Below are 115,343 nucleotides of genomic sequence, written 5' to 3'. Positions count from 1 at the left end.
GATTTGTAGGGAAACCATTAATTGAAGTACCTGTTAAGGATGCAATTAAGGATTCCAAAGGGCTCATAAATAGGGCACTTGAAACAAAATCAGTATATAAAGATAGTGAGAAAAAAGAAGAAGCAACTGAAAGTAAGTCAGAATCAAGAAAAGGTATTTACAAGCATTTAATGACAGGTGTTTCATTCATGATACCATTTGTTGTTGCAGGAGGATTACTTATAGCAATTGGATTTGCAATTGGAGGAATTTATGTTTTCAAGACACCTGGTACTTTAGGAGAAACTATATTTAGTACAGGAAAACAAGCATTTGCACTTATGTTACCTGTTTTAGCAGGATATATATCATACTCTATAGCTGATAGACCGGGACTTGTACCAGGTTTTGTGGGCGGCGCACTTGCAAGTACTATAGGAGCAGGATTTATAGGAGCACTTCTTGCTGGTTTCATTGCAGGTTACACAGTAGTATTAATTAAAAAGTATATTAGACTTCCTAAGTCTTTAGATGGATTGATGCCAGTTTTGGTAATACCAGTACTTTCAACCTTAATTATAGCACTAATAATGGTATTTATTTTAGGTAACCCAGTTAAGGCAGTAAACGATGGTTTGGCAGCATTCTTAAAAGGTTTACAAGGTACAAACGCAGCACTTCTTGGAATAGTATTAGGAGCTATGATGGCATTCGATATGGGTGGTCCATTTAACAAAGCAGCATATGTATTTGCAACTGGAACATTAGCAACTACAGGTACTACAATAATGGCAGCTGTTATGGCAGCTGGTATGGTTCCACCTCTTGCAATAGCACTTTCTACTGTAATAACTAAGAATAAATATACTGAACAAGAAAGAGAAGCAGGTAAGGCAGCTTGGGCTTTAGGATTATCATTCATAACAGAAGGTGCTATACCATTTGCAGCAGCAGATCCACTTAGAGTAATACCTTCTATAATGGTAGGTTCAGCAGTAACAGGAGCTTTATCAATGGCATTTGGAGCAACACTTGCAGTTCCTCACGGTGGAGTTTGGGTATTATTTATACCACATGTAGTAAGCAACCTTGGAGGATATATCATATCAATACTTGCAGGTACAGTTGTTGGAGCAGCAATACTTTCAGTAATAAAAAAGAAAGTTGCATAATAGAATTTATTAAAAAAATAGAGATACCAAGTGTAAAGGTATCTCTATTTTTTTATATACTGAATTAATGTTAATAAATCCAAAATATTGTTATTCAAATAAAGCGTTTAGTATCATATAGTTTATATATAGGAGCATGTTAAAAATATAGGCATTTTTTTACGAGCCGTTCATGAGGTTTATGTGTGGCATAGTAAAATTTAAAGTATATCTTTTTCACATCCACCTATAGATAACGTTTACTAAGGAGATGTTAAAATGTCATTGGAAATATATAAACATAGAAGTGGACTTCCTAAATTAATGGAAGCGCTAAAAAAAGGTACTGTAACACTTGGATTTATAGGAGGATCTATAACTGATGCTGATCCCTATAAAAGATGGCCGGAATACGTAATAGGATGGTTCGAAAAAACTTTTCCTAATGTTAGAATTTATGTTGAAAATGCGGCTATAGGAGCAACTGGAAGCGATCTTGCAGTATTTAGAGCAGAAAGAGATATAATTAATAGAAATTGCGATATAGTATTTGTAGAGTATGCAGTAAATGATAATGATGAACCAAGTGAAAAAAGGATGAGAACAAGAGAAGGACTTATAAGAAAGCTTTTAAAAGAGCAGGTTGATTTAGTTTTGACATATACTTATTGCCAAGAGATGTATGAAAGCTTAATGAAGGATGAGTTACCGGATACAGTTAAACAATTTGAGGAACTTGCAGAACATTATAAGATAGGTTCTGTTTATATGGGATTATATGCATTGGAAGAAGTAAAAAGTGGAATGATGAGATGGGAAGAATGGGTTCCAGATGGACTACATCCAGATGAACGTGGAAGTTCTGTTTATGCTCAAAGTGTAAGTAACTTCTTGCAGGAAGAATTAATAGATAAGCCTAATTTAAATGGCGTTCCTTTTGGAAAAAATCTTCCACAGCCAATAAATAAGGATAATTGGGAAAATACTTATAAGCTACCTTTTTCAGAGATTAATCTTAAAGGACCTTGGGCTGTAAGACGTTGGAGAAGTCAAAATATGATAGATCAGGTGCTTGCAACTGCTGCAGTAGGGGCAAAACTATCTTTTGAATTTAAAGGGCGAGGACTCTCTCTTGCATGCGATTTTGGTAAAACAGCAGCAGAATTTCGTTATAGATTAGATGGCGGAGAATGGATAGAAACTAGACGTGAAAGGCCAGATTGGGTAGGAGATCAAGGCTGGTTTAAGATAGAAAATCTTTATGATGACCTTGAGAATAGAGCGCATAATTTTGAACTTGAAGTTGTACATGGTAATAGAGCAGAATGCAAGGGAACAAACTTCAGGCTTATATTTGTAGGAGTGGTTCAGTAATAGTTAATGACTTACTCCGCTTAAATTTAAACCAACAACGCCTAGTATAATAAGAATTATAGATACTACTTTAAGGAGATTAAGGTTTTCTTTAAATACAAGTATTCCAATTGTAGATATTACAACAATTCCTGCAGCAGACCATATGGCATAAGCTACACTAATATTTATTTTTTTTAGGGCCATTGATAAAAAGGTAAAGCAAAGAATATATCCCAAAAATGTTCCAATGGTTGGTAGGAGTTTTGTAAAGCCGTATGATATTTTCATTAAAGTTGTTGCTGTGATTTCAAAGGATATTGCGAGAATTAAATAGATCCATTCCATATAAAAACCTCATTTCGTAAATAATACTAGTTTGTAAATTGACTAATGTTATTGTAACATAAGTTTTTTATTTTTAAAATAAGAAGAGACTGCTTCATAAAATTAATGTAGCAGCCTTTTTGTATTTTAAAGCCTAAGAAAATCTAGGGTAATAGCTTATCGTTTGAAGAATTATTTAGTTTGTATGGCATGAGTATTTTTACAATTGTACCGACGTTTTCTTCACTTGTTATTGTTAAGCCATACTCATTTCCATAATGAAGCTTTATTCTAGAATTAACATTTTTAAGACCTATACTTTTAAAGTTTTGATTTAAATTATTTATATATCCGTTTAAAGATTTTGTTTGCTCTTGCGTCATACCAACTCCATTATCGGATATTTCAAATTGCATATTGGAACCTCTTTTGTGGCCAGTAATGTTAAGTATTCCTCCACTTTCTCTTGTACTTAAACCGTGGTATAATGAGTTTTCAACTATAGGCTGAAAGGTTAATTTCATAATTTCAGCATTAAAAAGTTCATCGTCAATATCGATAACTATGTTTTCAATATTATCAAATCGTATTTCTTGAAGCATTATATATGACTTTAAATTATTAATCTCATCAATAACTTTTACGAGCTTATTGCTATTATTACTCAAACCATATCTTAATATGCTGCCTAAGGTTGTAGCCATTTGGGCACTTTCTTTGTCGTTGTTGATTTCTGCCATCATATGAATGGATTCTAAAGTATTATATATAAAATGAGGATTTATCTGATTTTGAAGCATTTGAATCTCCATATCTTTTTGAGCTAACTTATTAATATAGACTTCGCGAATAAGGGCTTTTATCTTTTTGGTCATTGAATTAAAAGCACTAGATAAGTGACCAATTTCATCTTTGCTAGTAACATCAATAGTAACATCAAAATAACCCTTTTCAACTATTTTCATGATGTTTGAAAGAGATTTTAATGGATTTACAATCTGTTTTGTTATAATAATTAAAAATGCAAATGCAATAAGTATAAAAATGATTGTGAGAAAGTAAGTTCTATACTTCATGGTATCTATATTTTTGTTTAGTTCATTTACAGGAATTATATTTATTATTTTCCAATCTGATAAAGAAGAGGAGGTGGTAGTAACTAAACAATCTAATCCGTTAATTTTTATTTTTTTTGATGCTTTTTTTGATGCATTAATGAAATTATCGTATTCTTCCTTACTTAAGTTTTTTCCAGTTTCAGAATTTTTTGTGCTGGAGATAATATAATGGTTACTATTAACTAATAGAATTTTTTGCCCACCATAAATCAATGATTTTTCTAGCATATTTTCAAGGAAGCCTATATCTTCATTTATTAAAATTATATTTTTTATTTGAGAACTGTTAATATCAATGACCGCCCTTGAAACCCCATATACAAGGGATTTGTTTCCTTCGACTTCAGATACATTAGATAAAACATAAGTAGGTATTATAACCGGTGAGCCAAAGCTTTCTATGCTTTTAGAGAACCAAGGTTCATTAGAAGGATTAAAGGGAGATAATAAAGAAGCACTACGTAATTTATAACTGCCTGTACCGTCTAAATTAAACATGAATACAGAATGTAAGTCGCTTTTTAAAGAAAATATGTAGTCCATCATATTATAAATGGAATTATACCCGCTTAAGGAATCATGATTTAAATATGAATTAAAATTTAAGTTGGAATTTCCAGGTTTACCCTGTCCATAAATATTTGATATATATGGTTCCATTGAGTTATAATAAAACAAAGGCATTTTGGTAAGGTCTATTAAGTTCTGTAAATTGGAATCGATTTCTCCAATGGTCTGTGAGTTCATCTGATGTACTGTGGCTAAAGTAGTATTACTTTTATCGTTTTTATAATAAGTAAAACTTGTTATGGATAATATGAATAAAAGTGCTATTATAAACGAAAAACAAATATATAATTTGTAAATTATAGATAGATTTTTGAATTTTTCGATTTTAAGTAGTTTAGCAAATCTAGAAAATGACTTAAACATTTGTTTTACCTCATTATATTAAATTTTTCTATAGATAAACCAGTTCAACTACCAAAATCAATTTGCATCAAAATGCCCAGAAGACGGCATTTTGATGCAAATTAATTTTGAAGTTTCAAGTGGTTTATCTTTACATATTGAATTATAACATAAGATGCTGTAAGAAAAAAATAAATATGTCATTAAAATGAGACTGCTAATATAAGTAATATTTTTATGAAAGGGTTGTTTTCAAACTTCACAATTTTAAGTTATGAAGGGGTGTTCAATATGTTTAGTATTTTAATTGTGGATGATGACAAAATAATAAGAATGGGTTTAAAAAAAATAATTGAAAGTAATATGGAAGGATTTGAAGTAATAGGAGAAGCACCAAATGGAGTTAAAGCGCTTGAGGTAATAAAAGAACTTAGACCTGATATACTTATTACAGATATTAAAATGCCAGTGATGAATGGTATCGAGCTTATTAACAACATAAACAAGCTGTCTTTAAAGATTCGTTCAATAGTATTGAGTGGGTTTGATGATTACAAATACATAAGGGAAACTTTTAAAAATGGTGCTGTTGATTACATATTAAAACCAATAAGTAATGATACTTTATTTGAATTATTAACAAAAATAAAAAGTGATATTGAAAATGAAAGATTAGAAGAAGAAAGAAATAATCTCTACAAGAGCCAAATTAGGCAAGTTAACTTGATGCTTAAGCAAGAGATTTTATCTAAGTTATTAAAAAAAGGTTTTCATACGGATGAGTACTTTAAGGAAGAAATTAAAAAGCTAGATATACAAGAAAATGACCATTTTTACTTAGGATTAGTGGATGAGGACAAGTACTTTGATTGGGAAGAAGAAGGTAAATATGAAGGCAAGAATTTGGACAGTTTAAAGAATTCTGTATACAATGAATTAAACTATTATAGTGAGATTGAAACTATAATTTGTGAAATAGATGATAGAATTGCAGTTTTAGTTATTTCACACAAAGATAAGAGTGATAATAAGCTAGAAAAAATTATGGATTTACTTGAAAAGCTTAAGGGAAAAGTGGGTAAAGATATAGATAAAACAATAAGTATAGGCATGAGTCAATGTTTTTATGGATTAGAAGATATAAATAAGGCTTATAATCAAGTTAAACTCGCAATGGAGAACAGATTCTATTGTGGTGGTAATTCAATTTATATTTATAAAAATGAAAACGATTATGCTAATGAAATAGACTCAAATAATCTAGAGACGCTTATTAATTCATTAATTAATGGAATAGAATTATGCAGTAAAGAAAAGGTAGCTATGTATGCTGAAAAAATATTAAATTTTATATATAAAGAGAGGCTTAAACCCATAAGATTTAGAACACTATTATCAGATATTATATTAAGAATAGCCAATAGTAATAAGGATTTCAAAAGTTTAGTGACTTCAAAAGAAAAAGGTTTTGATTTTTATATAAGCAAATTAGATACATATCTACAAGTTAAAAGATATTTTATAAGTGAGTTGCAGCATTATGTTGATGAAATGAGTAAAATGCGATGTGAAAGAGGAATGAAGATAATAGAGAAGGCTAAGGAATTTATAAATAAAAATTACAGGAAAGAGATAACCTTAAAAGATGTTGCTGATTATGTATATTTAAATCCTAATTATTTCAGCGAATTATTTAAAAATGAAGTTGGTGAAAACTTTATAGAATATTTAATCGAAACTAGAATTAATGCCTCAAAGGAGCTTTTAAAGAGTGGCAGCTTAAAAGTATATGAAATAGCAGAGGCAGTTGGATATAAAGAAGCGGTGTCCTTTAGTAGAGCTTTTAAAAAGGTAGTTGGTGTATCACCAAAAGAATATGTTCAATTAATAAATTAAATTTTAAGTGTAAAAAAGTATATATTTTTATTCTGAATTTATGTTAATAAAACTGAATTGTTGTAATTCTAATTAAAAATGATATTAAGTATACTAAGATAGTAGGAGCATGGATATGATATTTAACATCCATGAATACGATTTCTTAGTATATTTTTTTACGAAAATTTAGTTTTATAGGAGTTGAGGTAAATGGAATTAGATGGATTAAAATTGGAACTTAAGCAAAAAGTAGAGGACGAACTTTTAAAAGATATATTACCATTCTGGATTAGGCACGATATTGATGAGGAATTTGGAGGATTTTATGGACAGATAACTAATGAATTAGAAATTGATAAAAAAGCACCAAAGGGCTCAATACTTTGTTCAAGAATTTTATGGGCATTTTCAGCAGCCTACATTAAATACCAAGATTTAAAGTATTTAAAGATAGCTAGTAGAGCTTATGAATATATATTAAATAATTTTTGGGACAAAGAGTACTCGGGTGTTTATTGGATGGTTGATTACGAAGGAAAACCAATGGAAACAAGAAAACAAATATATGCAGAGGCTTTTGCAATATATGCTTTAACAGAGTATTATAAGGCGACTAAAGAAGAAGAGGCATTAAGCAAAGCAAAAGAAATTTATACTCTAATAGAAAAGTACAGTTACGATGACGAAAACAAAGGTTATTTTGAAGCTTACACAAGAGAGTGGAAACTTGAAGAAGATCTTAGATTAAGTGATAAGGATATGAATGAAAAGAAATCAATGAATACACATTTACATGTTTTGGAAGCGTATACAAACCTATATAGAGTATGGAAAGACAAAGAGTTTGAAAACAAATTTAGAGAACTTATAGATGACACAATTAAATATATTATAGATAATGATACCTGGCATTTTAAATTGTTCTTTGATGAAAAATGGAATTCAAAAACAGGGACAGTGTCTTATGGCCATGATATAGAAGGAAGCTGGCTTTTGTTTGAGGCAGCAGAGGTTCTTGGTGATAAAGAGGTTTTAGAAAGAGCTAAAAAGGTTGCTATTAATATGGCAGAAGTATCTTATAAAGAAGCAATAGACAGCGATGGTGGTCTTTTAAATGAAAAACATGAAAATGGAGAGTTTGATAGAGACAAGCATTGGTGGCCACAAGCAGAGGCTGTTATAGGATACTTAAATGCGTACGAGCTTACAGGCAAGGAGTATTTTTTACAGGCATCTTATGACATGTGGATTTATATAGAAGAAAACATTGTTGATAAGGAAAATGGAGAATGGTTTTGGATGGCAAAAGGACAGAATAACAAGCATGATGTGATGATGAAGGTTGATCCATGGAAATGTCCATACCACAACAGCAGAGTTTGCCTTGAAGTTTTAAGAAGACTTTAGAGAGAAGATAGAGTAAAAAGTATAATGAGGGAGAGATAATAATGGAAAAAGAAGTTTTTATGGAAAGATTAAAAAATTTGGTTAAAAATCATGAGGAACTTATAACAAGAAAGAATGTAGAAATAAAAGACGGAAATGGTATATTCAATAGATTTAAATATCCTGTTCTTACAGGCGCACATGCACCTATTACTTGGAGATATGATTTAGATGAAAAGACAAACCCTTATCTAATGGAGAGAATTGGTGTTAATTGTGCATTTAATGCAGGGGCAATTGATCTCAACGGTAAATTTTATTTAGTAGCTCGTGTCGAAGGAAATGACAGAAAATCTTTCTTTGCAGTAGCAGAAAGTGATAGTGGAGTTGATAATTTTAGATTTTGGGATTACCCAATAGAACTACCAGACACTGACACAGATGAAACAAATGTATATGATATGAGACTTACTAAACATGAAGATGGATGGATATATGGAATATTCTGTTCAGAAAAGAAAGATCCAAAAGCACCAGCAGGAGACTTATCTTCCGCAGTAGCATCGGCTGCAATTGTTAGAACAAAGGATTTAAGGGTATGGGAAAGACTACCTAACTTAAAAACGGTATCACCACAACAAAGAAATGTAGTACTTCACCCTGAATTTGTAGATGGGAAATATGCCTTTTATACTAGACCTATGGATGACTTTATTGATGCAGGAAGTGGAAGCGGAATATGTTATGGATTGTGTGAAGATATTGAAAATGCAGTAATAGATAAAGAAATACTTATTAGCCCAAGACAATATCACACTATAACAGAAGTTAAAAATGGAGCTGGCTGCGTTCCAATAAAGACAGAAAAGGGTTGGCTACACATAGCACACGGAGTTAGAAATACTGCAGCAGGCTTAAGATATGTTATATATGTATTTGTTACAGATTTACATGATTTCTCAAAAGTTGTAGCTGCACCAGGTGGATTCTTCATAGCACCAGAAGGTGAAGAAAGAGTTGGAGACGTTTCAAATGTTGTATTCACAAATGGAGCTATAGTTAAAGAAAATGGTGATGTATACATTTATTATGCTTCTTCAGATACAAGAACACATGTAGCAGTATCAACAGTAGATAGGCTTTTAGATTACGCATTTAATACACCACAAGATCCCCTTCGTTCAAGTGATTGCGTAAGACAAAGAAAAGAATTGATTAAAAAAAATTTAGAAATTTTAGAGAAAGAGGAATTAAAAAACGTTTTCAAAAACTGAATTTGTGTTAATAAAACTGAAGAGATGTAATTTATATTACATTTGCTTGTAACTATAATATAAGCATGAGGAACGATTCTCATGGTGGTTACTTTTTCATGAGAATAATAGTAGAAGGGGGAAAGGAAAATGCTAGGAAGCACAAGTGCAAAAAATCAGAAGAGATTATTAATATTTACATTCTTAGTAATACCATTAGTTATGTTAATAATATTCTGTTATTATCCTGCAGTTAGGCTTTTTCAATATAGCTTTACTGATTGGGATGGTTTAGATCCTAATATGAAGTATGTTGGATTAAAAAATTACATTGAAATACTACATGATCCAAAAGCCATGTTAGCTGTTTTAAACAATGGAGCGTATTTAATAGTAATGTTTATACAAACAGCTTTGGCAATTTATTTAGCAATAATTTTAAATGGTAAAATGAAGGGTAAGAACTTCTTTAAATCGGTTTTATTCTTACCATTTATATTAAACGGTGTTGCTGTTGCGTTTATGTTTAATTACTTATATGATGCTAACAAAGGTCCTATAAATCAATTCCTTGGTATCTTTGGAATGCATGTTAGTAGCTTTTTTCCTGCAAATTACATGGGAAACTTTTCATTAGCATTTATAAGTATGTGGATGTATACAGGATTTAATATGGTATTTATACTAGGAGCACTACAATCAATACCAAATGATATTTATGAGGCGGCAAGTTTGGATGGAGCAGGTTTCTTCCAAACAGCAATATACATTACTATTCCCAATATAAAAAGTATTCTTGAATATTTGCTATTTACAGGTATAAGTGGTTCACTTCAAGCATATTTCCAACCATATGTTATGACAGAGGGTGGACCAGCTGGTAAGACTGATACCTTTGTTACAAAATCACTGTATTTGGCTTTCCATGATGACAAGTATGGTAAGGCAGCAGCAATGAGTGTTATGTTATTAATTCTTGTTGTAATTATAATAGGAATACAAAAATTAGTATTAGGAAGGGATGAAGATTAATATGCCTAGTTTAAATAAAGTAAATAAAAAAAGACCAATACAAAGTTCAACAGAAATACAAAGTCCTATTGGAAGAGCTTTAAACTGGTTATTATTCTTTGTTTTAACTCTTACAATACTTGTTCCCCTTGCTATAGTAGTCATTGCTTCTTTTAAAACAAATAGAGAATATATGTATTCTGGGGCTTTTGATTTACCAAAGAGTTTCTTAAACTTTGATAATTATAAGACAGTATTTAGTACAGGACATTTGGCCTTAGCTTATGGAAATACAATTTTTTTAATTGTTGTGTCAGCTACTATCAGTATTTTACTTAATGCAGCAGCAGCATATGCAATAGCTAGATTTGATTTTAAGTTAAAAAAAGTAGTTTTCGTATTGTTTTTTATACCTACATTAATACCAGGAGTGTTAACTCAGATTCCATCATTTGTATTGATGAAAGACCTAGGCGTTTTAAATACAAGAATGGCCGGAATTTTATGCTATATAGGTGCGGATATAATGCAGCTATATATGTATGTTCAATTTATTAATAAAATACCAAGAGCCTTGGATGAAAGTGCATACTTAGATGGAGCGTCATACTTTAAAATATTTAGAAAAATAATATTACCACAATTGAAACCAGCTATTGCAACAATGTTAATTTTCAAAGTTATAGCAGTTTATAACGACATGCTGGCACCTAGCTTATATATGTCTGATCCAGATTTAGTAGTCGTAAGTACAGCGTTAATGAGATTTTCGACTAACCAAAATACGCAATATAACTTAATGGGTGCTGCCATAATAGCAATTATGATTCCAACATTAATATTATATTTATTCTTACAAAAATACATTTTTTCAGGTATCACCGATGGAGCCGTTAAGGATTAATAAAGGGAGGATTTTATTATGAGTAAAGTAAAGATTTTTGGAGAAAGTTTAAAAAATATGCCATGGCAAGACAAGCCGGCAGACTGCAACCATGTTATATGGAGGCACGATGCTAATCCAATAATAGATTGGAATCCTACAGATAAATTAGCTAGAGTTTTTAACAGTGCTGTCGTTCCTTGGGAAGATGGATTTATAGGAGTATTTAGAGCAGAAGGAAGAAATGGGAAACCACAATTATTCCTTGGAACAAGTAAGGATGCGGTAAAATGGGATTTGGCAGATGAACAAATTCATTGGAAGGATGAAGAGGGAAAGCCATATGAACCAAATTACTCATATGACCCACGTTTAGTTAAAGTAGAAGATGATTATTATATAATTTGGTGTACAGACTTTGGTGGTGCTTCACTTGCAATAGGAAAAACAAGAAATTTTAAAGAATTCACAAGACTTGAAAATCCATTTATACCATTCAACAGAAATGGAGTATTATTTCCTAGGAAAATAAACGGAAATTATTTGCTATTAAGCAGACCAAGTGATAGTGGACATACACCTTTTGGAGATATATTCTTAAGCGAAAGTCCTGATATGAAATACTGGGGAAAACACAGAAGAGTAATGACAAAGGGCGGAATAAATAGTTGGTGGCAATCAGTTAAAATTGGAGGAGGAGCAGCACCAATAGAAACTTCAGAAGGTTGGATATTATTTTACCACGGAGTTTCAAGTACATGTAACGGTTTTGTGTATAGCTTTGGAGCAGCAATATTAGATAGAGAAAATCCATCAAAGGTTTTATATAGAACTAGAGATTATCTTTTAACACCAGAAAAGCCATATGAAACTACAGGTTTTGTTCCTAATGTTGTATTTCCATGTGCTGCACTTGCTGATGCAGATACAGGAAGAATTGCAGTATACTATGGAGCAGCAGATACTTATCTTGCATTAGCATATACAACAGTTGATGAATTAGTAGAGTACATTAAATCTAATTCTGAACTTTTGCCTGGGGATGCGGAAGAATACAGATAGGACAATGCACAATTCACAGTTCACAATGCACAATGAAGGTTGATTTTTCTCCGCTAGCGGAGAAAAATCTTAAAATAATAAGTTTTAAGATTTTCTGGATAACAGAAAATCATCCTTCATTGTGAATTGTGCATCGAGAATTGTGCATTGTTTTTATATTACAAAATTTCGGACTTTGAAATTAAACTTGGTTAATGTATAGAATTAGGAGTGAGTAGTATGAAAAATTATATGGTTTTTGATGTCGGTGGAACAAAAGTAAAACATGGAATTATTAATGAAAATGGTGATATATTAGAAAAAGATAAATATGACACAAATTGTAGTGAATTAGGTGAATTTGTGGATAATATGATGCAAGTTATAAAAAAATATGAAAAAAAATATGAATTAAGTGGAATTGGAATAAGCTTACCGGGATTCATAAACTTTAGTACAGGATACTCAGAAAAAGCAGGAGCTATAACGGTTTTAGATAATCAAAATCTAAAGGAAATACTTGAGAAACATATAAAACTACCTATAAAAATTGAAAATGATGCAAATTGTGCTGCTTTAGCAGAAGGTTTTAATGGTAACGCTAAAGGGTGCAGTGATTATGTATGTATTACTATTGGAACTGGAATAGGAGGGGCAATTGTATCAGAAGGAAAATTGCAACATGGACATAAGTTTAAAAGTGGTGAATTTGGATTTATGGTTTTAAATGAAAATGGAGGTACAAGTACTGTAAGTGAAAGGAATTCTACTAGAGCCTTGATAGATGATTATAAAAAATATAAGGGTATCAGTGATAGCGATTTGGTGGAAGGAAATACAGTTTTTCTTGAAGCTGAAAAAGATGAGAAAGTAGCAGAAATAATTGAAGCATGGTTTCAAAGAGTAAGTGCGCTTGTATTTAATATCTCGGTAGTGCTAAATCCAGAAAAAGTTCTTATTGGCGGAGGCATCAGCGAAAGAGCTGGTTTTATAAAAGATATAAGAAAACACTTGGAGAAACTAAGGGATTGGGAAGATTTAAAGGTTGATATTGACTTATGTAAGCATAAAAATGATGCGGGAATTATAGGGGCATTTACATTGTTTATATAAAGATATACCACCATGAAACTTGAAATTGATTTGTACCAAAATGCCATCTTCTGGGCATTATGGTGCATATGAATTTCGATAGTTGAATTGGTATATCTATAAAGATATGACAATTGAAGTTAATAAGGTTTTATAATAAAATAGGAATAGGCCTAAGGTCTGTTCCTATTTTATTTATAAAAATAACTGTTAAATGTTTTAAAATACAATATTTTTTAAGGGGGGGGTAACTTGGTTAAAAGTAAAATAGTACCTTCAATTATTGTAAGTTTTGCAATATTATCATCAGTTTTAGTTGGGTGTAAATCAAATGTAAGAGAAACTGTCAGCAAATCAAGTGAAAAAAACATAACTATAGAATGGGAAACTAATAGAACGGATGTAGCAGGCACAACACTTAAAAAGTTAGCCGATGATTATCATAAGCTGCATACGAATATTACAATAAAGATTGAAGCTGAAAAAGATAGTGATGGAGTATTAAAGACAAAAGCAGCAGGTGGGGAGCTTCCAGATTTATCTTACGTAATTGGTACAATGAAAAAGACAGATTATCCTAAATACTATGAGGATTTATCTGACTTAGGCTACAATAAGGATAATTTATATTGCTATAATGCTGGCCTGCAAGATGGAAGATTGTATTGTTTGAGCCTTTCAATTAATTATATGGGGGTTTTTTACAACAAACAATCCTTTAAGAAAGCAGGAATAACATCAACACCAAAGACAATAGATGACTTCTATACTGATTGTGAAAAATTAAAGGCTGTGGGAATAACTCCATTTGCAAGTAACTTTAAAGATGGATGGCCGTTAGCTCCATATGCAGATACACATTTACTTGCGCAAGCACAAACAGGTGATGATAATTTTGAAAACAGTTTTGAAACTAAGAATCCTTTTGATGATCCTAATGGTTTATTATACGGATTTAAATTTATGAGAAGTATGAAGGAAAAAGGATACTTAGAAAAAGATTTAATGTCAACAAGTTGGGATAATTCAAAGAAGGATATGGCTCAAGGGAAAACTGCTATGACATACATTGGAACTTGGTTTACACCACAATTACTTGATAATGGGGCAAGAAAAGAGGATATAGGCATGTTTCCATTTCCAGGAACCAAAGCGATAATTATGAGTGGAAATGGTGGAATGTGCATAGCTAAAACTTCCAAGCATAAAAAGGAAACTAAAGAATTTTTAAAGTGGCTCTATAAAGATAATAAAGTCCAAAATGCAATGAAAATTTCAACTCCAATAAAAGGTGAAAAGTCTCATATTGTTGGAGTAAATGAACTTCTTTCAGCAGGGCTTCCTATATTAGAAGAAAAGTCGGCAAACGACAAGATTATTAGAATATGGCAAGAATCGGGGATAAATTTACAGCAAGCGCTTCAAGATTACATGCAATCATCAAATCCTGAAAAAGTTATTGATGATATAAATGACAGGTTTGCAGCAGTAAGAAGTAGTATTAAATAATTTCAATCCCTACATAACTATAAACGTTTTCACAAGCCGAATTTATGTTAATAAAACTGAATAAATGTAATTCAATGGGGTATAAATTAAGAATATAATGAGTACATGATAGTTAATAAACACATTATAAAACGTTAAGTTTTAGGTTGTTAGCTGTATGTTGTGAAAACGATATGCAAATATAGTTTAGGGGGAATTAATGTGATTAAAAGGAAAAAATTACTTTCAATTGTTATAGGCGCTGTAATGGTATCATCGGTTTTGGCGGGTTGTGGTAGTTCTGGTAGTGGTTCAAGCAGTGACAGTATAACTTTAAATTGGGAAACACACAGAACAGATATGGCAGGTACAACTCTTAAAGCTTTGGCTGACGAGTATCATAAGGCAAATCCTAACGTAACAATTAAGATTGAATCTGAAAAAGATAGTGATAGTGTTATGAAAACAAAGGCAGCTGGTGGTGAACTTCCAGACGTATCAAGTGTAGTTGGTACAATGCAGAGAACTGACTATCCTAAATATTATGCTGACATATCAGATTTAGGGTTTACTAAGGATAACTTAAATTGTTATGACAATGCAGAAGTTAATGGAAAACTTTATGGAATACCTAGTTCGGTTAACTATACTGCAGTAATTTATAATAAGGAAGCTTTTAAAAAGGTAGGTATAACTTCAATTCCAAAAACAATGGACGAGTTCTACGCTGATTGTGATAAATTAAAAGCAGCAGGAATAACGCCTTTTGCAAGTAACTATAAAGATGTATGGCCTTTATCTCCATATTCAGACGGTCATTCACTTGCACAAGAAAAAACTGGCGATGATAATTTCGAGAATAGCTTTGAAACAAAGAATCCTTTTGATGATCCAAATGGTTTATTATACGGATTTAAGTTTATGAGAACTATGAAGGATAAAGGATATTTAGAAAAAGACTTAATGTCAACAAGCTGGGATAATTCAAAGAAATCTTTAGCACAAGGAACTACAGCTATGACTTATCTTGGATCTTGGCTTACACCTCAGCTTGTACAAAATGGTGCAAAAGCTGAAGATATAGGAATGTTCCCATTTCCAGAAACAAAAGCATTAATTATGGGTGGAGATACTTGTTTAGGAGTTGCTAAAACTTCAAAGCATTTAGACGCAGCAAAGAAATTTTTAAAATGGTTATTTACAAAGGATAGATATCCAAAGGCTTGTGGAATAGCTTCACCACTTAAAGATGCAAAACAAGACGCACCTGGACTTGAAGAATTACTTTCATACAAAACACCTATAATAACAGTAAAACCATCAGATGATAAGGTTTCTAAAATATGGAAGGAATCAGAAATTAACTTATCACAAGAATTACAAGAATATATGACTACATCTACTCCAGATAAAGTTATTCAAGATGTTAATAGCAAGTTTAAGGCTGCAAGAAGTTCTGCTGATTAATAAGGAATATGGGGCTGTCGCACTAAAAAATTAGTGCGATAGTCTTTTTTAATACAAAAAATAAATCTCTCACTCAAAAGAGTGAAAGATTTATGGTAAAATTAACATATGACTAAACACATTAATTTACATAAAAATTATACTTCAATTCAGGGAGATTATCAATTAAAACTTCCACTAAATATTGAGTACATAATTCCGGCTGATGATTCGGTGCGTTTGCTAAGTCAATTTATTGAGGAGATGGATTTAACATATTTGTATTCGACTTACTCTCGTATAAGGGAGAATCAAGCAACGCCACGTCAGATGCTTAAAATTGTACTTTATTCTTATATGAATCATAATTACTCATCAAGAGAAATGGAACAGTCCTGTAAAAGGGATGTTAATTTTATGTACCTTTTAGGAGATTCTAAAGCACCTGATCATTCTACATTTGCAAGGTTTCGCAGTATACACTTTGCGCTATGCGCAAAGGAAATCATGGCTGAAATGTCTAATTTCCTTTATGAAATTGGAGAAGTTATGGGAAATGATATATTTATTGATGGTACTAAAATAGAAGCTTGTGCTAATAAATATACTTTTGTTTGGAAGAAATCAGTATGCAAAAATTTAGAAAGATTGCTTTCTAAATTGGCTGATTTTGTAGCTGAGTGTGAAGAACTATATGGTATAAAAATTGTATATGAAAACAAGGTTAAAATAAAGCATATAAAAAAACTTAGAAAGAAACTTTATACTTTAAAACAGAAGGAAAATATAGAATTTGTACATGGATGTGGAAAACGAAAAAATCCAATTCAACGTTCTATTGAAACACTTGAAGAATACCTTGAAAAGCTAAAAGAATATACAAAAAAAATCTATACTTGTGGTGAACGTAACAGCTATTCAAAAACTGACAACGATGCAACATTTATGAGAATGAAAGAAGATGCAATGAAAAATGGTCAGTTAAAACCTGCTTACAATGTTCAACATGGAGTAGATTCTCAATACATAGTATGGCTTACTGTAGGCCCTCAGCCTACAGATACCACAACATTAATTCCATTTATAAAAAGTATGGAAAATCTTCTGCATTTTAAGTACTCAAACATAACTGCGGACGCAGGTTATGAGAGCGAAGAAAATTATGTTTACATTAAAGAAAATATGCAGCTATCATTTATTAAACCAACAAATTATGAAATATCTAAAACGAAGAAATATAAAAGTGATATAAGTAGGATAGAGAATATGGAATATAATGAATTTGGTGATTACTATACCTGTAAAAATAATAAGAAGTTAACTGTGAATAAAATAGTAAACAGGAAGAGCAAGACAGGCTATATAAGTGAAAAAACAATTTATACATGCGAAGATTGCAGTAATTGTAAATATAAGAGCAAATGCATAAAAGGACATAATTGTAAAACTCCATTAGAAGAAAGAACTAAAAATCTTGAAACTTCTAAACTATTCAATGAACTTCGTAAAGATAATCTTAAAAGAATTGTAAGCGAGGAAGGTTGTAAATTAAGGATGAATCGAAGCATTCAAGTAGAAGGTTCTTTTGGAGAGATAAAACAAGATATGGGATTTCGCAGATATTTAAGCAAAGGTAAAAATAATGTTTTGGCGGAAAGTATTTTGCTCGCAATGGCACATAATGTAAATAAGTTACATAATAAAATTCAATTGGATAAAACCGAAACACATCTTTTTCCAATCAAAAAAAGTGCTTGATTTTAAAATCTTAAAATCATTTTAATTCGAAAAAAGCCTCAATAGCAAAGGCTTATTAAAGTGAACAGTTTTTTTGATGTTGAACTTGCTATCAATCAGAATATTGCTAAAAAATAGCATAAACAGCTAAAAACAAGGGTGTCGCATTAGCATATTTTTTTATGCTAATGCGACACCCTCTTTACAATTAATAAAGATTGCGAATTAAATCAATTCACAATTCACGATGCACAATTCACAATGAAGGTGGATTTTCTGTAGCAAAGCTACAGAAAATCTTATAACTTATTTTTTTATTGCTTACGCAATAGCACCATTTATGGTGCTAAGCGAAGCTTATAATTTAAGATTTGCCTGACAAAAGGAAGGCAAATCAACCTTCATTGTGCATTGTGAACTGTGAATTGTGAATTGATTAAATTACTTCGCAATAATTTTATAGTGTGAGTTATAGTTAACAAAAAAGTAGTGGAAATTTTAATGAATAAGTTATATTATAGATAGTAAAATATATAATATGAGTAGGTGATTGCAAATGAAAAACACGGCTGCTTTTTTTGATATAGATGGTACTTTGTATAGAGAAGGCTTAATAACAGAAGTTTTTAAGAAGCTTATAAAATATGAGATTGTTAATCCTAAAAAATGGTATGAGGAAGTGCAGCCAGAATTTAAGAAGTGGGATACAAGAACGGGAGATTATGATAATTACCTTCTTAAAATGGCAGGTATATATGTTGATGCGGTTAAGGGACTTCATAAGTCACAAGTAGAATTTATTGCAAAACAAGTTGTTAAACAAAAGGGAGATAGGGTATACACTTATACAAGAGATAGAATTAAATGGCACAAGGAAAATGGTCATAAAATAATAACTATCTCAGGAAGTCCTATTGAACTTGTAAAGCAAATGGCTGAAAAATATGGTTTTGATGATTATAGAGGAGCTAAGTATGTATTTGATGAAGTAAGTGGCATATATACTGGTGAAGTTATACCAATGTGGGACAGCGTAAGTAAGGATAAAGCTATAATGGAAATGAAAAACAAATATGATTTAGATCTCGATAAATGCTATGCATATGGCGATACGGCAGGAGACTTATCTATGCTTAAATCTGTTGGAAACCCAGTATGCATGAATCCAACAAAAGAGCTTATAAATAAGGTAATGAACGATGAAAAGTTAAAAGATAAAGTTAAAATCATTGTAGAGAGAAAAGACATGATTTACAGATTAACGGCTAAGTGCATTTTGTGTGATGAGAGCAATATTTAACAAAGTACAAAATTGCAGATTATAAATGATATTTAGCTGATTGGAGTGGGAAACTTGATAATAAATCATAACGTAAATGCACTAACGGCTCTTAATAAATTTAGTGCAGCAGGAAAAGAAAAAGCTAGTTCTGTAGAAAAGCTTTGTTCCGGTATGAGAATAAATAAAGCAGCTGATGATGCCGCAGGAGCTACTATAGATGAAAAAATGAGGGCACAAATTAACGGGCTTGAACAGGCAGGCACAAACATTCAAGATGGTATCAGCCTTATTCAAACTGCCGAAGCAGGGCTTGGGTCTATACAAAATCCTAATCTTTTTAGAATGAGGGATCTTATAGTACAGGCGTTAAATGGAACCTTGTCGCAAGATGATAGAATGAAAATACAAAATGAGCTTGATCAAGTGAAGGAATCTATTAATGATACAGCAAAGAGTACTAATTTTAATACAATAAGTCTATTAACACCACCTACATCAAGCAATGTTGTTCCACCAAAATGGACTCCAGGAACTGCGGATATAGTATTTATTATTGATAGAACGGGAAGTATGGGAACACCAATTAGCAAGGTTAAGAATAATTTGGATGGATTTATAAATAAATTGACTGAAAACGGCATAGATGTAAACATGGGGTTAGTTACTTATGGTGATGTTAATCCTTCACAAGGTGGAGATGCGGTGTTAAAATCACCCATGACTAAAGATTTAGATAATCTTAAATCTTATATAGATAATATAGTACCAAGTGGTGGCGGAGATACTAATGAATCTGGATTGGAAGGCATCGCGGACAGTGGTAACGGAGCATTATCATATAATTTAAGGAGCGATTCCGCTAAGCAATTTATTTTGGTTACAGATGCTCCAGTACATGATGCTACGGCCGATGGAGGAGACGGTGAATCAAGTTTAAATATGAGCAATGTAATAAATGAACTTAAAAGTAATGGCGTTAAATTTACAGTAGTAGGACCTACAAGTGGTGATGCAGAAACTCAACTTAATAGATTATCTTCAGCTACAGGTGGCGATTATTTAAATATATATGATGATTTTGGTAATCAGTTGGATTCATTTGCAAGCAAGGTTTTAATTGATGCTGGGTGTAATAAAGAAATTGATGATAGCGAAATGGGTACATTGCAACTTCAGGTAGGGGCAAAATCTAATGAACAATTTTTGGTTGAACTTTTTGATGCAAGAACAAAAAATTTGGGTATCGATAATGTGAATGTTGATACAAATGAAGAGGCACTTATTTCTCTCGATGAAATTGATAAGGCAATAGATATAACTTCTGCACAACGTAGTAAATTTGGGGCATATCAAAATACTTTGAATCACATATATAACAATGTACGAAATTATGGATACAATTTAACATTAGCTGATTCCACAGTAAAGGATGTAGATATGGCCAAAGAAGTTATGAAAATGACTAAAAGTAATATATTACAGGAAGCATCACAAGCAATGTTAAAGCAATCGGAGAATATAGGTGAAAGCATATCAAATCTTATGGATAAGTGGCAAGTAAACAGTACTGGAAAATAAAATATGTTATATAAAAGGAGGAAATGAAGTTTTCTTCTTTTTTTAGGTTTTAAGCTGCCTTAGCTGTTTTTTAAATTTGGACGGATTTATATTTTTATTTTTTTTAAAAATTCGACTAAAATAATTTGCATCATTAAATCCACAGGTTAAAGCTATTTCAGTTATGCTTAAGCTGCTCTCTTTTAAAAGAAGAGTAGCCTTTTTTATTCTGAGTTCATTAATATATTCAATTACAGTCTTGCCAGTGGTTTCTTTAAAAAGTCTGCAAAAATGATAATTACTAACATGAAAAAGATTTGCAAGTTCGTTTACAGTTATTTTTTCTGTAAAGTTACCATCTATATAATTTAAGATATAGCGAAATTGATTTAACCTCTCTACTTTAAGATTAAATTGCTTTGGTGTGAATATTTTTGCTACATAATTTCTTAAAAGCAATACTAATAGGTTTAGTATATGTGATTTTATAGCAAGTTCAAAGCCTATTTCTTTTGAAAAATATTCTTTTATAATTTCATTAATACACTTCAAGGCTTCTTTGTTATTTCTAACTAGGTTTTTAAATAAAATTAGATTACTTGCCAGTGGTGCTAAAAATTTTGTTTGGCACGAATCGATTTGGTTGCTGAAAATAAAAGATAAATCAATTCTAATTACATAGTAATTTAAATCATCAGAAGAATTTTCTATAGAGTGGAGTTCATTACTGTTTATAATAATAATGTCGTTTGCCAATGCTTCTATTTTGTTAGAATTACATCTAAGAAGTGCTTGTCCTTTAGTAAAATAAAAAAATTGAATATGTTCATGCCAATGTGCTTTTAAATCGGTTCCTAAACTATAATGATTTTTTTCAAATATATCAACAAAAAAATTTTCATCGGGCATTTTTTTATAAAAATAATTTTTGGCACTTTTTTTCATGAATTCACTACCTTTTTTCACATCTTACTATAATAATAGCAATTATAAGTAGATATATCAATAATGTGCTAAAGGAAAGACGGAGTTATTAATGACTTTGGCAGTGGAATTTTATTGTAAATAACCCACTAACATTAAATGAAGCTTAAACAAGAGGTTACGAAAATAAGAGTAAAGCAGTATATCTAGTAAAATCGCAATAGGAGGAAAATACCATGAGAAAACGAGTGCTTGCAATTTTATTTACAGCAGTGGTGATTTTTTCTGGTTGTTCTGCTAAGAAGGTGGTAAACAGTAAGGTAGATTTAAAAAAGTCTAACAGTACAGATGTAATAAGCAAATCAGTTTCTGATAAAAAAGAAAGTACCAAAAAAGAAAGTATTAAGACGGAAGCATTAACAGAAAAAAATAATGCAAATTCACAAAACACTATAAGATCAACGAATTTACCTAAACTATCAGTTCAGCAGAAAAAACAAGTACAAGTAAAACTAGATTCAGCAGTAAGAAATATAGATGAAGCTTTAAAATCGCTTCAGGATCCAAGTGACATTAATTTAAACTAAAGTTAATTAAAACGTTAGGAGTGAGAAAGATGAATAGAAAAAGGATTATAGCACTTGCATTAGCAATAGCTACTTTATTTCCTACGGCAGCATTTGCAAAAGGAAATGGTAATAATGAAAATAAAGGCGGAAAGCATGTTAAACAGGAAGTAAAAGCTAATGTGACAAGCAGCAGTGAGCAAACTCAAAATAGTGATGTAGCTTCTAAGAAGGAACAAGGTAATGCTAAAGGGGCAGAGAAAAAAGAGGCGGCTCAGCAGAAGAGAGATGAAAAGAAACAGCAAAAAGATGCTTTTAAAACTCAAATGAAAGCAAAGCATGATCAAATGAAACAACTTAAGCAGCAGGCTATAGCATTAAAACAACAAATTGAACAGAAAAAGGAGCAACTTTCAGCTATAATAAGTGACATCCAAGCGGGTAAGAAAACATTGCCACAAGATGAGCTTAATTCCTTACTTACACTAGCACAGAATCTTAAAACAGATGCAGATAATGTTAAGGCAACAGCAGAAGTAAAGAGTGAGGTTAGTGATACTCAAGCTAAAGTAAATAGTGAAGATTTTAATAATGCATTAGCTTCTATGGATAAAGTTATAGCTAAGATGCAAGCAAGGTTAGATGCACTAACTAAGTTAAATGCTGATTTAGATGCAGCTCTTAAAGTAGCAAATACTGCAACTACAATTAGTACAGATGAAACTAGTACTAATACTGAAGCAGCTACAAGCACTGATGCAACACAGAGTGTCAGTGGTCAATAAATTAATTGCGAGGTAAGAGCAGTGGTTTAAGGAGAAAATTCCTCCGTGCCTACGGAATTTTGGGGTAGTACAGAAACAATATTTATTACTGGAATCATTAAAACTATTGTATTAAGTTGTTAGAAAATGATTATATATTGTAAAGCAAAGATGTAACAGATTAATCAAATAGCCTTTGGTAGGTGGAGGAAAAAATGATGCTATTCCCTAACATCATTTTGCTCCATCTACCAAAGGCTATTTGATTTTGCACTATACTTTGCTTATTTGTGTATAAAATAATTTTTGTGCAATAGCCCATTTTTCATGCGTTCACAAATAGTGTTTTATCTTTATAGATGTGCAATTTGAAACATTGAAATTGCAAATACCAAGTTTATCCTAACAAATTACAATTTTTAGAGCAGAGTACAGATGACAGAGTACAGAGTACAGTGAATGATGATTTACCTTTCGCTTTGCTTAGGTAAATCTTAAACTTAATGTTGTCAGCTTCGCTGAGCACCATATATGGCGCGATTGCACAGCAATAAAAGAATAAGTTTTTAGATTTTTCTACGCTCGCGTAGAAAAATCATCCTTCACTGTACTCTGTACTTTGTACTCTATGTTAAATTGTAATTTAACAGGATGAATTTGGTACAATCAATTTTAATTTTTTAAATTCCTTATTTTTAGCAATATAATGCTAATACTTAGCAATATATTTAATGAAACATAATGGTTATATTGATATTATAATAACAGCAATTATAAATAAATATAGCAGTAATATGCTAAAGAAAGGGTGGAGTTATTAATGACTCTTGTGGATCAAAATAAAAGCCACGGAAAATGGACTATTTTGCTTGTGGTAGTATTAATGTCTTTTATGGCTTGTGTTGATAGTAGTATAGTAAATGTAGCATTGCCTACAATGGCAAAAAAGCTTTCAGTGAGTATGGCTGAAATAGAATGGGTAGTAGCAAGTTATGTTATGGTTATTTGTGCTAGTCTTTTAATATTTGGGAGATTAGGAGATATAAAAGGAAAGTCACAGATATTTAAAATTGGCACTATAGTGTTTACTCTTGCATCACTTATGTGTGGACTTTCAAGTTCATTAACTATGCTTGTAATTTTTAGAATAATTCAAGGTATTGGTGCAGGAGCATATATGGCGAATAATCAGGGAATTATAACGCAAATTTTTCCTCAGAAAGAGAGAGGAAAAGCTTTGGGAATTTTAGTATCTGCAGTTGCCTTGGGAAATATGATAGGAGCGCCTGCAGGAGGACTTATTATAAGTGTCTTAAACTGGAATTATATATTCCTTGTAAATGTACCCATAGGTATAGTAGCGTTTATAGCCGGCTTGCGAGTGCTACCAAAGGGCAAGAATATTGATGAAAAGTTTGATGTTAAAGGTGCTATTTTATATAGCATAGCAGTTATGCTATTGTTTGGATCGTTAATTGGTGAGCAACAGTTGGGCTATAAAAATCCAGTAATTATAATTAGTTTTGTTTTAGCGGTATTTTGTTTAATAATATTTATCGTAGTACAGAAGAATATGAAACTTCCGCTTTTGCAGCTTGAAATTTTTAAAAATGGATTATTTTCATTAAGCTTATTTTGTGCATTCATATCATTTGTATGCTTATCTGCATCAATAATTATAATACCGTTTTATTTACAGGATACATTAAAAATGTCGTCTTCAGCAGCGGGGGTATTTATGATGGTGCAGCCGTTAATTCTAGCTGCAATTTCGCCAATTTCAGGCAATCTAGCAGATAAAATGGGATCAGAAATACAAACTTTTATAGGACTTATATTTATGTCAGGTGGATTCCTTTTTATGGCATTATTAAATGAAAATTCTAATTTAATAAAGGTAGTATTATGTGTAGTTTTAATAGCGTTAGGACAGGGAATTTTTCAACCAGCTAATAATTCACTAATAATGTCAACAGTTCCTAAAAGCAAGCTTGGTATAGCAGGGAGTGTTAATTCACTAGTAAGAAACTTAGGTCAAATGGTTGGAATAACATTAGCTACAACTATTTTGTACAATTTTATGAGTCTTAAAATAGGACATAGGGTAATTAACTATGTTTTTGGAAAGGATTATGTTTTTGTTTATGGCATGAAACACGTATATATTGTTTTAGTTTTTATATGTTGTATTGGAATGCTGTTTACTGCATTTAGGATGCATAAGATCAAAAGCTTATAGTTTCACTATATATATTGTATGTGAAAAAATTAAGGTATTCTTTTTACGAAATACTATAAAGATCTATGTGTAGTATAGTAAAACCTAGAGAATACCTTTTTTATATATTTATTTACAATAACTTGTTTTGCAAAAAAACAAATTTACTATTGACATATTTATTTTGAAAATATATCCTATGAGTATATAAGTTAATAATATAAAAACGTTTACAAAATGTAAACAGATAGGAGGCTTAGTTGTAAGTATTCAGCATATTTTATAATTATTAGCTAAGTGCTATTTACATGGTAGAATTTATCATGTAAATAACCAGATACAAATTTGTCATATTAAGGAGGAGTATTATGTTAAAGAAAAAATTAAAAAATTCAATTTTTGCTGTATTGACATTAGGCATTTTAGCTTCAGCAAGTTTAGTTTCAACAAAAGTCTTTGCGTCAACTAATGTTACTGACAATTTTGATTTTTACAATACAAATCTCTGGACAAAGTCTGATGGATGGACAAATGGTGGCATGTTCAATTGTACATGGAGAGCTAGCAATGTAAATTTTAATGGAGGAGCAATGGCACTTTCCGTAACAAAGGATACACAAGGTGGAACAAAACCTTATGCAGGTGGAGAGTATCGTTCTGTTAATAGATACGGATATGGAATATATCAGGTAAACATGAAACCAGCAGCTCATAGTGGCATAGATTCTTCATTTTTTACTTATACAGGTCCTAGTGACAATAATCCATGGGATGAAATTGACATAGAATTCCTGGGAAAGAATACTTCAGAAGTTCAATTTAATTATTTTACAAATGGAGTTGGAAATCACGAACACCTTTATCAATTAGGATTTGATGCATCGAAAAGTTACCATACTTATGCGTTTAATTGGCAGCCAACTTATATTGCGTGGCTAGTTGATGGAAGAGAAGTATATAGGGCAACAAATAATATTCCATCACATGCTGGAAGAATTATGATGAATTTATGGCCTGGAATTGGCGAGGATGATTGGCTAGGGCCTTACGATGGAGTGACACCAGTATATGCATATTATAATTGGGCATCTTATACTTCAAATTAATTAAATAAATTTTTCAATGCACAGTTCACGATGCACAATTCACAATGAAGGAGGATTTTCCTCCGCTTTGCTGCAGAAAATCTTAAAACTTATTTTTTTATTGCTTACGCAATAGCACCATTTATAGTGCTAGGATGAGCTTATAATTTAAGATTTTCCTGACGAAAGTTATTAATATACAAAGTTTTATTTCACTACTATTGAAAGTACTTATATTAAGTTAAAAAACCTACATGGGCTTTACGCCCAAACTCCTAGACTAAGTTTTAGTAATGAAAATATATTCTGCTTGTTGCATTTGGTATTTATAATTTGAATGTTTCAAGTTGTCTATCTATAAAGATAAACCACCTTGAAACTTAAAATTTATTTGTACCAAAGTGCCGTCTTCTGGGCATTATGGTGCACATGAATTTTAATAGTTGAAATGGTTTATCTATATATGGTATGTGAAAAAATTAAGGTATTCTTTTTACGAACTACTATAAGGATTTATATGTAGTATAGTGAAATCTACAGAATACCTTTTTTACATCTGTATATATAATAAATTAGTTTATAGAAAAAATAAATTTATTCTTGACATATTTGCCTTGGCAATATATTCTATGTTTGTATGAGTTAACGATTTCGGAAAACGTTTGCAAAAAATAAACAAATAGGGGTTTAGTTGTAAGCAATTAGGGTGTTTTTATGAAAAAATTTTTACATATTGTGAAAGGGGTCTTAAATTGTGAGAACAATAAAATCGGATGTTAACAGGGTAAAAGGTATTCATAATAAGATGTTTAAAAATTGTGTGGGGTCTGGACGTGCATACGAAGGACTTTTAGCAGAACATCAGAGACATTTGCAAATAATAAAAACAGAATGTGACTTTAAATATTTGAGATTTCATGGTTTGCTGCATGATGATATGGCTGTATACAGTGAAGATGGACAAGGCAATCCAATTTATAATTGGCAATACGTAGATTTACTATATGATCACATTTTAAGTTTAGGAATGAAGCCTTTTGTAGAATTGGGATTTATGCCAAAGGACCTAGCCAGTGGTTCAGAAACTGTATTTTGGTGGAAAGGAAATATAACACCTCCAAACTCTTATGAAAAGTGGAAAAACTTAATACATGAGCTTACAGTGCATTTCACAAGTAGATATGGCCATGATGAAGTTAAACAATGGTATTTTGAGGTTTGGAATGAACCTAATCTTGACGGATTTTTTACAGGAGACATGAAAGAATATTTTAAACTCTATGAAATTACATCAAAAACAATAAAAGATGTAGCTAGCGACTATAGAGTAGGTGGACCTGCTACTGCAGGCTGTGAGTGGATAACTGAATTTATAAATTTTTGCTATAAGGATAAGGTTCCTGTTGATTTTATATCAACTCATATTTACGGTGTAAATGGATTTTTTGATGAATTTGGAATAGAGCAGGTATCCCTTGATCCAAGTCCTGGAGCAATAGTTGATGATGTAGCTAGAGTACATGATCAGGTTAAAAATTCTCCTATACCTAATTTAGAAATACATTTTACTGAATGGAATTCATCATATTCTCAAAGTGATCCTGTTCATGATTCGTACTTTTCAGCAGCATATATATTGTCTAAAGTAAAGAAATTTGAAAATTTAGTTGATTCAATGTCTTATTGGGTATTTTCTGATATTTTTGAGGAACCGGGACCACCAAAAACACATTTCCGCGGAGGTTTTGGATTATTAAATGTACAGGGGCTAAAGAAACCTTCATTTTTTTCCTATAAATATTTAAATAAATTAGGAAATTTAGAGCTTGAATGTGATGATGAGAGCGCATGGGTTTGCAAGGATGATAAGGGTATTCAAATTTTATTTTGGAATTACACTTATACTAAGCCAAAGGATATTCCGGATCAAGTATATTATAGTAAGGATTTACCGGCACTACCTGCGGAAAAGGTTCAATTGTCTGTATCTAATTTGAAGCCAGGTAAGTACCAATTATCAATATACAGCGTAGGGTATAGGCAAAATGATGTATATACTGAATATTTAAATACTGAGTATAATGGAACTATGACAAAAGAACAAATTGCATTATTAAATTCAAAAGCAACAGGTTTACCTGTTATGCAGACTAATATAGTTATTGAAGAAGGAAAAGATTTTGTATATGAACTTGATATAAAACAGAATGATGTTTATTTTGTAACTGTAAATGAATTTTAAAAATGTCCAATAAAACTTATTGACTTTCAAAATGCTTCATATTAAAATAAATTCGGCACAAATGATAAATAAAGTAATAACATATTAATAGAACAAAAAATGAATTAGAAAACTAAATTTGTTTATTATAGATAATGAATGTTTTATCTTTGATGAATAGGGGTTCTTAAATTTGTTTAAGTGACGAAGGAGGATAATTGTGAAGCATTTAAAAATAGCTTGCAGCATGGAAGCTGAAAAATATTTTTCAACTATAAGAGATTTGGTTTTAGTTCAAGATACAGATTATACAGATGTAGCGGCAGTTGTATTAACTGATTTAGATATTGAATTTATTAAGGATATTAATGATACAAAGTTTGGAATTCCCATATTTCTTATTTTAAAAAACAGTGATAAATCAATTGAAAAAGTTTATAGTATAGTAACGGAAAACGAAGTGGATAAAAAGCTTTATTCAAGGGAAATTGAGGATGCAGCAAATCAGTATGAAGAAAGGCTATTGCCGCCATTTTTTGAGACATTAGCTAATTATGTTGAAAAGGAAAATATACAATTTGATTGTCCTGGTCATCAAGGTGGACAATATTTTCGTAAACATCCAGCAGGTAGAGCTTTTTATGATTTCTATGGGAAAAATATTTTTAGGTCAGATATTTGTAATGCAGATGTTGAACTTGGAGATTTGTTAATTCATGAAGGGCCAGCTATGTCAGCTGAAGAGCATGCAGCTAAAGTATACAATGCAGATAAAACTTACTTTATAATGAATGGGACGAGTGCTTCCAATTCTGTTGTAACAAATGCTGTAGTTGCCCCAGGAGATTTAGTTTTATTTGATAGAAACAATCACAAATCAGTATATAATTCAGCCTTAGTTCAATCAGGAGGCAGACCTATATATTTAGAAACTGCACGTAATCCATTTGGATTTATTGGCGGAATAGATGCACATTGTTTTGATGAAAAATATTTAAGAAGTCTAGCGGCAAAAGTTGATGTAGAAAAGTCTAAGGAAAAAAGACCATTTAGACTAGCAGTAATACAACTTGGAACCTATGATGGAACTATTTATAATGCAAGGCAAGTAGTTGATAAAATAGGCCACCTTTGTGATTACATCTTATTTGATTCAGCATGGGTTGGCTATGAACAATTTATACCTATGATGATGCAATGTTCTCCGCTGCTACTTGATTTGAATGAAGAAGATCCAGGAATATTTGTAACACAATCTATTCATAAACAGCAGGCAGGATTTTCGCAGACATCACAAATTCATAAGAAGGATAAGCATATTAGAGGGCAAAAGCGTTATGTAGATCATAAAAGGTTTAATAATGCGTACATGTTACATGCTTCAACTAGCCCATTTTATCCACTATTTTCGGCACTTGATGTTAATGCAAAAATGCAAGAGGGTGAAGCCGGTAAGCGTTTATGGTCAGATTGCATAAAAGTAGGAGTTGAAGCAAGAAAATTAGTTTTTAAAAATTGCTCCATGCTAAAACCATTTATTCCACCAGTTGTAAACGGAAAGAAGTGGGAGGAATATCCTACAGAAGAGATTGCAAATAACATTGAATTTTTCAAGTTTCAACCGGGAGAAAAGTGGCATTCCTTTGAGGGATATGGAGAAAATCAATATTTTGTTGATCCTAATAAGTTTATGCTGACAACGCCAGGAATCAACGCTGAAACTGGTGAATACGAAGATTTTGGTATTCCTGCGACTATTCTTGCAAATTATCTAAGAGAGCATGGAGTTATACCGGAAAAAAGCGATTTAAACTCTATATTATTCTTGCTAACACCAGCAGAAAGCTTAGAAAAAATGAAAAAGCTTGTAGAAGTATTAGTGCAATTTGAAACTTGCATAAAGGAAGATAAGCCATTAAGTGAGGTTCTTCCGAAACTTTATGGCAGGAACGAAGATAGATATAGAGGATATACAATCAAAAGATTATGTAAGGAAATGCATGATTTTTATGGAGAAAATGATGCAAAAACTTATCAAAAGAAATTATTTAGAGCAGAGTATTTCCCAGAGCAGGCAATAACACCTCAAGAGGCTAATTGGGAATTGGTAAGAAACCATGCTAAATTAGTTAAATTAGAAGATATTGTAGGCGAAATAGCCTTAGAAGGAGCACTTCCATATCCGCCGGGTGTTTTCTGTGTTGTTCCAGGTGAAAAGTGGAATACTATAGCACAAAAATACTTCTTAATATTAAGAGATGGAATAAATAAGTTTCCAGGCTTTGCTACAGAGATTCAAGGAGTGTATTTGGAAAAGGAAAATGGCGTTGTTAATGCTTATGGATACGTACTAGATAAGTAAAAGCAGAGTACAAAGTACAGAGTACAATGAAGGATGATTTACCTTTCCTTGCGTCAGGTAAATCTTAAACTTAACTGTTGTCAGCTTTGCCGACAACAGTAATGTCTCGATTACTTACGCAACCGAGGATAAGTTTTAAGATTTTCTGCAGTGAAACGGAAGAAAATCATCCTTCTTTGTACTCTGTACTTTTATCTAAATCTTTAAAATCTGAGTATTAAGGTTTTTCAATATGTATATGATTTTTTTATATTACAAATTAGAATAATGTATAATTTGATATTATGTTATTTATATAGTAAAATGTCAAAATAATGAATAATTTAATATGATTAATATTTTTTGAATTATACGGAGAGGAATTTGGAATATAAGAAAAGGGGTGTAATTGAGTGGCAGATTATATATTACAATCGGAAAATATTTGTAAGTCTGTAGGTGTAGAGAATGAGAAGTTTGAAATTTTAAAGGATATCAATTTTAGTGTTAAAAGAGGCGAGTATGTTGCTATAATGGGTGCTAGTGGAAGTGGTAAAAGTACTTTACTTGGTATATTGGCATGTATAGATAAACCAACAGCAGGCAAAATTACAATTAATCATGTAGATATACAGAAGCTAAATGAGAATAAGTTAACAGAATTTAGAAATGAAAACATAGGTATAGTATTTCAATCATTTAATTTAATTCCTACTTTAAATGTGTAGAGGAAAATGTTGAAATACCTTTATTTTTTTCTAAAAAAGAAATTAATATGTCAAATAAAGCTTGTGAACTAATAAATATTGTAGGATTAGAAAATAAGAAGAAATCATTACCAAAGCAATTATCAGGTGGAGAACAACAAAGAATAGCAATAGCAAGAGCATTAGCAGGCGAACCTAAAATTTTATTTGCGGATGAGCCAACGGGAGCATTGGATAGCAAAAATGGTAAAATTGTTTTAGATATTTTTGATAAATTTAGAAAACAGTATAATATGTCAATTGTAATGATAACCCATGATAGGAACGTAGCGGAAAGAGCAGACAGAATATTATATATGCAAGATGGTACCTTAAAAGAGGCGATGGAAATATGATAACCACAAAACAATTATTTAAGACTTATAATTTTAGTACTTGGAAAAAGAATAAATATCAAATGTTTTTAAGCATTTTATCCATTGCTATATCAGCAGCAATATTATTATCAATAGAACTTATGCTGTCACTTAACAATACTTATATAAATAGCAATGCAATAAATTCTAATGAAGGTGATATTAATATTAATTTACTTGATCAAAGTTTAACTAAATATCAGTTAAAAGAATTAAAGGATTTTAGGGATAAGGGTTATTTTAATTATACAACTATCTATAAGTTTCAAAATAATTTTATATACAACAATGTTTCAAGTACAGTATTTTTAAAATTTGTGGATCCAAATAATTATCCAATAATAAATTCAAGCTACAATTACGGGACAAGTCTTAAAGATAATTGTGTTGTTATAAATAAACAGATAGCAAATAAATTTAATTTAAAAAAAGGTGACGTTGTTTCAATTAAAATTAAAAATTTTCCTAATGATATAAAATTAAAAATATCAGGCATTATTGATACTAACGTAAGTGATGAAAGTATTGTAGGAGTAATTATTATAAATAAGCAAGTATTAAATGACAAAGTAATTAGTAATAAAAGTGGAAATACTTCTGCATCTAATATACTTATTAAAATTAATGAAAAGTACAAGTTAGAAGAAATTGAAAAAAAGATTAATAAAGTATTTAAAAGCAATTGTGAAATAAATACTTACAAAGATATCATTGAACATAATAAGCAAACATTAGATAACGAGAGCAAGGTACTAAATATAATTGAAATAATTGTTATAGTAATAAGCGGAGTAAGTATAGCGGCTACTGTTATTTTACTTAATTTGAAAAGGAAGAAAGACTACATCATTCTAAATATTTATGGGATGAATGAAGAATTGCTTAAAAAGCTTATTTTATACGAGACTTGGATAATAAGCATTGTTGGTAATATATTAGGCATTGTATTAAGTTTTATTGTAATAGGTGTAACTCAAAAATCTATAATGGGTAAAATGAATTTGATTTCGATAATTTCTGCATCCTGGCTGCAAATTATAACCACTATTTTATTTATTATTGTAGAAACCTTTATATTTACTCTATTCGCTATTGAAATAGGCAATAAGGTCAATCCAGCCCATATACTTCGTCAGCAAAAACATAGTATTGAATTTAAAAATAAATTAGCATTACCGTTTTTTAAAACCTTTGTGTTGCTTATGATAAGTTTTGGATTATATATAAAATCCTTACCTATGAGTTGTATGTATATTTTTTCTTTCGGTATTTTTGTAGCACTTATTTTTGGAATAAATTATGTTCTCATAAACGTATCTACTAAAATTAAGGCCAATAAAAATAAGTATATTTTACTTTCAATTAGAAACTTAAAAAGGCAGAAATTAAAATTTTCTATGGAAGCAACTTCACTAACCATTGTAGTGTTCTTATGCGGCGTTATGCTAAATTTATGTTATGGGGTTATTCCAAATATAATGAATCAATATATGATAAATAATAATGGTTATAATACTATTATTCGAACTACGTATAAAGATGAAAATAAAACAAAAACGGTGTTAAATCAAAATAAATTTCAATATATTAAAAGAGCAAGTTCTACAGCAAAATTAATAAGTATTAATGGCAAGAACTTTGAAAATTTTTTAAAAGATAATAATATAAATGCTAGTATGCGGGGGGATTATTTAAATACCTTTAGCAATTTAACTGCTTATGGAGTTGATTTAAATAGTAATGAAATGAATTATTCAATTATTGAAGGCAGAGGACTAAGTAAAAGTGATAAGAATAGTAATTGTGTAGTTTTAGGTAATGAGTTTTCTGGCATGGGTATTAACGTAAATGATAAAATTAACTTTCAGATAAATGGTAAAGCTTTAAAGTTAAAAGTCGTTGGGATAATGAAGAAGAATATCATTACTGGTGGCGATAACTTATATATGAGTTTAAATGCTATGCAAAAAAATGGATTATTAAATGATACAGATAGCGTTTTGCAATATTTGGTGAAAAGTTCTTCAAAGAACGAGAAAAATTTGATTTTTTATTTAAGCAAAGAATTAAAACACGCTCAGGTATTTAGCATCACAGAAGAACTTGATCAATTAAAAGAATACCTTCAAAAGTTGGTGCTCACAGTTGTTGTAATTTGTTTTATAAGTATATTTTCAGCAATATGTTTAATGTCGAACATACTTATAGTTATTAATTATGAGAGAATAAAAGAATTCCTTGTTTTAAAAGTAGTAGGGGCTAAAAATAGGGATATAAGAAAAATTGTAATTATAGAGGGATTTGTAGTAGGCATTATTTCTGGTATTTTGGCAGAATTGATGGAGGAGATAGTAAGCTACTTTTTAATGAGTAATGTATTGTATTCTCAGTATAAGTGCAATATTAATATAATTTTTAGTATGATTTGCATGGCTTTAATCATGGCAATTAGTTCCGCTTTATTTGTTATTGCAAATATGAAGATTGAAAATCATAGTGACATGTTTAGAATCGATTAGCATGCTGAAGATAAAGACTAAAAAAAGCTGTCGCAATAAACTTATTTAATACGTAACTTAAAATTAATGCGAAGCATTAGACCAAAGTACAAAGTATAAAGTACAAAGTACAGTGAAGGATGATTTTCTTCCGCTTTGCTACCGAAAATCTTATAACTTATTTTTGATTGCTTACGCAATCGCATCATTACTGTTGTCAGCAAAGCTGACAACAGTTAAGTTTAAGATTTACCTGACGTAAGGAAAGGTAAATCATCCTTCTTTGTACTCTGTACTTTGTACTTTGTACTTTGAAAAAAGGTTCGCAATATTTATTATTTGTGTCCAAAATAATTTTTATGGGACAGCCCCGTAAAAGCATCATAAACCAGATATAACAGGTGATATATCACGTCCATTCCAAGTTGGACCAACTCCAAGTTCTTCTGGTGAGACATTTTGATAGTGCCCCTTCATGCCTTGTATTTCAATGCTGCCATTTTCGGTAATTGTCACAATAGTGTACAAGCCTTCTTTATATAAAACCATATCCTTTAAATATGGGTATTTATCATGTGTTTCCTTAGAGTAATTAAAATGTTCGAATTCGGGTCCAAGCCATATATAGGACATTGAATTTAAGCCAAAGTAATATGTTTCGCCTATCTTTTTTAGGGAATCTGCATGGTCATGTCCGTTGATACACAAAAGAACTTTCTTTCCTTTGTTGTTTACTTCATCAATCAATTTTCTAATTTCATTTCTGTTATAAACTCCCCTTTTAGCAAATTCATTTTCAAGACTTTGATGAGAAAAGATAACAAAATACTTGCTATTATCAGCTAATTCAGCTTTTAGCCAGTCAAATTCAAAGTCTGGAAGAATGGGATATATGTCTTTTGCTTTATTGTAGTTTCTTTTGCAATAAGGTACGTATCCGTCAGGGGTTTTAATAAAGCAGGTATCTAATACGATAAATTTGACTTCACCATATTTAAAAGAATAATAACTGCTGTTCATTTGAAAGAAATCTAAAACTTTTTCTTTTGGGAACAAATCGGAATCATGATTGCCTATTAAATGATAAATGGGTTTGTGGATACTATTAAGCATATCGAGTAAAAAGTGATTTTCCTTTTTGGGACTACAGAAATCACCAAGCTCAATAATAAAGTCTATATCTATATTTTTTATACCGTTTATGAAATTTCCTAATCGCGTACGGCCATCTGGAATATGGTCATGATGCAAATCTGTAAATATTGCAAATTTAAATTTGTTCATTTTTAGCATTCCCCATTCTACACATAGACCAATTTAAAGAACTTTTTTTCACCCTGTCACTCAGTTCACATAAGTTGTCTATTACTCTCAGTTCAACATTTCTTTTGAATAATTCTTCAAATAAATCAGTAATTGTAAATTTGTTTATAGGGACTTCGGTGTTTTCACTGACGTAGTAACCTGCAATTTCGTCTTGAAGGTGAAAGTTTGAGGTGTTAAATTCGTATAAATATAAGGTCGTATTTTGCATTGTCTTGAACCATTCATATTCTATAGCTACAACATGAGGACAAGAAGACAAAGAAAAAAGGCTTTCTTTATCTTCGATAGATGATTTATTTGTTGAATAGTAGGTGACTCTTGGGCAGTTACGTGGTGTTAAAAAGTTTGGTAAGCATTTCTCTGTTATTGCCCAAACAAGACCTTTAGAATTGTCTATATCTTTTCTATAAGGGATACGTGGTATAAATAGATTTATATCACTTTCTTCACTTACATGAAATAATCTCATTTATTAACCTCCTTCAGCATATCTGCTTTTTCACCAACAGAATATATATATAGCTTGTGAAGTGGACGTGTCATTGCAATATATAAAAGTTTTACGTCAAGTTCATCAGCTGTGTATTGCTTTTTTGATGCATTTGCTACAATTACCATGTCAAATTCAAGTCCCTTGACTAAGTAAGAAGGTATTATTAAAATTCCACCAGAATAGTCATCTTCCTTTTCGTTTACTATTTTAGGTGTAAATTTTGAGTTTTTAAATAAGCGTTTTAATTCTGTGCATTCCTCCATGGTTTTGCAGATGATTGCAGCGGATTTTAGCTTGTTTTTGCTTAGTTCACAAAGATTTTTTTCTATTGCAGTTTTAACTTCGGCTAAAGATTTTTTTTCAAGTACAATAACTGGGTCACCGTGGCGGATTACTGGCTTTGCAAGGGGGAGACTTTTGTTGTTTAAAAACTTTATAACTGAATTTGCAGCCTCCATTATTTCTATGGTGGTTCTATAACTTTGCTCGAGCTTTAATAAATCTGGATCATTTTCTCCAAAGATAAGCTCTGCGGTTTTGTGCCAATCATTAACTCCTCTAAAACTGTAGATTCCTTGGCATAGGTCTCCAAGGATTGTAAAGGAGGGGCTGTTTATTATTTCTTTTAGCACAGAAAACTGAAAGAGGCTAAAGTCTTGGGCTTCATCAATAATTATATGGCGGACATTTATATTTTCATCTAAACCATAAACTAAATATTTGATATACATTAATGGAGCTAAATCTTCAAATTCAACAAGGTTCTTATCTAAAATATCTTTTGAAGTTTTTCGTACAAGTTCTGAAAGTTTGCAGTCTATATAGCTACTATTAAATTTGTTAAATAAGCGTTCATCGTTTATAAATTTATTGTAGTACTCAAGTGGGGATAGAACAGAAATTTTAGATAAATAATTTTTTACAAGTGTTTTTGAGTTTTTCTTTATACTTTTGAGTAAGGCATCTCTTTCATCTATGGTTTTTATTATAATTTGACGTCTTTCAATAGAATCAGGTGCGGCCCTTTTAATATCGTATAATTTAATGTCATAGGAAGCTTCAACTTCTTCTAAGATTCTTAGTTTGTTGTTTAACACGCTGTTTGTAAGGTGTTTTTTTATTTCGTTAATTCTCTTCATAAAGGGCAAGTTCTTATAATCCTCTAAGAATAATTTCCTTATTTCGCTTGCAGAAAATAGCTTAAAGGTGTGGATTTTAAAATCCTCCTTTGGAATAAAGTTATCTTCTATTAGATTTAAAAAGCTTTTTATTGAAGTCTTAAATTCAAGAGAAGATTTAAAATTAGATACTTTTTTTATACCTTCACAATCAAGGCTTTCCCTTAAGTTAACTAGATCTGATAGTTTTTTTGTACTTGGCATTATCTTTAATTTTTTGCCTATAACTTTTTGAGCAAAAGCTTCAAAGGTGGTTTGCCTTACATTTTCAACGCCAAGTTCAGGAAGTACATCGGAAATATAGCTTAAGAAAAAGTTACTCGGTGCTATAATCATAAAATTTTCTGGCTTTAATTTTTTTTCAAAGGTATATATTAAATAAGCAATTCTATGCAGTGCTATGGTAGTTTTTCCGCCGCCAGCAGCACCTTGAACAATTAGAGGTTTCCACATATTTGCCCTTATAACTCTGTTTTGTTCTGATTGTATTGTTGAAACAATGTCCTTCAGCCTGTTATCCTTACTTGAGCCGAGGCAAGCTTGGAGAAAATCGTCATTAGTTGTGATATCAACATCAAAGAAATTTTCAAGCGTACCTTCTTCAATTACATACTGCCTTTTTAATTTAATTTCACCCTTAATATTTCCGTCAGGGCAATTATAGCTTGCAGCACCAATACGTCCATCGTAGTAAAGATTTGATATAGGAGCTCTCCAATCAACTATAAGAAATTCGCCAGTACCTTCGTTTAAAAGTGACATTTTCCCAATATATATTTTTTGAAGATTACTATTAACTTCATTAAAATCTACCCTAGCAAAGTAAGGCTTTAAAATACTTCTTTCAGCACCTTGCATTTTTTGATGAAAACTATCTCTAATAGAAGTACTTAAGGTAACCTGCGTGAATTGTTCCTTATTATCTGGATCAAAATGTTTAAGTTGAGCGTCTATCTGAGAATCTAATGCTTTTTTTTGCTCCGAAATAATTTTATTGTATTCTTTTAAATATTTAATAGTGTAATTAACACGTTTAAGTTCATAGTCGTAATCTGGATGCTTAATCAATTTTATCACCTCGGTTTTAGTCAGAGTACAGAGTACAGAGTACAGAGAAGGAGAATTTTCTGTTGGTACAGAAAATTTGAAATTTAATGGGCTCCGCCCAAACCTCATGATGTTTTCAGCGAAGCTGAATATATAAGTTCAAAGATTTATCCAACGTAAGGAGGATAAATCATCCTTCACTGTACTTTGTACTCTGTCATCTGTACTCTGCATTTAAGATCCTGTTCCCACATAATGTCTTACGCCAAATTTCCATAATATAAAGCTTGGAATAATGAATAAGCAGGCGATTATGGGTGAGAACATGTAGAGTACATTGTGGCTTTTGCCTATTATATATAGTAGAGGGTAGTAGTTAACAAAAGCTAGTGGAATAATGTAAGTAAAAAATTTAAGTACAAAGTTTTTGTATATGTCTAAAGGGTATTGAGCAAGTTCCCTTCCACCATCGGTAAAGATATTAATAATTTCAAGGCTTTCTATGGTAAAAAAACATATTACAGCAGATATTATGAATAGTCCAAAGAATAAAAAGGTTCCACCTATAATCATTAAGGCGAGAGTAAAAATTTTGTCTGGTGAAAAGTAAACTCCGCAGGTTTTTAGTGAATATATGAATACTATTAGGGCTTCAATAAGTCTGCCTATTCGTGTGAGTTCAATTTTTGTGCCTAATACTTGAAGTACTTCATTTCTAGGACGTACTAGTATCCTGTCAAAACTGCCATCAGATATTATGGAAGGAAAGGCATCAAAACCTCTTCCAAAACATTCTGCAAGTGCAAAGGACATGAAAATTGTGCTAAAACATAAAAGAACTTCATTAAAACTGTAATTTTTAATGCTGCCAAAGCGTGTAAATAAAAAATACATACTTAAGAAAGAGAAAAAGGTTGTTAGGCATTGACCAATACTTGTTAGAAAGAAGGAAGTTTTATATTGCATTACCGACTTTAATTGAATTGAAAAATATTTTAAGTATAGCTTCATATTTTAACCTCCTTGCACAGTTACACGTTTTAAAGCTTTAGAAATTATAAATTTACCTATTAAAATAAGTATTAACAGCCAAAATACCTGAAGTGCTATAGTAGAGAATGCATCAGTTACAGGGATTTGACCACTATAAACTCTAAGGGGAATATTTTGCATTGCGGCAAAGGGGGATAAATAAATGTATTTTGTAAGATAGTTTGGCAAAAATGGCAGTGGGACAAGGCTTCCAGAAAGAAAATCTGCTGTCATCACAAGAGCAAGTCTTACACCCATAGGGGATACCGTGTAAAAAGTAAATATATAAACTAGCATGCAGTAAGAAACAACCACCATAAAGCTTAAAAACATTGTAATTATAAATAATAAAAATGAGGAAAAAGAATTTGGTAAACTAAACTTATATGGTGCTGGTAAAAAGAAGGCAACAATTAATATTGGAAAGCATCTTAAAAGCGTTCTTGAAAGTCTTACGGCGCAGCTTTTAACAAACCAAGTATTATATATGTCAAAGGGCCTTGAGAGTTCATAGGCAATATTGCCACTGGTGATTAAGGTAAAAATATCTTCATCTAAAAACCATGTCATAAATAGTGCTAAGAATGCCTGTTGAAGCCATAGATAACTTGCAAGTTGTGAAAAATTCATTGGAGCCTTTGATGGATTACTTTTATAAAAAGCTTGATACATCATGATGTACATAAAACCCCAAGCAAATTGGGTTGCAATTCCAGCATAAGCAGCGGTTCTGTACTGCAGACCGTTTATAAAGCGAATCTTAAAAAAACATAAATAAGCTCTCATATCTTAAACTCCTTATAAAGCTTTACAACTATTTCATCCATGTTGCTTTCGTTAAATTTTTCTTTCAATTCATCTATGCTGCCATCAAGAAGAACTTTTCCTTTACCAATTAAAATAATTCTTTTAGTAAGCGCCTCTATGTCTTGGGTATCGTGGGTTGTGAGTATTACAGTGGTTTTATTTTCTTTATTTATGTTTTTTATAAAATCTCTTACCGCAATTTTTGATACAGCATCTAAACCTATAGTTGGCTCGTCTAAAAATAAGATTTTGGGGCTATGGAGAAGTGAAGCAGCTATCTCACATCTCATGCGCTGACCTAAGCTTAACTGCCTTGTTGGAACTTTAATTATTTCTTCAATATTAAGCATGTCTGTAAGCATGTGCATATTACTTTTAAATTTGTTATCAGGTATTTTGTAAATTTCCTTTATTAGTTCAAAGGAATCTACGACGGGTACATCCCACCAAAGCTGTGAGCGCTGCCCAAAGACAACTCCTATATTTTTAACATGATTAATCCTATCCTTCCAAGGAGTTCTTCCATTGATAACACACTTGCCGCTATCTGGATTTAAAATTCCGCTCATTATCTTTATGGTAGTGCTTTTCCCAGCTCCATTAGGACCAATGTAGCCAACCATTTCACCTTCCTTAATTGTAAAGGAGACATCCTGTAAGGCAGGGACTATTTCATATTGCCGCTTAAAAAGGGCTTTTACTGCATTGCTAAGTCCAGCATTTCGTTTGGAAACTTTGAAAGATTTTGATATCTTGGTTAATTCAATCATATAATCACCCCAATTTCAGAGTACAGATGACAGAGTACAGAGTACAGTGAATGATAATTTTCTGTTGGTACAGAAAATTTTATAACTTAATGGGCTGACGCCCAAACTCTCCATAAGTAATTAAGTATATAAGGTTAAGGGGGGATAAATTCATTTTATACACAAATATTAAATATTACGAAGTAATAGTTAAATTTTTTCGCCTAAGAAGAAGGCGAAAAAGCTAATAGTGAAAGGTTTTAACTTGCTTTGCTTGTTAAAAGGTGAACTTTTTCACTTATGTGAAAAGCAAAGGATGATTTTCCTACGCTTTGCTATGGAAAATCTTTAATTTAAATTTATAATTTTTCCGTAGCAAGGCGGAGGAAAAATAACCTTAGCTTTCGGATTTATCCGAAAAGTTAACCTTTAACGTGCACAGCATCGTTAAACCCTTCACTTTTCACGTAAGTGAAAAAGTTATCCTTTTAATGAGCAGGGCGAAATTAAAACCCTTCACTTGATTTGGTTCGCAATAATTTTAGGTTACGTATTAAATGTTATAGTAACAACCCCATTTTCATTCTACACCCTACTCTCTACTCCATTTTTTTCCGTGCTTAATAATTATATAGTTAAATACCCTTTAACGAAAGCTTCTGTTTTACTAGTAGATTAATTTGCCGTGCTTGCCAAACTAATTTTAATAAATTCCCTAGTTTTTTCTTAAAATATCTAAATTTTAGTTGACAAGGTTGCATTTTTGCTATAAGATATAAGTATAAAATGACGGTAAATAATTAATCTATTGACTTCATGCCAAAAACGGATTAACAAAATATGGAAATACATCCCTGCCAAGTAATGGTGGGGTTTTTTATATATTTAAGGAGTGAAAAATGTTGAATATATCATTTTTAGGTGGAGCAAGAGAAGTTGGTGCTAGCTGCATACTTGTAAAAATATTAGAAAAAAATTTGCTTATGGATTGTGGTATAAGACAAGGTGCGGCAAAGGATATACTGCCGGATTTTAGTATGATACAAGAAAGCGGAGGAATTGATGCAATTATAATAAGCCATGCACATATGGATCACATAGGAGCACTGCCGCTAATAAGCAAGGAATATCCTAATGCTAGAATTTATATGAATAACATGACAAAGGAGCTTATGAAGGTACTGCTTTATGACAGCTTAAAGATTATGAATAGTAGGGAAGCTGAAATACCACTATATGCAGAAAAAGATGTAGAAGCTATGCTTGATAGAATTTTTACAATTAATTATCAGGTTGAATTTGAAATAATTACTGGTATAAAGTTAAGCTTTTATCCAGCAGGACATATAGCAGGCGCAAGTGGCGTGTACATAACCTCAGAGGAAGGAAGTCTTTTTTATTCTGGAGATTTTTCCATATTCAAGCAGAGATCTATTGAAGGGGCTAAGATACCTAAACTTAGACCAGATGCAGCAATATTTGAGGCAACCTACGGAGATAAGCTTCACAGTAACAGAGAAATAGAGGAAGATAGATTAATAGATGTAATAAAGGATTGTATTCAAAACAATGGAAAAATGCTCATACCTGCTTTTGCACTTGGAAGGGCTCAAGAGGTTTTATTAATTATAAAAAGTGCTATTAACAAGGGTAAACTGCCAAAAGTTAAAATTTATGTTGATGGAATGATAAAGAATATAAATAGGGTATATAAAAGCAATCCGCTTTATTTAAAAGGAAGCCTTGGAAAGAAGGTATTAAGGGGAATTGAGCCCTTTTATGATGATAATATTTCTCCTGTAGAGAATAGAGAAGAGAGAGAAAAGCTTTTTGATTCAAAGGAAACTGTAGTTGTCATATCGAGTTCTGGAATGATGACAGGTGGACCAAGCCAATCCTATGGAGAAAAAATAGCTGGAATGGAAAATGGATATATTGTTATAACTGGTTATCAGGATGAAGAGGCGCCGGGAAGAAAGCTTTTAAATTTATTGGAACTTCCAAAAGAAGAAAGAACGATGGAGATAAATAGCAAAAAAGTACCTGTAAAATGTACCATAGAAAAGGTTGGATTGTCAGCTCATGCCGACAAAAGTGAGATAAAGGCATTAATTCAGCAGTTAAGTCCAAGAAACATTTTCCTTGTACATGGTGAAGAAAGCGTTATTGAGGGGCTAGCCGGTGAAGTAGCTAGAGAAGCACCAGCAAGGGTATACGTTCCTAAAGCTGGTGAAACTATAGGTGTAAATATAAGAGTTCCTAGAAAACAATTGAAAAGGCAGCTTCAATATTTGGTGGGAAGCAAGGAAGAAATTAACGAAGAAAATATAGAAAAGCTTTGGAAATTTACAAGAGAAAATTATTATGAAAGATTGTTTACAATAGAGGAATTGCTTATTATATGGAAGGGAAATGCTGTATTTAATTCAGAGGAAATTGAAAATATAAAAAATATACTATTAAGTTCACCTTATTTTGATAATGATGCTAGAAGATTTTTTATGTTTAAAGCAAGAAGCGAAGAAGAGGTTGAAGAAGAGCTTGCTCCAAAGGAATTAAAGCCAAACGAAATAAATGATTTAGTTAAGGATTATTTTGGTGAGTATGATTTTAAGAAAATAAGCATTAAATTAGAAGAAAAAAAGATTATTCTTGTGTTCGATTTCCCTAAAGTAGTGGATGAAAAAATAAACAATATAATAGCTGAATTTGAAGATAAATTTGCTTGGAAGGTTGAAATTAATAAAGAAACCAATAGCAATGCAGTAGAAAATTTAATAAGGACATTGTTTATAGATTTAAATATTAAAAAAATATCGTTTTTGTTTAATGAAGATAAAGTGGTTGTAATTACGGATGACGAAGTAAAGGATAACAAGAAACTTGAAGAGAAATTCAAGAGTAGCACAGGTTTTGATATAGTTTTTCAGGGAAATAATAAAAATGCTAATATAAATGAAAAATGCACAGTGTCAGCAGGAGATGCACCTATAATGGAGCAAAATGATGCATTTAAATATATAGATACTTGTTTTGAAACTGAAAAGCATAAGCCGTATAAGAAGAGTATAAAAACTAAAGGCAATATGGAACTCAGTTTTATTTCACCTGTAATAGGAAGAAAATATATAGGAAAACTAGAGCTTATGGCAAGAGATATAGGCTGGAATATAGGTATATCAAATTCGGTAAACCAAAATGAAATTCTTAATATTGCAGTAAGACTTTGTGCAAAAGCAGGAATTAAATTAAAGAAAAACCCATCCTTTAATTTAGGAACAATGGAAGTTACTTTGAAAGTTGAAGATGGAGAGGAAGGAGCTTTTGGGAAGATAGTAGAGGAATTTCAAGAGGTTACTGGATGTAGGCTACATATTTGAGGAAAGATCATTTAAAATATGGAAAGTATGAGTAATAAGGCATACTTGTAAATTACAATTTGTCGAGGAGAAGCCAAAGTACAAAGTATAGAGTACAGAGTACAATGAAGGAGGATTTTTCTCCGTTAGCACTACGAAAAATCTGAAAACTTATTTTTTTATTGCTTACGCAATCGCACTATACATGGTGCTCAGCGAAGCTGACACCATTTAAGTTTAAGATTTACCTGAGAGAAGCGAAAGGTAAATCATCCTTCTTTGTACTCTGCTCTAAAAATTGTAATTTGTTAGTTCCACTATACATATAAACTTTCTATGTATTTTTTAATTCCACCCAATAAATAAATCATTGAGTATTTACCACATTATGATATAATAAAGTTACTTTAAAAAGTTACTTTAAAAAGTTTTTCAATGATGGTCTGGAATTCAATAAGAAAAAATTGGTGTTCGTTTTGAAGGAGCTTACATGGGTTCCATAGTCCATGTAAACGATTTTGTTAGTTGAATTTAAAGGGGATGTATTATAAATGGTAAATAATCAATTTAGGCTTCCAAGGCTTATAAGTGATGGAATGGTTTTGCAGAGAAATGTAAAGGTTAAAATTTGGGGATATGATGTAGCTAATGAAAAGGTAACCGTATATTTCATGGATAAGGTGTATAATTGTGTAACTGCTTCTAATGGAAAGTGGAAAATTGTTTTAGAAGAATTAGAAGCAGGTGGACCTTACAGTATGAAAATAGAAGGAAGCGGTACGGCAGTTATAAAGGATATATTAATAGGTGATGTATGGGCTTGTACAGGACAATCAAATATGCAGCTGCCTATAAGTCGTATAAAAGTAATTTATGAAGATGAAGTTGGCAATGCAAGAAATCCATATATAAGACAATTTATTGTTCCGGAAAGATATGAATTTAAAGAAGCCATAGAAGATGTAGAGACAGGTGAATGGAAGGGAGTAGACCCAGAAAGTATTCTTGATTTTTCGGGTGTTGGATACTTCTTTGCAAAAGCCTTGTATGAACAATATAAAGTACCAATAGGCTTGATTAAAACAGCCATAGGTGGTTCCTGCGTTGAATCTTGGTTAAGTGAAGAAGCATTGAAGGAATTTCCAAGATCAATGAATATAGCAGATAAGTTTAAGGATGATGCTTACTTCAATAAAGTTAGAAAAGATGATCAGGAAGGCTGTGAACAATGGTATAAAAATATAGATGAAAATGATGAGGGTCTAGCCAATCCAGAAAAGCCATGGTTTGATCCAAGCTGCGATATTTCTGATTGGGATATTATTAATTTACCAGTCTGCTTTAAAAATGAGAAAATAGGGGATTTAAAAGGTTCCGTGTGGTTTAGAAAGGAAGTTGATCTTCCAAAAGCAATGCTTGGTAAACCTGCAATGATTTTGCTTGGGACTATTACAGATAGTGATGCTGTTTATATAAATGGTAAATTGGTAGGAACAACAGCTTATCAATATCCACCAAGAAGATATAATATTCCTAAGAACCTGCTTCAAGATGGAAAAAATACTATTGTAATTAGGGTTATCAGTAATAATGGTAATGGTGAATTTACAGAAGGTAAGCCTTGTGAAATAACTGTTGGAGACAAAAAAATCGATTTAAGGGGAAAATGGAGATACCACATAGGTGTTTCTGTAGAGAATCCATTGCCTTCAGTAACATTTTTCCCATCAGTTCCATTATGCTTGTACAATGGAATTTTAGCCCCTGTAACGAATTATCAAATTAAAGGTGTTATTTGGTATCAAGGTGAATCCAATACGGACATGCCTAAGGAATATAAGGATATGTTTGTTCGTTTGATATTAAATTGGAGAGAGAAATGGAAGCAAGGAGATTTCCCATTTTTATATGTCCAGCTTCCTAATTTCATGAAAGCTAAGAAAGAACCAGGTGAAAGTAATTGGGCGGAACTTAGAGAGGCTCAACTTGAAACATTTAAGGTTACTAAAAATACGGCAATGGCAGTGGCTATTGATGTAGGAGAATGGAATGATCTTCATCCCTTGAATAAAAAAGATGTGGGTGAACGTCTTGCACTGGCAGCTAGAAAAGTAGCATATGGAGAAGAAGACTTAGTTTATTCAGGACCGATTTATAAGGCTATGAGAGTTGAAGAAAATAAAATAGTAATATCCTTTACTGATGTTGGTAGCGGTTTATGTACGCATGGAAATGCGGATTTAAGCCAATTTTCAATTTGTGGTGTAGATAAAAAGTTTGTGTGGGCGAAAGCTGAAATAAAGGATAATGAAGTTGTAGTTTGGAATGAAGCTATTGCTAAGCCTACTGCTGTTAGATATGCATGGGCAGATAACCCAGAGGGTGCTAATTTATATAATAGAGAAGGTTTACCAGCATCACCATTTAGAACAGATAAGCAATTATAAATGTAAATCTGTGCAGGGGGCTGTGAAAAAAAAGATATTCTATAGGAGCATGTGAAAAATATAGGCATTATTTTTTACGAACCACTCATAAAACCTTATGTGCGGCATAGTAAAACTTATAAAACGCCTATATTTTTCTTGTTTATTGAAGAAAAGTAATCAATTATTGCTAGATGATAGTGATCTATTTTTAAGCTCTATAAAGATAATTTTGTCATAATAATAAAATATAAAGAAAAGTATGCTAGGTATAAAAACCAAAGATATAATTGGTATATTCTTACATAGGGCATATGCTAGTCCAATGATTATGATTTTTAATATAGTTATTGGGAGTTTCTTTATCATGTAGTAAAGTGATACCATAAATAAATCTTTTAATTTAAGCTGAAATATAGAGTTTATTGCTAGTGTAAACAAGCTTAATAAAAATATAATTACAAGAAGTATAGCAAAAACTATGCGAAATCCACTTTGTGGTATTTGATAATAATCTATTAGTAATAGAGTGATTGTAGTAAGTTCTATTAGCCATGGTTTTAAATGAGATACAAAATTGTTTTTATACGAATTCCAAAAGTATGAGGAAAATTCTATATCTTTCTCACGTAGTAATTTACCATTAGTGGAGTATAGTGCACCTAAGGATGGACCTAAGGGGATGAGAAAAATAAATAATAAAAATAAGTTTAAATTATTTTGTGAGTTTGTTATAAAGACAAAGTAGAGTAAAAGAAGTATATTGCAAATACCTAAATAAATGCTACCTAGAAAAAATCCAATAATATAATTTGTTATTATATAAAATGGTCTATCGTAAAATTCTTTTTTCATGATTATATCAATTCCTTTCTGCTTACTTAAAATACAAAACATAATTAAATTTTTTAGTTTACTATAAAATTTAGTGTGTTAAGTTTCCTTTTTTTGTAATGGTTTTCAATGGTATAATAACACTTATCATTATAAAGTACAAATAAGTAAAAATACACTAGTTATAGAAATATATATATTTTTTTATGTTTTTTATATAATTTGTTAGGTTGATACAAATATATAACAATGATAAGCTTTACATGTAAGCAAAACGTTTACAAAAATAAACATAAAAATAGTATATAAACAGGATCATAAGGGGGAGAGGTAAGTGATAAAAAGAAAATCATTTTTAAGTGTGCTCTTAACAGGGGTAATGGCATTAAGTGTTTTTTCAGGGTGCCAAAGCAATACAAGTCAAACTTCAAGTGATGGCAAAATAAAAGAGTTTTCAGTATTCTATGCTACTACAGGAACAGAACTTACAAAAGGCAATAGGGTACAAAATGTAATTGCAAAAAAAATAGGTGCTAAATTAAATGAAACATATCTTACAGGTCAAACCGGCAAGGAAAGAGTTGGAGTAATGATTGCTGGCGGTAATTATACAGACTTTATAGATGGAGGTGAAGCAACAAAAGCATTACTAGACGCTCATGCATTTATTCCGATAGATAAGTATTGGGATAAATATCCTAATATTAAAAACTTTTATTCCGCTGGTGATTGGAATAAGTTGAGACAACCTGATGGACATATTTACTATATAAATCAATTCGGATCTGTTCAAGGAAAAGACATGAAACAGGATTATGGTGATGAAGCTTTTTGGCTTCAAAAAGCAGTTGTAAAGTGGGCTGGTTATCCTAAAATTAAAACTCTAGATCAATATTTTGATGTAATTGAAAAATATAAGGCTGCTCATCCAACTATAAATGGCCAACCAACTATTGGATTTGACATTCTATGCGATGGTCAGAGTAATTGTGGCTTCTGTTTAGAAAATCCACCTCAATTCTTAGCAGGATATCCTAATGATGGAAAGGCAATCATAGATCCTCAAACAATAACAGCTAAAAGTTATGATTCAATTCCAGAAGCAAAGGCTTATTTTAAAAAATTAAATGAAGAATATAATAAGGGAATTATAGACTCTCAAACATTTACAGCATCTAAAGATCAATATATTTCTAAGCTTTCAACAGGTAGGGTACTTGGAATGGTTGATCAACATTGGCAATTCCAAACTGCAGAAGATGCATTAAAACAAAGAAATGAAGATGAAAGAACTTATGTACCATTTGATTTAACTATTTATCCTAATGTAAAAGCACATTATAGATCATTACCAAATGTAAATGCAGGTAGTGGTATTGGAATTACAACTAGTTGCAAAGATTTACCAGGCGCTTTAAAAGCACTTAATGATTTACTATCTCCTGAAATAGAAACATTAAGAAATTGGGGCGAAAAAGGTATTGATTATGAAGTAGATAGTAAGGGCGTATATTACAGAACTCAAAAACAAAGAGATGAGCAAAGAAATCAAGATTGGATTCATGCTAATTTATGTACTTATGCAAATTTACCTAACTATACTGGTTTGCAAAAAGACGGAATTAACGCTATGACACCAAATGATCAACCAGGTGAATTCCAATCAACCTTAACTGCTATAGATAAAGAAGTTCTTAAAGGTTATGGATATACGAAATGGACAGATTTTGGTCCAGCACCAGAAAAGAAGAATGAACCTTGGTTCCCTATTTATTCATATGTCAATACATTGGCAGCAACAGATCCAGCACAAATAGCCTATGCAAAAATGGATGATGTTAAAAAACAGTGGCTTCCAAAAGTTATTATAGGTAAAACTAGTGATTTTGATTCTTGTTGGAATCAATATCAAAATGAACTAAAAACTAAAGCGGATGTAAAGACATATCTAGCCTCACTTACAAAAGAAGCAAAGAGAAGAGCAAAATTATTTAAATAGATATTAGATATAGATAAGCAATTTGAAAAGTTAAAATTGCTTGTCTATAGGGTGCCTTTTTAGGTACCCTATTTATTAAAATAATTTTGGTACAAGTAAATGGTTCAATGCCATATGAAAGTCATATAAAAGGTTACAAGGAAAAGGGGAATAAGGATGGAAATAAAAGCTGAATACAATAATTTAAAACTAGAAAAAAAACCAAAACAAAGTCTATTACAAAAAATCAAAAAGCAAAAAACCTTAGTTATTATGTCTATTCCATTTGTTATATATATAGTAATATTTGCTTATTTGCCACTTGCTGGTTGGCTCATGGCATTTCAAAACTTTCAGCCAGCAAATGGATTACTTAATCAACAATGGTGTGGACTTAGTCAATTTAAATTTTTATTTTCTGATCCAACTTTTTTATTAGTAATAAGAAATACTCTATGTATGAGCTTAATTAACTTAGTATTAAGTTTCGTTTGCTCCATAGGTTTTGCATTATTACTCAATGAGATAAGAATAACTTTTGCTAAGAAGTTTATACAAACGGTTTCTTACTTACCTCACTTTCTTTCATGGATAATTGTAACAGGTATTGTGGCAGATGTTCTTTCACCAGAGACGGGTATTGTTAATCACGTCCTACTTTCATTACATTTAATTAAAATGCCAATCAATTTTTTTGCAGCAACTAAATACTTTTGGGGTATTGTAGGCATTTCGAATGTTTGGAAAGAAGTAGGGTGGGGAAGTATTATTTATCTTTCAGCTATTACAGCTATTAATCCTGAATTATATGAAGCAGCAGAAATTGATGGTGCAGGCAGATGGCAGAAAATGCTGCATGTTACGTTACCAGGCATTAAATCAACAATATTTATATTATTAATAATGAATATAGGAAATATTGTGAATGCGGGGTTTGAAATACAGTACTTATTAGGAAATGGACTTATTCAAAGCGTATCTCAAACAATAGATATCTTTGTATTGAAATATGGTATTAGTTTAGGAAACTACTCATTAGCTACAGCAGCAGGTATTTTTAAAAGTCTAATAAGTATAACATTAGTAGTTTTAGCAAATCGTTTTGCAAAAGCAATCGGAGAAGAAAGGTTATTCTAAAGGAGGGTTACTTATGTCAGTGGGAAAAAAAAGCAAAAAAGATAGGATTTGTGATATTATTATAGGAATATTTATGATCTTATTCGTGATTGTAACACTATATCCCATATTGAATACGTTGGCTATTTCGTTTAATGATGGTATTGATTCTGTAAGGGGCGGTATTTATTTATTTCCAAGGATGTTTAGCTTAAAAAATTATCAAACAGTATTAAATAATCCAAACTTAAAGCAAGCAGCGTTTATATCAGTTTCAAGAACTGTAATTGGTACTGTATTGGCAGTGTTTTTCGCATCAATGCTAGCATTTATCCTAAGTAGAAAAGAGTTTGTGTTTAAAAAGCAACTTACGATTTTATATGTAATTACAATGTATGTTGGTGGTGGAATGATTCCAGTATATATATTGTTCAAAAATCTACATTTATTTAATAACTTTTTAGTTTATATTTTACCCTTTATGGTAAGTGCATTTAATGTGATTGTTATTAGAACTTATATTAACGGATTACCAGAAAGCTTGTCAGAGTCAGCTAAAATTGACGGCGCAGGGGATTTTAGAATTTTTATTCAGATTATATTGCCTTTATGTAAACCAGTTCTTGCTACAATTGCATTATTTGTAGCGGTTGATCAATGGAATCAATGGTTTGATTCAATGATTTATTGTGCAGGAGCTCCAAATTTAACAACGCTTCAATATGAACTTATGAAAATATTATCATCTGCTACATCTTTATCTACTAGCTCAGGTGCAACATCAGATTTGACGAAAAATTCAGCGTCTATGGTAACACCAATGTCTATCCGTGCAGCCATTACAATTATAACAGCATTACCAATTGTTTGTTTATATCCTTTCTTACAAAAATATTTTGTAACAGGACTTACTATAGGAGGAGTAAAAGAATAATGATAATAAAGAGCTATACCATCTATTAGAGGTGATATAGCATATTTTTAATTATTGAAATTCAAGCGGCTTAATGTTAATTTATTGATTAAATAATAAAAAATGTATAATGTATATATAAAGCATTATGTAATTATTACAAAAAGGGGATATGTATATGAAAAATGTTAACGTGTTAGATAATTGTAGTATTAAGTCAAAGTTATTAATAATACAAATATTTTGTGTTCTTATTCCCATGATTGTAACTAATTCAATTGTTTACATAACAATAAAAAACAATGAGGTGAGAGAACAAAAAATAAATATGGCGTACACTATAGATAGGGTTAAATATAACTTGGAAGCTGTATTAAATGATTGTGTATTAGTATCAAATCATTTGAATAATGATGTAGCTTTTAATAATTTTATTACCAAAAAATATAGTAATGTTCTTGAATACTATGAAGCATACAACTCTTTATTGCAAAATAATGCAATAGATTATTATTATAATTCACAGCATGTATATCAAGTTACAATATATACAGATAATGATACTATAACTGATAGCAATAATTTCATAGTATTAACGCCACAAATTAAAAATAGTGATTGGTATAAGAAGTTTTGTGATAATAATAAGCAAATGACTATTGCAGTTTATTATGATAACGATAAAATGGATTCTCCTTATAGTGGTACAAGAAGAACTATTAGTATTATTAGAAAAATGGATAGCAGTACAAATGGTTGTAAAAATATTTTAAAGATAGATGTAGACTATAATGTAATACTTAATGAAATGTTAAATGAAAAAATGGATGGTAATTTATATATTTATAATAAAAAATACATTTTGTTTTCAAATGTAGAATCTAATCCTAGATTAAATCAGTTTGACACAATAAATCATATTAAGGAAAGAGCAGTTAAGGTAAAAGGCTCTTTTAATTTTAAGGCAGCCAATGAGGAGTGGGATATTGCTGTTACTGAAAATGCAATAAATCCACTTTCAAATATTGCTGAGTGGAAAAAAATATTGTTTGGATTAATAATATTTAATTTGCTATTGCCAACAGTTATTATCACTTTGGTGTCACATTCCATTAGGTATAGGGTTGGATTACTTGGAGTGTATTTAGGTAAAGTGGAAAATGAAGAATTCAATACAATCAAATGCAAAAATGGAAAAGATGAAATAGGAAAATTAATTCGAGATTACAATCTAATGGTTTTAAGAATTAAAGATTTAATAGAAGTAGTATTTAAGAAAAATGCAGAAAAGCAGCGTCTAGAATTAGGTAAAAAGCAAGCAGAATTAAAAGCATTACAAAGTCAAGTAAATCCTCATTTTTTGTTTAATACTCTTGAAAGCATTCGCATGAGAAGTTTAATTAAAGGGGAAGATGAAACTGCAGGAATAATTGAGAATTTATCAATATTGCTGCGAAAGACAATAAATTGGGGAGAAGATTATATTACGATTGAAGATGAGATTCTATTTGTAGAAAATTATCTTAAGCTTCAAAAGTATCGTTTTGGTGATAAATTATCTTTTGGTTTTTGTGTAATGGAGTCATGTAAAATTATAAAAATACCCAAATTATCTATTTTAGCCTTTGTTGAAAATGCATGTGTTCATGGCATTGAAGAGGTAGCTCATGATGCAAGCATTAATATTACTGTATATAAAGATGAGAATAATTTATTTATAGAAATTTTAGATACAGGAGGCGGAATGGAGCAGGAGAAATTAAATTTGATTAGAGAAAAATTAAAAAATGCAAAAATGGACATGCTTGAGAACAGTAAAAGTATTGGTGTATTTAATACTTATATGCGTTTACAAATGTATTGCAACAATAATATGAAATTTGAAATTGACAGCAAGTTAAAGGAGGGTACGAAAATTACAATACAGATTTATCTTGATAAATTAAATCAAAATAATGATGTATCTTAAGATAATAATTAATATTAAGGTGGGGAGTATTATGATTAAAATCTTAATAGTAGATGACGAACCTTTTATTAGACAGGGATTGAAGATTTTAATTAATTGGGAGCAATATGGTTATAAAATTGTAGCCGAAGCTGCTAATGGCATTGAGGCTATAAAAGAAATAGAAAAAAAAGAAATAGATTTAATTATTGTGGATATAAAGATGCCTGAAATGAATGGCATTGAATTAATTGAATATGTACGAGCTAATATACCAAAAAGATTAAAGTTTATAGTGTTAAGTGGTTATTATGAGTTTGAATATGCTAAAAAAGCAATTAAATATAATGTAACTGATTATATTTTAAAGCCAATTCAAAAAGATGAGTTAGTTAAAGTATTAAATAGTTTTAGAGAAGAATATCTTAAACAAGAAAATAGTGAGACTATACAAAGAATAAAAGATAAGGTTGTATATGATACTTATTTAAATGAAATTATATATGGAAAATGCAATAAAGTTAATTTGCAATATGTTAATAACTGCCAAAGCTTTTCGGGAGAATTACGATATATAATTATTGAAATTAGGTATTATGATGATAATTGTAGTAACATTTCTGAAGATGAAAAAATAGAAGGTAAACAGAGAATATATGAAAAAATTATTGGATGGCTAGGAGAAAATTATTATAACGTAATTATTGACGGTAGTAAGTGTGCAGATTGTTATGAAATTGGCTTTATTTATGATAAGAGATTATCAAAAGAGCAAGGTATAGATGAAAAAAGATATATTGAAAAATTAAAAATGGTTATGAAGCGGAATGAAAAATATGATATTTATATGTATATTGGACAGAAGGTATCTAGTATCAAGGAATTATCAGTATCATGTAAAACTGCGACTGTAGCTAAATTATTCTCCAATTATTCAAATGAAAATAATGTTGCATATTATGACGAAATTATAGGTGAAAAGGGATTTAATTATAATGTGGAAAAACAGTATATGGATAAGCTTATTCATGAAATTGAGGAAGATAATGAAGAAGAAATTATAAAGTGTGTTGATAAAATTTATAATAGTTTTAAAGAGCAGAATATAGATTTAGAAATTATAAAGTTAAATATTAATTATTTATTATTTAATATTATCAATATTGCAAAAGAATTAGAGTCAGAGGTTAATCATGAGGAAGTAATGCAATATTTTAGTTCAATTTCTTTTGAGCAAATGATAAGTAGGGGAAGCATAGATCATTTTAAAAGGTTTTCTCTAGAATTTGCAGAATATTTAAAGCATTTAAGGCAAAATTCAGCTAAAGGAATTTTAAATAAAATTGATAGGGAAATAGCAGAGCACTATAAAGAAAAGTTAAGTCTGAAATATTTAAGTGAAAAGTATTATATTAATTCTGCATATTTAGGACAAATATTTAAAAAGCACTATAAGGTATCATTTAATGAATATTTAAATGCATACAGAATTGAAAAGGCCGCACAGCTACTTAAGCGGGGGGATGATAAGATTTATAAGATAGCAGAGAAGGTTGGATTCAATAATACAGATTATTTTATAAATAAGTTTGTTAAACTAAAAGAAAAAACACCATTACAATATCGAAAGCAGTTTTTTAAATGTGACAAGTCAGTATAAATTAACAATTTGGTTGTTGAAATTTACTTGGGGAATATCCTGTAATTTGCTTAAATTGCCTGCAGAAGTGCTCTACGTTATTATACCCACATAGAAATGCAATTTGTTCAATAGTATGTGTGCCGTGAAACAGATATTCTTTTGCTAGGCGAATGCGGTTGCTTATTACATCATTCATGCATGAGATACCAAAGGTATTTTTATAGATTGTTTCAAGGTATCCTGAACTTAGATGTAAACGATTAGCCATATCCATTACAGTCCAATGGTTACCAGGATTATTGTGTATTTCTTTCCTCAGATTTAAAAGATTGTAGTATTGGGAAGATATATTTTTATGGTAGTAAGATTCTAAAAGCTTGTTAAATAATATTCTTAGTATATAATCTATTGATGATTCTTTATAATCTTTGTTGAAAAAGTTTTCAGCACAAAGTAACTGAAACAGCTTATGGCAATATTCTGGATCATCTAAAGAAAAAGGAACACCAAATGGAAGCGTTGTTTTAGTAACATAGGATTCGGTGGAATCAAAACGCAGCCAGTCATTTATGTATTTATCACCACAGGCACGATAGTATATTTTTTGGTGAGGATGAAAGAGCACAGAGCTGTAAGCAGGATATTCTTTTATTTCACCATTTACCCAGAAAAGAGCGGGAGTTTGAGTGAGAAGAAGAAGCCAACAATCATGACCCTTAGGAATGTCAAAAACAAAACTACTAGGGTGCAAAGCATCACAGCCTACATAATCAATATTAGTCATAGTTAATCTCCTAATCTTAGAATATATCAATTTTATATTATTATATATCATTGTTTCAATTTTGTATATATTTTATAATTCCTATATAAAGTAATGAAAACAATGTTAGTTACAATATAAACACATATTACTATAATTATTAGAAATTATTAATTAGAGGGGAAGATTTGCAATGCTATCAGGAGTAAAAAAAAGTTCAAGTTATATACTTTGCTATACTAGGTTACAGCAGGAAGAGATGATTTATGCACCTAAGCTAGCATACAGCATGCATCTTGCTTACAGTGAAGATGGAAAATATTTTAATGATTTAAATCATAATTCAGGTGTTTTGTTTGCAAAGGCAACAGATAACGAAGATGGAACTCTTAACGCAAAGAGCCTTAAAAATCCATATATTTTCTACATGGCAGATGGTACTTTTGGCGTTGTTGCTGTACGTATAGAATCAGATGGTGAAAATGACAATGAAAGCAAGGGTAAAGTTCTATTATTTACATCTTTAGATCTTTTGCAGTATAAAGAAGTTGGATTGGTTGATTTTAAAATAGATACTTATGTAAACGATGTATGCTGCCAGTATGATGAACAGAAGAAAGCTTATGTTATTAGATGGAGTGACGAGAGTGGTAACTACTATAGAAACTTTATTACTGATATTACTAGTTTAACTAATGCATCGGCGCCAGAGAAGGCTGAAGCTTTTGCTATAGAACCTGTGTGTGCTGGTATAGAGGGAATAGTACAGAGAAATGCTATAAGAGTATCAGAAAAAGTTGCACACAGACTTGTATGTAAACTTACAGTTCCAACAAATATAAAAATGGAAGTTCTAGAGAGCGTATCTGTTACATCGAAAGAAGATTTGAAAACTGTAAAAGCTACTGCTATTTACAGTGATGGAACAACAGATATAAAGATGGTAGATTGGAATACGTCAGAGGTACAATGGGGCAAGCCGGGAACCTATCATGTAACAGGTACTGTACATCAGGAGCATTATATATTCCCAGTAGCCATTAATAGGGCAGATCCGTGTATTGCTAAATGGAATGAAAAGTACTATTTTATTGCAACTAATGATGCTGACGGCAATCACACCTTATATATGAGGGAAGCAGATACAATTCAAGGTTTAGTAAATGCAAAGGAAGTATTAATACTTGATTCCAATACTTATGAGGGTATTGGTGGGCTACTTTGGGCACCGGAATTTCACATAATCGAGGATAATTTATATATCTTTCATGCAGCAACACCAGGGGAATTCTTCCATGAAGAGTCCCACGTTATGAAACTCAAGAAGGGTGGAAGCCCAGTATGTGCAGCAGATTGGTCAAAGCCTCAACGTGTTGTAAAGAAAGATGGTACGTATTTATGTGAAGCAGGAAAGGTTATCTCTCTTGATATGACAAACTTTGAGGTAAACGGAGAATATTATGTTGCTTGGTCACAACGTCAGTTTTTGCCTGTAGATCTAGGGGCTTGGGTTTATATTGCAAAAGTTGATCCCAAGGAGCCTTGGAAACTTACAACTGATCCAGTACTGCTTACTAAACCGGATTATGGTTGGGCAAATAATCATGCTTTTGTTGATGAAGGACCATTTACCTTGATAAGAGATGGAAAGCTATTTTTGACATTCTCCAGCGCATTAATAGATGCAACTTATGTTGTAGGACTGTTGACTGCTGATAAGGATACAGATTTGTTAAATGTTGAAAATTGGACAAAGACAAATTATCCTCTTTTAACATCTAGAAGCATGCCAGGCGAATATGGTCCTGGTCATAATGCATATGTGATAGATGATAATGGAACTGTCTGGAACACCTATCATGCAAGACCTGGAGTTGAGGGACCAAGATCAACTGGTATACGACGTGTCCGTTTTGATATAGACGGGTATCCAGTACTGGATTTGCCAGAATACAAGGACTTGAATAAGGAGTTAGTAAAAGTAGCTATTAATGTTGTTGTAAAGTAAATGGAATATAAAATTGAATTAAACCCAAAAAAGGAGACTTTAATATGAGTAATAATCCAATTATTTGGGCTGACTATCCAGATCCAGATATAATTCGAGTGTATGATACTTATTATATGATTAGTACTACAATGCATTTTATGCCTGGGGGTACCATATTGCGTTCCTACGACCTTGTTCATTGGGAAGTAGCAACTCATGTATATAATATTTTGGAGGATACACCAGAACAAAAACTTGAAGGTGAAAAACATATTTATGGAAAGGGAATGTGGGCGGCTTCGCTGCGTTATCATAAAGGTAAATTTTATGTATGCTTCGTAGCAAATGATACACATAAAACTTATTTATTTACAGCTGATAATATTAATGGCCCTTGGAAAAAACAAATTATTGAAGGATTTTATCACGACGCTTCTCTGCTGTTTGATGACGATGAAAGAGTTTATATTATTTATGGAAATACTGAGATTCATCTCACAGAATTAAAGAGTGATCTTTCTGGTCCTAAGCTTGGGGGCATTGACAGAATCATAGTGAAAGATAATGAGCCTCATCACCTTGGTTATGAAGGTTCTCATTTTTATAAAATTAATGGTAAATACTATGCCTTTTTTATACACATATTAAAGTCTAAGGGTCGTAGAACAGAAGCTTGCTTTATGGCAGATTCTCTTGAAGGTGAATTTACTGGAGAAGATGTTTTTGATGATGACATGGAATATCATAATTCTGGTGTTGCACAAGGAGGAATAGTTGATACTCCTGATGGTAAATGGTATTCTATGCTATTCCAAGATCATGGTGCCGTTGGACGCATACCTGTTCTTGTACCATTACACTTTGAAAATAAATTTCCTGTATTTGACGTGAAGGCACCAAAATATATTGAAGTTACTAGTACAAGACTAGGATATGAATACAAGCCCTTAGTTGGAAATGACGATTTTATTTATGGGGCAGATGAAAATGGCAAAGTTCATCTAAAAGACTTTTGGCAGTGGAACCATATACCAAATGATGCTTTATGGTCAGTAACAAAAAAGCCTGGAACATATAGTATTGATTCTGGGAAGATTTCTTCAAATTTAAATTATGCAGTAAATACACTTACACAGCGTACAGTTGGTCCTGCATGTGAAGCAATTGTAACCTTGGATGGAAGCAAACTTAAGGATGGGGATTATGCCGGTCTATGTTTATTAATTAGTTCATATGGTTTTATAGCACTAAAAAGAGAAGCTGGTAAAAGTTACTTAGTAATGTCAGCTAGGACTACTGGTGATAAATCTATATTTGGTAATCTTGTGGATAGTAAGCCTGCAGAGGAATATGAAAGAATTCCAATAGCGTCTCATAAGGTTACATTGAAGGCATATGGAAATTTTAAAGATGGCAAAGATGAGTGTGAATTTTACTACCAGGATGGAGAAACGTGGAATAAGCTTGGTATTACCCATAATTTGGTGTGGAAAATGGATCAATTTGTTGGAGGTCGTTTTGGGTTGTTTATGTACTCCACAAAAGAAGTTGGTGGAACTGCTGAGTTTTCAAGGTTTAGATATAATATTTTAAATTAAAATATAACGAGTTAACACTATAAAGATAGGGGAGTTGAATAAATATGGATAAGGTAGCTTTAAATAAAAGTGTTTTATATAAGTGTTGGCTTAATTATGATAGAAAAGTAAACTTATCAGAAGAAAGCAAGGAAATAATAAAAAGAATCTTAGTAGAAGGAGAAAGCCAAATTATTGATTCAGCAGTAAAAGAATTAAAAATGGCAGTTCAAAATATTATTGGGGAGGAGCCAAAGCTTTTAAAGAGAACTAGGCTACCTCATGTATTTTTAGGAATATCAACTAATGATAGTTTAGGTATTGATGGATTCGAGATAAAAAGAATTAAAAAATCCATAAAAATATTAGGAAATAATGAAAGTGGAATTTTATACGGAGTTTTTAGCTTTATAAGAAAAATTTATACAGGAGTGGATATAGGAAATATTAATATTGAAGATAGTCCAAAGAATATGCTTAGAATGATAAACCATTGGGACAATATAAGTGGAGATATAGAAAGAGGTTATGCCGGCAAATCTATATTTTTTAAAGATAATCATATAGTGGACAATACTGAAAGAATTAATGAATATGCAAGACTTGCAGCATCTATTTCTATAAATGGAATTGTTATAAACAATGTAAATGTCCATGAATATGAAACAAAACTTATAAGCGATGAGTACTTAACTAAGGTAGGAGAAATAGCAAATATTTTTACAAGCTATGGAATAAAGCTTTATTTAAGTATTAATTTTGCATCGCCAATTGAACTTGGAGGGCTTAAAACAGCAGATCCACTTGATGTAGATGTCAAGCTTTGGTGGAAGGAAAGGGTAAAGAACATATATAAAGTAATTCCTAATTTTGGAGGCTTTCTTGTAAAGGCAGATTCAGAATTTAGACCAGGGCCCTTCACTTATGGACGGAACCATGCAGATGGAGCAAATATGCTTGCAGAAGCACTTGAACCTTTTGGAGGAATAGTAATTTGGAGATGTTTTGTATACAATTGTCTTCTTGATTGGCGAGATAGAAGTAAAGATAGAGCAAAGGCTGCATATGAAAATTTCAAGCCGCTTGACGGAAAATTTAAAGATAATGTTATACTTCAAGTAAAAAATGGACCTATGGACTTTCAAATAAGAGAACCTATATCACCGCTTTTTGGAGCAATGAAGAATACAAATGAGATGATAGAGTTTCAAATAACTCAAGAATATACAGGACAGCAAAAACACCTTTGCTACCTTGTGCCATTGTGGAAGGAAGTCTTAGACTTTGATACCTTTGTAGAGGGAAGGGGTTCAACTGTAAGTAACATAGTAAACGGAAGTTTATTTGAAAGAAAATATGGAGGGGCTGCAGCTGTAGCCAATATAGGTGATGATGAAAGCTGGACAGGACATCCTTTGGCACAAGCGAATTTTTATGGGTATGGTAGGTTAGTATGGGATACCTCTCTTAGTTCAGAAGAAATAGCAAAAGAATGGGTAGAACTTACCTTTGGAATTTTTAAGGAGGAGACTACAATAATATCAATGCTTGCAGAATCAAGAGATATATATGAAGAGTATACGTGTCCACTTGGAATAGGTTGGATGGTAAATCCGAATAATCATTATGGACCAAGTGTTGATGGTTACGAATATTCAAGGTGGGGAACTTATCATTATGCTGACTATAAGAGCCTTGGAGTAGATAGAACAACTGAAACTGGAACTGGTTACACTGGTCAATATTCAAAGCCAATAAAATATATGTTTGAAAATCTACAGACTTGTCCAGAAGAACTTTTACTTTTTTTTCATAACATGGATTACAAATATGTACTTAAGAGTAGAAAAACTATCATTCAACACATATATGATACTCATTTTGAAGGCGTAGAAAAAGTATTTGCTTTAAAAGAAAAATGGATTTCTCTTAAGGGAAAAATCAATGAAGATATATTTAATTCTGTTATTGAAAGGTTGAATATTCAAATAAAGGATTCAGAGGAATGGAGAGATGTTGTCAATTCTTATTTTTATAGGAAAACTGGAATTGACGATGAACTTCATAGAAAAATATATTAAGGGAGGCATATTTATGGAAAATAAATCGTTTTATGAACATCACAGTGCATTTGGAGCTTTTTCAAGCTTTATTTTAGGTAAGTTTGGAATGGGAGGTGGATTTGTGCTTAATGATGTAAAACCACCAAATAATAATATATATATAGGTTATAAAAAAGACAGTACTATAAAAATTTTGCCATTTTGCAATAGCATTAGTACAGCGGCAGAAGAAGAATTCACTGGAGAAGTAGCAAGTAAGGGTGAAAAAAATAAAATTGAAGTCATTAAAGAAGCTAATGTAGAAAGGGAGCTTAAATGGGCATCTGATAAATGGACATCAGGTGAATTTAGTTTTTCAATAATCACACCTTTTGGTTCCGTTGAAAACCCAGTGGATATGAATCTTGAAGAAAAAAAGCGTGCTGTAGCGCCTGTGATTTTTGCAAGAATATCCTTTGACAATAGAAAGGGCAATTCTGATGTAGAAATGATATTTGGAGTTGAAGGGCTTAAGAGAAGAATCTCTGAAGCAACTTCTGGTTCATATTTTGGGGCAGCAGATGGAAGAAAATATGGATTTGCTATAAAGGTAGCAAAAGATATAAGAGAACTATCAAGGCTTGATGTACTAAGCTCCTGGGCAGAAGGCAATTATGAAAATCATGGGCTTGGAAGAGCACCTTCACTTATTTTTAATGTTCCAAAGGGCACAGAAAAAACCTACACAATAGCCCTTGCTACCTATGATCCAGCAATTATAACAACAGGAATTGAAACAAAATTTTATTATGCAGATTTATTTTCTTCTCTTGAAGAGGTACTTAAGTTTGGTTTAGAAAATGAAGCGTATTATATAAGAAAGGCAAAGGATAGAGATAGAGAACTTGAACACAGCAATTTAAATGAATACAGAAAATTTATAATTGCACATGCAACTCATAGTTACTATGCAAGCAGTGAGCTTATGAAAAGAGAAAATGAAGAGCCTTTGTGGATTTTAAATGAAGGTGAATATGTGATGATGAATACCTTTGATTTAACTGTGGATCATGTATTTTGGGAAATGAAATTTCACCCTTGGACAATAACAAATGCCCTTGATTTATTCGTGGAAAAATATAGTTATAGGGATCAGCTTGGACTTGCGTTTACTCATGATATGGGTACTTATGATGGGTTTTCACCAGAAGGCTATTCTTCATATGAACTTCCTAATCTTACAGGATGTTTTAGTTATATGACACATGAAGAACTCTTAAACTGGATACTTACTGGCGCAGTTTATGGTTTAAAGCTTAAAGATTATGCTTGGTTAAATAAGAATAAGGAAGTTTTTAAAGACTGCTTTGAATCACTTGTTTTAAGAGACAATAATTTTGATGGAATAATGGATTTAGATAGTAGTAGAAGTAGAAATGGTTCTGAAATAACTACTTATGATAGTCTTGACGTAAGTCTTGGACAGGCAAGAAATAATTTATACCTTGGGGTAAAAACTTGGGCAGCATATGTAGTTTTTGAAAGTACATTTAAAAAATTAGGACTTAATGAATTTGCAGAAAAAGCTATAGAAAAAGCTAAAAAAGCAGCAGCAACTATAGTAAGTAAGTTTGATCATAAAAATGGATATATACCAGCAGTATTTGAAAACGGAAATACGTCTAGAATAATTCCAGCAGTTGAGGCACTCATTTATCCTTATGAAATAGGTGAAAAAGAATATGTCAGCGAAACAGGAATTTTTAGTGAACTTATAAAGACACTTAAAAAGCACATTAGAACTGTTCTTAAAAAAGGTTGTTGCATAGATGACGTTTCAGGAGGATGGAAATTATCATCTACAAGTAAAAATACTTGGAACAGCAAAATATTTCTTTGTCAGTACGTTGTTAAGAACATACTTAATATGAATTACGGTGAAAGTGAAATTGAATGGGACAAGGTTCATGCTGAGTGGCAGCAGGTTGGATGCAGCATAGATGGTGCTACTGATCAAGTTAACAGTGACGATGGCTCGCCAAGAGGAAGCAGGCTTTATCCAAGACTTGTTACAAGCATATTATGGATGGAATAAAGGAGGATTCAATTTTGAATAAAATAATAGTGCCAAAGAACTCAGAAAAAACGTTTCTTGATAGATGGAATTTCTGTGTTGGAACAGGGAGACTTGGACTTGCACTTCAAAAAGAATATATTGATGCTTTAAAATTTGTAAAAAAAAGCATAGATTTTAAATATATAAGAGGACATGGACTTTTATGCGATGATATTGGAATATATAGAGAAGATATAGTAGATGGAAAAGCAATCCCATTTTACAACTTTACTTATATTGATAGAATTTTTGATTCGTATATAGAATTAGGAATAAAACCTTTTGTAGAGTTGGGCTTTATGCCTGAAAAATTGGCATCTGGGACACAAACAATATTTTATTGGAAGGGTAATACAACACCGCCTAAGGATTATGAAAAATGGAGCGACCTTATTAAAGCAGTAGTGCAGCATTTTATTTCTAGGTACGGCTTAGAAGAGGTGCTTACTTGGCCTTTTGAGGTGTGGAATGAGCCTAATCTTCCTGGTTTTTGGGAGAAGGCGGATAAACAAGAGTATTTTAAACTATACAAGATAACTGCTGAGGCAGTAAAAAGCGTAAATAGTAATTTTAAGGTTGGCGGACCTGCAATATGCGGAGGTGCTGATTACTGGATTAAGGACTTTTTAGAGTTTTGTGACAAAGAAAAAGTGCCTTTAGATTTTGTATCTAGACATGCATATACTGCGGATGTGGGAGAAAAAACTCCTCATTTTACCTATCAGGAGATTTTTCCTCAAGAGCATATGTTTGATGAACTTAAAAGTGTAAGAAAAATCATAGATGGAACTAAATTTAAAGGTTTGCCTTTCCACATAACTGAATATAATACTTCATATGATCCACGAAATCCTGTTCATGATACAGCTTTTAATGCTGCCTATATATGTAGAGTTTTAAGTGAGGCTGGAGATTATGTAAATTCATTTTCCTATTGGACCTTCAGCGATGTATTTGAGGAAGCTGATGTTCCAAGATCAGAATTTCATGGAGGTTTTGGACTTGTAGCATTAAATAATATACCAAAGCCAACCTTTTATTCATTTGCTTTCTTTAATGCGCTTGGAAAAGAACTTTTGTATAAGGATGAGCACATTATTATAACTAGGAAAGGAAACGACATAGTATTTGTAGCTTGGAATGAATGGTTTGGAGTAGATTCTGATGAAGAAAAGGAATATGAAATAGATATTCCATTTGAGAATGGAAATGTGTTTGTAGAGAGAGATACTGTGAATGAGGAACATGCAAATCCATGGGGTACATGGAAACAGATGGGCAGGCCAAGGTTTCCAAGCAAGGAGCAGATAGATATCCTTAGAAAAATAGCTGTACCATATATTACTACAACAAATATTGTCTCAAAGAATGAAACTGTTACTATAAAGTTTACTTTGAAGAAAAATGAAGTAAGTTTATTTAAATTGAAAACAGTTAAAAATGAATCGGATACGTATGTAGGATTAGATGATACTAAAATTACAAGCTATTTGTTAAGTGAAAGGTGATTGTTTTAGTAAATGTTGTTTAGCTGTAACTTATAAAAATACTTATATTTTTTTTTATGTATGATATAATTATATTTAGTAATTTATGTAACAGGGGGAGTAAAAATGAATAAAGTATCTAAAATAATGTTAGTTACTTTTAGTATAGCATTTTTAAAAGCAGGTACAGTACATGCTCAAATTGTAAATAATCAAGTTGTTCAGCAATATAAAACGTGGACTATAAAATTTAATAAACCAGTTAAAATTGATGATACTATAAACAATAAAATTCAGGTTTTTGACAAAGATCATAAAACTGTTCCGATTACAATAAGTAAAGGAAACAGTGATAGTGAGCTTTTAATTAGCCCGCCAAAAGATGGGTATACTTTAGGTGAAAATTATACTTTAGATATATCAAAAGATGTTTCTTCAAGTGATAATAAAAATTTACTAAATGATGTAGATATGAACTTCAGCATAGATGAAAATGTAAATAATAATGCTAATGTAGTAAACGGTGGTCAAATTGCATCTGATGGGGAATGGCTTTACTACAGCAATTCAGATGGACTCTATAAAATTAAAAATGATGGAACTGGCAATTTTAAATTAAGCAAAGACATTGCAAGTTATATAAGTGTAGATAATGGGTGGATTTATTTTATTAACAATGAAGATAGAAAAGTGTACAAAGTACAGTCAGATGGTACGGGACCATATAAGGTATCTGATGTTCAGGTTAAGGAAATTTATGTACAAGGTGACTATATATATTATCATAACTATAATGGTCCAGGAGAATACGTTTCTAAAATGAAAGTTGATGGCACTGATGCTCAAAGAATCGGACAAAGCGATACTAGCGTTTTTCAGGGGCAATTTACCATGGATGGAGATTATATTTACTGTAATGCCGGTGGAACTGTAAGCAGCATTAAAGCAGATAGCACTCCAGAGGATTCTAGTACAACTATATTACAAAATGTAAGAGGCCCATTGTATATATATAATAACCAAATTTATTACGGAACAAACAGTTCAGATTATCTATCTAAGTTTAACTTATTTAGAGCAAATGAAGATGGATCTGGAGTAACAAATTTGAATTTAAAGAATTTAAACTGTGTTAATTTTTCTGGAAACAATATGTATTATAGTTCAGGAGAAGACGATAGTTTGTACAAAGCAAACTTAGATGGAACCAATCCAGTTAAAATAGGTAATGGAATTTACAATTTTTATATCTTAGAAAACCAAATATATTATGTAAACAATAGTGATAATGCATGGCATAGAATGAATTTAGATGGAAGTAATGATGTATTGTTAATCAGCTAGCTGTTGAAGGAACCTTCAACTTATCTGGTAATTGTATTTATTTTAGGCAAGAAGGCTCTGGAATAAATAAGATGCAGACAGATGGCTCTTCAAGCTTGCAAATTCCTTGTGGCGCAGCTTGGGATTATTATCCATTCACAATCGACAATAACTGGGTATATTATAGTGGTAGAAAGAATGAAAGTCTATACTATATTTATAGAAGCAAAACTGATGGTACAGGAACTGCTGAAACTGTTTTAAGTGGTTCAAATAACTTTTTATACTATACCTATGGCAATGCGTTATATAAGTCAAATGCAGATGGTACAAATGAAGTTAAGCTATATGATTGTAATCAGTTAATAGATGATATTTATACAATAGGAAATTCAATTTATTTTTATACACAAGATGGTAGCTTGTATAGAATTAATGCTGATGGTACTGGATATATGAAGATGTGACGTGGATGTTGCACAAAAATTGTTTTATGCACAAATATTAAATATTGCGAATTAAATCAATTCACAATTCACGATGCACAATTCACAATGAAGGATGATTTTCTTCCGCTTTGTTACAGAAAATCTTAAATTTGATTTTTTTATTGCTTTCGCAATAGCACCATTTATGGTGCTAAGCGAGGCTTATACTATTTAAATTTAAGATTTACCTGTCGAAAGGAAGGTAAATCATCCTTCATTGTGCATTGTGAACTGTGAATTGTGAATTAAAAAAATGTATATAAGCAGTTAAATTTTCTAAGTTTTTTTCTTAGCCTTATCCCAAGGAACAGGCTTATACTTATTTATTGAAAGAAAGGATTTAAAAAAATATGAGCATCATTTCTGTACAATATGTTACTAGGAAAAATGCAAAACTTTAATAATTTAATAAAAAAAGTGTTAACAAAATGATAAATTATTAAAATATGCATTGAAAAAATTAAAAATGCTACATATAATAGAAATAGAGATAAAAAATTAATTTCGCATAGGAAAGAGGTTAATAGTAATGAGTGTAGCATTTTTCTTAACTTTAAAAAGGGAACTAGTATGCGCAAAGTTAACTTCTACAGTTAGACAAGTTTTGGAAAAAATGAAGCACTATGAATGTACGCAAATCATAATATTAGATGATAAAGGTTCATATGCTGGAACTGTTTCTAAGGAAGATTTAATTTCTAAAATGGAAAGTTTAAAAATTAAATTTGAAGATTCAAATAAAATTGGAATAGTAGATATGGTGAAATCTATGGCAGATAAAGCTGTTAACATAGATTATAATGTTGATGACTTAATTATGGATGGTAGAAATTTTGTCCCTGTTGTGGATGATAATAATATATTTATAGGTGTAATTAAAAAAAGTGATATAGTGAATTGTGAAAAGTATGCTGAAAGTAAGAAATTTAGTTGTGTTTAAATAATAAAAGAATTTATAGCTAGCTTCATGAGATTTATTGTTCATGAAGTTTTTTTATGTAGATAGTTTGAAAAAATACCCTAAGTAAACGGACAAGTACATATTAAATTTGGACTTATATGTTGTAATAAAAAGTGAAAGATTAAACGAAAGTAAAAAAAATATGTGAAGTATTAATGATGATAGGTATGATGTTGATATTTGATGTTATTTTAGATATAAACTTAGTAAAATCAGTTAATACAATACTAGGATGATATCTTTATAAAGCTGTATATGTATTGCTATTATATTTAAATGTAAAACAAATATTTACTTGCAAGTCAAGAAAAAGTATGGTAATATTGGCTAAAGGGTGATTTTGGAGTAAATTACATTTTTGATAAAGTCAACATTAAATTTACCTTAAGATAAATAAAAGGAGTGTTAAAAACATGGTAAGGAAAAATTTTTTTAAGGGCATAAGTGCGGTAGCTTTAGTAGGAACATTAACTTTAACTACGTCAAATTTAGCTTTTGCTAAAAGTGTTAGCAATTTACCTTCTTTAAGTAATTTGCCTTCTTCATCTGCAAATTTATCTAATCTTAAGATATCTTCAGAAGCTAGAAATTCTATGAAGAAAATGGCTGATAGTGGATTACTAAAGGATTTTAAGTTTGATAAAAACGGCAAATTAGTTTTAAAAGACTCCATAGCTGATGCAAAAATAAAATATTCATTAAACGATTCTGATGTTAATAATTTAAAAAAAATGTTAGCTTTTGCTCAACAAAGAAAATCAATTAATATTTCTTCACAAAGCAAAAGTAAAGTAATAAGTCCAAATGTATATGTTTCTAATTGGAAAGTATATTTTTCCAACGAAGATGTAAATGCATACTTATTTGCGGCAGCAGAAACTGGTCCTGAAGCTTTAGCAGCTGCTTTAGATGGATTAGCTACTTTAATGGGTGGACCTGTTGGAACTGTTATAGGAGTTGTACTTGATGTTCTAGGAGCAAGTGCATTAGCTCGCCTTTGCTATCTTATTATACAAGCAGAAGTTAATGACCAAGGCATTTATATAGGTATTAATTGGAATGGTGGTTTTCCTAACTATACTGATGGAAATTATTAATAATCAATTAAAAGGTGTGTGTGTATGTCAATTTTGAATAGATTAAAAATTGCAGATTTTTCGAGGTTTAGGTTAATTTCGGTACTTGCTTATGTTTTTTTGGCATGTTCGATTAGATCTTTTAACCTGTTTAAGGATATGAAATATTTTTGGATTTTATGTGCTTTAATAGGTGGTGTTTTATTAGTAATAAAAAATAATTCTATAGAAAATAAAAAATATAAAAACAAAATCATTTTTTTTGACGTTTTGTTTTTAATTGTGAGTGATATTTTATATTTTTATATAAACATACCTTTTATTATAAAAGATGTATTATTCATTGCAATGATAGTAATATATTTATTAAAATATTTTAGATTATTATTTAATGGTAAATTATTAAAAAAAGACTAAATGTAAGTTAAACGTGGTATTTTTAGCGTTTCCAATGATTTGGAAGCGCTTTTTTTATTTCTTAAAGGTAAATTTCACGAAGTCCTTAAAATAGAGATCATGCGTAACAGCAGCTACAAAGCATGCAAAATAATTGTAAGGTGTTGATATTTCACCTGCAATGATATCTAAGATTACAGACAAGGTAATGGATACCGCAATTGCTTGGCAAAACAGAACGCTAGAAGACATATATCCTATAGTTTATATGGATGCTATTCATTGTAATGTTAGCGAAGAACATAGAATTTACTAAAGCTGGATTTCCTCTTTAAATTCTTTTACGTGGGCACGGCTTACTGGCACTTCGGATTTATCATGATCGTTCATTATTAACTTATAGGTTCCATTAAACCACGAATATATTTCAGTAATTTTATTTAAGTTTACAAGATAACTTCTATGGGTTCTAAAAAAACCTGTTTTTTCTTCAATTTCACTTAGTGTATTTGTTGTTATATATACCTTGTTGTTCAATTTCACACAAGTTTTATCATCTGCAATATAGCAAAAAAATATATCACTTGTATCTATTAGAATAATTTTTTCATTATTAATACAAGGTATTTTATTGATAGTTGAAATATTGTTCTTATCATATTTCTTTATAATTTGTTCTATTTCGTTTTCTATATTGTTAATATTATTTTTTTTAAGCTTCATATACTTTCTTAACCTCTGAATTGTTTTTTAAATTCTATTTTCATCAAAAGGTTTTAAAATATAATCGAGTGCCATTAATTCAAAGGCGGATATTGCATATTTGTCATAGGCTGTAACAAATATTATAGCAATGTTCTCATCAAACGCTTTAATCATTTTTGCCAGTTCCATTCCATTTAATACCGGAATATTAATATCAACAAAAATTACATCAGTTCTTTCTTTTTTTATAAAATCAGCAGCAGTTTTTCCGTCATAAAATTTATTAACAATTTCAATATCTTTATATTCATTGAGTATAAACTGCAGCTCATCCATGGCTGGAATTTCATCTTCAACAAGAATACATTTTATTTTATTCAACCTTATGCACTTCCTTCATAGGTATTTTGAATATAACAGTTGTTCCTTTATCCTCTGAACTCGACATTAAAAGACCGTGGCTATTATATAACAGTTTCAATCTAGAATTTACATTTCTAAGCCCAGTGCCTGGCCAATTATTTACTACTTCATTGTATCTTTCAATATTCATTCCAATTCCATTATCTTCTATTGTAAACTTAATGCAGTCTAAAGCTTTTTCAGCTTTTACAATTACTTTTCCTCCATCTGCTCTTTTTAGTACACCATGTATTATAGAGTTTTCTATGATAGGCTGAATTATAAAAGATGGAATTTTAAAATTACCTATATCCTTTTGTATATAAAAATATACACGTAACCTATCACCATATCGTGCTTTTTCTATGGATATATACGAATTAAGCATCTCTATTTCTTCATCAAGCTCCACAAATTCACCTTTATTAAGTGATTTTCTGAAATAATTTGATAAATCTATTATAAGTTCCCTTGCTTTTAAAGGGTTGGTTCTGCAAAAAGAAGCTATGGTATTCAAGGTATTAAATAAAAAGTGAGGTTCAATTTGTGCCCTTAAAGCCTTAAGCTCTGAATCCTTTAAAATTGTAACCTTCTCATTTAATTCAAATAATTCCATCTGCATAGATAAAAGACTGCTAAGTTCACTTAAAAATTCGCCAAAATATTCATTAACACTTTTGGAATCCTTTAATTCCATTCCTATAACACCATCAATTTTATTATTTATAGTAATAGGTGCAAAAAAGAAATTGTAATTTTTTGCTTGATTTTCAATTGAATATGTATTTACATCTGATTTCAAATAAAAATCATTAATTTTACTTTTTAAATCATTCTCATCAATTTTTTCACCATAATATGAAAAGACCCCGTCCTTCATGGAAATAACAGCACCACTCACATTTGCCATCTTACATAAAATTTCTGATATCTTCATAGATGTCTCGCTGTTTATTCCTTTTTTAGTGTATTCAATAGTCTTTTTTGCTATATTTAATGCTTTTTGAGCTTGAATAGCACCTAATTTATTGTAATTGTCCATGGCGTTTTTTACTATATTCACAAATATAGCTGTTCCAATAGAATTTATAACTATCATAGGAATAGCAATGATTTTTTCTAAATCAACTGCATAGGAATACGGTTTAGCAATTAAAATTATAATTATCATTTGAACTATTTCAGCTATAATGCTGGCCACAAAAGCATCTTTAGGTTTAATTTCGTTATTTTTAGCCATTCTTCTAAAGATTCCACCTATTACTCCTTCAAGAACAGTAGAAATACTGCATGCGATGGCAGTTGCTCCTCCGTTAAAATATCTATGCACTCCAGCTATAATTCCAACTACCGCTCCCACAATAGGTCCACCTATATATCCAGCAGTTATAGCCCCTATTGGTCTTGTATTTGCAAGCGCATCTCCACCAACATTTATGCCCATATATGTTCCAATAATTGAAAGTACGCTAAAAAATATAAACATAATTATTTTATCTTTAAAAGTTTGCTTCTCTTTTATGAAATTTTTAAATAAATTAAGCTGATTGTATAAATATGCTGCCAGCGCTGTGACTGCCATGTTTTGTAATAGTCTCACATAAATCATATCTATCTCTCCTACATTTCTATGTTATTGCATTTTCGTCTGTCAATCAAGGCTTCTTTTATGCATGTAAAGGTTTGTTTTTGTAATTTCAGCTTGGTATTATTTATTTTTAATTTTTGAAACTGTATTATAACAGTATAATAAAAATACACGAGGGGTGATTCTATGAATTCAATTGTTCTCGTAATCATAGGTGCATTAGTACTCATTATAGGTTATAGGCTTTATGGTTATTTTATAGCCTCAAAAGTTCTTGTACTTGACGGAACAAAAGAGGTGCCATCAAAGGTTCACAATGATGGAAGAGATTACGTACCAACAAACAAATGGGTTTTACTTGGTCACCATTTTGCAGCTATAGCTGGTGCTGGTCCATTAATAGGTCCTGTACTTGCAGCACAATTTGGATACCTTCCTGGTACACTTTGGATACTTATAGGTGGTGTGCTTGCTGGAGCAGTTCATGATATGGTTTTACTTTTTGCTTCAGTAAGACACGATGGACAATCTATAGCAGAAATTGCGCGCGATACTTTAGGTGAAAAAATGGGCTTTATAACATCAATCTCTGTAATATTCATACTTATTATAACTATGGCAGGTCTTGGACTTCCTATAGTAAATTCACTTTATAACAGTCCATGGGGTACTTTTACTGTTGGTTTTACAATACCAGTTGCAATATTTATAGGTATTTATTTAAAATTTATAAGACCTGGTAAAATAGCAGAAGCTACAGTAATAGGAATGCTTTTAATACTTTTAGGTGTTTATCTTGGACCATCAATCCAGCACACCTTCCTTGGAAATTTACTTACTTTTAATGCAAAACAGCTATCACTTATACTTGCTTTATATGGATTTTTAGCTGCTGCACTTCCTGTATGGCTTTTGCTTTTACCTAGGGATTATTTAAGCACATACATGAAATTAGGAGTTATAGGTGCACTTGTTCTTGGCATAATATTTGTAAGACCTACTCTCCAAATGCCTGCTGTAACCAAGTTTGTAAATGGCGGAGGCCCAATAATACCTGGTAAAGTATTTCCTTTCTTATTTATAACAATAGCTTGTGGCGCTTTATCTGGATTTCATGCACTCATAAGTACAGGTACCACTCCAAAACTTATAAACAATGAAAAGGATATTCTTCCAATAGGTTTTGGTTCAATGCTTATAGAATCCTTTATAGCACTTATGGCATTAATTGCAGCAACAGTTTTACCTACATCAGATTATTTTGCAATCAATTCAGCTCCTGCTTTATTTGCAAAACTAAATATGATACCTAAAGAACTTCCAATGCTATCTCATTTAGTTGGTGAAAATCTTGCTGGAAGACCTGGTGGATCTGTATCACTTGCAGTTGGTATGTCTTATGTCTTTTATAAAATTCCAGGTTTAAAAGGACTTATGTCTTACTGGTATCATTTCTGCATAATGTTTGAAGCACTCTTTATACTAACCACAATAGATTCGGGTACTAGAATAGGAAGATATCTTCTTCAAGATTTACTTGGAAAAGCATATAAACCATTTAGAAATAAAAACTCATGGTTTAACATAATATTTTTCAGCGGACTTATGTCTGTTACGTGGGGCTATCTGCTGTACACAGGAAATATTTCAACCATATGGCCTTTATTTGGTACAGCAAACCAAATGCTTGCAACAATAGCCTTTGCCATTGGAACCTCTGTGCTTTTCAAAATGGGAAAAGGCAAATATGTTCCTATTACAATAATTCCAATGGTTTTTGCAGGAACAGCCACAGTTTGTGCTGCTATTGAAAACATAATGACATATATACCACAAAATAAAATTATTCTAGCAGTTTTATCTATAGTTCTTGTTGTAATGATTGCGGTAATACTTATAGAAAGCATAAGGATATGGATAAGAGACTACTATAAACCAAAGAATACAGCTTCTAATAATGTTGTAAAATAAAAATCAAAGGACAATGAAGGTAAATCCACCTTCATTGTCCTTTGTCATTTTTCATCTGCTTTAAGTTACAATTTTATATATCACTTTCTTTTCATATACATACTCCATAATCCTATTTCATTAAATCCTATCCTTCTATATATAGCTCCTGCTTCAGGATTTTTATAAAATAAGCATAGTGTTTTTTGTTGTTTAATTAAATCATTACACAATTCTTTTATACACGCAGATGCAAGTCCCTTTTTTCTATATCTTTCATCAGTCATAACACTGACTACCATTGCTGATTTGCTGTTCTCAGCAGATGTTTGAGCATAAGACACTATATTATTATCAACTTCAATATAATATCCATGAGTAGTACCTGCCTTTAAGTCATTTAAGAGGAGTTCTTTAAAATTACTACTTCCTCTTGAAAATTCTTTGATGCTATTTTTTAAATTTACTATGCGTTCGATATCTTTAATACTTGCCATTTTTACGATACTTTTATTATCTATCCCGAATGATGGATTTATTTCTTTTAATACTGCAAAATGATGCAATTCTGAATTATTAAATTCCAATGAAGTTTTTTCAAACTTTGAAACGATCTCGGTTTTGCCTACAAGTGTTTCAAAGGTATCACAATTTTTTATTACATTAGCAAACCCATATACATCAAATTTGCCTTTTGCATATATCATATAAATGCTAAAATATCGAACAAGCACTGCGGACAAAATATTCTTCTCATCAAATTCCCCAAACAATTCAAGAAAGTTTTGGTTATATCCAAAGTTCTCAACATCACCAATTATGTACAAGTTAAATTCTGGCTCTGCCATTACTAATTTCATAAGATTATCATTATTTTTTTCATCTAATTTTCTTATCAAATCTCCTCACCCCATAAACAATTTAATTACGCATTTAATTTAAATACTGGAATTAAAACTCATCTCATTCACTTTCATATAAAAAAGATTGTAAACTGACTAAAAGATAATTGGAATTTGTTGTTTCAAGATACTGATTCTTCACTAAAATAATCATCAGCCATTATGGCATAAATTACTATTTACTTTTCAGTTAATTTAGTGAAGTTGAAGAAAATCATTCTTAATTTAATTGTTTTGTGGCAAACGAATAAACGCACAGTCATCTCCATATCTTATTCCTGAATCATGAAAGCCAAAGGATTCATATAACTTGATTGCATTTGCATTTTCCACTTTTACCTCAAGTGCAATAGGTAAATACTCTCCATCAGGATATGCTTTTACTTTATCTAAAGCAAGTTTAAATGCTTTTTTCCCAATTCCTTTATTCTGGTATTTGTAGTCAATGAAAAAGCCAATAAATCTGTAAACAAATTTATACTTTTTAAGAACTTTAGGTTCTTGCTCACCAATTTCACTTCTGCCAACAAGAATTACTCCAACTGGCTCATTTTCATAATAAATTATACAAAGTTCACCTGGGCATTTTTCGTTTATACCTGCATATGCCAATGCTAATGTTGTAGATATATCCTCTACATATTCTTTTTGATATTCTTCTGGTTTTAATTGTAATACTTTATTATAATTTCCGAATGTAACTTTTCTTAATTCAACCATTTTTATTAACCCCTTTATTAAATATAGCCATCAACTCTATTTTTCAAATCATTTAATATATGTATATTTGTTGAAATAATTTCGTCAGATAAATTGTTCAAATAAAAAAACTTAACTTCTTTACTTTCCACTTCATCAGCCTTCAAAGCCCCACAAAAGTTATTGGTGATGAATACTGTACTAATAATGTATACTTCATTACCATCAGGATAAATCCAATGTTGTTCCTCTCCTGAATAAACATTAAATAGTTTTAAGTTATCAACTATAAGCCCTGTTTCTTCATAAATTTCTCTTTTAGTAGCATCTTGCAATGATTCACCTACATTAATACACCATCCAGGTATGCCCCAAGAGTTACTATCAGTCCTAAGTTGTAGCAGCACTCTCTTGCCTCTATCTATTATTAGAACTCCAGCACCATTAATGTTTTTAGGTTCTTTATGTGTTACACTTTTTAAATTCAACTCCTAAAGAATCATCTCTATAGTATCCTTTTAAAACTACATCTTCATTATTATTATAAAAATCTTTTATTCTATCAATATGTCTTGGTACAGTGTTTATTGGAAGTTCATCAAGGCTGAAATATTTAATATCATCTGCCTCATCTGATAAAGTTAATTCACCGCCTACCTGTCTACATACAAAAGATAAAATAATATCATCTTCAAAGGTTTTACTATAAACTCCTTGAAGCTTTATAACTTCAACATCTAATCCTACCTCTTCCTTAACCTCTCTTATAACCCCTTGCCAAGGAGTTTCTCCGCTTTCTAATCCTCCACCAGGTAAATTCCATAAGTCTTTGTCGGTTCTATGACATAATAACATCCTGTTTTTTTCATCTACTATAAAACCGAAAACTCCAATAATAAACATAATTTTCACTCCAATCATTTTCATAATATAGATATACCATTTCAACTACCAAAATCAATTTGCACCAAAATGCCCAGAAGATGGCATTTTGGTACAAATTAATTCTGAAGTTTCAAGTGGTTTATCTTTAAAAGAACATTGTTAATCAAAATTATAATAACAGATTAAGATACTTAGATAAGCAGTTAAAATATTCATTACTATATCTATAAAAACTTCTTTCTTTAATCATTTGCTGTAATTCTGTTTTAGTAACCCACTTTATATCCTTTACTTCTTCCTTCTGTAATTTTATATCCTTTAAATCAACATCTTGTTTTAAAACATAAATATCACAAAACTCGTTACTGCTTTTACGTTTATATCTTGTAGGACCTTTTAAGTTGTCAGTATTAATGCAAATACCTATTTCCTCTTTTAGTTCTCTTACAGAAGCCTGTAAACTTGTTTCACCAGATACTACTTTACCACCATGCACCGCCCACATACCTGGTGCAAATGTACGGTCACTCTGACGCTGCTGTATTAAAATCTTATTATCACTGTTTATAATCCATACATGTACACTCAAATGGAATTCGTTTTCTTCTAATTTGTCACCTCTCCTGACTATTTTGCCTGTTGGATTTCCAAACTTGTTAAGCACATCCCAAAACTCCATGTAAAATCCCCCTTCATTTTAATTTAATTTCTATATTCCTCACTATATAAGTTAATAATCAAGTTTTAGCAAAGTCCTTCGCCTATCTACATTTAATATTAAAGTTCTCACTAAAATAATCATCAGCCATTATGGCATAAATTACTTTATCAAATATGCCATTGTAAAATTCGTATCGTATCCAATTTCCCATCCTAATAATAGTATTAACATCGGGCGAACAGCATTATTTAGCATGCCCATTAATGTCATAAGCTCTTATCAACATTCTTTTAAAACATAGCCATTTATTAAAATAAAATACAATATATACAATATCATACTTAAGCTACACTTCAAAAGCAACCACTGGTGTAATTGCATAGTTACAGTAAGTTTGTTATTCTAAGTGTTAAATAGAGTATTACAAGTGAAAGGAATGTTATGGGGTAATGAAAAAAATTTTTATATTAACTTTAATTATAATAGCCGTTGCTTTAGTATCTTGCGGATTGAAGTTCTTTTTCCAAAACAATCATGTAGTAGGAACGGAATTATCAAGCCCTACATCCCCAAATAGTGATACTAAGACTTTAAAACCAAAACAAATTATATTTATTCGTCATGGAGAAAAAGAAAATTCAGACGGTTCAGTACAGGAGGTTGATCTTTCTTTTAACGGGTATAAAAGAGCAAATGAACTTCCTAATTTTTTTAAAAATCATCTTCCTAATAATATTAGTAAACCTGATGTTATCATAGCTATGAAGCAGAAGAATAGTAAGCATAGTAATAGACCAATTGAAACAGTTGAACCATTGTCAAAAGCATTTAATATACCAATAATAGCAAACTACAAACAATCGCAAATTAATCAGGCTGTTGAAGATATTAATAAATTTGGTAAGGATAAAGTAGTTCTTGTATGTTGGGAGCATCAATACCTAGTTAAGATAGCACAATTACTTGGAGCACCTGTGAATAGCTGGGGATATAATCCTCAAGCAAAAAAAGATGATGGTAAAAATTATGATGCAATTTGGGTAATAACTAAAATCAATGATACAAAAGCTGAATTGGCAGTATACAAGGAATTTTCAGTTCTTAACAATGGAGAAATATCGTATGAGGGAGTATCAAATTTGCCATTGTTTAAACAAGATTTTCAATATTAATCATTTCATTAAGGCAGCTTTTTTATAGACATAAATTTTTAGTGCTAAGTAAACTTTTTTATGGTAATATAGGAAAATATAGAATATAACCATAATTTGTTTTAGGAGGGATTTCCTTTGATTAATGTAGTTAAACTAAGCAAAAAATATGGCAAGGAAAATGTAGTTAATGACATAAGTTTTTTAGTAAATAAAGGTGAAATCGCAGTGCTGCTTGGGCCTAATGGAGCAGGAAAGAGTACAACTATTAAATGCATTATAGGACTTCTTAGGTATAAGGGCAAAATAGAAATTTGTGGCTTTAATAATAAAAGTGTTGAGGCAAAAAAGTTATTTGGGTATGTTCCAGAAGTACCTGCTATGTTTGAAATGCTTACGGTGTATGAGCATATTCAATATATTGCAGCAGCATATGATGTAAAAGACTACGACAAAAAAGCAGAAGAACTCTTTGAAAGATTTGATTTAACAGATAAAAAGGACAAACTTGGCAGTGAACTTTCAAAAGGAATGCTTCAAAAACTTAGCATATGTTGTGCACTTATTATGGAGCCTGAAGTTATACTTTTTGATGAACCCTTGGTTGGCCTTGACCCTAAGGCAATAAAAGAATTAAAAAAGGCAATTTTTGAGTTGAAAGAAAGAGGCTGCACAATACTCATAAGTACGCACATAATTGATAGTGTAGACGAATTGTGGGATAGAGTGCTTATAATGAAGAAGGGAAATGTAATATTATCAGGCACAAAACAGGAGTTATTGAGCAGGAATGAATCACTTGAAGAAATTTTCTTTGATGTTACAGAGGGGGAATAAGTTATGAAACCCTTGCTTTTTATAATAAGAAAGTCTATAAAAAATAAACTTTTAGACTTAAAGAAGAAACCCGCTAAGCTTATTGCATATATAGCATTTATTGGATTCTTAATATTAGCTGTAGCAACTGGCGGAAAATCTAAAACTGGTGGAAGTATAATAAAGGAAGACATTTATGGAACGGTATCAGCTGTAATAATATTGTTCTTTACAGTGCCAGATATATTATCGTCATTAAATAAAGGTGGAACTTTTTTTAGAAATTCAGATGTAAATCTTATTTTTACTGCACCAATAAGCCCACAGAAGGTGCTAGTTTATGGATTTATAAAACAATTATATACGGTTTTAATAAGTATGATATTTATTTTATTTCAATTGCCAAACTTGTATAGGTTCCAAAATGTAAAAGGCTATGGCGGGATAATAATAGTAGGTACGATTTTTTCATTGGTATTTCTAAATTCTATTATAAAAATTCTGCTATATTCTATCGTTTCGAGGAAAGATTATTATAGGGAAAGAGTTATGAATGGGTTTAAGGCAGCAGGATTAATAATTGTGTTAGCCTATTTTGGAATTGCTTTCAAATTGAATTCGCCAAGTAAAGCTATTGTAATAATGCTTAATAATAAGTATATAAAATATGTTCCAGTGTATGGCTGGCTTAAGGAATTATCTATGTCGGCTATTAATGGTGTAAACCTAAATACTCTTTTATATCTAATTTTAGTAATATGCAGCGGGGTTATTTTTTCTGTTATTTTGTATAAAAGCAATACAGATTATTATGAAGATGTTTTATCGGCAACTGAAGTGAAAGAAAGAGCGTACAAAATAAAAAAGGGTGAAAAGATAAATACTGAAAGAAAGCGTAAACTTAGAAAGATAAATTACAATGTAAGAGGAAAAGGTGCATCAGCTATTCTTTGTAGACAATTATTAGAATATAAGAAAACAGGTTTTGGAATAGTAAATATTCAATCTGCTTTGTATGTTGTTCTAGGCGTATCTATTGGACATTTTATGCCTGAAAAAGATTTAAGAATAGTGTTGGGTATATCAGCGTATTTACTTTTTATTTTTTCTCTTGCAGGGAAATGGCAGCTAGAACTTACTAAACCATATATTTTTATGCTTCCAGCAGGAGCAGTTAAAAAAATTATTTATGCTACAGTGGTTGATAATATGAAAAATTGCATTAATGGAGTGCTGCTATTTGTGATTGCAGGCTTTTTATTCAAAAGTAATATTTTAACTATAATCCTTTGTATACTTGCGTACACATCACTTGGCGCAATATTTATATATGGAGGGGTTTTAACAAAGAGAATTTTTGGGGATAGTGAGAATATAGTATTTGTAGCAATTGTTAGAATTGTAATAGTACTTTTTATAGTGTCACCTGGAGTAGCAATTTTTATAATTATAAGTGTAATAGCAAAAGCTTCATTACTACAGTATTTGGCTTATTTAGCTGTAATACTTTATAATTTATTGTTTAGCTTTGTAATTTTATTATTTAGTAAAGGAATATTTGAAGGCATTGAATTAAATTAAAGCGAAGTAAGTGTGTTGTAGGATATTAAATAAAATTAATAAATCTAAGAAAAAAACTTTAAAAGCCTAAGAGGTTTCAATAACTCGCTGAGAAGAAGCTCAGACAATTGAAATCTCTAAGCCTTTTAAAGTTTTTTTCCTAAGATTTATAAAATTTTATTTAAATCATCCTACAACACACTTACTTCGCAATGCACATGGTTTTAAAGGTGAAAAATTTAGTGCCTACGGAATTTTAAGATAAGGTCAACAAATATTACAAAAAATAAGTTTTAAGATTTTCTGTAGCAAAGCGGAAGAAAATCATCCTTCATTGTGCATTGTGCATCGTGAATTGTGAATTGGTTAAGTTCGTACTCTTTTTTTTTAAAATGCTATTGACCTTTTTAATGTTTTAGCGTACTATATATATAGTACACTAAAACAATGACAAATATTAGGATTTGTAATTAAAAGACAGTTTATATACAATAAAATAATAATGGAGGTATAGCTATGAAGTTTGATAATAAGATTCCAATTTACATGCAGATAATAAACAGTATAAAAATAGATATAATTAATGGCAAAGTAAAACCAGGTGATAAATTACCTTCAATAAGGGAAATGGCAGTTAATTATAAGGTTAATCCAAATACACTGCAGAGGGTTTATCAAGAACTTGAGAGAGAAGATATAACTTATACACAAAGGGGTACCGGAAGCTTTATCAAGGAGGATGGTAATATGGTTAAAAGTTTGAAGAAGGAAATGGCAAGAGAGGTAATCGAGAATTTTATACAAAGCATCAAAAGTTTTGGCTTTAGTGATGATGAAATTGTGAATGTAATAAGAGAGAGATTAGAAGGGGGCGAATAAAATGTCAGATTCTATATTGAAAGTTTCTAACCTTAATAAAAATTATCTTAAGAAGAAAGCTCTAGATAATTTTCAGCTAGAATTAAAGGAAGGAAAGATACTTGGCTTACTCGGACCTAATGGAAGTGGAAAGAGTACCTTATTAAAGATAGTTGCGGGACTTTTAACAAAGAGTTCAGGAGAAGTTTTAATAGATGGAATGGAACCAGGAGTTCTTACAAAAGCGGTAGTATCGTATTTACCTGATAAAAATTATCTTTATAAATGGATGAAAATAAAAGATGCCATGGAGTTCTTTAAGGACTTCTACAGTGATTTTGATTATGCTAAGGCAGAAGAACTTTTAAAATTTATGAATTTAGATAAGGAAAGTAAAGTTACAACTCTTTCAAAAGGAATGACTGAAAAGCTTCATTTGGTACTAGTCTTATCTAGAAAGGCAAGATTGTATATATTAGATGAACCGCTTGGAGGTGTAGATCCAACAACAAGAGAAAAAATACTTGATACTATAGTAAGTAATTTTAATGAGAAAAGTTCAATGATTATAACAACGCATCTTGTAAATGATATAGAGAGATTATTTGATGATGTAGTATTTATACAAAATGGTAGAAATGTCTTAAGCGGAGATGCAGAGGAACTTAGAACAGAAAAAGATATGTCTATAGATGAACTTTATAGGGAGGTCTTCAAGGATGCTTAAGCTTATAAAATATGAGCTGAAGACTGTATCAAGGGATGTATTTGTAATTGCAATAGTTGAAATATTATTAAACTTAGCTCTTATGACAAGAGTGAATGTATTGCCTAGCAAGGCAATATTTTGGGTGAGCTTCTTAATTACATTTGGAGCAGGAGTGGCAGTATTTATAAGTAATATAATGATATATACAAGAGAATTAAAGCAGGATACAGGGTATTTAACATTTACACTTCCTAAAAAGGGATATTCACTGGTTGGTGAAAAGATAATAGTAGCTTTAATAGAAAGCTTTATTATTTGGCTTATTGGAATAGGTTTTTTATTATTCATTGATACCTGGCTTTCAACTAATTTCATAAAAATAAGCCTCAATATAGGAATTATAATTAGGATTATATCAACTTTGTATGAATATGCGGCAATCCTTATAATAATTTATTTTGTAAATACGCTATCAAAAGTAATCTTAAAAAACAGGAGATTTAATGGATTATTTGCTTGTGGCATATTTGCAGTGTTTATGTATGCTATATATAAGGTTGAGGAGTTTTTGGATAATATTTTTCCACAAAGAATAGTGGTAATTGGAGGAAAGATAAAAATTTTATCAGGGGCAATTTCAACCTATAATTATGGAGATTTATCTAGCAATATAGTAAGCTCTACTATAGAAATAATAGTAGTTGTAGGGTTATTTATAGCTACATCACGTATTTTAGAAAAGCATATGGATTTGTAATTAATGGAGGTAAGAGAATTGGGAGATTGTATATTAAAGGTTTCTAACCTTAACAAAAGTTATTTTAAGAAAAAGGCACTAGATAATTTTGAAATAGAATTAAAAGAAGGAAAGATACTAGGGTTACTCGGACCTAATGGAAGTGGAAAGAGTACCTTCTTAAAAATAGTTGCAGGACTTTTAACAAAGAGTTCAGGAGAGGTTTTAATAGATGGAATGGAGCCAGGAGTCCTCACAAAAGCAGTAGTATCGTACTTACCTGATAAAAACTATCTTTATAAATGGATGAAAATAAAAGATGCCATGAATTTCTTCAAGGACTTCTACAGTGATTTTGATTATGATAAAGCGGAAGAGCTTTTGAAGTTTATGAAGTTAGATAAAGAAAGTAAGGTTACAACTCTTTCAAAAGGAATGACTGAAAAGCTTCATTTGGTACTAGTCTTATCTAGAAAAGCAAGATTGTATATACTAGATGAACCGCTTGGAGGAGTAGATCCAACAACAAGGGAAAAAATACTTGATACCATAGTAAACAACTTTAACGAGAAGAGTTCAATGATTATAACAACACATCTTGTAAGTGACATAGAAAGATTATTTGATGATGTAGTGTTTATACAAAATGGTAGAAATGTCTTAAGCGGAGATGCAGAGGAACTCAGAACAGAAAAAAATATGTCTATAGATGAAATTTACAGGGAGGTTTTTAAAGATGCTTAAACTTATAAAGTATGAATTAAAAACAGTATCAAAGGAATTTTTAATTTTATTAGGGGTAGTAGTTTTTTTGAATTTGGCACTTATGACTAGAATAAATGCTTGGGGCGACGATGCAATAATGGGACTCTCATTTTTAATATGGTTTGGAGTATGCGTTGGAGCATTTATATTTAATATAATAATGTTTACTAGAGATTTAAAACAGGATACAGGATATTTGGTACTTACCTTACCTAGAAGTGGATATCAAATTTTAGGTGCAAAACTAATTTCAGCACTTATTGTATCAGCAGCTACGGCTGTTTTAGGAGGAATTATATTTTTATTCATGGTTGCCGTGCCACTTGGCAAGTATGATAATATTATAAGAGCACTGCATCAGATTACCAAAGATCCAACAGTAAATACTTTTGCATTATATAGAAATTTATTTGTAGACTTGATTATATCTATAGCTGGATATACATCAACTTTGTTAATAATATATTTTTCATGTGTTATATCTAAGATGATAATGAATAAACGTAAATACAGTGGATTTGTAAGCTTTTTAATATTCATAGTTATTAATTTAGTTTATGGAAAGCTTTATCAACTTATAAGTAAGGCATTTCCTAAAACATTAAATCCCTATGTAACTTATACAGGAGATCCAATTACCATTTCTTCAGGAAAAGGATCTGTTGATATTCTATTATTACCAGTAAGTGTTGTTGGCGGTATTTTCGCATTACTTGTAACAGTAGGAATATTTATTGGTACAGCATATATAATGGAAAGAAAGCTAGACTTATAGACAATTCACAATTCACGATGCACAATTCACAATGAAGGAGGATTTACCCTTCTTTGGTCGGGTAAATCTTTAAATATATAAAAAGCTAGGATATTCAGCTTTGCTGAATATCCTAGCTTTTTTAATTTTTAGATTTTTTGCGTTAGCAAAAAATCATCCATCATTGTGCATTGTGCATTGATTTAAATTATCATCTCGTAGATTCCAAGAAGTATAATAACTAGCCCCGAAATTATAGATGCATATTTACCCAGGGTTTTGGAGAGATATTTATTTCCCAAGGTAAGTCCAAGTGAAATTGTTATTATACTTATAAAAAAAGTTAAAATACTAGTAAATACTACATTTAACCCGGTTATGCTTGCACCTATTCCAAGCCCCATGTTGTTTAATGCAAGTGCTATAGCAAGTGATGAAGATTCCTTTAAGTCTATGTTACCAGAAGTATCCGTATCAGCACTTTCAGGATTATTTAATATATCTCCTAATTTTGATAGGTTATTTTCTTCTTTAAAAGTAGTTTTTTTTATAGTGCAAAATTCTCCACAAATAGACCATAAACCTATAGCGATTAGAATAAGACTACCAAGCATATTTGTTAAGCCATTGGGTAGAAAATTTATAATTAATTTGCCGAATTCCATAGATAGTATTGTCCCAAGTGCTGATATTGCAGCAATAAATATATTAATGGATGGTGTTATCCTTATTTTTTTTATTCCATAGGATAATCCTACGACAAAATTATCTGTGCTGGCAGATAATACGAATAGTATAGTTGAAAGTATCTGCATAGATATCCTCTTTTTAAAGTGATACACAATATACTATTCATAAATTATCTTTTAGGTTACATTTTAATGTAAACTTGAATGTATAATATGAAAATTAATGTTGCTATTTGCCCAACCTAAATCCCAAGGTACATGATATCTATCTGTTGTATGGGAATTAATAAGAGGATAACCGTGAGAATCAAAATCGGTTACTATTGCAAAGTGATCTATATTATTTTTTTTGGCATAAGCAACTATATCGCCAGCAATTAGTTTCCCAACAGCACCATTAGGATAAGCAGTTGTTGATTTCACTAAGTCAGGAAATTTACCTACTTTTATAAGCCTTCCTCTTCCACTATATATCAAATAATCTCTAAAGGCATCAGTATTTACAAATGCTCTGCTACCATGACCGCCACTGCAATGCCAGCCGCCACCATATTTAAGATTACCGCCCTCCTTGTCACTTAAACATTGAGAAACAAAGTTGGTACAATCACCGCCGATGCCAGTAAAATCCATATATTTCTTGTTATAATTTAGATAGTATTTATCGGCATACTCGATGGCAGCCATCCTATCATATTGCCCTGCAAGCATTTGGGGCATATTCCTAGGATTATTTGCAATAGAAAAAACTTGTAGTTTAGAAGTATTAGGCATTGTTAAATCATTGGTGTAATTATCCAAGGCATCCTCAAAGCAGTCCGTATACCAATCATTGTAAATTAGCCATTTGTTGTTTTTGTTTATTAAATCTACACCATGGCGGATACCAACTTTAAAACAATTATTTATAGGATCTGGATCGTCTTTATACATATAGTTAAAGGTATATATTTCAGTAAGTGAAAAACGATACCTGTTTCCAATACGTCTTACTCTTTTAAAATTTATAGTTGAACTTACATCTGTAAATTTTATGTTTCTCCTATAACTCCATTCATTTAGGTATTTAATACGTTTAACTTCGTGGTCTAAAGCCCAGCTTCCATACTTTTGTGAAGTATCAAAAAGTTCTGGGAGTTTTTTTAAATCCAATGAAGTAAATACTGATGAACGTATATTATAAAGGTTTTGAAGTTCAGATTTTGCCATAGTTTTATTTGCTTCTTCACTTAATTTAGAATTTTCCTTTGATTCATTGGGTTTACTTGGTTTTATAATTTTAGTTTGTTTATTTGTTTCATCAGTCTTATTTGGAGCCTTTGCATTTATGTAATTTGCATTTTGAAATAATAGCGAAAATAAAGTGATAGTAACAATAAATAAACGTTTTTTCAACGATTATCACCCCTTAAATTTTAAGTAGTCATAAATTATTATTTCCTAAAGGTAGTACTAAAAATACTATAAAGAGTAATTAATTTTTATAAAAATAATATAACTAAAATGTAAGCACTAAGTTTGATTGGAGAATAAATGAAAAAAGTTTTAAATATATCGTTTCCAGCAATCCTAGAATTGACTTTATATAATTTCCTAAGTGTGTTTGATATGATGCTTATAGGAAAATGTGGTGGAAGCTCAGAAGTTTCTGAAATTGGAATATGTAATAATATTTTTAATACATTTTTAAATATTTTTATTTTTACTGGAATTTGTATTGGCATAACAACATTAGCATCACAAAGTTATGGAGCAGTACGATATAAAGACGCTAATGAGTATGCGGAAACTGGATTCTTTATTGGAATTATAATTTCAATTTTGGTAGGAATTTTTATTTATATTAATACAGATAAAATACTTATTATAGCAGGAATTAAGAGAGCAAACCTAATACATACTGCAAAAATAATGAGAGTATTATGCATAAGCATAGTTTTTAATATGAATATTAATGTAATAAATTCCATAGTAAGAAGTTATGGAAATATGATTGAACCCTTTAAGATTTCAATATATGTATCAATATCAAAGATAATTTTAGATTTTTTTATTATATTTGGATTTAAGGGCTATGTTTCAGCTGCTTATGGTGCTGCAATAGCTTCTGTACTTTCACAGTTAATAGGGTTTCTTTTCGATTATTACTATGTTGTAAAAGTATCAACTGATATAAGAATAAATCTATTATTAAAAATAAATTTAAAGAAAATAATAGAACTGCTAAAATTGTCAATTCCATCTTCATGTGAAGAAGCAGCATATAGTCTCAGCCGTCTTATATGTACGTTTATAATAATGAGAGCAGGAACTGTTGCCTTTGCAGCAAATGAAATTGCTAATTCAATAGAGTCAGTGTCATTTATGCCAGGAACTGGATTTGGAATGGTAGCTACAGCACTTGTTGGAATAAGTTATGGTAGGAAAGATTTTAAAGGTTTAAAAAGAAGTGCAAATGAATGCTTTTATTATTCGCTTATTTTAATGATGAGCCTAGCTATCGTTTTTGCATTTGGATCAGAATTTTTAGTTAAATTTTTTATAAATGAAAAGCTTACGATGAAATATGCAGCTATATGCCTTTCGATAGGTGCATTTGAGCAGCCAACTATAGCACTATCCATGGTGTTTTCAAATGCGCTTAAAGGTATGGGTGATACAAAAACACCGTTTATAGTGACAACTATATCATCTTGCCTAATAAGACTTCCATTTACTTTTATATTCATCCATATATTGAACAAGCCTATATATTATGTCTGGTGGATAACTGTAATTGAATGGTGCGTGGATGGAATAATGATGTGGGCATGTTTTAATTTAAAAGTAAAAAAAATTAAACAACATAAAGAATATTAGTTGATAATTATTATTATTTGATATATAATATTGATATAGAGTAGAGAGCAAAGAGTAGAGGGTAGAGTGAAAGTAAATTTTCTATTATGACAGAAAATTTTTAAATTTAATGGACTAACGTCCAAACCTTTAAATACTCCATTATATATTTTCAGCTAAGCTGAACTCTCCTTGATTTTAAAGATTTATAGAATATAAGTAAGATAAATCAAATTTCATTGTATTCTGTACTTTGCACTCTGTACTCTGATATTAAATATAGTTTTTATATAAGAATAAAAAATGATGGTTAAGAAAAACTATATATAGATATGCTAGCTGAACTATTAAAATTCATGTGCATCATAATGCTAGGAAACCGGCATTTTGTTACAAATGAATTTTAAGTTTCGCAATGGTATAGCTTTAATTGGAGGAGTGTAAGATGAATAAGAATACGAAAATATCAATAGTAGGTGCAGGATTTGTTGGATCGTCTACAGCATTTGCAATTATGAACGGTGGACTTGCGTCTGAGATAGTAATAGTTGATGTTAATAAGGATAAGGCTGAAGGCGAAGCCATGGATTTGTCACATGGAGCAGCTTTTGTAAAACCAGTAGAAATAAAATCAGGAGATTATATAGATACTAAAGATTCTGATATAGTTATAATTACAGCAGGTGCAGCTCAAAAACCTGGAGAAACAAGACTCGATTTAATAAATAAAAATTATAATATATTTAAATCTATAGTTCCAGAGGTTGTAAAATACAATCCAGATGCAATTTTACTAGTTGTTTCAAATCCAGTAGATATACTCACTTATATAACTTATAAATTATCTGGATTCCCTAAGGAAAGAGTAATAGGCTCAGGAACAGTTCTTGATACTTCAAGATTTAGATATATGCTTAGTAAGCATTTTGGGATTGATGCAAGAAATATTCACACTTACATCATGGGTGAACACGGGGATTCAGAAATAGCTACTTGGAGTCTTACAAATATAGCAGGAATGGATGTAAACGAATATTGCAGAATAGCTTGCAATAGATGTGAAGGAGAACTTAAATTTAAAGTTCATGAAGATGTAAAAAATGCAGCCTATGAAATTATAAAGAAAAAAGGAGCAACTTATTACGCAGTTGCACTTGCAGTTAGAAGAATTGTAGAGGCTATTATAAGAGATGAAAACTCCATATTAACAACTTCTTCATTGTTAGAAGGACAATATGGAGTTGATGGAATATATATGGGGGTACCTTCTATTATAGGTGTTACTGGGGTAAAACAGATATTAGAAGTTCCTTTAAAAGATGAAGAAAAAGATCAATTGCATAATTCTGCTAAAACTTTAAAGGAATTATTAAAAGATCTTTAGGCAGAATACAAAGTACAAAGTACAGAGTACAGAGAAGGATGATTTACCTTTCCTTACGTCAGGTAAATCTTAAACTTAGCTGTTGTTAGCTTCGCTAACAACAGTAATGACGCGATTGCGTAAGCAATCAAAAATAAGTTATAAGATTTTCTGTAGCAAAGCGGAAGAAAATTATCCTTCTTTGTACTTTATACTTTGTACTCTGTACTTTGGTTTAATACTTCGCAATAATTTTATAATAAGTGTTTAATATAGTTGTCACTCCATAATTGGACTTCAATGTAACCACCTAATTGACCATAAAATGCTGGTAAGTTTATGATAAAATCACTTATGCTTTTGTTAGATTCCGTCATCATACTCAAAAAATGATCTTTATTCCATATAGTACCTTTTGTTAATCCCATATCTTTAAGGTACATGCTATCCCTTGGTGTAAAACTGATATGTGCACTGTCTATATTTTTTAAAGGGATTTGAATTTGATCTTTATTACCGAAAAAGTTTTGAAAGCTTTTACATTCGCATAATACAAAATAAATAGGATGTTTAGTTTCTGGTTTGCCGCCGTTTTTTATAAATTCACTATATAACCATTCTTCTGTATGCTTTCTTTTTTCATAGTATCGATCAAAATATTCACCATACCTATCATTGCTTGCAGTTTTTGAACAGTTCACAATGCACAATTAAGGATGATTTTTCTACGCGAGCGTAGAAAAATCTGAAAACTTTTTTTATTGCTTACGCAATTGTGCCATATGTGGTGCTTAGCGAAGCTAACAACATTTAAGTTTAAGATTTACCTGAGAGAATCGAAAGGTAAATCATCATTCATTGTGAATTGTGCATCGTGAACTGTGAATTGAAAAAATATTGCTGTCAGGATAAAATTCGAATTCGCAATTTCAATGTTCCAAGTTGTATATCTATATACTTTACGATATTAACATTTTTGTGAGGATTAAGTAATTTATATATTGAAATAATGTTGCTGCTGTTATATAATTACTATAACAAAAATCAAATTTGTTTTGTGGAGGAAATTAAAATGATAGAGATAACCAATGTAACTAAAACTTACAACGGAAAAACTAATGCCGTTGAGGACTTAAATCTTACTATAAATTCTGGTGAGATATTTGGATTTTTAGGCCCTAATGGTGCAGGAAAGAGTACAACCATAAAGATGATTATGGGGATAATCAAAAATGATACTGGCTGTATTAAGGTAGATGATATAGATATAAATGAAAAGCCACTAGAGGCTAAAAAAAGATTAGGCTATGTTCCAGATAGTCCAGATATGTTTTTAAGACTTAAAGGTATAGAATATTTAAATTTTATGGCTGATATATACGATGTTGATACATCATTAAGGAAAAAGAGAATTGAAGAATTAAGCAAATATTTTGATATGGAAAATGCATTAAGTGACAAAATACAAAGTTATTCTCATGGTATGAGACAGAAAATTGTTGTAATGGGTGCATTGATGCATGATCCTAGTATATGGATATTAGACGAGCCTCTTACAGGTCTTGATCCTAAAGCAGCATATAATTTAAAAGAAATGATGAGGAAACATGCCGATAGTGGAAAAACAGTTTTCTTTTCTACACACGTTCTTGAGGTTGCAGAAAAAGTTTGCGATAGAATTGCTATAATAAATAAAGGAAAAATAGTATTTTGCGGAACCATAAAAGAAATGAAGGATAGCCTTAAAGAGCAGGGAAGTTCTCTTGAAAAAATGTTTTTGGAGTTGGTTGAAGATGAAAACAAATAAATTTTTTGTACTAACTAAGTATCTTTTAATGGGTTCCGAGATGAGAAGTAGCAAAAGAAAAATAGGTATGTCAGATAATAGATTGATTAAAATAGTTATGGGAATTATTTTATTTATATTTTTGGCACTTTGCTTGTCAACCATAAATATAGCATTATATGAAGGCTTAAAGATAGTAAATTTAGAGTCCTTAATTTTAGTTTTAAATTATTCTGGAATGGCATTTGTTATTTTTTTCTTTGGTATATTTTATGTAATGAATGTGTTCTATTTTTCAAAGGATATTGACTACTTGCTTCCATTGCCATTAAAGCCAGAGACTATAATAGCAAGTAAATTTACAGTAACACTTTTATATGAATATTTTCTTGAAGGAATAATTTTAATACCATGTACACTTATATATGGAATTGGGTCATCTGCTAATCCATTATTTTATGTATATAGCGTGATTCTTATAGCCTTTTTACCAATATTGCCGCTTGCTTTAGCGCTTTTAATAAGTATGCTAATTATGCCATTAGTTAACTTATCAAAGAGCAAAGATTTTTTTAAGATGATGGCTGGAATAATTGGAGTTGTTTTTGCCTTTGGCATTAATATAGTTAGTAGAATGGTTGGTGGTCATAATGCTAACCAATTTTCAAATAATATAAAAAATATAAGTAAAACGGCCGGAAGTGTTTTCCCAGGAGGTAGGATTGCAGCTGATGCACTCATTAATTGCAGTAATTTTTATGGATTTTTACAGCTTGCAATTTTTGTTTTAATAAATATTTTGAGTCTTGTTATAATATTAAGTTTAAGTAAAGCTTTTTACCTAAAGGGAGTTGTAGGACTTTCTGAATCAGGTTCAAAGAGGAAGGCAATGAATGAATCTGAATTATCTAAGGCAGTTAATAGAAGATCAATTGTAGCGGCTTATACTATTAAAGAACTAAAATTGCTTGTTAGAACCCCTGCATATTTTGTTAACTGTGTACTTCCTGATGTAATATGGCCTTTAATTATAATTATACCTGTATTTTTTGGTACATCACAAAATAATGGGCCTTCTAAAGATCAATTAATAAGTTTGTTTGGCTCCAGTTCAAATTATCCTATAATTGTAGCAGGTGCTGCAGCTTTTGGTGTGTTTATAGGAGCTATGAATGTTGTTACATGTACTTCTATTTCAAGAGAGGGTGATAACTTCTTTGTCATGAAGTATATTCCTGTATCATATGAACAGCAAATTACGGCAAAATTATTTTCTGGAATTATAGTGGCTTTGGCAGGACACATACTTTTAGTAGTCGTTGCGTGTATAGTAATGAAACTTCCGATTTATATAGGCTTATTTTCTATAATTGCAGGAACTTTTGGAATAGCCTTTTCAGCTGCAATAGGAATTTTAATCGATATAAGGTTCCCTAAGCTTGAGTGGGATAATGAACAAAGAGCTGTTAAGCAAAATTTGAATGTTTTATTTGCAGTTGTACCTGCAATTATTGCTGGAGCTGTTACGGTTATTGCAGTAGTAGTTACAATGCCGAGTGCTACTATAACTTTTATTGCAATTTCGATTGTGTACTTGGTTGTAGACTTTGTAACATATAAATTAGTATGCGCAAAGGGAGCAGAAATCTTGGGAAAATTAGAATAATAAAAGCAGAGTACAAAGTACAGAGTACAGAGTACAACGAAGGTTGATTTGCATTCCTTTCGTCATGTAAATCTTAAACTTAAATATTGTCAGCTTCGCTGAACAATATTGATAATATAGCGATTGCGTAAGCAATCAAAAAATAAGTTATAAGATTTTCTGTAGCAAGGCGGAAGAAAATCATCCTTCACTGTATTCTGTACTCTGTCAGTTGTACTCTGAATAATGGTTCGCAATATTTAAGATTTGTGCATAAAATAATTTTATGCGATAGCTACTTTAAATATAATATAAAAGGTGATGCTCACAGCAAAGCTGAGCATCATAATTTTTATTTTTAAAATTTTCTGCCTTAGCAGAAAATTTACCTTCACTGTACTTTGTACTCTGTACTCTGTCCTCCGACTTCCAAGTTTTCTTGTATTACATACAATTTAAATCCCAAGGTTTCGGCAATCATTTTTGAATAAGTATCAGTTTCAGAAAATTTGTATTGGATAATTTTATTTTGAGAAAGTCCATATTGACATATGGCTTTAAGCGTAAGTTTTCCTATTCCATTCTTTTCGAATTCAGGATGTATTAAAACCTTTATGTTTGCTATATCATTTTGCAAAAATTCTAAACTTGATACGCAAATTAAATTATTTTTATAAAAGCAACCTAATACAACAGGTTGTGTTAAATCTATATTGGACATTTTCAGTTCTGCTTTTGAACATAATTTTTTTAAGTTGTTAAGAGAACTTACATCAGAAGGAGTTAATAGTCGTAATAAGTAATTTGAATCTAATGTATCGTGCATTAGATTGTTTTCAGCAAGATAATAGAAGTATATGGTGTCATTTTTGCATATAGTGCCTTTAAAATTTTTAATAAAGCAATCCCCATTTACTGTTTTATATGAATAATGTGTGCTTATAAAATTGCTTACATCATCAAATAAAAGTGGATCAGTTTTTAAGAATGATATTTTATTTATATGAAATATCATTATTTTATTTGAACCTTTTAAACAGCTTTCTGGAATTACTTGTGAGCTGGAAATTTTATCTTGAGGTTTATAATCTAATACGTCTTGCCAGTAATAATTTATTTTTCTGATTTGACTATTAGGTATTATATTAATCATAAATTACCACCACCTTACAATTCAATATGATAGCACAATAAAATAAAATTAACAATGCATTTCAAAAAAATGGAATTTATCAGTATCTTTTTATATTTTACTTATAAAATCAATACATTAATACTAGAATTGTTTTTTATGATTATACTTCTAATGTACATTTCCTTGTGAAGTCTATCTCCAAATATCACCCAAAGTCCAATAAGTAAATTCTTCTACTCTCACACCACCACTCTTGGCGAAGACTTCAACTTCCAACATATCTTCTTTAGGATAAATGCGACTTGTAAGGGTTGCTTCTCCATCATTTACAAATATTTCGATAGATGATCTGTCTAAAAATATTTGTAAAAATAATTTTGAAGTTTTTTCCAATGAAGATTTTCTAATTCCATCTTTTTCTTTTCCACATTTAGAACAGTCAAGTACTAATTTTTGATCATCTGAATTGTAAGTTAATAAAGTTTCTTCTTTTTTTACTCCTTTAAATTTCAGACCAAAAGATTTTGCATTACAATCATTTAAATCAAATACAACTTTTAATTCTATTAACTTATCATTTAATTTTGATAAATAACTTTCAGTATCACATATATACTTATTTACACATTCATTATATTCTGATTCGCGAAGCATTTTTAATTCTTCAACAGGATTCATTAAAATCTTGTTATTTTTCCCCAATCTAAGCACACGTGGAAGTGTTAATGCTCCACACCAGCCATCTTGTTTAGTTATCATATCTGATTCCCACATATCCATCCAACCTATAGCAATTCTACGCCCTTTATCATCTAAAAATGTTTGAGTTGCATAAAAATCATGTCCATTATCTAGTTCTTTAAATGAACCATGTGTGAATTGATTTTTTTCATAATCATATTTTCCAACTAAATAACCATTTTGATGCAAATTGCAGTATAAATCACCTTTTTTATCTATACCTTGTGGTGAAAATATTAATACGTTTTTTCCATCTAGCTCAAAGAAATCAGGGCATTCCCACATATATCCAAGTTCGCTATTACTCGTTGCAAGTACTCCAACATATTCCCACTTACGCAAATCCTTTGAAATATATAAAATTGCTCTTCCTATATTTTCTTTAGTAGCATTACCTAATACCATATACCATTTATCATCATGCTTCCATACCTTTGGATCTCTAAAATGGTGGAGACTATCAACAGGTGGCTTGGCTATAATTGGATTTTGATTTAATTTCTTAAAATTTATTCCATCGGTACTTACAGCAATATTCTGATTTTCATAAAAAGTATCCTTTTCTTTATCTATATAATTATGACCTGTATAGATTAATGTTAATTCACCATTATTATCAACAGAACTTCCTGAAAAGCATCCATCTTTGTCGAACCCATCTCCTGGTGCTAAAGCAATTGGACAATACTCCCAATGTACAAGATCCTTACTTTTTACATGGCCCCAATGCATAGGTCCCCAGTTTTCATCATAAGGATGATGCTGATAAAATACATGATACTCTCCTTTATATTGAATTAATCCATTAGGATCATTTATCCAATTAGCTTGTGCCATAATATGATATCCTAGTCTATAACGATTATTTAAATTTTTTCTCGCTTTTTTTAAAGCATCTTCAGCTTTTACAATTTTAAACTCTTTTAACATACTATTTTTCCTCCGTGCTAAATATTTAAAAATAGAAATCTTTTAATAGGAAAACTACGGCTATATATTTTGACTTATATTATATGGTAAACGTTTTTATATGTCAATCGGTACCATGGAAATGACATCCTTTTTAACATGCTTTTTTATATTATAATTGACAGTCAATTTAGATATTTCAATCATTTTACAACATATATATGTATGATTGCACATATGTAAACGAATAATATTTATAAAAAAGCACATGAAAACGGTTGACATATAAAATGTAAACGTATATAATAAAAACATCAAGTGAATATTTAAAAAATTAAACTAAGATAACAATTAAAATAGTTTAGGGGGAATAAACATGAAATGTAAAAAAATATTGTCATTAATAGCCGTAATTGCAGTTACAGGTAGTTTATTGGCGGGTTGTGGAACTAGTGAATCAAGTTCATCAAGTTCATCAAAAAAAGTAACAATAAGTATGATGAATTCAAAAGGTGAAATTGAAACACAACTAGAAGATGCGGCAAAAACATTTTCAAAGGCTAATCCCAACATAACAATAAATGTTATTCCATGTCCAACTGGACAGTCACCATTTCAAAAATTAAGTACAATGTATTCTTCACAGAATGCACCAGCATTATCAATAGTAGATCCAGGTGATGTTATTAGTTTTAAAGACAAATTTTTAGATTTATCAAGTGAAAAATGGGTTAAGGATGCAGAAGACGGAAGTCTTGATACTGTTAAACTTGATGGAAAAATAATGGGATTTCCGCTTACAGTAGAGGGTGACGGTATTATATACAATAAAAAGGTGTTAGATAAAGCTGGGGTAGATCCAACGACAATAAAAACAACAAATGATTTAGAACAAGCTTTCCAAAAAGTGCAAGCTACAGGAGCATCAGCTGTTGCTCTTTCACCAATGGATTGGTCACTTGGCTCACATTTCTTTGGAACAGTATATGGAACACAATCTAATGATCCTAAAGAAAACGCTAAATTCTTAGATGATTTAAAGGCAGGAAAAGTTAACTTAACTCAAAATAAGCAATATAATGGAATACTAAATACTTTGGATGTTTTAAAGAAATATAACATAGATAAAGCAGATCCGTTATCAGCTACTTATGAAAAAGATCAACAATATATTGGACAGGGAAAAGTTGGTTTCTGGTTCATGGGAGAATGGGCTTGGCCACAAATTAAGCAGTTTGCAGGGGATAACACAGACTTTGGATTTATACCAGTACCTGTAAGCAACAATGCTTCTGATTATGGTAATAATGGAATTGCAGTAGGAGTTACAAAATATATAGGAATAGACAAGGTAGATAATAATAAAGATCAGCAGGCAGCTGCTGAGAAATTCTTAAATTGGTTAGTTTATAGCAAAGATGGTCAAGAGGCTTTAGTAAATAAAGCTAATGTAATTCCTGCATTTAAGAATATAACAATGACACCTAATGATCCTTTATCAAAATCAATAAAAGACTATGTAAATAGCAAACGCACAATAGAATTCATGGCAGTTTTACCTTCTGACCATGGAACAAAAGTAGGAGCATCTATGCAAAAATATGTTGCTGGTAAACTTGATAAAGCAGGTTTAGCTAATGAAATTCAGGAATACTGGAAAACTGTAAAATAAGTTATTAAAATAGCGTATAAATATTTATTAAGTTTACGTTTGGTGTGAGTAAAGGGTTATCGCACCGAAACTTAAGTTATACATGTTTCAAAATGCCATGTTCTAGGCATTATGAGGCATGCATAACTTAATAGTTGAGTCGGTAACCCTATATTAATTAAAAAAACGAAAAGGGCTTAATGCCCTTTCCATTTTTTAAAAGTAATAATTTTGTTGGAAGTATACTTAAATTTTATAAAAGAAAGGATGGTAAATGTGAATCAGGAGAAAAGTTTTCTTGGAAAATTAAAAACATATTTAATATTTGCTGGACCAACTACCTTTATATTTTTTACTGTAATCATACTACCGTTTTTATTTGGTATTTATTTAACTTTTACTGATTGGAATGGTATTTCTGCCACTCACTCGATGGTTGGAATTAAAAATTATTTAGCGGTTTTTAAAGACCAAGCATTTTGGGCATCATTCGTATTAACATTAAAGTATGTATTTTTTACTGTAATTTTAACTAATGTTATTGCATTTTTATTAGCATACATTTTAACAAGTGGAGTGAAAGCACAAAATTTATTTAGGAGTGGTTTCTTTACACCTAATCTTATTGGAGGTATACTACTTGGTTATGTATGGCAGTTTATTTTTTCTAATGTACTTGTTTATATAGGAAAAAATTTGCATCTAGCAATATTTTCAACTTCATGGCTGGCTAATCCTAAAAAGGCATTCTGGACTTTAGTAATAGTTGGAATATGGCAGTATTCTGGATATATGATGATTATTTATATAGCAGGGTTTATGGGAGTGCCAAAAGATATATTGGAAGCAGCAGATATAGATGGAGCTACTAGCTTCAGAAAAATGAGAAGTATAATACTCCCAATGATGATTCCGTCTTTTACCATATGTATATTCTTGTCCCTTCAAAGGTGTTTTATGATATACGATGTAAACTTATCACTTACCAATGGAGGACCTTATGGATCTACTCAAATGGTAGCAATGACAGTTTATCAGAAGGCATTTTTATCTCAACAGTATGGCGTAGGACAAGCTCAAGCATTTTTCTTGTTCTTAATGGTTGCAGGTATAACTATAATACAAGTTTATTTCAGTAAAAAAATGGAGGTGGAAAGCTAATGAAGAAGCAAAAGTTTATGTCAAGTATTATAAAAACAATTATTCTTGCAGTTTTATTATTTGCTTATTTAGTTCCATTTTTATTTGTTTTATTTAACTCATTTAAGACAAATGCTGAAATTTTAATTAATCCTTTAAAAGCACCAGGCAAAATAAGCCTTGCAAATTATGTAAGTGCATTTGAAAAAATGGACTATGTACATGCCTTTGTAAATTCATTAATAGTAACTACTTGTAGTGTTTTACTTATAGTTGTTCTCTCATCTATGACGGCATATGTACTTGCAAGGAAAAAATGGAAATTTAACAATGCTATTTTCTTAATAATGGTTGCATCTATGATAATACCTTTTCAAGGAATAATGATACCTCTTGTTAAAATATATGGTTCCATCCACATGCTAAATAGTAAATGGGCCCTAATATATATGTATCTCGGATTTGGAGTAGCTCTTGCTGTATTTATGTATCATGGCTTCATAAAGAGCATACCTAAGGAACTTGAGGAAGCAGCTATGATAGATGGATGCACACAGCTTCAAACATTTTGGAAAGTAGTATTTCCACTATTAAAACCAACAACTATGACAGTATTAATACTTGATATATTGTGGATATGGAATGACTTCTTGTTACCATCACTAATTCTTGTAGCTCCAAATGAAAGAACATTACCTCTTTCAACTTATTATTTCTATGGTACTTATACAGTTGATTATGGTTTGTCAATGGCAGGACTTATGTTAACTATTATACCAGTAATAGTAGTTTATCTATTCCTACAAAAACATATTATAAATGGTGTACTTCAAGGATCTATAAAATAATTTGGAGGAGAGCTATATGCAGAAAAAGTGGTGGAAAGAAAGCGTAGTTTATCAAATATATCCAAGAAGTTTTAAAGATACAAATGAAGATGGTGTAGGAGATTTAAAGGGAATAATAGAAAATTTAGATTATGTTAAATTTTTAGGGGCAAATGTAATATGGCTTTGCCCTATATATAAATCTCCTAATGATGATAATGGGTATGACATAAGTGATTATAGAGACATAATGAATGAGTTTGGGAGTATGGATGATTTTAACGAATTACTTAAAGAGGCACATAAAAGAGATTTAAAGATTTTAATGGATTTAGTAGTTAATCATACTTCGGATGAACATAGATGGTTTGTTGAAAGCAGGAAATCTAAAAATAACGAATATAGAGACTATTATATATGGAAGGATTCTAAAAATGGAAAAGAACCAAACAATTGGGGTGGTTCTTTTGCAGGATCTGCTTGGGAATATGATAAAAACACTGATATGTATTATTTGCATTGCTTTTCAAAAAAACAGCCGGATTTAAATTGGGAAAATCCTAAAGTCAGAAAAGAAGTTGAAGATATTGTGATGTTTTGGCTTGATAAGGGGATTGACGGATTTAGAATGGATGTTATAAATATGATTTCTAAAGATCAAACCTTCCCAGATGGAGTAAAAGCGGAGGGAAGCCTTTATGGCGATAAGGATTCTGTAATAATGAACGGACCAAGAGTTCATGAATATATTAGTGAATTAAATGCAAAAGTTTTAAGTAAATATGACATAATGACGGTTGGTGAAACACCGCTTGTAACTCCGAAAATTGCTATGAAATATGTCGGAGAAGATAGAAAAGAACTAAATATGGTATTTGAATTTGAACATATGGATATTGATAGAGATGAATCAAGTTTTATAAAAAAACCATTTGACTTAGTAAAGTTAAAGAATATATTTACAAAATGGCAAAAAGGACTTGAAAATGGTGGATGGAACAGCCTTTATTGGAACAATCATGACCAGCCTAGGGTTGTATCTAGATTTGGAGATGATGGCTCTTATTGGGACAAGTCAGCTAAAATGTTAGGAACATGTCTTCATATGCAGCAGGGAACTCCGTATATATATCAAGGTGAAGAAATTGGAATGACAAATGTTTCTTTTGAAGATATAAAAGATTATAGGGATATAGGGGCTATAAATCACTACAAAGAAGAAGTTGAAATTAAAGGCAAAAATAAAGATGATTTTATGAATTACCTTCATGAGCTTTCAAGAGATAATGCACGTACTCCAATGCAATGGAGCGGTAGTGAAAATGCTGGATTTACAAAACCAGGGGTTGAGCCATGGATAAAAATAAACCCTAGATATAAGGAAATAAATGTTGAAAATCAAATAAATGATCCAAATTCTATATTTAATTACTATAGAAAATTAATAAAAATAAGAAAAGAAAATGAAATAGTTGTTTATGGTAGATATGATTTAATTTTAGAAGATGATAAAGAGATATATGCATATACAAGAACTTTAGATGATAAAAAGTTGCTTGTTATATGTAATTTTACTAAAAATGAACCAATGTTTTGTATGCCAGAAGATATTAAATATGCTTCCTTCAAAACAGTAATTGGAAATTATAATATGGATGATGGCGAAATAAAAAATATAAAATTGAAACCGTATGAATGCAAAGTTTATATACTTCAATAGTAAAGTGGTGAAAAAAATGGTCGAATTTGAAAATAAAATAATGTTTAAAGAGACAGAAAATGATGTTCTTACTGTAGGAGAACTTTTAATTGATATGATATCACAAGATTATGGTGAAGAATTTGATTCTGATACTTATAATAAATTTTTTGGAGGGTCACCTGCTAATATAGCAATGAATGTAAAAAAATTAGGTATAAATTCATGTGTTATTTCAGCAGTTGGAAATGATAATTTGGGAAAGTTTTTGATAAAAAAACTTAAGGATGCCAACATTGATACTGAGTATATCGATATGGTTGACTACTCAACAAGTTTAGTTCTAGTAACTAAAAGTAAAGCTACTCCTGTACCAATATTTTATCGCGAAGCGGACTATCATTTGAATTTTAATTCTAAAGTATCTGAAATTGTGAAGAAATCAAAGATTGTGCATTTTTCTTGCTGGCCTATTTCAAGGAAAAGTTCAAGAGAGACCATATTTAAAATTATTGATGAGTGTAAAAAAAATAATATTATTATTGGTTTTGATCCAAATTATCATAGAATGATTTGGGATAAGAGTGAAAATGGAATAGAATATGTAAAAGATATAATTAATAAAGTTGATATTGTAAAACCATCAGAAGATGATGCAGAGAGAATATTTGGAAGTGATACACCTGAAAATCAAGTAAGTAAATTTCTTAAACTTGGTGCGAAGCTTGTAGTAATGACACTTGGCAAAGATGGAGCAATAGCTTCAAATGGAGTTGAAACTATAAAGTTTAATACTTTAGCAACCGATGTTGTGGATACCACAGGGGCTGGAGATGCATTTTGGTCTGGATTTTATGCAGCGATTATAAAAGGATACAACATAAGAAAGGCACTAGATCTTGGATTTGCAGTGAGTGCTTATAAGCTTAAGTATACTGGGGCTGTGACAAATCTTCCAGAACTTGAAGAGATTAGAAAGATATATAATTTATAAATATTGTTACTTTAGCATTTTGGATTAATTCAAAAAAACACTAGTAGATTTACTTACACAAATCTACTAGTGTTTTCATTTTACATGGTCTATTTAAATCAATACTAAGCTAAATATTGAACAGTATTACCGTTATCATCAATATAGTTTATTATAGTCTTATTTGTTTTTAAGTCTATGAATAAGCTGCATTTTTTATCGTCTTTATCCCAAGCAAGTTTGATTTCATTATTAGGAGAATCTATAACCTTAAAATCCCCATTAAATGCGTCATATTCATTCCTAAGTCTGATAAGTTTTAATAGTCTTTGAACTACTTCCCTTTGAAGTGATTTTTCTATTTCATCTACAGTGTAATTGTGGCGATTAATTTCACGGCCTTCTCCAGTTTCTTTTGCTTGCTGGTAATCATTTTCGCCTGCAAGCAAGCCAACATAATATATTTGAGGTATTCCAGGTACAAAAAGTTGAATAGCTCTTGCAGCTATATATGCATCATCATCACAGCCTAAAGCAGAGTAATATGAACACAAAATCTGATGAACGTCAAAACCATCTTTATCTTTATACTTATCTGTTAAAATATGACTTACACTAGCTCCTCTTTTTATGCATACATCTACCACTTTTTGTGCAGTTTTGCTATCAATAAGATCATCCATATCTGGTTTTACTGGAATACCATCATGACAATCGAGAGTTGTAAATTGATTTTTAGGACGATCTTTTAGATATTTGCAAAGCTTTTCACTTGACTTATTTATAAGTGTATCAAGAACAGTATACGGTAAAATAAAATCATAAATCCAAAAACCATGCTCTGCGAGTTTGTATTGAGTTTCATATTGTGAATGAACCTCTGGAAGTAGTTCTATTCCAAAGGAATTTGCTAGTTTAATAATCCAATCTAAGAAGTCATATATTTCTGGTTCAACAAAAAAACAACTTGTTCCAAGTTTCTTTATAACATATCCAACAGCATCTAGCCTTACTATTTTGATATTATGTTTACTAAAATTATTAAAGAAATCTTTAATTAGTTGCTTTGTTTTTTGGGATTTTATATCTAAATCTATTTGTTCAGATTGTTGGCCTTTTCCGAAACTTGTCCACACTTTTTCTTCTTTCCCGGTTTCTTCTATATTGAAAACAGAATAAGGCACTTTTCTGCGAAGAAACATTTTTTCTATATCCTCTTCAACAGGTTGCCCATCTTTCCAAACCTTATCTAATGTAAGGAATAAATCTGCATATTCAGATTTTCTACCTTTTTTTAAAAAATCTTCAAAATAGATTGATTGTCTAGAAATATGATTAACCATTAAATCAACTAATATATCAAAATTTTCACCTATTGCTTCTATGTCATTCCATGTACCGAATTTTGGATCTATTTCAAAATACGTAAGTGGAGCAAATCCTCTGTCACCTGATGAAGGAAATGGAGGCAAAATGTGAATTCCACCTTCACAGATATCGGAAAAGTATTTCACCAAAATTGTATTGAGAGTTTTTAAATCACCACCTAAGGAATCTGCATAGGTAATAAGTTGCACCTTGTTTTTTACGGACATATTTTACACCCTCCTTTTAAAAATTGTAAACCCTACTAATATTATTCTACGCTGTTTAGACGAATATGTCAACCGGTTTCATATCTAAAACGACATAAATTATATATACTTAGAATCTAAAGACAATGTTATGAAAAATAACTGAAATATTAGTATGAATATCTAATATTTTAAATCAATTATTTGGGGATAAAGATTAATTAATCACAAAGAATGGTGGTAACAGGTGCTTAAAAAAAAACAGACTTGAAAACCTCGGTAAGAATAATATTTAAGTGCAAGGCTTCATGTCAATATTCTCATAGACAAGTTTATTTCATTATTATATAATTTAGGTGTAATTTAACTAATTTTAAGGAGTGTTTTTATGTCAACAATTAAGGACGTAGCACAATTAGCAGGTGTAGCTGTTACAACTGTTTCGAGAGTACTTAATAATAGAGGATATATAAGCAAAGAAACGAGAAAAAATGTTGAAGATGCTATGAAAAAACTTAACTATGAACCTAATGAAGTAGCAAGATCTTTGTATAGAAAGAAATCTAATATAATAGGACTTATAATTCCAGATGTATCACATCCTTTTTTTGCTAAACTTGCTAATTATATAGAATATTATGCGTATGAAAATGGATATAAGATATTATTGTGCAATTCATATAAAGATAAAATTAAGGAAAAAGATTATATTAATATGCTTAGACGAAATCAAGTAGACGGGATAATAATGGGCAGTCATACACTTGAAACAGCTGAATATTTAAATCATAAATTACCTATAATCACTTTTGATAGAAATATTTCTGAAAGCATACCTTTTATAACATCTGATAATTACAAAGGTGGATTTTTAGCTACAAAACTTTTAATTACAAAGGGGTGTAAAAAACTGGCACATATAAGTGGACCACTTGAACTTAATACACCTGCTAATAAACGATATGTTGCATTTATGGATGTTGTGAAAGAAAATAATATAGATTATGTAATAAAGCAAACAAAGTTAGATACTTTTGAAAATTATATAAAGTTAGTACAAAAGATGTTTGATGAGCATCCTGATATAGATGGTATATTTGCAAGTAGTGATATTATAGCAGCATCAATTATTCAAGTAGCTGATTCTATTGGAAAGAAAATAACAGAAGAATTAAAGATAGTAGGGTATGATGATACTGATATTGCTTCTCTAATTGTTCCACAGATAACTACAATTAGGCAGCCATTAAGACAAATGGGTGAAATGGCTGTAAAGCTTCTCATAGATGAGATTAACGGTAAAGATGTAAAAATAGAAAATATTTTACCTATAGAATTGATAGAACGCAAAACTACATAAAAAAAATGAAAGCAGGAGAGAATATGTTTAAAAGTAGTACCAAGATTAAAGTTAGATATGCAGAAACTGATAAGATGGGAATAGTATATCACTCAAATTATTATATTTATTTTGAGGTTGCAAGAGAGGACTTTATAAGAAAAGCAGGTATTCAATATAAAGATATGGAAGAAATGGGCATAATGATGCCGCTTGTGGAAACGCGATGCAAATATCATGAAGGAGCAACTTATGCAGATGAACTTTTGATTGAGACTTCCTTGAAGGAACTTAGTCCTGTTAAAGTATTGCTTCAATATAAAGTAATAAGAGAAAAGGACAGTAAACTTATAGCTGAAGGAGAAACAACACAGACATTTGTTGATAAAAACGCATTTAAAATAGTCAACCTTAAGAAAAAATATGGCGAGCTTTGGAACAAATTAATTAAGTTAGAATGAAAAAGTGATATAAAAGTGATTACAAAATTTCATTTTATGCTAAAAATATTGGCATAAAATTAATTTTTGTTAATATTTTTAACCTATATCTCATTTTTTATAAAAGTTAAAAATATTAAAGAATATAGATTGATATTCTTTTTAAATATAATATAATTAATTAGATACATATATATCACTAAGGAGGAATAAAATGTTAAAAAAGTTTCTTGACATACTCATTGGTCAGCCATTGGCAAATGAACAAAGTGGTAGTGAAAAATATAATGTGCCTTTTGGTCTTGCTGTAATGGCAAGCGATGCTGTTTCATCAGTAGCTTATGCAGCGCAGGAAGTGCTACTAGTTTTAATACCAGCAATAGGAATGCTTTCTTATGAATACCTTGGTTATATTTCAATTGCAATAATAGTTTTACTTTTTGTACTTACAATATCCTATACGCAGATAATAAAGGAATATCCACATGGTGGCGGAGCTTATATAGTTGCAAAAGAAAATATAGGCGTTAATGCTGGACTTGTTGCAGGTGCCGCGCTGCTCCTAGATTATATTTTAACAGTTGCAGTTAGTGCCAGTGCTGGTGTTGCAGCAGTAATATCTATACCAGCTTTTTCTGGTCTATATACGCATAAAGTTGAAATGGTAATTGGGCTTATAATTATACTTACAATTTTAAACTTAAGAGGGGTTGGCGAGTCTTCAAGGATATTTAGTATCCCTACATATTTATTTATTTTTAGTATGCTTTTTATGATTGTATATGGACTTATAAAATATGCAATTTATGGAGCACCAGCACCGATGCTTCATGATAATCTTAAAATGGGTGGACAAATAGGCTTATTTTTAATTTTAAGGGCATTTTCTTCAGGATGTTCTGCCTTAACTGGAATTGAAGCTGTAAGTAATGCAGTGCCAAATTTTAAAGAACCAAGTCAGAAAAATGCCATAAAGGTAATGTGTTTACTTACAGGAACTATATTTTTTATATTTGGAGGAACGTCAATACTTGCCAGATTTTACCATGCTGTATATATTGAGAATACTAAAGTAACTGTATTAGCTCAAATTGCTTATGGCGTATTTGGTGGTTATAATTTTATGTTCTATGTAATACAATTTACTACAGCAATCATACTTTTAATGGCATGTAATACTGCCTTCACAGGCTTTCCAATGCTTATGTCTGTAATGGCAAGGGATGGATATATGCCACGAAGCTTTTCTACTAGAGGAAAAAGATTAAGCTATTCAAATGGAATTGTATTTTTAACAGTTATTGCCTGTGTTCTTACATTAATATTTAAAGCAAGCACGGATGCACTTATAAACTTATATTCAGTTGGAGTTTTTATATCATTTACTTTAGCACAAGCAGGTATGGTAATCCACTGGCAAAAATCTGATGCACCTGGAAGGACTAAAGGTAAAATTATTAATGGTTTTGGATCAATAATGACACTTGTAACAGCAGGAGTAATAATGGGTGGAAAATTTATTGAAGGTGCTTGGGTTGTAGTAATACTTATTCCAATAATTGCATTTATGATGATGAGTATTAAAAAACACTATAATAAGGTTGCAGACGGACTTAGAACTACTGAAGAAGAAATTATAAATTGTGATCTTGGTAAACACTTTGATCACGTAATAGTAGTTCCTATTTCAAGTTTAAACAAAGCAACTTTGGGTGCATTAAAATATGCAAGAAGTATAACACCAGATGTAATTGCACTTAATGTTTCACCTAATAAGGAATATATTGATAAGCTTAAAGGGAGATGGGAAGAACTTGATACAGATATACTACTTGTTTCAAAGTATTCACCATATAGAGCTATAATCACTCCTCTTGTTGAGTACATTGGAGTAATATCAAAAGCAGCTGATCAAAATGAAAAGATAACTGTTATTTTACCTCAATTTATGACTAGTGGATGGGCAGGACAATTCCTACACAATCATACAGGATTGATATTGAGAGAATCCTTACTTAAATATGATAATATAGTAGTTGCAATGTATCCATATCATTTGGATGTAAAATAAAGTTTAGAATAGAGTGAAGAAATACTTAATTTTCTTTACTCTATTTTGTTTTTTGCAATATTTATAGAATATAATGAGCAATTTAATAATTTAGTTGTAAACTGCAAAGAGTTAAAAAGTACACTTTTACCTGTAGGGGATGGTCTTATTGTTGCCGTAAAAAATAGTTAGGTTTAGAACAAAGCAAAAAAACAAACTAGTTAATAATGAATTATCAAAAAATAATCTCAAAAAAATTAAATTAATATTTTGAATATTTTTATATTTACTTTGAAAATTTAGTATAGTAAAATAGCAATAACTTAAATATATCGATAAAACTGCAATGATCAGAAGTAGTAGGAATCAATAAAAGTTTCAGAGAGCCGTGGTAGCTGTGATGCGGTAATTTTTATATTCTGAACTCGTCTGTGAGCGGTCTCCTGAACTTTTAGATATACCAGTTCAACTATTAAAATTCATGTGAACCATAATGCCTAGAAGATGGCATTTTGGTACAAATAAATTTTAAGTTTCACGATGGTTTATCTTTAGTAGGGTAGAACGGAATTCCACCGTTATGTGGATAGATGGTCTTAGTGCCATTGAAAAGTGAACTTTTTAACTAAAGTTAATTGGAGTGGTACCGCGGGTTAGCCTCGTCTCTAGAATGTATTAGAGATTGGGGCTTTTTTATTTAAAAAAGAGTAAGAGTAGATTGATAAGGGGGCTATTTAAATGAATTATAAAAAGTATAAAAAGTATCCAAAGGTCAATATTAAAAATCGTGAGTGGCCTGATAAAGAAATTGAAAAGGCACCAATATGGTGCAGCGTTGATTTAAGAGATGGAAATCAATCCTTGCCAGTGCCAATGAATGTAGATGAAAAAATAAAAATGTTTAATTTGCTTGTAGATTTGGGGTTCAAAGAAATAGAGGTTGGATTTCCTTCAGCTTCAAATACGGAATATAATTTTTTAAGAACATTGATAGAGGAGAATATGATACCAGATGATGTAACTATACAGGTATTAACACAGGCTAGGGAGAACTTAATAGAAAAAACCTTTGAGGCTCTTCGTGGGGTTAAAAACGCAATTGTCCACTTGTATAATTCTACATCAGTGCTTCAAAGAAAAGTTGTATTTAATAAAGGGAAAAAAGAAATAATTGATATAGCTGTTTATGGAGCAGAACTCCTTAATAAGTATAAGGATAAATATCCTGAGACTAAGTTTACTTTTGAATATTCACCAGAGAGTTTTACAGGTACAGAACTTGAATATGCACTTGAAATTTGCGAGGCTGTACTTGAGGTATGGAAACCTACAACTGCTAATAAGTCTATTATTAATTTACCAGCAACTGTAGAAATGGCTACACCTAATGTATATGCAGATCAAATAGAATGGTTTTGCAAGAATTTAAAAAGCAGGGAAAGTGTTATAGTGAGTCTACATACTCATAATGATAGAGGAACTTGTACTGCTGCCAGTGAACTTGGAATTTTAGCTGGAGCAGATAGAATTGAGGGAACATTATTTGGAAATGGTGAGAGAACGGGAAATCTTGATATAATGACAATGGCACTTAATATGTATTCAGAGGGAATAAATCCTGAACTTGATTTTTCAGATTTAAATAATGTAGTTGAAGTATATGAAGAATGCACAAAAATGAATGTTCATGAACGTCATCCGTATGCAGGTAAGCTTGTATTTACGGCGTTTTCAGGATCACACCAAGATGCCATAAGAAAGGGACTTCATGTAATCAAGGAAGAGAATAATCCGTATTGGGAAGTGCCATATATCCCAGTTGACCCGCATGACTTAGGTAGGGAATATGAAGAAATAATCCGTATAAATAGTCAATCAGGAAAAGGCGGAACTGCATATATAATGGAAAGTGATTTCGGGTTTATACTTCCAAAGGCTATGCACCCAGAGTTTGGAAAAGTAATAAAGGCAAAATCCGATGAACTTGGAATAGAACTTACACCTAAGCAAATATTTGAGTTTTTTAAAAGTGAATACCTTGATAGAAAAGAACCATATTGTTTAAAAAATTATAAACTTCATTCCGTTCAAAATGTAGAGAATGATGAAAATTCGGTTGACATTGAAGCTTTAATATCAATTAATGATGTGAATAAGAAAATAGAGGGCATTGGTAATGGACCTGTAGATGCGTTCTTTAATGCATTACATTCAAATAACATAAATTGTTGCAAGTTTATATCTTATGATGAGCATGCCCTTAATGTAGGTTCACATTCAAAGGCTGTAGCATATATACAAATAGAAGCTAAAGGTAAAAGATATTATGGAGTTGGCATATCGGACAATATAGATACAGCATCACTTAATGCGTTGATAAGTGCACTAAATAGATGTATATAAGAATATATGTGAAATTAAAAAAAAATTTATATTAATTTATTGAATTATTTAATAAACGAACTGTCAAAAAATAATTATCAAGTAATATTTTTGACAGTTCGTTTGTTTTTAAGTTACTTTTTTGCTATTTTCTCAAAAACAATACTGGTGTGAATTATATGTGCATTTCTTGGAATAAGGGGTATAAGAATACATTAAAATTATTCTGAATTTACTGAAAAATGAATGCTCAAAATGTTAATAAATATATTGGTGAATTATTGTTATATGAATTTAGTCATAATTTAAAATTGTACCATCTAAAATGAAGGAATTCGTTCAAGTCACATATAGACTTGTTTTTAATAATATGTTAATATGTAGCTGTGTAAAATAATAAAACAGCAAAAATATATTGATATATCTCAAAAGTGTAAAAACAAAGAAAAGCATATGTAAAAAAATGGACGATGCAGTTTTGAAAGAATAATAACTTGCAAATATATGTGCAAGTTATGCATCATAAATTTAGACTTTATTTTAGGAGGGAATTTTAATGGATTTTAGAATTGAAAGTGATTCTATAGGTGAAGCAAGGGTGCCAAAGGATGTGTATTATGGGGTTCAAACTTTAAGAGGGGCAAATAACTTTAGAATTACAACTCTAAAATTAAACACAGAATTTATAACAAGTATTGCGGAAATAAAAAAAGCTGCTGCAATTACAAATAATGAGATTGGGTTATTAGAAAATAAACTTGCAGAGGCAATAATTGAAGCTTGTAATGAGATAATAGAAGGAAAATTTAGAGAAGATTTTATTATAGATCCAATTCAAGGCGGAGCAGGAACATCAATAAATATGAATGCCAATGAAGTGATAGCAAATAGAGCGATAGAATTATTAGGTGGAGAAAAAGGAAGATATGATATTGTAAGTCCAAATGATCATGTAAATATGGGACAATCAACTAATGATGTTATACCGACAGCTGGTAAAATAACTGCCTTAAAATTAATAGCAAGAGTTGTTGAAAAGTTGAAAGAATTAAGTGAAGCATTAGATAACAAAGCTGAAGAATTTAAAGATGTTATAAAAATGGGAAGAACACAGCTTCAAGATGCAGTTCCAATTACTCTTGGTCAGGAATTTAAAGCATATAGTGCTGTTATAAGGAGAGATGCAGCAAGAATCGAAAGAGCAAAAGAAGAAATGGAGGTAGTTAATATAGGGGGAACGGCAATAGGTACTGGAATTAATGCAGATGAAGAATATGTATGTAAAATAGTACCCGAACTTTCGAAGATTACAAAATTGAAATTGTATCAATCTCAAGATTTAATTGATGGAACTCAAAACTTGGATGGCTTTGCTCTAATTTCGGGGATTATAAAAACATGTGCAGTGAACTTATCTAAAATCGCAAATGATTTAAGATTAATGTCATCCGGACCTAGGACTGGCTTGGGGGAGATAAATCTTCCTGCTAAACAAAATGGTTCGTCAATAATGCCGGGGAAGGTTAATCCAGTAATACCTGAGGTTATAAATCAAATAGCTTTTAATATAATAGGAAATGATGTTACTGTCACGATGGCTGTAGAAGCTGGACAACTTGAACTGAATGCTTTTGAGCCAGTTATATTCTATAATTTATTTCAATCCTTAGAAACACTTACAAATGGAATTGATACTTTTGTTGATAATTGTATCGTGGGAATAACTGCAAATAGAGAAAGGTGCAGTGAGCTTGTAAATAACAGTGTTGGCATAGTCACAGCGATTTGTCCATATGTTGGCTATAAATCAGCTGCAAAAATAGCAAAACAAGCTATAAAAACTGGGGAATCCGTAAGAAAAATAATTCTTAGCGAGGGAATATTAAAGGAAAAGGAATTAAATGATTTAATAAATCCTCTTAATATGACTAGTCCAGGAATAGTGGGAAGGTAATTTTATATACTAGAGTTGGGGAGTAACTACTTTGATTATTTTTGTAAGTAATGTTAGTGAAAATTTAGAACATCTTTTTTTAGGGTGTTCTTTTGTTTTAAAAAATATAATTTATACTTTATTTTTTAATTTATATAGTGATATGAGCCAAGCTATACCTGCTATAAAAATAAGAATAGAAAAACCTAACATTATTCTGCTGGATAAGCTATTTCTATTTATAAAATTAATAAATAGTATGAGTCCAGCAAATAGTGTGCTAATCGGGAATCCTACTGTTTCGCCAAAGGAAGAAATGAGGCTAGTTCTTATTTTTTTTATCAATACGTGCACCTCCAATTTTTACTTAAGTTACTGTTAATAAATAGTATGAATACATTATAGCGTACCTGTAAAGCATATACAATTAATATAATGCACTTTTAAATCTTATTTATTGTGCTAGAATGTAATTAAATAGAATAATTTTGTTAGGAGATGTTAGTTTGGATAAAATAGATGAGCTAAAAAAAATAGTCAATGACAGCTCTAATATAGTGTTCTTTGGTGGAGCTGGGGTTTCAACAGAAAGCAATATACCTGACTTTAGATCCGAAACGGGTTTGTACAAAACTAAAAATAATTATTCATATCAACCAGAAGTTATGTTAAGCCATACTTTTTTTAAAAATCATCCGGAAGATTTTTTTGAATTTTATAAGGCAAAAATGATATTTAAAGACGCTAAGCCAAATGCAGCTCACTATGCTTTAGCTGAACTCGAGAAAAGGGGGAAAGTTAAGACGGTTATAACACAAAACATTGATGGTTTGCATCAAGCAGCAGGGTCAAAAAATGTTTTAGAATTGCATGGGTCTGTTCATAGAAACTATTGTTTAAGTTGTGGTAAACATTTTGATTTGGATTATGTGGTAAATAGCAATAGTAGTATTCCTAAATGTGATGAATGTGGTGGAATGATAAGACCGGATGTTGTTTTATATGAAGAAGGTCTTGATAATGAAGTAATAAACAAAACAGTTCAATATATAAGGCAGGCAGATGTGTTAATAGTTGGGGGAACCTCACTTGTGGTATATCCTGCTGCTGGTTTAATAAGATATTTTAGTGGGAGTAAACTAGTTTTAATAAATAAATCTACTACGCCTTATGATAAAGATGCTGATTTAATTATAGATGATAGCATAGGCAAGGTATTAAAAAGTGTAATTGAATAAGGCATCTTAAAGAAAATAACAAGTCCAACTTTGGGCTTATTATTTTTTTTAATATGCCTAATAGAGAGGATTTATGAAAAAGGATAGAATTATTTTTCATGTTGATGTAAATTCTGCTTTCCTTTCCTGGACGGCAGTTGACAAATTAAATAATGGTGAAAAAATAGATATAAGAAATATTCCTTCAGTTATAGGAGGGGATGAAGAAGCAAGGCATGGAGTTGTACTTGCAAAATCAACACCTGCAAAAAAATATGGAATTGTTACAGGAGAAAGTTTGTACTCTGCAAGAAAAAAATGTCCCGAAATTTTAGTTTTTAAGCCATCCTTTAGTGTTTATCAAAAATGTAGTAAAAATTTAATGGGATTATTAAGAGAATACACACCGTTTATTGAGCAGTATTCTATTGATGAATGTTTCATGGATTTAACTAACGATATAAGTGAGTCAGAAGCAACTGAATTTGCATATAAAATTAAAGCAAAGGTGAGAAAAGAACTTGGTTTTACTGTAAATGTAGGAATATCTACAAATAAACTTCTTGCTAAAATGGCATCGGAGCTTGAAAAACCAGATAAGGTTAATACCTTGTATAGAAATGAAATAAAAACTAAGATGTGGCCGCTTCCTGTTGGGGATTTATTTATGGTAGGGAGAAGCGGAAAGGAAAAATTAAATAAATTATTTATCCACAATATAGGTGAACTTGCGAGCTTTGATGTGGATATATTGGTTAATAAGTTTAAAAGTTATGGAAGATTGATATGGGAATATGCAAATGGAATTGATAATTCTAGCATTAATCACAATGTAGAAGAAATAAAGAATATAAGCAATTCAACTACTCTTTCTGAAGATCTTACTAGAATAGATGATATACGAAACGTGCTTATGGAACTTTGTGAAACAGTTGCATTTAGACTTAGAAAAACTAATAAATGTTGCAGCTTTGTATCAGTAACCATAAGAACTAATAATTTCAAAAATTATTCACACCAGAAAAAACTTAAAACTCCTACTAATTGTACAAATAGCATTATTGAAGTTTCTAACGAAATATTTAAAGAAATGTGGAAAAAAGAACCTATAAGACTTTTAGGAGTTCAGCTTTCCGGATTATGTGATAGTGAAATTAAGCAAATGTCATTATTTGAAAATGAAAATAAAGATGAAGATAAAAACAAGGCTTTGGACAAAACTATCGATTTATTAAGAGAAAAGTACGGAGTGGAAGTTGTAAAAAGATCATCATTCATAAAAAAATAGTATAGATGAAGTTTTAGAGCAGAGTACAAAGTACAGAGTACAAAGAAGGATACACATACTAGGGGTTTGGGCGTAAAGCCCATGTAGGTTCTTTAACCTTAGTAGAGTTACTTTCAATAGCAGTGCAATAAAACTTTGTATATTAATAAACGCTGTTCAGGTAAATCTTAGAACTTATATAATGCCAGCTTCGCTGAGCGCCATCAATGGCGCGATTGCGCAGCAATAAAGAAAATAAGTTTTCAGATTTTTTCGCAGCGATAGCGGAGAAAAATCCTCCTTCATTGTACTTTGTACTCTGTACTTTGTACTTTGGCTTCTCCTCGACAAATTGTAAGTTGAAATGGTATTTTGCCGTTAAACATTTCCTAGAGTATCTGCATAAGTAAAATGAAGTATTTCAATTATATAATAAGTAAAGTGAAATTATTTTAACATAATGGAGAGTTTCAATATGAACAACTATAATAAATATGTTACTATATTAAACGTCGCAAGTGAGCGATAACAAATCACTGAAATCTTGAAAAACAAAACTTTAAAACAAATTAAAAAAGTAGTTGACAAGATGGAATGAAAGTGATAAGATATAAAAGCTGTCAGATGACAGCACATTGAACTTTGAAAATTAAACAGAGATAGAATTAAGTAAACCAGCAATTCTTTTGAATAGAATTTATTCTATTTAATAATATAAGCGAATGAGCTTAAATCAAACTTTTAAATTGAGAGTTTGATCCTGGCTCAGGACGAACGCTGGCGGCGTGCTTAACACATGCAAGTCGAGCGAGGAACTTCGGTTCCTAGCGGCGGACGGGTGAGTAACACGTGGGCAACCTGCCTCACAATGGGGGATAGCCTTCCGAAAGGAAGATTAATACC

89 protein-coding genes, 1 rRNA gene, 2 pseudogenes and 1 other annotated feature (2 of these 93 only partly in view) are annotated in these 115,343 nt (G+C 30.8%); of the genes and pseudogenes, 67 read left to right on the top strand and 25 right to left on the bottom strand.

Going from position 1 to position 115,343, the window contains the following annotated elements:
* Together CUEA01_RS23460 and CUEA01_RS23455 are read left to right on the top strand one after the other, a co-directional pair.
* Positions 1-1,151: the 3' portion of a PTS fructose transporter subunit IIC gene (locus CUEA01_RS23460; protein ID WP_234124731.1), read on the top strand. The gene continues 214 nt to the left of window position 1, outside the view; the window shows 1,151 of its 1,365 coding nt (coding positions 215-1,365); its start codon lies off the left edge, out of view; it ends in the stop codon at positions 1,149-1,151.
* 258 nt (positions 1,152-1,409) lie between these two features.
* Positions 1,410-2,504, top strand: a complete 1,095-nt coding sequence (locus CUEA01_RS23455) for an SGNH/GDSL hydrolase family protein (RefSeq protein WP_234124730.1) — start codon at positions 1,410-1,412, stop codon at positions 2,502-2,504.
* A gap of 3 nt (positions 2,505-2,507) precedes the next feature.
* On the opposite strand, the gene CUEA01_RS23450 is transcribed toward CUEA01_RS23455, so the two are convergent.
* Together CUEA01_RS23450 and CUEA01_RS23445 are read right to left on the bottom strand one after the other, a co-directional pair.
* On the bottom strand, positions 2,508-2,831 hold the full coding sequence (locus tag CUEA01_RS23450) for a DMT family transporter (RefSeq protein WP_234124729.1): 324 nt from the start codon (positions 2,829-2,831) through the stop codon (positions 2,508-2,510).
* Between the two features lie 143 nt (positions 2,832-2,974).
* On the bottom strand, positions 2,975-4,861 hold the full coding sequence (locus tag CUEA01_RS23445) for a sensor histidine kinase (protein ID WP_234124728.1): 1,887 nt from the start codon (positions 4,859-4,861) through the stop codon (positions 2,975-2,977).
* Positions 4,862-5,131: 270 nt separating this feature from the next.
* On the opposite strand from CUEA01_RS23445, the gene CUEA01_RS23440 reads away from it, so the two are divergent.
* The 12 genes from CUEA01_RS23440 (at position 5,132) to CUEA01_RS23385 (ending at position 20,915) form a co-directional block, all read left to right on the top strand.
* Positions 5,132-6,736 carry a response regulator transcription factor gene (locus CUEA01_RS23440; protein ID WP_234124727.1) on the top strand — a complete coding sequence of 535 codons (1,605 nt, stop codon included), beginning with the start codon at positions 5,132-5,134 and terminating at the stop codon, positions 6,734-6,736.
* Between the two features lie 192 nt (positions 6,737-6,928).
* Positions 6,929-8,125 carry an AGE family epimerase/isomerase gene (locus CUEA01_RS23435; protein WP_234124725.1) on the top strand — a complete coding sequence of 399 codons (1,197 nt, stop codon included), beginning with the start codon at positions 6,929-6,931 and terminating at the stop codon, positions 8,123-8,125.
* Between the two features lie 41 nt (positions 8,126-8,166).
* A complete protein-coding gene (locus tag CUEA01_RS23430; protein ID WP_234124723.1) occupies positions 8,167-9,378 on the top strand; it encodes a glycoside hydrolase family 130 protein in 1,212 nt (403 codons plus the stop codon).
* A gap of 129 nt (positions 9,379-9,507) precedes the next feature.
* The gene (locus tag CUEA01_RS23425) at positions 9,508-10,389 is read left to right on the top strand and encodes a carbohydrate ABC transporter permease (protein ID WP_234124721.1); all 882 of its coding nucleotides are present in this window, start codon (positions 9,508-9,510) and stop codon (positions 10,387-10,389) included.
* Positions 10,379-11,272, top strand: a complete 894-nt coding sequence (locus CUEA01_RS23420; protein WP_234124719.1) for a carbohydrate ABC transporter permease — start codon at positions 10,379-10,381, stop codon at positions 11,270-11,272. The genes CUEA01_RS23425 and CUEA01_RS23420 overlap by 11 nt, the downstream gene beginning before the upstream one ends.
* A gap of 18 nt (positions 11,273-11,290) precedes the next feature.
* Entirely contained in the window at positions 11,291-12,313 is a 1,023-nt protein-coding gene (locus CUEA01_RS23415; RefSeq protein WP_234124717.1) for a glycoside hydrolase family 130 protein, read from the top strand.
* Between the two features lie 219 nt (positions 12,314-12,532).
* Positions 12,533-13,405, top strand: a complete 873-nt coding sequence (locus tag CUEA01_RS23410; protein WP_234124715.1) for an ROK family protein — start codon at positions 12,533-12,535, stop codon at positions 13,403-13,405.
* A 231-nt stretch (positions 13,406-13,636) separates the two neighbouring features.
* Positions 13,637-14,893: an ABC transporter substrate-binding protein gene (locus CUEA01_RS23405; RefSeq protein ID WP_234124714.1), complete on the top strand. Its 1,257-nt coding sequence runs from the start codon at positions 13,637-13,639 to the stop codon at positions 14,891-14,893.
* Positions 14,894-15,094: 201 nt separating this feature from the next.
* Positions 15,095-16,339, top strand: a complete 1,245-nt coding sequence (locus CUEA01_RS23400; protein ID WP_234124713.1) for an ABC transporter substrate-binding protein — start codon at positions 15,095-15,097, stop codon at positions 16,337-16,339.
* A gap of 108 nt (positions 16,340-16,447) precedes the next feature.
* A complete protein-coding gene (locus CUEA01_RS23395) occupies positions 16,448-18,076 on the top strand; it encodes an IS1182 family transposase (protein WP_234117334.1) in 1,629 nt (542 codons plus the stop codon).
* A gap of 535 nt (positions 18,077-18,611) precedes the next feature.
* Positions 18,612-19,355 (top strand): HAD-IB family hydrolase, encoded by a 744-nt coding sequence (locus CUEA01_RS23390; RefSeq protein ID WP_234124712.1) that lies wholly within the window; start codon positions 18,612-18,614, stop codon positions 19,353-19,355.
* A 54-nt stretch (positions 19,356-19,409) separates the two neighbouring features.
* Positions 19,410-20,915, top strand: coding sequence for a flagellin N-terminal helical domain-containing protein (locus tag CUEA01_RS23385; RefSeq protein WP_234124711.1), 1,506 nt, complete (start codon positions 19,410-19,412; stop codon positions 20,913-20,915).
* Between the two features lie 42 nt (positions 20,916-20,957).
* Here the strand turns inward: CUEA01_RS23385 and CUEA01_RS23380 are convergent, their stop codons facing one another.
* The gene (locus CUEA01_RS23380) at positions 20,958-21,860 is read right to left on the bottom strand and encodes an AraC family transcriptional regulator (protein ID WP_234124710.1); all 903 of its coding nucleotides are present in this window, start codon (positions 21,858-21,860) and stop codon (positions 20,958-20,960) included.
* Between the two features lie 194 nt (positions 21,861-22,054).
* Here CUEA01_RS23380 and CUEA01_RS23375 point away from each other — a divergent pair, with 194 nt between their 5' ends.
* From CUEA01_RS23375 to CUEA01_RS23340, 9 genes are all read left to right on the top strand, one after another.
* Positions 22,055-22,405: a hypothetical protein gene (locus CUEA01_RS23375; RefSeq protein WP_234124708.1), complete on the top strand. Its 351-nt coding sequence runs from the start codon at positions 22,055-22,057 to the stop codon at positions 22,403-22,405.
* Between the two features lie 29 nt (positions 22,406-22,434).
* Positions 22,435-23,169 carry a hypothetical protein gene (locus tag CUEA01_RS23370; protein WP_234124706.1) on the top strand — a complete coding sequence of 245 codons (735 nt, stop codon included), beginning with the start codon at positions 22,435-22,437 and terminating at the stop codon, positions 23,167-23,169.
* Positions 23,170-23,968: 799 nt separating this feature from the next.
* Positions 23,969-25,387: an MFS transporter gene (locus CUEA01_RS23365; RefSeq protein WP_234124704.1), complete on the top strand. Its 1,419-nt coding sequence runs from the start codon at positions 23,969-23,971 to the stop codon at positions 25,385-25,387.
* 347 nt (positions 25,388-25,734) lie between these two features.
* Positions 25,735-26,472, top strand: coding sequence for a beta-glucanase (bglS, locus tag CUEA01_RS23360; protein WP_234124703.1), 738 nt, complete (start codon positions 25,735-25,737; stop codon positions 26,470-26,472).
* 733 nt (positions 26,473-27,205) lie between these two features.
* The gene (locus CUEA01_RS23355; protein WP_234124702.1) at positions 27,206-28,693 is read left to right on the top strand and encodes a GH39 family glycosyl hydrolase; all 1,488 of its coding nucleotides are present in this window, start codon (positions 27,206-27,208) and stop codon (positions 28,691-28,693) included.
* A 199-nt stretch (positions 28,694-28,892) separates the two neighbouring features.
* Positions 28,893-31,034: an ornithine decarboxylase gene (gene speC, locus CUEA01_RS23350; RefSeq protein ID WP_329604030.1), complete on the top strand. Its 2,142-nt coding sequence runs from the start codon at positions 28,893-28,895 to the stop codon at positions 31,032-31,034.
* Between the two features lie 392 nt (positions 31,035-31,426).
* The gene (locus tag CUEA01_RS25250) at positions 31,427-31,741 is read left to right on the top strand and encodes an ABC transporter ATP-binding protein (RefSeq protein ID WP_329604029.1); all 315 of its coding nucleotides are present in this window, start codon (positions 31,427-31,429) and stop codon (positions 31,739-31,741) included.
* A gap of 47 nt (positions 31,742-31,788) precedes the next feature.
* Positions 31,789-32,115 carry an ABC transporter ATP-binding protein gene (locus CUEA01_RS25035; RefSeq protein WP_268906379.1) on the top strand — a complete coding sequence of 109 codons (327 nt, stop codon included), beginning with the start codon at positions 31,789-31,791 and terminating at the stop codon, positions 32,113-32,115.
* A complete protein-coding gene (locus CUEA01_RS23340; protein WP_234124701.1) occupies positions 32,112-34,655 on the top strand; it encodes an FtsX-like permease family protein in 2,544 nt (847 codons plus the stop codon). The genes CUEA01_RS25035 and CUEA01_RS23340 overlap by 4 nt, the downstream gene beginning before the upstream one ends.
* Before the next feature lie 360 nt (positions 34,656-35,015).
* On the opposite strand, the gene CUEA01_RS23335 is transcribed toward CUEA01_RS23340, so the two are convergent.
* From CUEA01_RS23335 to CUEA01_RS23310, 6 genes are all read right to left on the bottom strand, one after another.
* Positions 35,016-35,918 carry a metallophosphoesterase family protein gene (locus CUEA01_RS23335; protein WP_234124700.1) on the bottom strand — a complete coding sequence of 301 codons (903 nt, stop codon included), beginning with the start codon at positions 35,916-35,918 and terminating at the stop codon, positions 35,016-35,018.
* Positions 35,905-36,429 (bottom strand): DUF6886 family protein, encoded by a 525-nt coding sequence (locus CUEA01_RS23330; RefSeq protein WP_234124699.1) that lies wholly within the window; start codon positions 36,427-36,429, stop codon positions 35,905-35,907. Before CUEA01_RS23330 ends, CUEA01_RS23335 begins: the two co-directional genes overlap by 14 nt.
* Positions 36,426-38,708, bottom strand: coding sequence for an RNA polymerase recycling motor HelD (helD, locus tag CUEA01_RS23325; protein ID WP_234124698.1), 2,283 nt, complete (start codon positions 38,706-38,708; stop codon positions 36,426-36,428). Before helD ends, CUEA01_RS23330 begins: the two co-directional genes overlap by 4 nt.
* Positions 38,709-38,912: 204 nt before the next feature.
* On the bottom strand, positions 38,913-39,689 hold the full coding sequence (locus tag CUEA01_RS23320; RefSeq protein WP_234124697.1) for an ABC transporter permease: 777 nt from the start codon (positions 39,687-39,689) through the stop codon (positions 38,913-38,915).
* Positions 39,690-39,692: 3 nt separating this feature from the next.
* A complete protein-coding gene (locus CUEA01_RS23315; RefSeq protein WP_234124696.1) occupies positions 39,693-40,496 on the bottom strand; it encodes an ABC transporter permease in 804 nt (267 codons plus the stop codon).
* Positions 40,493-41,287 carry an ABC transporter ATP-binding protein gene (locus CUEA01_RS23310; protein WP_234124694.1) on the bottom strand — a complete coding sequence of 265 codons (795 nt, stop codon included), beginning with the start codon at positions 41,285-41,287 and terminating at the stop codon, positions 40,493-40,495. Before CUEA01_RS23310 ends, CUEA01_RS23315 begins: the two co-directional genes overlap by 4 nt.
* 878 nt (positions 41,288-42,165) lie before the next feature.
* On the opposite strand from CUEA01_RS23310, the gene CUEA01_RS23305 reads away from it, so the two are divergent.
* Both CUEA01_RS23305 and CUEA01_RS23300 read left to right on the top strand, forming a co-directional pair.
* Positions 42,166-44,646 carry an MBL fold metallo-hydrolase gene (locus CUEA01_RS23305; RefSeq protein ID WP_234124693.1) on the top strand — a complete coding sequence of 827 codons (2,481 nt, stop codon included), beginning with the start codon at positions 42,166-42,168 and terminating at the stop codon, positions 44,644-44,646.
* 530 nt (positions 44,647-45,176) lie between these two features.
* On the top strand, positions 45,177-47,072 hold the full coding sequence (locus CUEA01_RS23300; RefSeq protein ID WP_234124691.1) for a sialate O-acetylesterase: 1,896 nt from the start codon (positions 45,177-45,179) through the stop codon (positions 47,070-47,072).
* A 159-nt stretch (positions 47,073-47,231) separates the two neighbouring features.
* Here the strand turns inward: CUEA01_RS23300 and CUEA01_RS23295 are convergent, their stop codons facing one another.
* A complete protein-coding gene (locus CUEA01_RS23295; protein ID WP_234124689.1) occupies positions 47,232-47,906 on the bottom strand; it encodes a DUF624 domain-containing protein in 675 nt (224 codons plus the stop codon).
* 313 nt (positions 47,907-48,219) lie between these two features.
* Here CUEA01_RS23295 and CUEA01_RS23290 point away from each other — a divergent pair, with 313 nt between their 5' ends.
* The 5 genes from CUEA01_RS23290 to CUEA01_RS23270 all read left to right on the top strand — a co-directional run bounded on the left by CUEA01_RS23290 (position 48,220) and on the right by CUEA01_RS23270 (position 55,500).
* The gene (locus tag CUEA01_RS23290; protein WP_234124687.1) at positions 48,220-49,884 is read left to right on the top strand and encodes an extracellular solute-binding protein; all 1,665 of its coding nucleotides are present in this window, start codon (positions 48,220-48,222) and stop codon (positions 49,882-49,884) included.
* Positions 49,885-50,136: 252 nt separating this feature from the next.
* Positions 50,137-51,000 carry an ABC transporter permease gene (locus tag CUEA01_RS23285; RefSeq protein WP_407929281.1) on the top strand — a complete coding sequence of 288 codons (864 nt, stop codon included), beginning with the start codon at positions 50,137-50,139 and terminating at the stop codon, positions 50,998-51,000.
* Positions 51,001-51,013: 13 nt separating this feature from the next.
* On the top strand, positions 51,014-51,913 hold the full coding sequence (locus CUEA01_RS23280) for a carbohydrate ABC transporter permease (RefSeq protein ID WP_234124684.1): 900 nt from the start codon (positions 51,014-51,016) through the stop codon (positions 51,911-51,913).
* 157 nt (positions 51,914-52,070) lie between these two features.
* On the top strand, positions 52,071-53,861 hold the full coding sequence (locus tag CUEA01_RS23275; RefSeq protein ID WP_234124682.1) for a sensor histidine kinase: 1,791 nt from the start codon (positions 52,071-52,073) through the stop codon (positions 53,859-53,861).
* 31 nt (positions 53,862-53,892) lie between these two features.
* Positions 53,893-55,500 carry a response regulator transcription factor gene (locus tag CUEA01_RS23270; RefSeq protein ID WP_234124672.1) on the top strand — a complete coding sequence of 536 codons (1,608 nt, stop codon included), beginning with the start codon at positions 53,893-53,895 and terminating at the stop codon, positions 55,498-55,500.
* Between the two features lies 1 nt (position 55,501).
* On the opposite strand, the gene CUEA01_RS23265 is transcribed toward CUEA01_RS23270, so the two are convergent.
* Positions 55,502-56,266, bottom strand: coding sequence for a helix-turn-helix transcriptional regulator (locus CUEA01_RS23265; protein ID WP_234124671.1), 765 nt, complete (start codon positions 56,264-56,266; stop codon positions 55,502-55,504).
* Positions 56,267-56,438: 172 nt separating this feature from the next.
* On the opposite strand from CUEA01_RS23265, the gene CUEA01_RS23260 reads away from it, so the two are divergent.
* The 11 genes and pseudogenes from CUEA01_RS23260 to CUEA01_RS23210 all read left to right on the top strand — a co-directional run.
* Entirely contained in the window at positions 56,439-58,253 is a 1,815-nt protein-coding gene (locus CUEA01_RS23260) for a family 43 glycosylhydrolase (protein ID WP_234124670.1), read from the top strand.
* Positions 58,254-58,297: 44 nt separating this feature from the next.
* Entirely contained in the window at positions 58,298-59,833 is a 1,536-nt protein-coding gene (locus CUEA01_RS23255; protein ID WP_234124669.1) for a glycoside hydrolase family 43 protein, read from the top strand.
* Between the two features lie 44 nt (positions 59,834-59,877).
* Complete coding sequence (locus CUEA01_RS23250; RefSeq protein WP_234124667.1) at positions 59,878-61,893, top strand: alpha-glucuronidase family glycosyl hydrolase; 2,016 nt, start codon at positions 59,878-59,880, stop codon at positions 61,891-61,893.
* Between the two features lie 13 nt (positions 61,894-61,906).
* Positions 61,907-63,949 (top strand): glycoside hydrolase family 52 protein, encoded by a 2,043-nt coding sequence (locus CUEA01_RS23245; RefSeq protein ID WP_234124665.1) that lies wholly within the window; start codon positions 61,907-61,909, stop codon positions 63,947-63,949.
* Positions 63,950-63,963: 14 nt separating this feature from the next.
* Positions 63,964-65,478, top strand: coding sequence for a GH39 family glycosyl hydrolase (locus CUEA01_RS23240; protein ID WP_329604028.1), 1,515 nt, complete (start codon positions 63,964-63,966; stop codon positions 65,476-65,478).
* A 105-nt stretch (positions 65,479-65,583) separates the two neighbouring features.
* Positions 65,584-66,801 (top strand): DUF5050 domain-containing protein, encoded by a 1,218-nt coding sequence (locus tag CUEA01_RS23235; protein WP_234124663.1) that lies wholly within the window; start codon positions 65,584-65,586, stop codon positions 66,799-66,801.
* The gene (locus CUEA01_RS23230) at positions 66,786-67,247 is read left to right on the top strand and encodes a DUF5050 domain-containing protein (RefSeq protein ID WP_329604035.1); all 462 of its coding nucleotides are present in this window, start codon (positions 66,786-66,788) and stop codon (positions 67,245-67,247) included. The genes CUEA01_RS23235 and CUEA01_RS23230 overlap by 16 nt, the downstream gene beginning before the upstream one ends.
* Positions 67,248-67,797: 550 nt before the next feature.
* Complete coding sequence (locus CUEA01_RS23225; protein WP_234124661.1) at positions 67,798-68,208, top strand: CBS domain-containing protein; 411 nt, start codon at positions 67,798-67,800, stop codon at positions 68,206-68,208.
* A 434-nt stretch (positions 68,209-68,642) separates the two neighbouring features.
* The gene (locus tag CUEA01_RS23220) at positions 68,643-69,326 is read left to right on the top strand and encodes a hypothetical protein (protein ID WP_234124660.1); all 684 of its coding nucleotides are present in this window, start codon (positions 68,643-68,645) and stop codon (positions 69,324-69,326) included.
* Positions 69,327-69,350: 24 nt separating this feature from the next.
* The gene (locus tag CUEA01_RS23215) at positions 69,351-69,722 is read left to right on the top strand and encodes a hypothetical protein (protein WP_234124659.1); all 372 of its coding nucleotides are present in this window, start codon (positions 69,351-69,353) and stop codon (positions 69,720-69,722) included.
* 139 nt (positions 69,723-69,861) lie between these two features.
* Positions 69,862-70,011, top strand: a pseudogene (locus tag CUEA01_RS23210) (transposase); the annotation flags it as partial.
* Between the two features lie 2 nt (positions 70,012-70,013).
* On the opposite strand, the pseudogene CUEA01_RS25325 reads toward CUEA01_RS23210, so the two are convergent.
* Together CUEA01_RS25325 and CUEA01_RS23200 are read right to left on the bottom strand one after the other, a co-directional pair.
* Positions 70,014-70,787: pseudogene (locus tag CUEA01_RS25325) on the bottom strand (LytR/AlgR family response regulator transcription factor).
* Entirely contained in the window at positions 70,780-72,417 is a 1,638-nt protein-coding gene (locus tag CUEA01_RS23200) for a LytS/YhcK type 5TM receptor domain-containing protein (RefSeq protein ID WP_234124657.1), read from the bottom strand. Before CUEA01_RS23200 ends, CUEA01_RS25325 begins: the two are co-directional and overlap by 8 nt.
* 165 nt (positions 72,418-72,582) lie before the next feature.
* Here CUEA01_RS23200 and CUEA01_RS23195 point away from each other — a divergent pair, with 165 nt between their 5' ends.
* The gene (locus CUEA01_RS23195; RefSeq protein ID WP_234124655.1) at positions 72,583-74,367 is read left to right on the top strand and encodes a carbon starvation CstA family protein; all 1,785 of its coding nucleotides are present in this window, start codon (positions 72,583-72,585) and stop codon (positions 74,365-74,367) included.
* Positions 74,368-74,447: 80 nt separating this feature from the next.
* Here the strand turns inward: CUEA01_RS23195 and CUEA01_RS23190 are convergent, their stop codons facing one another.
* The 5 genes from CUEA01_RS23190 to CUEA01_RS23170 all read right to left on the bottom strand — a co-directional run bounded on the left by CUEA01_RS23190 (position 74,448) and on the right by CUEA01_RS23170 (position 77,511).
* The gene (locus tag CUEA01_RS23190) at positions 74,448-75,245 is read right to left on the bottom strand and encodes a GNAT family N-acetyltransferase (protein ID WP_234124653.1); all 798 of its coding nucleotides are present in this window, start codon (positions 75,243-75,245) and stop codon (positions 74,448-74,450) included.
* A 228-nt stretch (positions 75,246-75,473) separates the two neighbouring features.
* The gene (locus CUEA01_RS23185; RefSeq protein ID WP_234124652.1) at positions 75,474-75,968 is read right to left on the bottom strand and encodes a GNAT family N-acetyltransferase; all 495 of its coding nucleotides are present in this window, start codon (positions 75,966-75,968) and stop codon (positions 75,474-75,476) included.
* A 17-nt stretch (positions 75,969-75,985) separates the two neighbouring features.
* The gene (locus CUEA01_RS23180) at positions 75,986-76,435 is read right to left on the bottom strand and encodes an NUDIX hydrolase (protein WP_234124651.1); all 450 of its coding nucleotides are present in this window, start codon (positions 76,433-76,435) and stop codon (positions 75,986-75,988) included.
* The gene (locus CUEA01_RS23175) at positions 76,410-76,850 is read right to left on the bottom strand and encodes an NUDIX hydrolase (protein WP_234124650.1); all 441 of its coding nucleotides are present in this window, start codon (positions 76,848-76,850) and stop codon (positions 76,410-76,412) included. Before CUEA01_RS23175 ends, CUEA01_RS23180 begins: the two co-directional genes overlap by 26 nt.
* A 151-nt stretch (positions 76,851-77,001) precedes the next feature.
* Positions 77,002-77,511, bottom strand: a complete 510-nt coding sequence (locus tag CUEA01_RS23170; RefSeq protein WP_234124649.1) for an NUDIX hydrolase — start codon at positions 77,509-77,511, stop codon at positions 77,002-77,004.
* 431 nt (positions 77,512-77,942) lie between these two features.
* Here CUEA01_RS23170 and CUEA01_RS23165 point away from each other — a divergent pair, with 431 nt between their 5' ends.
* The 8 genes from CUEA01_RS23165 to CUEA01_RS23130 all read left to right on the top strand — a co-directional run bounded on the left by CUEA01_RS23165 (position 77,943) and on the right by CUEA01_RS23130 (position 84,863).
* Entirely contained in the window at positions 77,943-78,665 is a 723-nt protein-coding gene (locus tag CUEA01_RS23165; RefSeq protein WP_234124648.1) for a phosphoglycerate mutase family protein, read from the top strand.
* Between the two features lie 117 nt (positions 78,666-78,782).
* Positions 78,783-79,481 carry an ABC transporter ATP-binding protein gene (locus CUEA01_RS23160; protein ID WP_234124646.1) on the top strand — a complete coding sequence of 233 codons (699 nt, stop codon included), beginning with the start codon at positions 78,783-78,785 and terminating at the stop codon, positions 79,479-79,481.
* Between the two features lie 3 nt (positions 79,482-79,484).
* Positions 79,485-81,041: a putative ABC exporter domain-containing protein gene (locus tag CUEA01_RS23155; RefSeq protein WP_234124645.1), complete on the top strand. Its 1,557-nt coding sequence runs from the start codon at positions 79,485-79,487 to the stop codon at positions 81,039-81,041.
* Between the two features lie 489 nt (positions 81,042-81,530).
* Positions 81,531-81,899 carry a GntR family transcriptional regulator gene (locus CUEA01_RS23150; RefSeq protein WP_234124785.1) on the top strand — a complete coding sequence of 123 codons (369 nt, stop codon included), beginning with the start codon at positions 81,531-81,533 and terminating at the stop codon, positions 81,897-81,899.
* A 1-nt stretch (position 81,900) separates the two neighbouring features.
* The gene (locus tag CUEA01_RS23145; RefSeq protein ID WP_234124644.1) at positions 81,901-82,605 is read left to right on the top strand and encodes an ABC transporter ATP-binding protein; all 705 of its coding nucleotides are present in this window, start codon (positions 81,901-81,903) and stop codon (positions 82,603-82,605) included.
* Entirely contained in the window at positions 82,598-83,344 is a 747-nt protein-coding gene (locus CUEA01_RS23140; RefSeq protein ID WP_234124643.1) for a hypothetical protein, read from the top strand. Before CUEA01_RS23145 ends, CUEA01_RS23140 begins: the two co-directional genes overlap by 8 nt.
* Positions 83,345-83,362: 18 nt before the next feature.
* A complete protein-coding gene (locus tag CUEA01_RS23135; RefSeq protein WP_234124642.1) occupies positions 83,363-84,067 on the top strand; it encodes an ABC transporter ATP-binding protein in 705 nt (234 codons plus the stop codon).
* Positions 84,060-84,863: a hypothetical protein gene (locus tag CUEA01_RS23130; protein WP_234124641.1), complete on the top strand. Its 804-nt coding sequence runs from the start codon at positions 84,060-84,062 to the stop codon at positions 84,861-84,863. Before CUEA01_RS23135 ends, CUEA01_RS23130 begins: the two co-directional genes overlap by 8 nt.
* Positions 84,864-85,045: 182 nt before the next feature.
* Here CUEA01_RS23130 and ytaF read toward each other — a convergent pair whose 3' ends face one another.
* Both ytaF and CUEA01_RS23120 read right to left on the bottom strand, forming a co-directional pair.
* Positions 85,046-85,657 (bottom strand): sporulation membrane protein YtaF, encoded by a 612-nt coding sequence (gene ytaF, locus CUEA01_RS23125; RefSeq protein WP_234124640.1) that lies wholly within the window; start codon positions 85,655-85,657, stop codon positions 85,046-85,048.
* Positions 85,658-85,720: 63 nt separating this feature from the next.
* A complete protein-coding gene (locus CUEA01_RS23120) occupies positions 85,721-86,926 on the bottom strand; it encodes an amidase domain-containing protein (protein ID WP_234124638.1) in 1,206 nt (401 codons plus the stop codon).
* Positions 86,927-87,064: 138 nt separating this feature from the next.
* On the opposite strand from CUEA01_RS23120, the gene CUEA01_RS23115 reads away from it, so the two are divergent.
* A complete protein-coding gene (locus CUEA01_RS23115) occupies positions 87,065-88,390 on the top strand; it encodes an MATE family efflux transporter (protein WP_234124636.1) in 1,326 nt (441 codons plus the stop codon).
* A gap of 424 nt (positions 88,391-88,814) precedes the next feature.
* The gene (locus tag CUEA01_RS23110; protein WP_234124634.1) at positions 88,815-89,753 is read left to right on the top strand and encodes an L-lactate dehydrogenase; all 939 of its coding nucleotides are present in this window, start codon (positions 88,815-88,817) and stop codon (positions 89,751-89,753) included.
* Positions 89,754-89,986: 233 nt separating this feature from the next.
* Here the strand turns inward: CUEA01_RS23110 and CUEA01_RS23105 are convergent, their stop codons facing one another.
* Positions 89,987-90,433, bottom strand: a complete 447-nt coding sequence (locus CUEA01_RS23105; RefSeq protein ID WP_234124632.1) for a hypothetical protein — start codon at positions 90,431-90,433, stop codon at positions 89,987-89,989.
* A 371-nt stretch (positions 90,434-90,804) separates the two neighbouring features.
* On the opposite strand from CUEA01_RS23105, the gene CUEA01_RS23100 reads away from it, so the two are divergent.
* Both CUEA01_RS23100 and CUEA01_RS23095 read left to right on the top strand, forming a co-directional pair.
* Positions 90,805-91,539, top strand: a complete 735-nt coding sequence (locus CUEA01_RS23100) for an ABC transporter ATP-binding protein (RefSeq protein ID WP_234124631.1) — start codon at positions 90,805-90,807, stop codon at positions 91,537-91,539.
* Entirely contained in the window at positions 91,526-93,184 is a 1,659-nt protein-coding gene (locus CUEA01_RS23095) for a putative ABC transporter permease subunit (RefSeq protein WP_234124629.1), read from the top strand. Before CUEA01_RS23100 ends, CUEA01_RS23095 begins: the two co-directional genes overlap by 14 nt.
* A gap of 370 nt (positions 93,185-93,554) precedes the next feature.
* Here the strand turns inward: CUEA01_RS23095 and CUEA01_RS23090 are convergent, their stop codons facing one another.
* Positions 93,555-94,316: a hypothetical protein gene (locus tag CUEA01_RS23090; protein ID WP_234124627.1), complete on the bottom strand. Its 762-nt coding sequence runs from the start codon at positions 94,314-94,316 to the stop codon at positions 93,555-93,557.
* Positions 94,317-94,490: 174 nt separating this feature from the next.
* On the bottom strand, positions 94,491-95,969 hold the full coding sequence (locus CUEA01_RS23085) for a glycoside hydrolase family 32 protein (RefSeq protein WP_234124625.1): 1,479 nt from the start codon (positions 95,967-95,969) through the stop codon (positions 94,491-94,493).
* A 355-nt stretch (positions 95,970-96,324) separates the two neighbouring features.
* Here CUEA01_RS23085 and CUEA01_RS23080 point away from each other — a divergent pair, with 355 nt between their 5' ends.
* From CUEA01_RS23080 to CUEA01_RS23060, 5 genes are all read left to right on the top strand, one after another.
* Entirely contained in the window at positions 96,325-97,620 is a 1,296-nt protein-coding gene (locus CUEA01_RS23080; protein WP_234124623.1) for an ABC transporter substrate-binding protein, read from the top strand.
* Between the two features lie 246 nt (positions 97,621-97,866).
* Positions 97,867-98,760 (top strand): carbohydrate ABC transporter permease, encoded by an 894-nt coding sequence (locus CUEA01_RS23075; protein WP_234124621.1) that lies wholly within the window; start codon positions 97,867-97,869, stop codon positions 98,758-98,760.
* Positions 98,760-99,587 carry a carbohydrate ABC transporter permease gene (locus tag CUEA01_RS23070; RefSeq protein WP_234124619.1) on the top strand — a complete coding sequence of 276 codons (828 nt, stop codon included), beginning with the start codon at positions 98,760-98,762 and terminating at the stop codon, positions 99,585-99,587. The genes CUEA01_RS23075 and CUEA01_RS23070 overlap by 1 nt, the downstream gene beginning before the upstream one ends.
* Positions 99,588-99,603: 16 nt before the next feature.
* The gene (locus tag CUEA01_RS23065; RefSeq protein WP_234124617.1) at positions 99,604-101,286 is read left to right on the top strand and encodes a glycoside hydrolase family 13 protein; all 1,683 of its coding nucleotides are present in this window, start codon (positions 99,604-99,606) and stop codon (positions 101,284-101,286) included.
* Positions 101,287-101,302: 16 nt separating this feature from the next.
* A complete protein-coding gene (locus CUEA01_RS23060; RefSeq protein ID WP_234124615.1) occupies positions 101,303-102,259 on the top strand; it encodes a carbohydrate kinase family protein in 957 nt (318 codons plus the stop codon).
* Positions 102,260-102,363: 104 nt separating this feature from the next.
* On the opposite strand, the gene gtfA is transcribed toward CUEA01_RS23060, so the two are convergent.
* Positions 102,364-103,833 carry a sucrose phosphorylase gene (gene gtfA / locus CUEA01_RS23055; RefSeq protein WP_234124613.1) on the bottom strand — a complete coding sequence of 490 codons (1,470 nt, stop codon included), beginning with the start codon at positions 103,831-103,833 and terminating at the stop codon, positions 102,364-102,366.
* Between the two features lie 367 nt (positions 103,834-104,200).
* Between gtfA and CUEA01_RS23050 the strand changes: the two genes are divergently transcribed.
* The 5 genes from CUEA01_RS23050 (at position 104,201) to CUEA01_RS23030 (ending at position 111,977) form a co-directional block, all read left to right on the top strand.
* Positions 104,201-105,172, top strand: coding sequence for a LacI family DNA-binding transcriptional regulator (locus CUEA01_RS23050; protein WP_234124612.1), 972 nt, complete (start codon positions 104,201-104,203; stop codon positions 105,170-105,172).
* 23 nt (positions 105,173-105,195) lie between these two features.
* Positions 105,196-105,612, top strand: a complete 417-nt coding sequence (locus CUEA01_RS23045) for an acyl-CoA thioesterase (protein WP_234124611.1) — start codon at positions 105,196-105,198, stop codon at positions 105,610-105,612.
* Positions 105,613-105,805: 193 nt separating this feature from the next.
* Positions 105,806-107,662, top strand: coding sequence for an APC family permease (locus CUEA01_RS23040; protein ID WP_234124610.1), 1,857 nt, complete (start codon positions 105,806-105,808; stop codon positions 107,660-107,662).
* Between the two features lie 316 nt (positions 107,663-107,978).
* Positions 107,979-108,311, top strand: a binding site (T-box leader).
* 68 nt (positions 108,312-108,379) lie between these two features.
* Entirely contained in the window at positions 108,380-110,044 is a 1,665-nt protein-coding gene (gene leuA / locus CUEA01_RS23035; RefSeq protein ID WP_234124609.1) for a 2-isopropylmalate synthase, read from the top strand.
* A 535-nt stretch (positions 110,045-110,579) separates the two neighbouring features.
* Entirely contained in the window at positions 110,580-111,977 is a 1,398-nt protein-coding gene (locus tag CUEA01_RS23030) for an aspartate ammonia-lyase (protein WP_234124608.1), read from the top strand.
* A 111-nt stretch (positions 111,978-112,088) separates the two neighbouring features.
* Here the strand turns inward: CUEA01_RS23030 and CUEA01_RS23025 are convergent, their stop codons facing one another.
* Entirely contained in the window at positions 112,089-112,301 is a 213-nt protein-coding gene (locus CUEA01_RS23025) for a hypothetical protein (RefSeq protein ID WP_234124607.1), read from the bottom strand.
* Between the two features lie 161 nt (positions 112,302-112,462).
* On the opposite strand from CUEA01_RS23025, the gene CUEA01_RS23020 reads away from it, so the two are divergent.
* The 3 genes from CUEA01_RS23020 to CUEA01_RS23010 form a co-directional block, all read left to right on the top strand.
* Positions 112,463-113,194: an NAD-dependent protein deacylase gene (locus tag CUEA01_RS23020; RefSeq protein WP_234124606.1), complete on the top strand. Its 732-nt coding sequence runs from the start codon at positions 112,463-112,465 to the stop codon at positions 113,192-113,194.
* Positions 113,195-113,267: 73 nt separating this feature from the next.
* Positions 113,268-114,461 carry a Y-family DNA polymerase gene (locus tag CUEA01_RS23015; RefSeq protein WP_234124604.1) on the top strand — a complete coding sequence of 398 codons (1,194 nt, stop codon included), beginning with the start codon at positions 113,268-113,270 and terminating at the stop codon, positions 114,459-114,461.
* Between the two features lie 721 nt (positions 114,462-115,182).
* Positions 115,183-115,343 (top strand): 16S ribosomal RNA (locus tag CUEA01_RS23010) (it continues 1,341 nt past the right edge of the window).

The organism is Clostridium hydrogenum (assembly GCF_021432385.1).
Lineage (GTDB): Bacteria > Bacillota > Clostridia > Clostridiales > Clostridiaceae > Clostridium_S > Clostridium_S hydrogenum.
This window is presented reverse-complemented; position numbering and strand designations above follow the sequence as displayed.

What these genes read in the sequence shown, in the direction of transcription:
- CUEA01_RS23305 (WP_234124693.1), top strand. Translation starts at nt 42,166, where the DNA reads ATGTTGAATATATCATTTTTAGGTGGAGCAAGAGAAGTTGGTGCTAGC.
- CUEA01_RS23090 (WP_234124627.1), bottom strand. Translation starts at nt 94,316, where the DNA reads ATGATTAATATAATACCTAATAGTCAAATCAGAAAAATAAATTATTAC.
- CUEA01_RS23155 (WP_234124645.1), top strand. Translation starts at nt 79,485, where the DNA reads ATGAAACCCTTGCTTTTTATAATAAGAAAGTCTATAAAAAATAAACTT.
- CUEA01_RS23450 (WP_234124729.1), bottom strand. Translation starts at nt 2,831, where the DNA reads ATGGAATGGATCTATTTAATTCTCGCAATATCCTTTGAAATCACAGCA.
- CUEA01_RS23310 (WP_234124694.1), bottom strand. Translation starts at nt 41,287, where the DNA reads ATGATTGAATTAACCAAGATATCAAAATCTTTCAAAGTTTCCAAACGA.
- CUEA01_RS25035 (WP_268906379.1), top strand. Translation starts at nt 31,789, where the DNA reads ATGTCAAATAAAGCTTGTGAACTAATAAATATTGTAGGATTAGAAAAT.
- CUEA01_RS23245 (WP_234124665.1), top strand. Translation starts at nt 61,907, where the DNA reads ATGGAAAATAAATCGTTTTATGAACATCACAGTGCATTTGGAGCTTTT.
- CUEA01_RS23225 (WP_234124661.1), top strand. Translation starts at nt 67,798, where the DNA reads ATGAGTGTAGCATTTTTCTTAACTTTAAAAAGGGAACTAGTATGCGCA.
- CUEA01_RS23015 (WP_234124604.1), top strand. Translation starts at nt 113,268, where the DNA reads ATGAAAAAGGATAGAATTATTTTTCATGTTGATGTAAATTCTGCTTTC.
- CUEA01_RS23330 (WP_234124699.1), bottom strand. Translation starts at nt 36,429, where the DNA reads ATGAGATTATTTCATGTAAGTGAAGAAAGTGATATAAATCTATTTATA.
- CUEA01_RS23410 (WP_234124715.1), top strand. Translation starts at nt 12,533, where the DNA reads ATGAAAAATTATATGGTTTTTGATGTCGGTGGAACAAAAGTAAAACAT.
- gtfA (WP_234124613.1), bottom strand. Translation starts at nt 103,833, where the DNA reads ATGTCCGTAAAAAACAAGGTGCAACTTATTACCTATGCAGATTCCTTA.
- CUEA01_RS23115 (WP_234124636.1), top strand. Translation starts at nt 87,065, where the DNA reads ATGAAAAAAGTTTTAAATATATCGTTTCCAGCAATCCTAGAATTGACT.
- CUEA01_RS23375 (WP_234124708.1), top strand. Translation starts at nt 22,055, where the DNA reads ATGAGAAAACGAGTGCTTGCAATTTTATTTACAGCAGTGGTGATTTTT.
- CUEA01_RS23300 (WP_234124691.1), top strand. Translation starts at nt 45,177, where the DNA reads ATGGTAAATAATCAATTTAGGCTTCCAAGGCTTATAAGTGATGGAATG.
- CUEA01_RS23435 (WP_234124725.1), top strand. Translation starts at nt 6,929, where the DNA reads ATGGAATTAGATGGATTAAAATTGGAACTTAAGCAAAAAGTAGAGGAC.
- CUEA01_RS23395 (WP_234117334.1), top strand. Translation starts at nt 16,448, where the DNA reads ATGACTAAACACATTAATTTACATAAAAATTATACTTCAATTCAGGGA.
- CUEA01_RS23095 (WP_234124629.1), top strand. Translation starts at nt 91,526, where the DNA reads ATGAAAACAAATAAATTTTTTGTACTAACTAAGTATCTTTTAATGGGT.
- CUEA01_RS23130 (WP_234124641.1), top strand. Translation starts at nt 84,060, where the DNA reads ATGCTTAAACTTATAAAGTATGAATTAAAAACAGTATCAAAGGAATTT.
- CUEA01_RS23280 (WP_234124684.1), top strand. Translation starts at nt 51,014, where the DNA reads ATGTCAGTGGGAAAAAAAAGCAAAAAAGATAGGATTTGTGATATTATT.
- CUEA01_RS23075 (WP_234124621.1), top strand. Translation starts at nt 97,867, where the DNA reads ATGGTAAATGTGAATCAGGAGAAAAGTTTTCTTGGAAAATTAAAAACA.
- ytaF (WP_234124640.1), bottom strand. Translation starts at nt 85,657, where the DNA reads ATGCAGATACTTTCAACTATACTATTCGTATTATCTGCCAGCACAGAT.
- CUEA01_RS23185 (WP_234124652.1), bottom strand. Translation starts at nt 75,968, where the DNA reads ATGGTTGAATTAAGAAAAGTTACATTCGGAAATTATAATAAAGTATTA.
- leuA (WP_234124609.1), top strand. Translation starts at nt 108,380, where the DNA reads ATGAATTATAAAAAGTATAAAAAGTATCCAAAGGTCAATATTAAAAAT.
- bglS (WP_234124703.1), top strand. Translation starts at nt 25,735, where the DNA reads ATGTTAAAGAAAAAATTAAAAAATTCAATTTTTGCTGTATTGACATTA.
- CUEA01_RS23335 (WP_234124700.1), bottom strand. Translation starts at nt 35,918, where the DNA reads ATGAACAAATTTAAATTTGCAATATTTACAGATTTGCATCATGACCAT.
- CUEA01_RS23265 (WP_234124671.1), bottom strand. Translation starts at nt 56,266, where the DNA reads ATGACTAATATTGATTATGTAGGCTGTGATGCTTTGCACCCTAGTAGT.
- CUEA01_RS23065 (WP_234124617.1), top strand. Translation starts at nt 99,604, where the DNA reads ATGCAGAAAAAGTGGTGGAAAGAAAGCGTAGTTTATCAAATATATCCA.
- CUEA01_RS23445 (WP_234124728.1), bottom strand. Translation starts at nt 4,861, where the DNA reads ATGTTTAAGTCATTTTCTAGATTTGCTAAACTACTTAAAATCGAAAAA.
- CUEA01_RS23050 (WP_234124612.1), top strand. Translation starts at nt 104,201, where the DNA reads ATGTCAACAATTAAGGACGTAGCACAATTAGCAGGTGTAGCTGTTACA.
- CUEA01_RS23100 (WP_234124631.1), top strand. Translation starts at nt 90,805, where the DNA reads ATGATAGAGATAACCAATGTAACTAAAACTTACAACGGAAAAACTAAT.
- CUEA01_RS23045 (WP_234124611.1), top strand. Translation starts at nt 105,196, where the DNA reads ATGTTTAAAAGTAGTACCAAGATTAAAGTTAGATATGCAGAAACTGAT.
- CUEA01_RS23295 (WP_234124689.1), bottom strand. Translation starts at nt 47,906, where the DNA reads ATGAAAAAAGAATTTTACGATAGACCATTTTATATAATAACAAATTAT.
- CUEA01_RS23285 (WP_407929281.1), top strand. Translation starts at nt 50,137, where the DNA reads ATGTCTATTCCATTTGTTATATATATAGTAATATTTGCTTATTTGCCA.
- CUEA01_RS23235 (WP_234124663.1), top strand. Translation starts at nt 65,584, where the DNA reads ATGAATAAAGTATCTAAAATAATGTTAGTTACTTTTAGTATAGCATTT.
- CUEA01_RS23140 (WP_234124643.1), top strand. Translation starts at nt 82,598, where the DNA reads ATGCTTAAGCTTATAAAATATGAGCTGAAGACTGTATCAAGGGATGTA.
- CUEA01_RS23145 (WP_234124644.1), top strand. Translation starts at nt 81,901, where the DNA reads ATGTCAGATTCTATATTGAAAGTTTCTAACCTTAATAAAAATTATCTT.
- CUEA01_RS23430 (WP_234124723.1), top strand. Translation starts at nt 8,167, where the DNA reads ATGGAAAAAGAAGTTTTTATGGAAAGATTAAAAAATTTGGTTAAAAAT.
- CUEA01_RS23060 (WP_234124615.1), top strand. Translation starts at nt 101,303, where the DNA reads ATGGTCGAATTTGAAAATAAAATAATGTTTAAAGAGACAGAAAATGAT.
- CUEA01_RS23370 (WP_234124706.1), top strand. Translation starts at nt 22,435, where the DNA reads ATGAATAGAAAAAGGATTATAGCACTTGCATTAGCAATAGCTACTTTA.
- CUEA01_RS23040 (WP_234124610.1), top strand. Translation starts at nt 105,806, where the DNA reads ATGTTAAAAAAGTTTCTTGACATACTCATTGGTCAGCCATTGGCAAAT.
- CUEA01_RS23275 (WP_234124682.1), top strand. Translation starts at nt 52,071, where the DNA reads ATGAAAAATGTTAACGTGTTAGATAATTGTAGTATTAAGTCAAAGTTA.
- CUEA01_RS23110 (WP_234124634.1), top strand. Translation starts at nt 88,815, where the DNA reads ATGAATAAGAATACGAAAATATCAATAGTAGGTGCAGGATTTGTTGGA.
- CUEA01_RS23070 (WP_234124619.1), top strand. Translation starts at nt 98,760, where the DNA reads ATGAAGAAGCAAAAGTTTATGTCAAGTATTATAAAAACAATTATTCTT.
- CUEA01_RS23085 (WP_234124625.1), bottom strand. Translation starts at nt 95,969, where the DNA reads ATGTTAAAAGAGTTTAAAATTGTAAAAGCTGAAGATGCTTTAAAAAAA.
- CUEA01_RS23250 (WP_234124667.1), top strand. Translation starts at nt 59,878, where the DNA reads ATGGATAAGGTAGCTTTAAATAAAAGTGTTTTATATAAGTGTTGGCTT.
- CUEA01_RS23365 (WP_234124704.1), top strand. Translation starts at nt 23,969, where the DNA reads ATGACTCTTGTGGATCAAAATAAAAGCCACGGAAAATGGACTATTTTG.
- CUEA01_RS23030 (WP_234124608.1), top strand. Translation starts at nt 110,580, where the DNA reads ATGGATTTTAGAATTGAAAGTGATTCTATAGGTGAAGCAAGGGTGCCA.
- CUEA01_RS23415 (WP_234124717.1), top strand. Translation starts at nt 11,291, where the DNA reads ATGAGTAAAGTAAAGATTTTTGGAGAAAGTTTAAAAAATATGCCATGG.
- CUEA01_RS23195 (WP_234124655.1), top strand. Translation starts at nt 72,583, where the DNA reads ATGAATTCAATTGTTCTCGTAATCATAGGTGCATTAGTACTCATTATA.
- CUEA01_RS23215 (WP_234124659.1), top strand. Translation starts at nt 69,351, where the DNA reads ATGTCAATTTTGAATAGATTAAAAATTGCAGATTTTTCGAGGTTTAGG.
- CUEA01_RS23340 (WP_234124701.1), top strand. Translation starts at nt 32,112, where the DNA reads ATGATAACCACAAAACAATTATTTAAGACTTATAATTTTAGTACTTGG.
- CUEA01_RS23390 (WP_234124712.1), top strand. Translation starts at nt 18,612, where the DNA reads ATGAAAAACACGGCTGCTTTTTTTGATATAGATGGTACTTTGTATAGA.
- CUEA01_RS23165 (WP_234124648.1), top strand. Translation starts at nt 77,943, where the DNA reads ATGAAAAAAATTTTTATATTAACTTTAATTATAATAGCCGTTGCTTTA.
- CUEA01_RS23170 (WP_234124649.1), bottom strand. Translation starts at nt 77,511, where the DNA reads ATGGAGTTTTGGGATGTGCTTAACAAGTTTGGAAATCCAACAGGCAAA.
- CUEA01_RS23270 (WP_234124672.1), top strand. Translation starts at nt 53,893, where the DNA reads ATGATTAAAATCTTAATAGTAGATGACGAACCTTTTATTAGACAGGGA.
- CUEA01_RS23440 (WP_234124727.1), top strand. Translation starts at nt 5,132, where the DNA reads ATGTTTAGTATTTTAATTGTGGATGATGACAAAATAATAAGAATGGGT.
- CUEA01_RS23455 (WP_234124730.1), top strand. Translation starts at nt 1,410, where the DNA reads ATGTCATTGGAAATATATAAACATAGAAGTGGACTTCCTAAATTAATG.
- CUEA01_RS23220 (WP_234124660.1), top strand. Translation starts at nt 68,643, where the DNA reads ATGGTAAGGAAAAATTTTTTTAAGGGCATAAGTGCGGTAGCTTTAGTA.
- CUEA01_RS23200 (WP_234124657.1), bottom strand. Translation starts at nt 72,417, where the DNA reads ATGATTTATGTGAGACTATTACAAAACATGGCAGTCACAGCGCTGGCA.
- CUEA01_RS23080 (WP_234124623.1), top strand. Translation starts at nt 96,325, where the DNA reads ATGAAATGTAAAAAAATATTGTCATTAATAGCCGTAATTGCAGTTACA.
- CUEA01_RS23315 (WP_234124696.1), bottom strand. Translation starts at nt 40,496, where the DNA reads ATGAGAGCTTATTTATGTTTTTTTAAGATTCGCTTTATAAACGGTCTG.
- CUEA01_RS23425 (WP_234124721.1), top strand. Translation starts at nt 9,508, where the DNA reads ATGCTAGGAAGCACAAGTGCAAAAAATCAGAAGAGATTATTAATATTT.
- CUEA01_RS23420 (WP_234124719.1), top strand. Translation starts at nt 10,379, where the DNA reads ATGAAGATTAATATGCCTAGTTTAAATAAAGTAAATAAAAAAAGACCA.
- CUEA01_RS23175 (WP_234124650.1), bottom strand. Translation starts at nt 76,850, where the DNA reads ATGTTTATTATTGGAGTTTTCGGTTTTATAGTAGATGAAAAAAACAGG.
- CUEA01_RS23320 (WP_234124697.1), bottom strand. Translation starts at nt 39,689, where the DNA reads ATGAAGCTATACTTAAAATATTTTTCAATTCAATTAAAGTCGGTAATG.
- CUEA01_RS23260 (WP_234124670.1), top strand. Translation starts at nt 56,439, where the DNA reads ATGCTATCAGGAGTAAAAAAAAGTTCAAGTTATATACTTTGCTATACT.
- CUEA01_RS23255 (WP_234124669.1), top strand. Translation starts at nt 58,298, where the DNA reads ATGAGTAATAATCCAATTATTTGGGCTGACTATCCAGATCCAGATATA.